At 55.7% G+C, this 114,956-nt stretch carries 107 protein-coding genes and 1 tRNA gene (2 of these 108 cut by a window edge); 61 read left to right on the forward strand and 47 right to left on the reverse strand.

Annotated features, from left to right (window positions below; genetic code table 11):
• The 3 genes from ACT3TF_RS09400 to ACT3TF_RS09410 all read right to left on the reverse strand — a co-directional run.
• Positions 1-1,472, reverse strand: partial view of an ATP-binding protein gene (locus tag ACT3TF_RS09400; protein ID WP_444672099.1) — the 5' portion only. It extends 2,194 nt beyond the left edge of the window; the window shows 1,472 of its 3,666 coding nt (coding positions 1-1,472); its start codon is at positions 1,470-1,472; its stop codon lies beyond the left edge, outside the window.
• Between the two features lie 123 nt (positions 1,473-1,595).
• Positions 1,596-2,618 carry a histone deacetylase family protein gene (locus tag ACT3TF_RS09405; RefSeq protein WP_444672100.1) on the reverse strand — a complete coding sequence of 341 codons (1,023 nt, stop codon included), beginning with the start codon at positions 2,616-2,618 and terminating at the stop codon, positions 1,596-1,598.
• Positions 2,596-3,306, reverse strand: a complete 711-nt coding sequence (locus ACT3TF_RS09410; RefSeq protein ID WP_444672101.1) for a GntR family transcriptional regulator — start codon at positions 3,304-3,306, stop codon at positions 2,596-2,598. The genes ACT3TF_RS09405 and ACT3TF_RS09410 overlap by 23 nt, the downstream gene beginning before the upstream one ends.
• Before the next feature lie 215 nt (positions 3,307-3,521).
• Between ACT3TF_RS09410 and ACT3TF_RS09415 the strand changes: the two genes are divergently transcribed.
• The 6 genes from ACT3TF_RS09415 to ACT3TF_RS09440 all read left to right on the forward strand — a co-directional run bounded on the left by ACT3TF_RS09415 (position 3,522) and on the right by ACT3TF_RS09440 (position 11,206).
• Positions 3,522-5,078, forward strand: a complete 1,557-nt coding sequence (locus ACT3TF_RS09415; RefSeq protein WP_444672102.1) for an ABC transporter substrate-binding protein — start codon at positions 3,522-3,524, stop codon at positions 5,076-5,078.
• A 74-nt stretch (positions 5,079-5,152) separates the two neighbouring features.
• A complete protein-coding gene (locus tag ACT3TF_RS09420) occupies positions 5,153-6,133 on the forward strand; it encodes an ABC transporter permease (RefSeq protein ID WP_301733444.1) in 981 nt (326 codons plus the stop codon).
• Entirely contained in the window at positions 6,130-6,963 is an 834-nt protein-coding gene (locus ACT3TF_RS09425) for an ABC transporter permease (protein WP_441686742.1), read from the forward strand. Before ACT3TF_RS09420 ends, ACT3TF_RS09425 begins: the two co-directional genes overlap by 4 nt.
• Before the next feature lie 27 nt (positions 6,964-6,990).
• The gene (locus ACT3TF_RS09430) at positions 6,991-8,622 is read left to right on the forward strand and encodes an ABC transporter ATP-binding protein (protein WP_444672103.1); all 1,632 of its coding nucleotides are present in this window, start codon (positions 6,991-6,993) and stop codon (positions 8,620-8,622) included.
• 43 nt (positions 8,623-8,665) lie between these two features.
• Positions 8,666-10,045: an FAD-binding oxidoreductase gene (locus ACT3TF_RS09435; RefSeq protein WP_444672104.1), complete on the forward strand. Its 1,380-nt coding sequence runs from the start codon at positions 8,666-8,668 to the stop codon at positions 10,043-10,045.
• A 57-nt stretch (positions 10,046-10,102) separates the two neighbouring features.
• Entirely contained in the window at positions 10,103-11,206 is a 1,104-nt protein-coding gene (locus ACT3TF_RS09440) for a pyridoxal phosphate-dependent aminotransferase (RefSeq protein ID WP_444672105.1), read from the forward strand.
• On the opposite strand, the gene ACT3TF_RS09445 is transcribed toward ACT3TF_RS09440, so the two are convergent.
• The 10 genes from ACT3TF_RS09445 to ACT3TF_RS09490 all read right to left on the reverse strand — a co-directional run bounded on the left by ACT3TF_RS09445 (position 11,203) and on the right by ACT3TF_RS09490 (position 19,919).
• The gene (locus tag ACT3TF_RS09445; protein WP_444672106.1) at positions 11,203-12,159 is read right to left on the reverse strand and encodes a branched-chain amino acid transaminase; all 957 of its coding nucleotides are present in this window, start codon (positions 12,157-12,159) and stop codon (positions 11,203-11,205) included. The genes ACT3TF_RS09440 and ACT3TF_RS09445 overlap by 4 nt on opposite strands.
• On the reverse strand, positions 12,156-13,262 hold the full coding sequence (locus ACT3TF_RS09450) for a class II histone deacetylase (protein WP_441686720.1): 1,107 nt from the start codon (positions 13,260-13,262) through the stop codon (positions 12,156-12,158). The genes ACT3TF_RS09445 and ACT3TF_RS09450 overlap by 4 nt, the downstream gene beginning before the upstream one ends.
• Positions 13,259-14,290: a histone deacetylase family protein gene (locus ACT3TF_RS09455; RefSeq protein WP_441686721.1), complete on the reverse strand. Its 1,032-nt coding sequence runs from the start codon at positions 14,288-14,290 to the stop codon at positions 13,259-13,261. The genes ACT3TF_RS09450 and ACT3TF_RS09455 overlap by 4 nt, the downstream gene beginning before the upstream one ends.
• Positions 14,291-14,368: 78 nt before the next feature.
• Positions 14,369-15,643: a TRAP transporter large permease gene (locus ACT3TF_RS09460; RefSeq protein ID WP_444672107.1), complete on the reverse strand. Its 1,275-nt coding sequence runs from the start codon at positions 15,641-15,643 to the stop codon at positions 14,369-14,371.
• Complete coding sequence (locus ACT3TF_RS09465; protein ID WP_444672108.1) at positions 15,640-16,185, reverse strand: TRAP transporter small permease; 546 nt, start codon at positions 16,183-16,185, stop codon at positions 15,640-15,642. Before ACT3TF_RS09465 ends, ACT3TF_RS09460 begins: the two co-directional genes overlap by 4 nt.
• Before the next feature lie 119 nt (positions 16,186-16,304).
• Positions 16,305-17,378: a TRAP transporter substrate-binding protein DctP gene (dctP, locus tag ACT3TF_RS09470; RefSeq protein WP_441686724.1), complete on the reverse strand. Its 1,074-nt coding sequence runs from the start codon at positions 17,376-17,378 to the stop codon at positions 16,305-16,307.
• Between the two features lie 117 nt (positions 17,379-17,495).
• Entirely contained in the window at positions 17,496-18,431 is a 936-nt protein-coding gene (locus ACT3TF_RS09475; RefSeq protein WP_444672109.1) for an ornithine cyclodeaminase family protein, read from the reverse strand.
• A gap of 1 nt (position 18,432) precedes the next feature.
• Positions 18,433-18,789, reverse strand: coding sequence for a RidA family protein (locus ACT3TF_RS09480; protein WP_441686726.1), 357 nt, complete (start codon positions 18,787-18,789; stop codon positions 18,433-18,435).
• 127 nt (positions 18,790-18,916) lie between these two features.
• Positions 18,917-19,684 carry an AraC family transcriptional regulator gene (locus tag ACT3TF_RS09485; protein WP_444672110.1) on the reverse strand — a complete coding sequence of 256 codons (768 nt, stop codon included), beginning with the start codon at positions 19,682-19,684 and terminating at the stop codon, positions 18,917-18,919.
• A 148-nt stretch (positions 19,685-19,832) separates the two neighbouring features.
• Positions 19,833-19,919 (reverse strand) — tRNA-Leu (locus ACT3TF_RS09490).
• 114 nt (positions 19,920-20,033) lie between these two features.
• On the opposite strand from ACT3TF_RS09490, the gene queA reads away from it, so the two are divergent.
• The 5 genes from queA to secF all read left to right on the forward strand — a co-directional run bounded on the left by queA (position 20,034) and on the right by secF (position 25,705).
• On the forward strand, positions 20,034-21,065 hold the full coding sequence (gene queA / locus ACT3TF_RS09495) for a tRNA preQ1(34) S-adenosylmethionine ribosyltransferase-isomerase QueA (RefSeq protein ID WP_444672111.1): 1,032 nt from the start codon (positions 20,034-20,036) through the stop codon (positions 21,063-21,065).
• 79 nt (positions 21,066-21,144) lie between these two features.
• Positions 21,145-22,266 carry a tRNA guanosine(34) transglycosylase Tgt gene (tgt, locus tag ACT3TF_RS09500; protein ID WP_444672196.1) on the forward strand — a complete coding sequence of 374 codons (1,122 nt, stop codon included), beginning with the start codon at positions 21,145-21,147 and terminating at the stop codon, positions 22,264-22,266.
• 150 nt (positions 22,267-22,416) lie between these two features.
• A complete protein-coding gene (yajC, locus tag ACT3TF_RS09505) occupies positions 22,417-22,743 on the forward strand; it encodes a preprotein translocase subunit YajC (protein ID WP_096282056.1) in 327 nt (108 codons plus the stop codon).
• A gap of 132 nt (positions 22,744-22,875) precedes the next feature.
• Complete coding sequence (gene secD / locus ACT3TF_RS09510; RefSeq protein WP_441686835.1) at positions 22,876-24,729, forward strand: protein translocase subunit SecD; 1,854 nt, start codon at positions 22,876-22,878, stop codon at positions 24,727-24,729.
• 49 nt (positions 24,730-24,778) lie between these two features.
• A complete protein-coding gene (gene secF / locus ACT3TF_RS09515; protein WP_441686834.1) occupies positions 24,779-25,705 on the forward strand; it encodes a protein translocase subunit SecF in 927 nt (308 codons plus the stop codon).
• 139 nt (positions 25,706-25,844) lie between these two features.
• On the opposite strand, the gene ACT3TF_RS09520 is transcribed toward secF, so the two are convergent.
• A complete protein-coding gene (locus ACT3TF_RS09520; RefSeq protein ID WP_096282058.1) occupies positions 25,845-26,639 on the reverse strand; it encodes an inositol monophosphatase family protein in 795 nt (264 codons plus the stop codon).
• 189 nt (positions 26,640-26,828) lie between these two features.
• On the opposite strand from ACT3TF_RS09520, the gene ACT3TF_RS09525 reads away from it, so the two are divergent.
• From ACT3TF_RS09525 to ACT3TF_RS09600, 16 genes are all read left to right on the forward strand, one after another.
• Positions 26,829-27,575, forward strand: coding sequence for an RNA methyltransferase (locus tag ACT3TF_RS09525; protein WP_444672112.1), 747 nt, complete (start codon positions 26,829-26,831; stop codon positions 27,573-27,575).
• Positions 27,576-27,665: 90 nt separating this feature from the next.
• Positions 27,666-28,541 carry a serine O-acetyltransferase gene (cysE, locus tag ACT3TF_RS09530; RefSeq protein ID WP_444672113.1) on the forward strand — a complete coding sequence of 292 codons (876 nt, stop codon included), beginning with the start codon at positions 27,666-27,668 and terminating at the stop codon, positions 28,539-28,541.
• Positions 28,542-28,617: 76 nt separating this feature from the next.
• Positions 28,618-29,085 carry a Fe-S cluster assembly transcription factor gene (locus tag ACT3TF_RS09535; RefSeq protein WP_444672114.1) on the forward strand — a complete coding sequence of 156 codons (468 nt, stop codon included), beginning with the start codon at positions 28,618-28,620 and terminating at the stop codon, positions 29,083-29,085.
• Positions 29,086-29,147: 62 nt separating this feature from the next.
• A complete protein-coding gene (locus tag ACT3TF_RS09540) occupies positions 29,148-30,314 on the forward strand; it encodes an aminotransferase class V-fold PLP-dependent enzyme (protein WP_441686765.1) in 1,167 nt (388 codons plus the stop codon).
• A gap of 30 nt (positions 30,315-30,344) precedes the next feature.
• Positions 30,345-30,671 carry a HesB/IscA family protein gene (locus ACT3TF_RS09545; protein ID WP_096282062.1) on the forward strand — a complete coding sequence of 109 codons (327 nt, stop codon included), beginning with the start codon at positions 30,345-30,347 and terminating at the stop codon, positions 30,669-30,671.
• A 224-nt stretch (positions 30,672-30,895) separates the two neighbouring features.
• Complete coding sequence (ndk, locus tag ACT3TF_RS09550; RefSeq protein ID WP_096282063.1) at positions 30,896-31,321, forward strand: nucleoside-diphosphate kinase; 426 nt, start codon at positions 30,896-30,898, stop codon at positions 31,319-31,321.
• Positions 31,322-31,436: 115 nt separating this feature from the next.
• Positions 31,437-32,621 carry a 23S rRNA (adenine(2503)-C(2))-methyltransferase RlmN gene (gene rlmN / locus ACT3TF_RS09555; RefSeq protein ID WP_192535992.1) on the forward strand — a complete coding sequence of 395 codons (1,185 nt, stop codon included), beginning with the start codon at positions 31,437-31,439 and terminating at the stop codon, positions 32,619-32,621.
• A 137-nt stretch (positions 32,622-32,758) separates the two neighbouring features.
• Positions 32,759-33,493, forward strand: coding sequence for a type IV pilus biogenesis/stability protein PilW (pilW, locus tag ACT3TF_RS09560; RefSeq protein ID WP_441686764.1), 735 nt, complete (start codon positions 32,759-32,761; stop codon positions 33,491-33,493).
• A gap of 47 nt (positions 33,494-33,540) precedes the next feature.
• Positions 33,541-34,479: a RodZ domain-containing protein gene (locus tag ACT3TF_RS09565; protein WP_444672115.1), complete on the forward strand. Its 939-nt coding sequence runs from the start codon at positions 33,541-33,543 to the stop codon at positions 34,477-34,479.
• Positions 34,480-34,487: 8 nt separating this feature from the next.
• The gene (gene ispG / locus ACT3TF_RS09570) at positions 34,488-35,603 is read left to right on the forward strand and encodes a flavodoxin-dependent (E)-4-hydroxy-3-methylbut-2-enyl-diphosphate synthase (RefSeq protein ID WP_192535984.1); all 1,116 of its coding nucleotides are present in this window, start codon (positions 34,488-34,490) and stop codon (positions 35,601-35,603) included.
• Positions 35,604-35,694: 91 nt separating this feature from the next.
• Complete coding sequence (hisS, locus tag ACT3TF_RS09575; protein WP_192535983.1) at positions 35,695-36,996, forward strand: histidine--tRNA ligase; 1,302 nt, start codon at positions 35,695-35,697, stop codon at positions 36,994-36,996.
• 57 nt (positions 36,997-37,053) lie between these two features.
• Positions 37,054-37,713, forward strand: coding sequence for a YfgM family protein (locus ACT3TF_RS09580; RefSeq protein ID WP_192535982.1), 660 nt, complete (start codon positions 37,054-37,056; stop codon positions 37,711-37,713).
• Complete coding sequence (bamB, locus tag ACT3TF_RS09585) at positions 37,710-38,864, forward strand: outer membrane protein assembly factor BamB (protein WP_444672116.1); 1,155 nt, start codon at positions 37,710-37,712, stop codon at positions 38,862-38,864. Before ACT3TF_RS09580 ends, bamB begins: the two co-directional genes overlap by 4 nt.
• Positions 38,861-40,264 (forward strand): ribosome biogenesis GTPase Der, encoded by a 1,404-nt coding sequence (gene der / locus ACT3TF_RS09590; protein WP_096282070.1) that lies wholly within the window; start codon positions 38,861-38,863, stop codon positions 40,262-40,264. Before bamB ends, der begins: the two co-directional genes overlap by 4 nt.
• Positions 40,265-40,351: 87 nt before the next feature.
• Positions 40,352-40,966, forward strand: a complete 615-nt coding sequence (locus tag ACT3TF_RS09595; RefSeq protein ID WP_441686792.1) for a hypothetical protein — start codon at positions 40,352-40,354, stop codon at positions 40,964-40,966.
• Between the two features lie 147 nt (positions 40,967-41,113).
• A complete protein-coding gene (locus ACT3TF_RS09600) occupies positions 41,114-41,917 on the forward strand; it encodes a M48 family metallopeptidase (protein ID WP_444672117.1) in 804 nt (267 codons plus the stop codon).
• A 52-nt stretch (positions 41,918-41,969) separates the two neighbouring features.
• On the opposite strand, the gene aroE is transcribed toward ACT3TF_RS09600, so the two are convergent.
• Genes aroE through ACT3TF_RS09625 form a run of 5 tightly spaced genes read right to left on the reverse strand, consistent with a single transcriptional unit; the run spans position 41,970 to position 46,385 of the window.
• A complete protein-coding gene (gene aroE / locus ACT3TF_RS09605; protein WP_444672118.1) occupies positions 41,970-42,791 on the reverse strand; it encodes a shikimate dehydrogenase in 822 nt (273 codons plus the stop codon).
• On the reverse strand, positions 42,788-43,744 hold the full coding sequence (gene hemF, locus ACT3TF_RS09610) for an oxygen-dependent coproporphyrinogen oxidase (protein ID WP_444672119.1): 957 nt from the start codon (positions 43,742-43,744) through the stop codon (positions 42,788-42,790). Before hemF ends, aroE begins: the two co-directional genes overlap by 4 nt.
• Positions 43,745-43,800: 56 nt before the next feature.
• Positions 43,801-44,358, reverse strand: a complete 558-nt coding sequence (locus tag ACT3TF_RS09615; protein ID WP_441686682.1) for an L-threonylcarbamoyladenylate synthase — start codon at positions 44,356-44,358, stop codon at positions 43,801-43,803.
• A 49-nt stretch (positions 44,359-44,407) separates the two neighbouring features.
• Complete coding sequence (dprA, locus tag ACT3TF_RS09620) at positions 44,408-45,532, reverse strand: DNA-processing protein DprA (RefSeq protein WP_444672120.1); 1,125 nt, start codon at positions 45,530-45,532, stop codon at positions 44,408-44,410.
• A 40-nt stretch (positions 45,533-45,572) separates the two neighbouring features.
• The gene (locus ACT3TF_RS09625; protein WP_192535974.1) at positions 45,573-46,385 is read right to left on the reverse strand and encodes a peptidoglycan-binding protein; all 813 of its coding nucleotides are present in this window, start codon (positions 46,383-46,385) and stop codon (positions 45,573-45,575) included.
• A gap of 180 nt (positions 46,386-46,565) precedes the next feature.
• Between ACT3TF_RS09625 and def the strand changes: the two genes are divergently transcribed.
• From def to ACT3TF_RS09660, 7 genes are all read left to right on the forward strand, one after another.
• Positions 46,566-47,078 (forward strand): peptide deformylase, encoded by a 513-nt coding sequence (gene def, locus ACT3TF_RS09630; RefSeq protein ID WP_096282078.1) that lies wholly within the window; start codon positions 46,566-46,568, stop codon positions 47,076-47,078.
• Positions 47,079-47,122: 44 nt separating this feature from the next.
• Positions 47,123-48,115: a methionyl-tRNA formyltransferase gene (gene fmt, locus ACT3TF_RS09635; RefSeq protein WP_441686680.1), complete on the forward strand. Its 993-nt coding sequence runs from the start codon at positions 47,123-47,125 to the stop codon at positions 48,113-48,115.
• Positions 48,112-49,449: a 16S rRNA (cytosine(967)-C(5))-methyltransferase RsmB gene (gene rsmB, locus ACT3TF_RS09640; RefSeq protein ID WP_441686679.1), complete on the forward strand. Its 1,338-nt coding sequence runs from the start codon at positions 48,112-48,114 to the stop codon at positions 49,447-49,449. Before fmt ends, rsmB begins: the two co-directional genes overlap by 4 nt.
• A 62-nt stretch (positions 49,450-49,511) precedes the next feature.
• Positions 49,512-49,718 (forward strand): dodecin, encoded by a 207-nt coding sequence (locus ACT3TF_RS09645; protein WP_096282081.1) that lies wholly within the window; start codon positions 49,512-49,514, stop codon positions 49,716-49,718.
• Positions 49,719-49,902: 184 nt separating this feature from the next.
• On the forward strand, positions 49,903-51,276 hold the full coding sequence (gene trkA, locus ACT3TF_RS09650; RefSeq protein ID WP_096282082.1) for a Trk system potassium transporter TrkA: 1,374 nt from the start codon (positions 49,903-49,905) through the stop codon (positions 51,274-51,276).
• A 52-nt stretch (positions 51,277-51,328) separates the two neighbouring features.
• Positions 51,329-52,777 carry a TrkH family potassium uptake protein gene (locus ACT3TF_RS09655; RefSeq protein ID WP_444672121.1) on the forward strand — a complete coding sequence of 483 codons (1,449 nt, stop codon included), beginning with the start codon at positions 51,329-51,331 and terminating at the stop codon, positions 52,775-52,777.
• Between the two features lie 46 nt (positions 52,778-52,823).
• A complete protein-coding gene (locus ACT3TF_RS09660; RefSeq protein WP_444672122.1) occupies positions 52,824-54,092 on the forward strand; it encodes a TraB/GumN family protein in 1,269 nt (422 codons plus the stop codon).
• Positions 54,093-54,110: 18 nt separating this feature from the next.
• Here ACT3TF_RS09660 and ACT3TF_RS09665 read toward each other — a convergent pair whose 3' ends face one another.
• Positions 54,111-54,935: a tRNA-uridine aminocarboxypropyltransferase gene (locus ACT3TF_RS09665; RefSeq protein WP_441686120.1), complete on the reverse strand. Its 825-nt coding sequence runs from the start codon at positions 54,933-54,935 to the stop codon at positions 54,111-54,113.
• 164 nt (positions 54,936-55,099) lie between these two features.
• Here ACT3TF_RS09665 and bioB point away from each other — a divergent pair, with 164 nt between their 5' ends.
• The 6 genes from bioB to bioA are packed head-to-tail and all read left to right on the forward strand — an operon-like array spanning position 55,100 to position 60,796.
• A complete protein-coding gene (gene bioB / locus ACT3TF_RS09670) occupies positions 55,100-56,185 on the forward strand; it encodes a biotin synthase BioB (protein WP_444672123.1) in 1,086 nt (361 codons plus the stop codon).
• The gene (bioF, locus tag ACT3TF_RS09675; RefSeq protein ID WP_444672124.1) at positions 56,172-57,320 is read left to right on the forward strand and encodes an 8-amino-7-oxononanoate synthase; all 1,149 of its coding nucleotides are present in this window, start codon (positions 56,172-56,174) and stop codon (positions 57,318-57,320) included. The genes bioB and bioF overlap by 14 nt, the downstream gene beginning before the upstream one ends.
• The gene (locus ACT3TF_RS09680; protein WP_444672125.1) at positions 57,317-58,063 is read left to right on the forward strand and encodes an alpha/beta fold hydrolase; all 747 of its coding nucleotides are present in this window, start codon (positions 57,317-57,319) and stop codon (positions 58,061-58,063) included. The genes bioF and ACT3TF_RS09680 overlap by 4 nt, the downstream gene beginning before the upstream one ends.
• The gene (locus ACT3TF_RS09685) at positions 58,060-58,842 is read left to right on the forward strand and encodes a methyltransferase domain-containing protein (protein ID WP_441686112.1); all 783 of its coding nucleotides are present in this window, start codon (positions 58,060-58,062) and stop codon (positions 58,840-58,842) included. Before ACT3TF_RS09680 ends, ACT3TF_RS09685 begins: the two co-directional genes overlap by 4 nt.
• Complete coding sequence (bioD, locus tag ACT3TF_RS09690) at positions 58,839-59,528, forward strand: dethiobiotin synthase (protein ID WP_441686110.1); 690 nt, start codon at positions 58,839-58,841, stop codon at positions 59,526-59,528. Before ACT3TF_RS09685 ends, bioD begins: the two co-directional genes overlap by 4 nt.
• Positions 59,525-60,796: an adenosylmethionine--8-amino-7-oxononanoate transaminase gene (gene bioA, locus ACT3TF_RS09695; protein ID WP_444672126.1), complete on the forward strand. Its 1,272-nt coding sequence runs from the start codon at positions 59,525-59,527 to the stop codon at positions 60,794-60,796. The genes bioD and bioA overlap by 4 nt, the downstream gene beginning before the upstream one ends.
• 41 nt (positions 60,797-60,837) lie before the next feature.
• Here bioA and ACT3TF_RS09700 read toward each other — a convergent pair whose 3' ends face one another.
• The 7 genes from ACT3TF_RS09700 to ACT3TF_RS09730 form a co-directional block, all read right to left on the reverse strand.
• A complete protein-coding gene (locus tag ACT3TF_RS09700) occupies positions 60,838-61,551 on the reverse strand; it encodes an SIR2 family NAD-dependent protein deacylase (RefSeq protein ID WP_444672127.1) in 714 nt (237 codons plus the stop codon).
• A gap of 75 nt (positions 61,552-61,626) precedes the next feature.
• Positions 61,627-62,121 (reverse strand): CIA30 family protein, encoded by a 495-nt coding sequence (locus tag ACT3TF_RS09705; RefSeq protein WP_441686105.1) that lies wholly within the window; start codon positions 62,119-62,121, stop codon positions 61,627-61,629.
• 118 nt (positions 62,122-62,239) lie between these two features.
• Positions 62,240-63,673, reverse strand: coding sequence for an ethanolamine permease (eat, locus tag ACT3TF_RS09710; RefSeq protein WP_096282094.1), 1,434 nt, complete (start codon positions 63,671-63,673; stop codon positions 62,240-62,242).
• Positions 63,674-63,830: 157 nt separating this feature from the next.
• Positions 63,831-64,670, reverse strand: coding sequence for an ethanolamine ammonia-lyase subunit EutC (gene eutC / locus ACT3TF_RS09715; protein ID WP_444672129.1), 840 nt, complete (start codon positions 64,668-64,670; stop codon positions 63,831-63,833).
• Positions 64,660-66,075 (reverse strand): ethanolamine ammonia-lyase subunit EutB, encoded by a 1,416-nt coding sequence (locus tag ACT3TF_RS09720; RefSeq protein ID WP_444672130.1) that lies wholly within the window; start codon positions 66,073-66,075, stop codon positions 64,660-64,662. Before ACT3TF_RS09720 ends, eutC begins: the two co-directional genes overlap by 11 nt.
• A 299-nt stretch (positions 66,076-66,374) precedes the next feature.
• Positions 66,375-68,885, reverse strand: coding sequence for a glucans biosynthesis glucosyltransferase MdoH (mdoH, locus tag ACT3TF_RS09725; RefSeq protein ID WP_444672131.1), 2,511 nt, complete (start codon positions 68,883-68,885; stop codon positions 66,375-66,377).
• On the reverse strand, positions 68,878-70,461 hold the full coding sequence (locus ACT3TF_RS09730) for a glucan biosynthesis protein G (protein WP_441686099.1): 1,584 nt from the start codon (positions 70,459-70,461) through the stop codon (positions 68,878-68,880). The genes mdoH and ACT3TF_RS09730 overlap by 8 nt, the downstream gene beginning before the upstream one ends.
• A gap of 376 nt (positions 70,462-70,837) precedes the next feature.
• On the opposite strand from ACT3TF_RS09730, the gene ACT3TF_RS09735 reads away from it, so the two are divergent.
• Positions 70,838-71,470, forward strand: coding sequence for a class I SAM-dependent methyltransferase (locus ACT3TF_RS09735; protein WP_441686097.1), 633 nt, complete (start codon positions 70,838-70,840; stop codon positions 71,468-71,470).
• A gap of 94 nt (positions 71,471-71,564) precedes the next feature.
• Positions 71,565-72,932, forward strand: a complete 1,368-nt coding sequence (locus ACT3TF_RS09740) for a PepSY-associated TM helix domain-containing protein (RefSeq protein WP_444672132.1) — start codon at positions 71,565-71,567, stop codon at positions 72,930-72,932.
• Between the two features lie 34 nt (positions 72,933-72,966).
• Here the strand turns inward: ACT3TF_RS09740 and ACT3TF_RS09745 are convergent, their stop codons facing one another.
• The gene (locus ACT3TF_RS09745; RefSeq protein WP_441686093.1) at positions 72,967-73,869 is read right to left on the reverse strand and encodes a LysR family transcriptional regulator; all 903 of its coding nucleotides are present in this window, start codon (positions 73,867-73,869) and stop codon (positions 72,967-72,969) included.
• Positions 73,870-74,065: 196 nt separating this feature from the next.
• Between ACT3TF_RS09745 and ACT3TF_RS09750 the strand changes: the two genes are divergently transcribed.
• From ACT3TF_RS09750 to zigA, 7 genes are all read left to right on the forward strand, one after another.
• The gene (locus ACT3TF_RS09750) at positions 74,066-75,670 is read left to right on the forward strand and encodes an ABC transporter substrate-binding protein (RefSeq protein ID WP_444672133.1); all 1,605 of its coding nucleotides are present in this window, start codon (positions 74,066-74,068) and stop codon (positions 75,668-75,670) included.
• A gap of 73 nt (positions 75,671-75,743) precedes the next feature.
• Entirely contained in the window at positions 75,744-76,685 is a 942-nt protein-coding gene (locus ACT3TF_RS09755; protein ID WP_444672134.1) for an ABC transporter permease, read from the forward strand.
• Positions 76,685-77,575 carry an ABC transporter permease gene (locus ACT3TF_RS09760; protein ID WP_441686087.1) on the forward strand — a complete coding sequence of 297 codons (891 nt, stop codon included), beginning with the start codon at positions 76,685-76,687 and terminating at the stop codon, positions 77,573-77,575. Before ACT3TF_RS09755 ends, ACT3TF_RS09760 begins: the two co-directional genes overlap by 1 nt.
• A complete protein-coding gene (locus ACT3TF_RS09765) occupies positions 77,575-79,221 on the forward strand; it encodes an ABC transporter ATP-binding protein (RefSeq protein ID WP_444672135.1) in 1,647 nt (548 codons plus the stop codon). The genes ACT3TF_RS09760 and ACT3TF_RS09765 overlap by 1 nt, the downstream gene beginning before the upstream one ends.
• Before the next feature lie 24 nt (positions 79,222-79,245).
• The gene (locus ACT3TF_RS09770) at positions 79,246-80,736 is read left to right on the forward strand and encodes an amidase (protein ID WP_444672136.1); all 1,491 of its coding nucleotides are present in this window, start codon (positions 79,246-79,248) and stop codon (positions 80,734-80,736) included.
• Positions 80,737-80,789: 53 nt separating this feature from the next.
• Positions 80,790-82,154, forward strand: a complete 1,365-nt coding sequence (locus tag ACT3TF_RS09775; RefSeq protein ID WP_441686081.1) for a D-serine ammonia-lyase — start codon at positions 80,790-80,792, stop codon at positions 82,152-82,154.
• A 155-nt stretch (positions 82,155-82,309) separates the two neighbouring features.
• Positions 82,310-83,536 (forward strand): zinc metallochaperone GTPase ZigA, encoded by a 1,227-nt coding sequence (gene zigA, locus ACT3TF_RS09780; RefSeq protein WP_444672137.1) that lies wholly within the window; start codon positions 82,310-82,312, stop codon positions 83,534-83,536.
• A 70-nt stretch (positions 83,537-83,606) separates the two neighbouring features.
• Here zigA and ACT3TF_RS09785 read toward each other — a convergent pair whose 3' ends face one another.
• The 6 genes from ACT3TF_RS09785 to ACT3TF_RS09810 form a co-directional block, all read right to left on the reverse strand.
• Entirely contained in the window at positions 83,607-84,920 is a 1,314-nt protein-coding gene (locus ACT3TF_RS09785) for a TRAP transporter large permease (RefSeq protein WP_096282108.1), read from the reverse strand.
• Complete coding sequence (locus ACT3TF_RS09790; RefSeq protein ID WP_096282109.1) at positions 84,920-85,426, reverse strand: TRAP transporter small permease; 507 nt, start codon at positions 85,424-85,426, stop codon at positions 84,920-84,922. Before ACT3TF_RS09790 ends, ACT3TF_RS09785 begins: the two co-directional genes overlap by 1 nt.
• 65 nt (positions 85,427-85,491) lie before the next feature.
• Positions 85,492-86,490, reverse strand: a complete 999-nt coding sequence (dctP, locus tag ACT3TF_RS09795; RefSeq protein ID WP_444672138.1) for a TRAP transporter substrate-binding protein DctP — start codon at positions 86,488-86,490, stop codon at positions 85,492-85,494.
• A 219-nt stretch (positions 86,491-86,709) separates the two neighbouring features.
• Positions 86,710-87,348, reverse strand: a complete 639-nt coding sequence (gene leuD / locus ACT3TF_RS09800; protein ID WP_441686873.1) for a 3-isopropylmalate dehydratase small subunit — start codon at positions 87,346-87,348, stop codon at positions 86,710-86,712.
• Positions 87,348-88,787 (reverse strand): 3-isopropylmalate dehydratase large subunit, encoded by a 1,440-nt coding sequence (gene leuC, locus ACT3TF_RS09805; protein ID WP_444672139.1) that lies wholly within the window; start codon positions 88,785-88,787, stop codon positions 87,348-87,350. Before leuC ends, leuD begins: the two co-directional genes overlap by 1 nt.
• 144 nt (positions 88,788-88,931) lie before the next feature.
• Positions 88,932-89,738: a GntR family transcriptional regulator gene (locus ACT3TF_RS09810; protein ID WP_441683902.1), complete on the reverse strand. Its 807-nt coding sequence runs from the start codon at positions 89,736-89,738 to the stop codon at positions 88,932-88,934.
• 243 nt (positions 89,739-89,981) lie between these two features.
• Here ACT3TF_RS09810 and ACT3TF_RS09815 point away from each other — a divergent pair, with 243 nt between their 5' ends.
• From ACT3TF_RS09815 to ACT3TF_RS09840, 6 genes are read left to right on the forward strand one after another with little or no spacing between them, the layout of a single operon-like run.
• Positions 89,982-90,368 (forward strand): nuclear transport factor 2 family protein, encoded by a 387-nt coding sequence (locus ACT3TF_RS09815; RefSeq protein ID WP_441683904.1) that lies wholly within the window; start codon positions 89,982-89,984, stop codon positions 90,366-90,368.
• A gap of 16 nt (positions 90,369-90,384) precedes the next feature.
• A complete protein-coding gene (locus tag ACT3TF_RS09820) occupies positions 90,385-91,290 on the forward strand; it encodes an isocitrate lyase/PEP mutase family protein (RefSeq protein ID WP_444672140.1) in 906 nt (301 codons plus the stop codon).
• Positions 91,291-91,316: 26 nt separating this feature from the next.
• The gene (locus tag ACT3TF_RS09825) at positions 91,317-91,985 is read left to right on the forward strand and encodes an isochorismatase family protein (RefSeq protein WP_444672141.1); all 669 of its coding nucleotides are present in this window, start codon (positions 91,317-91,319) and stop codon (positions 91,983-91,985) included.
• A gap of 12 nt (positions 91,986-91,997) precedes the next feature.
• A complete protein-coding gene (locus tag ACT3TF_RS09830) occupies positions 91,998-92,951 on the forward strand; it encodes a polysaccharide deacetylase family protein (protein WP_441683908.1) in 954 nt (317 codons plus the stop codon).
• 4 nt (positions 92,952-92,955) lie between these two features.
• On the forward strand, positions 92,956-93,918 hold the full coding sequence (locus ACT3TF_RS09835) for a polysaccharide deacetylase family protein (RefSeq protein ID WP_444672142.1): 963 nt from the start codon (positions 92,956-92,958) through the stop codon (positions 93,916-93,918).
• Positions 93,918-95,339, forward strand: coding sequence for an FAD-dependent oxidoreductase (locus tag ACT3TF_RS09840; protein WP_444672143.1), 1,422 nt, complete (start codon positions 93,918-93,920; stop codon positions 95,337-95,339). Before ACT3TF_RS09835 ends, ACT3TF_RS09840 begins: the two co-directional genes overlap by 1 nt.
• Here ACT3TF_RS09840 and ACT3TF_RS09845 read toward each other — a convergent pair.
• From ACT3TF_RS09845 to ACT3TF_RS09865, 5 genes are all read right to left on the reverse strand, one after another.
• Entirely contained in the window at positions 95,336-97,339 is a 2,004-nt protein-coding gene (locus ACT3TF_RS09845) for a RecQ family ATP-dependent DNA helicase (protein WP_444672144.1), read from the reverse strand. The two genes, ACT3TF_RS09840 and ACT3TF_RS09845, sit on opposite strands and share 4 nt — an antisense overlap.
• Before the next feature lie 116 nt (positions 97,340-97,455).
• Complete coding sequence (locus ACT3TF_RS09850) at positions 97,456-98,364, reverse strand: MBL fold metallo-hydrolase (protein ID WP_096282120.1); 909 nt, start codon at positions 98,362-98,364, stop codon at positions 97,456-97,458.
• A gap of 177 nt (positions 98,365-98,541) precedes the next feature.
• Positions 98,542-98,760: a DUF1653 domain-containing protein gene (locus ACT3TF_RS09855; protein ID WP_096282121.1), complete on the reverse strand. Its 219-nt coding sequence runs from the start codon at positions 98,758-98,760 to the stop codon at positions 98,542-98,544.
• Entirely contained in the window at positions 98,757-99,596 is an 840-nt protein-coding gene (gene tcdA / locus ACT3TF_RS09860; protein ID WP_444672197.1) for a tRNA cyclic N6-threonylcarbamoyladenosine(37) synthase TcdA, read from the reverse strand. The genes ACT3TF_RS09855 and tcdA overlap by 4 nt, the downstream gene beginning before the upstream one ends.
• An 11-nt stretch (positions 99,597-99,607) precedes the next feature.
• Positions 99,608-100,381, reverse strand: coding sequence for a pseudouridine synthase (locus ACT3TF_RS09865; protein WP_096282123.1), 774 nt, complete (start codon positions 100,379-100,381; stop codon positions 99,608-99,610).
• 445 nt (positions 100,382-100,826) lie between these two features.
• Here ACT3TF_RS09865 and sodC point away from each other — a divergent pair, with 445 nt between their 5' ends.
• The 6 genes from sodC (at position 100,827) to ACT3TF_RS09895 (ending at position 108,383) form a co-directional block, all read left to right on the forward strand.
• Positions 100,827-101,363, forward strand: a complete 537-nt coding sequence (gene sodC, locus ACT3TF_RS09870; protein ID WP_444672145.1) for a superoxide dismutase [Cu-Zn] SodC — start codon at positions 100,827-100,829, stop codon at positions 101,361-101,363.
• A gap of 212 nt (positions 101,364-101,575) precedes the next feature.
• Positions 101,576-103,045, forward strand: coding sequence for a carbon starvation CstA family protein (locus ACT3TF_RS09875; protein WP_444672146.1), 1,470 nt, complete (start codon positions 101,576-101,578; stop codon positions 103,043-103,045).
• 199 nt (positions 103,046-103,244) lie between these two features.
• A complete protein-coding gene (locus ACT3TF_RS09880; protein WP_444672147.1) occupies positions 103,245-104,075 on the forward strand; it encodes an ABC transporter ATP-binding protein in 831 nt (276 codons plus the stop codon).
• Positions 104,076-104,969, forward strand: a complete 894-nt coding sequence (locus ACT3TF_RS09885; RefSeq protein WP_444672148.1) for an ABC transporter ATP-binding protein — start codon at positions 104,076-104,078, stop codon at positions 104,967-104,969.
• 122 nt (positions 104,970-105,091) lie between these two features.
• The gene (locus ACT3TF_RS09890; RefSeq protein WP_096282128.1) at positions 105,092-106,606 is read left to right on the forward strand and encodes an ABC transporter substrate-binding protein; all 1,515 of its coding nucleotides are present in this window, start codon (positions 105,092-105,094) and stop codon (positions 106,604-106,606) included.
• A 13-nt stretch (positions 106,607-106,619) separates the two neighbouring features.
• Positions 106,620-108,383, forward strand: a complete 1,764-nt coding sequence (locus tag ACT3TF_RS09895; RefSeq protein ID WP_441683927.1) for an ABC transporter permease subunit — start codon at positions 106,620-106,622, stop codon at positions 108,381-108,383.
• A gap of 214 nt (positions 108,384-108,597) precedes the next feature.
• On the opposite strand, the gene ACT3TF_RS09900 is transcribed toward ACT3TF_RS09895, so the two are convergent.
• The 8 genes from ACT3TF_RS09900 to ACT3TF_RS09935 form a co-directional block, all read right to left on the reverse strand.
• Complete coding sequence (locus ACT3TF_RS09900) at positions 108,598-109,545, reverse strand: 2-hydroxyacid dehydrogenase (protein ID WP_096282436.1); 948 nt, start codon at positions 109,543-109,545, stop codon at positions 108,598-108,600.
• Positions 109,546-109,605: 60 nt separating this feature from the next.
• Positions 109,606-110,301 carry a GntR family transcriptional regulator gene (locus tag ACT3TF_RS09905; RefSeq protein ID WP_444672149.1) on the reverse strand — a complete coding sequence of 232 codons (696 nt, stop codon included), beginning with the start codon at positions 110,299-110,301 and terminating at the stop codon, positions 109,606-109,608.
• On the reverse strand, positions 110,298-111,791 hold the full coding sequence (locus tag ACT3TF_RS09910; protein ID WP_096282131.1) for a tripartite tricarboxylate transporter permease: 1,494 nt from the start codon (positions 111,789-111,791) through the stop codon (positions 110,298-110,300). The genes ACT3TF_RS09905 and ACT3TF_RS09910 overlap by 4 nt, the downstream gene beginning before the upstream one ends.
• Positions 111,785-112,276, reverse strand: a complete 492-nt coding sequence (locus ACT3TF_RS09915; protein WP_096282132.1) for a tripartite tricarboxylate transporter TctB family protein — start codon at positions 112,274-112,276, stop codon at positions 111,785-111,787. The genes ACT3TF_RS09910 and ACT3TF_RS09915 overlap by 7 nt, the downstream gene beginning before the upstream one ends.
• Positions 112,277-112,350: 74 nt before the next feature.
• Positions 112,351-113,325: a Bug family tripartite tricarboxylate transporter substrate binding protein gene (locus ACT3TF_RS09920; protein ID WP_444672150.1), complete on the reverse strand. Its 975-nt coding sequence runs from the start codon at positions 113,323-113,325 to the stop codon at positions 112,351-112,353.
• Between the two features lie 385 nt (positions 113,326-113,710).
• Positions 113,711-114,193, reverse strand: a complete 483-nt coding sequence (gene bfr, locus ACT3TF_RS09925; protein ID WP_096282134.1) for a bacterioferritin — start codon at positions 114,191-114,193, stop codon at positions 113,711-113,713.
• Between the two features lie 204 nt (positions 114,194-114,397).
• On the reverse strand, positions 114,398-114,604 hold the full coding sequence (locus tag ACT3TF_RS09930) for a (2Fe-2S)-binding protein (RefSeq protein ID WP_096282135.1): 207 nt from the start codon (positions 114,602-114,604) through the stop codon (positions 114,398-114,400).
• A gap of 192 nt (positions 114,605-114,796) precedes the next feature.
• Positions 114,797-114,956 carry the 3' end of an RDD family protein gene (locus ACT3TF_RS09935; protein ID WP_096282136.1) on the reverse strand. Its footprint extends 314 nt past the window's final position, so only the last 160 of its 474 coding nucleotides appear in the window; its start codon lies beyond the right edge, outside the window; the stop codon is at positions 114,797-114,799.

Raw genomic sequence — 114,956 nt, forward strand, 5'->3', positions numbered from 1 at the left:
GCCCCGCTGCGCTCCTGCTGAGCTTGGTCCAAGCGCGCCTGGGCAAGCTCCGCGTCGTTGGCCTCTTGCGTGGTTTGGCTGGTCAGTGAAAGCTGTGCTTTAAGCTCAGCTAGCTGCTCAACGCCTAGCTCTAGCTGGGCCTGATACTCGCCCTCAAGGCGCTGGCGCTCCTGCTGATAGCGTTCATTGAGCTTTTGCTCCGCCTCCCACTGCTGTTCGCGGCGCTGGGCTTTCTCTTCCACCAAGGCGTCGATCAGCTCCTGGGCTTCACGCGTTTGGCGGGCCAGCGCTTCAGACAATTCGCGCAGGCGACCGTCGAGGCGCGCTTGGCTTTCCTTGAACTTATCCTGAAGAAGCTGCAAATGTTTCTTTAGCTCTTCGTACTGCTCCCGCCACTGGGGCAGCGCGTTGATGTCGCGCTCCAGGGCGGGCATATCCGCGTCAGAGTAGCGCTCAAACTGGGTTTGCAGGTCGTTCAAGCGGCGCTGGGTGTGCTGTAAATCGCTGACCACTTCGCTATGGCGATCATTAAGCTCATCGCGCGCCTGGGCATAGCCGCTTTCACGCTGCTGAAACTCGCGCTGATGGCGAGTAAGTTCAGCGTCCACGTCGGCCATGTGACGCTCTGCCCGCTGGCGGTCATCTTCAAGCTGGGGCTTTAGCTGCCATAGCGTGGCGTCTAAATGGGCTAGCTCGCGGTCGATACCGGCCAACCGAGCCAGCGATGCCTGCAGCGGCTCTAGCCGCATGGATTGGCGCATCTGGGCAATCCACTCGCGCGCTTTGGTATTGCGAATGCGCGTGATCGGCAGCTCAACGCCGTCTTCTTCAAAAATAGCCGCCAGCATGGTTTTGAGGGTATCCATCTTGCCCTCTTTGGCATGCACCGCGGAAACCAGCTTTTCGATATGGCGAATGCGGCGCTCGGGTTTGACCAGACTGAACTGCGCCGCGATTTGACGCAGTTTGAGGCCATCGCGGCTGTTGCCATGCAGCTGGGTAAAGTCGTTTTGAATCACCGAGCGAAATTCAGAGGTCGCGCCCAGCTTGGACGACACCGGCGTGCCGTTACGGCGCAGGCCGCTGGCCCACTGGCTGTAATCCAGCGCAGCTACGCCCGCCTCGCTTTCAACCAAGTAATCTTCCGGCTGATAGGGCCCGCCAACAAAGCGATACTCGACCCCGCCTTCGGCTTTACGGGTGAGCACCGCCTGGCAAACATTGCCCGCTTCGCGACGATATTCGTACACCAGGTAGCTATTGCGATGAGGCAAATAAAACGCATCGAACTTCATGCGGGTTTTCGGCACGACCTTATTAGGCAGCTCGCCGTAAAACACCGGCACCAGCCGCTGCAGCGTGGTTTTGCCCGAGGCGTTGGTGCCACAAATATTGGTGTGGCCGTCCACACTCAGTTCCACCACCCCTTCCAGGTGGCCGTGAATCATCACGATGCGTAGCAGGTGGGCCATGCCGTGTCCTTTCGTTTGCTGATCGAATCGTTTTGCTGATCAAAGAAAGCGACTATCTTGCCAGACACATTGATAGCTTGTCTTACTCTTATCGAGCGTTTGGATTCGGCATTGCCACCAGTATCAAGCGGTGCCCAGCAACCCTGCAAAGAAACTCACCGCGTTGGCTTCTAATCCTTCAAGGTAATATCCGCCTTCCTGCACCACCAGCGTGGGTACGTTCAAGCCGGCTACTTTACGGCCTAGCTCACAAAACCCTGGGGTTGAAACAGTCACCTTGGCTTGGGGGTCAAGCGCGTAAATGTCGAATCCCAGCGCCAGCACTATCGCATCGGGTTCAAATAGCCGAATGGCTTGGCAGGCTTGCTCCAGGCGATCAAAAAACACCGATTCTGGTGAACCGTGGGGCATCGGTAGGTTGAGGTTGTAGCCCAGCCCGGCACCCTGCCCACGCTCGTCTTCAAAGCCGGTTACTGCGGGGTAAAAGTTAGTGGTATCGCCGTGGATCGAGATATACAGCACATCGTCGCGCTGGTAGAAAATTTCCTGAACACCCTGCCCATGATGCATATCGGGGTCTAACACCACGATGCGCGGGTAGCGCGTTTTAAGATGCTGCGCGGCAATGGCGGCATTATTGAGAAAGCAAAAGCCACCGGCGGAGTCGATGCCTGCATGGTGTCCCGGCGGGCGCGATAGCGCATAGGCAAACCGATCACCCGCCAGTAAGGCCTCGGCACCGGCCACCGCGCTTTGCGCCGACCAATAGGCTGAATGCCAGGTATGCTGGCCCACCGGCGCGCTGCCGTCTGCCAGGTAGCGTGCGGCTTCTGCCAATATGCCGCGCAGGGCGTTGGGCGAGCGCACGAAGATGTTGGAGATGACCTCTTCCCCCCAGTCTTCGTCAAGCTCATGCCAGCGCCGATAAGCACTTTCAAGAAAGCGCAGATAGGCAAACGAATGGACCGCCCTTAGCGGCGCCACGCCGCAATCCAGGGGTTCCTGGATATCAAAACCAAGACGTTTAGCGGCTGCCAGTAACTGCGTGGCGCGCTCGGGCATCTCCTGGGGCGTGCGCATTTTCCCGCGGGAGAAGTAGGTTTGCGGCTGATGGAGCAGTTGCTCAGCGTGGAAGAATGTTTTCATCGGGATGCCCCCCTATTTCGCCCACACCCTTTACTACGGAGTCGCGGGCCACGCCGATATGGTAGTCAATTGCCTCGCGGCAAGCCTCAGGGCTACCGCTATCCAGCGCATCGAGCAGTTTGAAGTGGCTGGTCGCGATGGTGTCGGGGGCTTCATGCGTTTTGGTAATTAAGGTAATGCATAAGCGCAGCTCGTGGCTCAAGTCGTCAAAAGCGCGCAGCAGCCGCTCATTACCGGCGTAGTGCAGCATTAAGCGATGAAACTGCAGATCTTCTTCAATACGGCGCGTGCCGTCGTTACCGGCGGCGGCCTCACAGAGCACCTCTACCTGTTGCTTTAACGCGCGCTGGGCATCGGGCGTATAGCGGCCAACTAGGCGATGAATCGCATGGCGCTCCAGGCACAGCCGAAAATCAAAGGCATCTTCGAGTTCAACGGCATTCAACGCCCTTACAAAGAAGCCGCGCCGGGGTTTTGAGATCAGCAGCCCGCGGCTTTCCAGCAGGCGCGCCGCCTCACGCACCGGTGCACGGCTAACGCCCAAGTCGCGGGAAAGCTGCACTTCTGAAAGCCGCTCACCGGGCAAAAAATGCTGCTTAACAATCGCTTGGGTCAAGTAGTCGGCAACTTGCTCGGCTAAGTTTTGCTGTTGAATAAAGGCCTTGGGAGGCACCGTTGATGAGACCATAAACGTTACTCATGGGGTATGACGCGTTTTCTTCAGTATGACGAAAAAAACCTTCTTGTCGACGAACGATTGCCGACTGTCGACAGTTTTACCACATGCTGCTATTTTCAAAGAAGGCTTACAACAAACATCACAACTGGGCCTAACACGCCACGCCTCGCTCGCCTAACGACTACGTAAACTCATTACGTGCTAATAACTGAGGAGCAGGAAACATGAAAAAAACTTTAGCGTTGGCTATTTCCGCTGCAGCACTCGCTTTTACCTCTGCCGCCCTGGCTAATGAGCCGAAGCTGGGGGGAACTGTTAACACGATTATTCAGCCAGAGCCGCCAGGCTTGGTGCTAGGCATGGTTCAAAATGCTCCCACGCGCACTGTGTCAGGCAATATTTACGAAGGGCTCATACGCTACTCCACTGATCTTGAGCCGATGCCGCAGTTGGCAGAGTCATGGGACGTCAGTGAAGATGGCCGCACCTATACCTTTCACCTCCGCGAAGGCGTTACCTGGCACGATGGCGAAGCCTTCACCGCGGATGACGTTGTCTTCTCTGCCGATGTATTCCACCGCGAGTTAAACCCCAGCGCACGGGCGGTGTTACAGCACGTTGAAAGCATTGAGGCCACCGACGACCACACCGTGGTCTTTACCCTGATTCAACCCTTTGGCCCGTTCCTGCTCTCTTTTGAAGCGGGCACCTTCACCATGGTGCCCGAGCACCTTTACGCCGGCACTGATTTCCGTAATAACGAGCACAACGACCACCCGATTGGCACTGGCCCGTTTAAATTCGCTAACTGGGAGCGCGGCACGGTTATCGAGCTGGTCAAAAACGAAGACTATTACGAAGACGGCCTGCCCTACCTGGACGGCATTAACTGGCACATCATTCCTGACGGGGCATCCCGCGCAGTCTCATTTGAAAATGAGAGTATCGATGTGCTGCCTAGCGGCACCGTCGAAAACTTCGATATTCCTCGCTTATCGCAAATGGATAACGTTTGCATGACCGAAGAGGGCCACGAGTATTTTAGCCCCTACTCGATGCTATGGATGAATAACCGCGAAGGCCCCACCGCGGATAAACGCTTTCGCCAAGCGGTGATGTACGCCATGGATCGGGAGTTCGCCCGTGATGTGCTGTGGAACGGCCTGGGTAAAGTGCCGCTTTCTGCCTTTGGCTCTAACGCGCGCTTCCAGGATGAAGATTTGGAACCCTACAACTACGATCCAGACCGTGCCCGTGAGCTGCTAGAGGAAATGGGCTACGACGGCGAAGAGGTCACCATTCTGCCACTGCCTTACGGTGAAACCTGGACCCGTTGGGCCGAAGCCGTGCAGCAAAACCTGCGCGAAGTGGGCATTAACGTCAGCACTCAAGCTACCGACGTGGGCGGCTGGAACCAGCGCTTGGGCGACTGGGATTATGACTTGGCCTTCACCTACCTGTACCAATACGGTGACCCGGCGCTGGGCATTTCACGTACCTATCTTTCAGACAATATTGCCAAAGGTTCGCCCTGGAATAACGTTGAAGGCTACGAAAATGCACGCGTTGACGAGCTGTTTAACGAAGCAGCCACTGCCTTTCCTGACGCAGAACGCGAGGCGCTTTACCGCGAAGTCCAAGAAATTCTCCATGAAGATGTACCCGTTGGCTGGCTGATGGAGCTAGGGTTTCCGACGCTATACCGCTGTGATGTGAAGGACCTGGTGACGTCTAGCGTAGGCGTTAACGACGGCTTTAAGGATGCCTGGCTAGACCGCTAGTTTTTAGCAAATGCCTAGCCCCACCCAGGCATTACGCGCTGGGTGGGCGTTTCAGCTACGTCAGGAATGTGCCCATGGTTTACGCTCGCTTAATACTCATGCGGCTTTTTAAAGCCGTTATTGTGCTGTTTTTAATCGTTATTTTTAATTTTTTACTGATTCAGTTGGCCCCCGGTGACCCAGCATCCATTCTGGCTGGCCAAGCGGGCGCTGCAGACCAAGAGTTCCTCAATCAGCTGCGCGAGCGCTTCGGCCTCGACCAGCCGATGTATGTTCAACTCTGGCGCTACGTGTCGGGCATCGCCATGCTCGATTTCGGCTACTCCTACCGCCTTGGCGTTCCGGTGTTTGACCTGATTATGGCGCGCCTGCCCGCTACGCTACTGCTCACCGGCACGGCCTTTGTGCTTTCGTTAGTACTCGGCATCGTCGCGGGTTCGATGGCGGCAGCGCGGGTTAAAAAGCCCTCTGGCTCGATCATTATGGCGCTGGCGCTGGTGTTTTATGCCACGCCGCTGTTCTGGGTCGCGCTGATGTCAGTGGTGGTGTTTTCGGTTTACTTGGGCTGGCTGCCGGCCTACGGCCTTTACACCGTTGGCGCAGGCCATACCGGCTTTGCGCTGGCGCTTGATGTCGCCAAACATCTGGTGCTTCCTGCGACAACCTTAGCGCTGTTCTTTATGGCGATTTATACCCGAATGACGCGCACATCAATGCTCGATGCCGCTCAGCAGGATTACGTTAAAACCGCCCGGGCCAAGGGCTTAAAACCGAGCATTATTCAGCGCCGCCATGTGTTGCGTAATGCGCTGCTGCCGATTATCACGCTAGCAGGCCTTCAAGCGGGGCAAATGGTGGGCGGGGCGATTCTAACCGAAACCGTGTTTGCCTGGCCCGGCATTGGGCGCCTCATGTTCGAAGCGCTAGAGCAGCGCGACTACAACCTGCTGCTGGGCATTTTCTTCTTCTCGGCGGCCTTGGTCATCGTCTTCAATATAATCACTGATGTGGTGTACAGCTTGGCTGATCCACGCATCAAGAAGGGGGCCGCATGAGCTTTTTCGCACGCTTCGCGCAAAACCGTGGTGCCCTGGTGGGGCTGATTATTTTGCTGGCGATTATCGCCATGGCCATACTCGCCCCGCTGCTGTTTCCTGAGTCGCCCTGGCGTATGGTGCAGCGGCCCTTTCTGCCACCGCTCTCGCAAGATGGGTTTCCGCTAGGCACCGACACCATGGGTCGCAACGTGGCTTCCGGCTTAATGCACGGTGCCTGGGTATCGCTTTTGATTGGGCTAGTTTCAACCAGTGTGGCGCTGCTTATTGGCGTTCCGCTGGGTGCGATTGCCGGTTACTACGGCGGGTTAGTTGACGACATACTGATGCGCTTTACCGAGTTTTTTCAGACGATTCCCAACTTCGCCCTGGCGATCGTGCTGGTGGCGATTATGCAGCCCAGCATCACCTCAATAGTGCTGGCGATTGCGATTGTCAGCTGGCCACCGGTGGCCCGTTTGGTGCGCGCTGAGTTTATGTCGCTGCGCAACCGTGAATATGTCGAGGCCGCGCGCTTAGTTGGCCAATCCAATAGCACTATTATCCTGCGCCAGATTCTGCCCAATACGCTGTCGCCCATTATCGTGCTGGCGTCATTAATGGTGGCCACCGCTATTTTGCTGGAATCGGCGCTGTCGTTTCTGGGCCTGGGTGATCCTAACGTGATGTCCTGGGGCTATATGATTGGGGCGGCGCGTACGGTGATTCGCCAGGCATGGTGGCTAAGCTTCTTTCCAGGGGTGGCCATTTTACTGACGGTACTCGCGTTAAATCTCGTGGGTGAAGGGCTAGACGATGCTTTGAATCCTAAACTTTCCCGCGAGCGCTAGGCGCTTGTTATGGCTGGAGTGCTTGTTATGAATGAAGCATCAACAGAAAGCGTACTTAGCATTCGCGATGTCAGCATTGCGCTACCTAAAGGCGCCGATCGCGCCCTAGCGGTAGAGAATGTTAGCTACGACGTAAAGCGCGGCGAAATTATGTGTGTGGTCGGTGAATCAGGCTCCGGCAAGTCAATGGCCGCCAATGCGGTGATGGGCCTGCTGCCGAAAGGCGTACGCCCCACCCAAGGCGAGATAATGTTTGAAGGGCAAAATCTACTCGCCCTGACGGAAAAGCAGCACCGCGCCGTGCGCGGCCTGAAAATTGGCATGATTTTCCAGGAACCCATGACCGCTCTTAACCCGCTGATGCGGGTAGGCGCACAAATTGCCGAAGTGTTTGAAGCCCACGGCCAACTGACGCCCAAAGAGCGCCAGGCGCGTGCGCTGGAGCTGTTAATTGAAGTCGGTATTCCGCAGCCCGAAAAAGCCATTCGCGCTTACCCATTCGAGCTTTCCGGCGGGCAGCGCCAGCGGGTGATTATCGCCATGGCACTGGCGCTGGAGCCTAGCTTACTGATTGCCGATGAGCCCACCACGGCGCTGGATGTCACCACCCAGGCGCAGATTCTGGAGCTGATTCGCGATTTGCAAAGCCGCCGTGGCATGTCAGTCATGTTTATTACTCACGACTTTGGCGTCGTCGCTGAAGTCGCCAACCGTGTTTGCGTGATGCGCCACGGAAAAATAGTAGAGCTAGGTGATGCGAAAGCGGTGCTGGAGACGCCTCAGAATGCCTACACTCAAGCGCTGATCGCAGCGATTCCCAGCAACGCGGTACCACCTCACCGCGAGACCAGCCAGGTAGCGCCTCTGTTGGAGATCAAGCAGCTCAATAAAGTGTTTCGTTCCCGAGGCGGCTGGCTCAAACCTTCCCGCGAAGTGCGTGCTTTAGAGGATGTTTCACTCACCTTAGCTAGGGGTGAAACCGTGGGCATTGTGGGCGAATCCGGCTCGGGAAAATCTACCTTGGGCCGCTGCGTGGTGAGGCTTGAGCATCCTGACAGCGGCGAACTGCTGCTGGATGGTATCAACCTTTCGCAGCTTAAAGGCGATGCGCTGCGCCGCGAGCGCCACCGAGTGCAGATGATTTTTCAAGACCCCTACGCCTCGCTCAATCCGCGTACCAAAGTGGGCATGGCGATTGCACAAGGGCCGATTGCTAACGGCACGCCCAAAGCGGCGGCGCTCAAGCAGGCAGGTGAGCTGCTGGACATGGTCGGCTTGGGCGCCGGGGCGGTAGAGCGCTACCCGCATGAATTTTCCGGTGGCCAGCGCCAGCGGATTGGCATTGCCAGAGCACTGGCGTTGAATCCAGAGCTGATCGTCGCGGACGAAGCCGTCTCAGCGTTGGACGTGTCCATTCAGGCTCAGGTGCTGGAGCTGCTTGAAGAACTGAAGCAGCGCCTGTCTTTGTCGCTGCTCTTTATCACTCATGACCTGCGGGTGGCGGCGCATATTTGCGATCGTATTGTCGTCATGCAGCATGGCCGCATTGTTGAGCAAGGCAGCGCTGAGCAAATATTTCTCGCTCCGCGCGAAGCGTATACTCAAGCGCTTCTTAAGGCGATTCCAGGCCGTGAAGCGCCTGTAGCAGCGACGGCTTAACCATTCATAGCCGCGCCTATTTAATCATCAGTAAGGATAACCAATGCAGATATCCCTGGAGGCACTGCGTGCCATTGTTGGCCCTGCCCATGTATTGACCGGCAACGATGTGCACAGCCGCAGCGTCGACTGGATGACCGGCGCGCCCTGCCAGGCAGGGGCGCTCGTTCGCCCTGCAAACACCGAGCAGGTGGCTGCGGTCATGCGCGCCTGTTATGAGGTGCAGCAACCGGTAGTCACTCACGGCGGATTAACCGGATTAGTACACGGTGCTGAAGCAAGCCCTGACGAGCTGGTGATCTCACTCGAACGCCTGACGGCCATTGAAGAGATTGATCAAGTAGGCGGCACGCTCACCGTGCAAGCCGGGGCACCGCTGCAACGGGTGCAAGAAGCAGCGCGAGAAGTCGGCCTACAGTTTCCGCTGGATTTAGGCGCCCGCGGCAGCTGTACGATCGGCGGCAATATCGCCACCAATGCAGGCGGCGTACGGGTGATTCGCTACGGCATGATGCGCCAGCAGGTGCTCGGCCTGGAGGCGGTGATGGCCGATGGCCGTGTGGTTAGCTCGATGAATCGCATGCTTAAGAACAACGCAGGATTCGATTTAAAGCAGCTGTTTATTGGCAGCGAAGGCACCCTGGGCATTGTGACCCGCGCCGTGCTGCGCCTGCAGCCCCCGACACCTAGCGAGCAGACGGCGATGGTCGCCTGCCCTTCATTTGAAGCGCTAACCGGCCTGCTCAGCCATATGGGCAAAGCGCTAGGCGGAAGCCTCGGCGCCTTTGAGGTCATGTGGCAAAACCACTACCGCCTGCTGACAGACACGCTGGGGCGCCATACCCCACCGATTCCAACGCATCACCCCTTCTATGTCATCATTGAATCGTTGGGCAGCGACGCTGAGCGCAATGCCAACCAGTTCAGCGAAGCATTGGAAAGCGCGCTCGAAAGCGAGCTGATCGTCGATGCGGTGATCGCCCAGTCTCACGCACAGCGTGATGGGCTGTGGGCCGTTCGTGAAGACATTGAAGGGCTCGTTAAAGGCCTAGCGCCGGTATTTACGTTCGATGTTAGCCTGCCGATTGCCGATATGCATCGCTACACCCTCGCGCTGGAAACGCAGCTAACGCAGCGCTGGCCAGAGGCGCGGCTAGTGGTGTTTGGCCACTTAGGCGATGGCAATCTGCATATTTCCGTGAGTACGGGCAACGATGCCATCGAGATTCGCCGTGAAGTCGAAGCCATGGTTTATGAGCCGCTGACTGCACTTGGCGGGTCTGTGTCCGCGGAGCACGGCATTGGCCTAGAAAAGCGCCCGTGGCTAAGCACCTGCCGCGCCAGCGCCGAGATCGAGTTGATGCAGACCCTCAAGCAAGCGCTAGACCCGCTCAATCTATTGAATCGCGGTAAAGTGCTTTAACGAAACGCCCAACGCTGATCATTACGACTGTTTTTGAGACCGCTTTTAGGAACCGCTATGCCCCGCTATCCCGAGCACTTAACCAGTGAAGGCCCTGTTAACCCGTTTCCTGGCATCAAGGTGTTAGAGCGCCGCATCGGAAAGGAGATCCCTCATCGACTGGGCTCTAACGAAGGCCTGGACATGCCCCACCGTGCGCTACGCGAGTACTTTGGCGATGCCCTAGCCGAACACGTTTACTGCTACGGAGACGCCGAGGCGCTCGGCGTGCGCCAGCGCCTGAGCGCCCAGCATGGTATGGCACTTGAAACGCTGCTGGTCGATGCCGGCGCCGACAGCCTTATTGCCCTGGCCCTGCGCACGACCTGTGAACCCGGCGCGACCGTCATCTGCACCGCCGGCACCTACCCCACCTTTGGCTATTTTGCGCTTGGCCAGGGATGCCGCTTGGTTGAACCCAGCTACGCTGAGGCACCTGGCTTGCTGGCGCCCGACCTCGAAGCGATAGTCGCTGCGGCGCATAAAGAAGATGCACGACTGGTGTACTTAGCCAATCCCGACAACCCCAGCGGCCACTTACACAGCGACAGCGCGATTGTGCAGCTGCGTGAAGCGCTGCCCGATACCTGCTGGCTGTTGCTAGATGAAGCCTATGGGGATTTTCGCGACGATGCTAACAGCGAGTTTGCTGCCCAAGCGCTGCCCGGCGTGATACGCCTGCGTACGCTCTCCAAGGCCCATGGCCTGGCTGGCCTGCGCATTGGCTACGCCATCGCTGACCCTGACGTGCTGGCGATGATGATGAAAGTGCGCATTCACTATGCGGTGTCGTCGTTAACGCTAGTGGCCGCGGAAGTGGTGCTCGACCATCCTGACGAGGTCGACCAGCACGTGGCCGATGTGAAAGCGCGCCGCGAGCAGTTGGCAGCGCACTTTCGCGCGCTGGGTGCCGACGTACTGCCCAGCGCCACGAACTTTGTTGGCATCCGCCTACCCAGCGCCGAACTCGCCGCTGAGGTGCATCAGCAGCTGCTCGCCGAAGGCGTGTTAGTGGCTCGATTGGCACACCCGGCGCTTGCCAACATCATTCGTATCACCGCCGTACAAGCAGCGCTGGAACCAGGAAGACTAGCGGCATTAGAGGCTGCGATTAACGCTTAAGCCTGCGTTAGCCAATGTCTAAAATCATCCAGCTCGCCACGCACCGCCTGACGGTATAAGCCTTGCAGCTGAGCCGTCACGCTGTCTGGATGGATGGGTTCATTGGCCGGTGGCGCCCCAGCGCGGGCGCCAATACGCCGCCCATCCAACTCGCGCAGCGGCAGTATCTCAGCGGCGGTGCCGGTTAAGAACGCTTCATCAGCGGTATATAGTTCATCGCGAGTAATCCGCCGCTCACGCACTTCAATGCCCAGCACTTTTTGCGCTAACTGAATCACGCTATCCCGGGTAATGCCCTGCAGGCACGACGTCACTTCCGGCGTGTGCAGTACGCCATCGCGCAGCAAAAAGACGTTAGCCGCCGAGGCCTCGGCCACATAGCCTTCTGGGTCAAGCATAATGGTTTCATCAAACCCGGCTTTCACGGCGGTATTGAGCGCGAGCATCGAGTTAACGTAGTGCCCGCTCGTCTTGGCCCGGCATAGGCTGATATTGACATGGTGACGCGCCCAGGAAGAGGTCAGGGCCCGCAGCCCGTGGGTGGCCGCCTGCGGTGAAATGTATGGGCCTAAATCCCACGCTGCCACCATCAGGTGGGTGCTGAGCCCCTGAGCACGCAGCCCCAAGCCTTCTGAGCCTAAAAACACGGTGGGCTTTAGGTAGGCATTGGTTAGGCTATTTTTACTCAGGCACTCGCGCTGAGCAGTGATGATGTCTGCCTCACTGGACGGCAGTGGAATGTCCAGCGCATGGGCGCTTTCTGCCAAGCGGCGCGTATGTTCAGCGACGCGGAACAGATGCGTGCCCGTAGCGCCTGCATAAGCACGCACACCTTCAAAACAGCCCATACCGTAGTGCAGGGTATGGGTAAACAGGTGAACCTTAGCGTCGCGCCACTCACGCCATTCGCCGTCTAGCCAAATCCAGCCATCGCGATCATCAAGCGGTGTCATCGTTTTGCTTGCTCCCACTGTTGGCACCAGCTTTCAATTAAGGCCTGCTGGTGCGGTTGCAGGGCCTGATAGCCCCACGCGGCAATTTCATCGTTTTGCGGGTCAGGTACGGTCGTCATACTGCCCGCCAGGGTTTGGATAACCGCGTGACCGCATAGCGGCACGTAGCCCTCCGAGTAGCCGCCTTCGTGTATCACTACCAGCTTGCCTTCGCAGCAGCGCTCGGCCAGTGCTTTCAGCTGGGCCGTCATGCGGGCGAACGCTTCGCTATTGAGCAGCATTTTGCCTAACGGGTCTTTGGCGCAGGCGTCATAGCCGCAGGCCACCACGATCAATTCAGGCGCAAAGGTTTCCAGCGCAGGCAGTACCAGCGTTTCCATGGCGTGCGCGTAGGCGCCCAAGCCACAGCCCGGCGGCAGCGGTAAGTTAAGATTGGCGCCGAGGCCGGGGCCTTCGCCCTGCTCGTCAAAGCTACCGGTTTCCAGCGGGTAGTTAGCCGCTTGATGGAGCGACACCGTGAATACGTCAGGCTCGCTGTAAAAGGCGGCCTGCTGGCCGTTGCCGTGGTGAACATCCCAATCGAGTATCGCCACGCGTTTCACCTGCCCCAGGGCACGAGCGCGCATCACCGCCACGGGAATATTGCCCAGTAGGCAAAAACCGCGGCCTTGATCGGCTTCTGCGTGGTGGCCAGGCGGGCGGCATAGTGCGTAAGCGTTGCTTACGTCGCCCCGCGCTACCGCCTCAACAGCCGCCACCGCCAAACCCGCCGACTGAGTAGCCGCCGCCCAGCTGCCGGGCATAAAGGGCGCACAGTCGCCACCGTTACCGCCTTGGCTTTTGTCGCCCGCCTGAAGCAGATTTAAATAGCGCGGGGTGTGAAAACGCAGCAGATCATCAACCATCGCTGCTGGTGGCTTCACGACGTGAAGCTCATCAATCAACCCACTGGCTTCGAGAATATTTTTTAACCGACGCTTGCTCTCCGGGCTTTCAGACGCCGCCTGGGGCTGTAAAAACTCACCGGGTGCGGAAAATACGCCTATCGCCCCTGGGTCATGCCAAAAGCAGCGCTCATGCCAGTAAAAGCCGGTTGCCTTCATGGCGCAAAGCCCTGCATAAAGGCGGCTAAGTTGACGCTTAAATGCTCAGTAGGATAGCCACCTTCCTGAATAATCACCGTGGGCAGCGACAGCGCGGCTAAGCGCTTGCCCACATCGACAAAGGCGTCGGTTTCCACGTTCAAGCCGGCTAACGGGTCGTCTTTATGGGCATCCAGTCCCAGCGCCACTACCACTGCATCGGGTGCATAGCTCTGAAGGTGATCAATTAACACCGCCAACGCATCTAGAAAGACCTCGCCATCGCTTCCGACTGATAAGGGCAAATTCACGTTAGCGTCTAAGCCCTCGCCACAGCCCTCTTCATCGGCACCGCCCCAAAAGAACGGGTAGAAGTCGCTGGGGTCGGCGTGCAGCGAACCGGTCCACACGTCACTGCGGGCATAAAAAATATCCTGGGTGCCGTTGCCGTGATGAAGATCCACATCAATGATCGCCACCTTGGCAAAGCGCTCACGCAGCACCGTGGCTGCCAGCGCGGCGTTATTGAGTAGGCAAAAGCCACCCGCGCGCTCAGGCCCAGCGTGATGGCCCGGCGGGCGACATAGGGCGTAGGCATTTGGCGCACCGTTAAGTACTTCTTCTGCAGCGGCTTCAGCCGTCGCAGCGGAGGCCAGCGCGCCCTGAAAGCTTGTGGCTCCTAGCGGGCAGGCCATATCGTGCAGATGCCAGCCCGCTTGGCCAATAGGATGGCGCGGGTAATGGTGGCCGCCCCCGCAAGGATGAATATTCGGCGCGACAAACGCTGCTGCGTTAGGCAGCGCCTGCCAGCGCGCGTAAATAGTCTCCAAAAACTGCAGGTAGCGCGGCGTATGAATCTGCTCTAAGCGCTTACGCAGCCGAGGAGAATCCGCTTCGCTAGGCGTTGTAAGTGTAAGCCCTACGCTAGCCAAACCTTGCGAGAGCAGCTCCGCGCGCACCGGACCTTCCGGTGAAGGCGCAGGCTGCCCGCGCAGTAAAAACGTTGGCGGTGCATGAGAGGCTTGGTCGGGATGGTAGAAGCATTTCATGATTAAGTTCGCAATCCTTAGGTTCTTGACGAGAACGGCCTGCGTTCGATGACGTTTCGTACAACCCCTGGTAGCCCATTAGAGTAAAGAAGGAATCCAGGTGGAAAGCGCTGGAAATGCGGCTAGCAGCACAATCACCACCAGAAACGAGACGTAGAACGGTAGCGAGGCAATAATTGCTCGCTCGTAAGGCACTTCGGCTATTCGCGCGGCGGTCATTAGCGTCATCCCTACCGGCGGCGTCACATTGGAGATATTCAGCACCACAATCATCAAAATAGCGAAGTGCAAAGGGTCAAAGCCAAGCTGAATCATCGCGGGGACTAACACCGGGGCAATCACGACTAACGCGGGCAATACATCCATCACCGTGCCAATGATTAACAGTAGCAGGCATACCAGCATTAGTTGCACAAAGGCCATATCGCTAAAGGTGGTAATCAAGCTGGCGGCGTCTCGGGCAATACCCGAGCGCGTGACAAACCAGCCCAGCACCGCAGACGTTGCCAATAGAAAGAACACCACGCCTGAAAAGCGCACGGTGGTCACCAGCGAGTCCCATATTTTTCGCCAGGTAAGATTGCGATAGAACACGGTGCCAATGATAATCGCATAAACGGCCGCAAAGCCGGAGGCTTCCGTAATCGTTGTAAGCCCGGAGAGAATACCGCCCATGATAATCAGCGGCACTACCATCGCAGGAAGCGCGACCAGTAGAGCGATCATTGCGGCCTTAAACGGCGTCGGGGCCTGCTTAGGATAGTTACGTTTCCAGGCTAGAAAAAAGCTCATTCCCAGCAGAGCTAATGCCATTAACAGCCCGGGAATAATCCCCCCCGCAAACAGATCGATCACCGAAATATCCCGCAGCAGCGTGGCGTACACCACCATAACCACGCTGGGGGGAATGATCGGCCCAATGATCGATGAACAGGCGGTGACGGCGGCGGCATATTCGGCGTCGTAACCCTGTTTCTTCATCTCGGGGATCATGATTTTACCAATCGCCACGGTATCCGTGACGGCGGCGCCGGTTAGGCCAGCAAAAAACACCGATACCGAAATATTGACATGGGAAAGCGACCCGCGCACACGGCCGAATAAGGCATTGTTAAACGCGATCAGCTTATGGGTTAGCCCACCCTGGTTCATCAGTTCAGCGGTAAAGATAAAATAGGGAATGGCAATCAATAGAAAGCCGGAAACGCCCGAGAACATGCGGTCGGCAATAATACCCAGCATGCGCTCACCGCCCAGTGCGAAACCACCCGCTAGCCCCGACATCGCCATCACCACCGCAACGGGCGCACCAATAAATAATAGCAATATGAATACTAGAATCGCGGGCGTCATAAGCGGTTCTCCCCGTCATTGATTTCAATGAGCTCGTCAATCATCTCGCTCTCATCTAAAAAGTGCTCTAGCAAGGAGAAGCCATGCACCAAGTGGAGCAGCATAATGACGCCGCTAATCGGCACCACGATGGCGGTAACCTTACTGGGGATACGAATTTGGTCGGAGACCATGTAAACCTGAGTGGCATTAGTGAAGTAGCCCCAGCCATACCAAATCAGCATGAGTGCAAACAAGCCGATCACCGCCAGGCAGAGCCCTGCTCCGATTTGCACTAGGAGTTTTGGCAGGCTGCGTATCAGCAGCGTCATGGCCACATGTTCGCCGTAGCGCAGCGAAATGGTCATGGAAAGAAAACCGATCCACGGTAGAAAGAGGCGTGCCAGCGAGTAGGTCCAGCTCAGCGTGCTGCCCGTCGCTAGCTTATAAAGAAAGGCGGTAAACGAGATCCCCAACATTGCCAGGATACAGCCCACACAGACCACAATGGCCACCTGATTGATGCTATCGCTTAGCCGGCGCAAAGGTTTTAATACACCCATCACCATCCCTCACGCTGGAACGCATAACAGCCGCTCCAGCGTTGGTTAAGAATTAGCCGTTAATGATCCAGCAGTCATTGGCCCTGGTTTTATTGACCCAGCTCTTACTGACCCTGCTGTTATTGACCATAAATGCGGTAGTCATCGTCTGCCACTTGCTGGCCGACGCGCGCGACTTCATCAAGCAGGCCCTGCACGCGGGTCTCGTCCATACCAAAGTCATCGACGATCCACGTTTGCCATGCCGGGCGGGCAATATCGGCCATGCGTTCACGCTCTGAATCAGGCATTAAGTAGCATTCGACGAAGCGTTCACAGGATTCCACCCAGCTCGTCGTTGCCAGCGCTCCTGACATACCGTGACTCAGCTGAATGGCTTCGCGCGCAGAGCTAATCAGCACCTGCTGGTAGTCTTCAGGCAACGACTGATACCAGGACTCGCTGATGACCCACGGGGCGCTGTTATACACATGCCCGGTAAGCGTGGTGTAGTCGGTGACGGCATCAAAGTTAAACGTGGTGTTGAGCACCGGCGCATTGAACTGGCCATCGGCAAGCCCGGTTTCCAGTGCGGTGATCAGCTCACCCCAAGGCAGTGGCGTTGCAGAGGCGCCTAGCGAGCGCATAATCGCGACGTGAGCTGGGTTTTCTTCGGTGCGAATATTCAGCCCTTCTAAATCTTCGACGGTCTTAATCAAGTGCACGTTATTGGTAAAGGCGACGAAACCACCACCGTCATCAAAGGTGCCCAGGTAACGCATATTGGCCGCTTCAATCGTGCCGGACATAAAGTCAGCGAACCACTCGCTGTCAAAAAAGGTCCATGCTTGGCGCCAGTTAGTGAACAGGAACGGCGCCGTGACCATTTGATAGTCTTCGTAAAACGATGACATCGCGCCTGCGGTAATAATCGTCGACTGCAGCGTGCGCCCGCCCTGCACTTCCGAACCGTTTTCAACTTCTGAACCTAGCTGACCGCCGCCGAAGATATTGACCTCAAGGTCGCCGTCGGTACGCGCTTCCACCAGGTTTTTAAAATGCATCAGTGCCGGATAGATTTCGTTGTTACTCATATCTTCCGGGATCTGAGTGGCAATCACCATTTCATAGGACTGCGCTTGGGCATTGGCGCTTGCAATGGCCAAGGGCAGTGCTGCCAAGGCGGCAATTAGCAAGGATTGATTCGTTTTCATAACACACCTCGTTTTGATTATTAGTTGGTCTTCGTTATGACTGGCGTTGTGACGTAACAGGTTGTTATGTCTAGCGTCTTATTATCAGTATCAACCTGTTACGTTATTTATGCAGCGTTATTCGGGCAGTGATTCCCATACTTCAATAGCCGCGGCTAAATCTTCAAGTGAGGCACCCACCGATTTGAATAACGTGATGGCGGCTTGATCAGAACGCCCCGGCTTTGTGCCGGACAGCACTTCGGCAAGCTCAGCCTTAATATCGTTAAAGCGAAAAGCACCTTCTTCTATAGCTTGAAGGATATCGCCCGCCTCGCCTTTAGCACCGGCATAGGTATCCACAAATACCTGTGCACGGCGCAAACACTCAGCATCGGTTTCACGCATCTGCGGTCGAAAAGCGCCGATCAAATCAAGATGCGTCCCCGGCGTGAGCCACTCGCCTTTGATAATCGGCTGAGTCGAAAGCGTGACGCAGCTCACAATGTCAGCTTGCGCGACGGCTGCAGCCAAATCTTCAACTACCTGTGTTTCAAAGCGCCCAGCGTATTCATCGGCAATCGCCGCTGCCTTGCTACTATTGCGCCCCCAAATCATCACGCGCTTGATCGGTCGCACGCTGGCATGAGCCTCAATCACCATGGGTGCCAGCTTGCCGGTGCCCACGACCAGCAGCGTTTCTGCCGACTCATTCGCCAGCGCTTTAACCGCCAGCGCAGACGCTGCCGCGGTACGGCGACGCGTTAGTTCGCTACCATCAATACAGGCCAACGGCTGGCCGTGTTTACCTTCGCTGAGCAGGTAAAGACCCGAAATAGCGGGAATACCGTGATCGGCGTTTTGTGGAAAGACGTTGACCATTTTGACGCCGATATAGCCCGCTGTTTCCCAAGCGGGCATGAGTAGCATCGTGGCTTCGCCGTCAGACCGGTGCATCGCATGATGATGGCGGGGAGGCGACTCAATGCCCTCTACAAACGTCGTTTGCAGCCGCTTGATCAAGCCATTCCAGGTCAGGTGGCGAGCGACCTCCTCAGCAGAGATGACCCGCATATTAGGCCTCCGGCAGTGCGGCAACGACCATAATCTCAACCTTCCACTCAGGCTTGGCGAGCTGGGCTTCAAGCGCGGCGCGCACGGGCGGACGACCGGGAGCGACCCACGCATCCCAAGCGGCATTCATTTGGTCGAATTCTGCCATGCTCGTCACCCAGATCTGTGCTGAGATCAGGTGTTCTTTAGAGGTGCCGGCTTGAGCGAGCAGTTGGTCGATGCGCGACAGCACTTGTTCAGTTTGGCCTCGCATATCTGCAGTAGCATCGGGGGGAACCTGGCCTGCGAGATAAACGGTGCCGTTGTGAATAGCCACTTGGCTCATGCGCGCATTGCTGTCTTGGTAAGTAACGCTCATCGGGTCTCTCCGGTAAAATTAAGGTCTTAAGAGACTAAAGCGCTACTGGGCAAATTACTTGCCCGACACTGCGATAGATTTGCCCGTAAGTCATGTAAACAAGATAAAGCGCGGTAGGCGATGGGGACTAACGATCAGATGAAGGGGCGATCTCAAAGTAGCGGCGATAGGCGCGGGAGAAACTGCCTTGATCACGAAAGCCTACCAGCATAGCGATATGCCCAAGACTCAGCGTGCTATGCCGTACTGAGTTTCGGGCATGCTCTAAACGCCTGCGCTGAACGTATGCCAGCGGCGTGACGCCGGTAAGCTCACGAAAACAGCTGTGAAAATGTCCCGGGCTCAAGGCGCACAAAGAGGCCAATTGATCCACACGAACGTCATCGGCCAAGTGCTGGTCCAGCCACGCGTCTAAGCGAGCGAGATCCAAGCGTTCACTAATACAGTGCTGCCCCAACTGCGCGACGGCCGTCGGCGTGGCATCCTGCAAATACATGTAAAGCGCGCGCAGCAACAAGATCGCGATTTCATTTTGTAGTGCAGGGCACTGCTCCAACTGATGCGCCAAAGCGTGAGTCAGCTGATTTAAAGCTGGGGGAACGCTGAAAAAACGCGGCTTATCGAAAAGGCGCTCAATTTCTCCGCCTTGTTCGAGTAGCGCCAAGTGCGCAACGGGAATATCCAACACAAGCGTACGATTGCTTCCATCGCCTTGAAACTCATGATGGCGCGAAGAGGGAATCAGGCAGCCTCGGCGGGCGGTTACCCGCTCCCCCTGCCCTTCCATCGAAAGCTCAGTCACGCCGCAGGTCGCCAGGATAAGCTGATGAAAATCGTGAGTATGCGCCACCTGCTCATGGGCAAGGTTGCGGCTATACAGCTCAAAAAGGGCCATGGCGAGAGTCCGTCTTTCATCGAATACTGAATAAGCACTATAAAACGGCTAGCGAAGAAAAAGCGAATAAATGCAGGCTCTCAGAGGAGAAAACACACATTGCAGGCACTAAAAAGGGCCTAGCGATGAACGCTAAGCCCTTAGTATTTGGTGCCGGTAGCCAGACTCGAACTGGCACACCCGTAAAGGCGGCGGATTTTGAATCCGCTGCGTCTACCAATTCCGCCATACCGGCAATGGATGCGCATTATACGTAAAAATTGAGGTAGGTCAATCGCATCGACTGACTTTATCCAGCCAAAGCGCTATCCTATGTCGCCTGTTTGATCAACGTTAAGAGTCATACACCATGCAGCGCGCGGATTTTCATTACGAGCTACCCGACGAGTTAATTGCTCGCTACCCTTCTGAGCAGCGTAGCGACTGCCGTCTGCTGTGCGTGGATGGGCAAAGCAGCGCGCTGGAGCATCGTCGTTTTCCTGATTTGCTGGCGCTTTTGGAACCTGGCGACCTGCTGGTGTTCAACGATACTCGCGTCATTCCCGCGCGCTTGCACGGCCACAAGGCAAGCGGCGGCAAAATAGAAATGCTGCTTGAACGCCCGCTGGATGCTCACCGCGGCTTGGCGCATATTCGCTCTAGTAAATCACCTAAGCCCGGCACGGAATTGATTTTTGAAGGTGATGTTCACGCTATTGTAGAAGGCCGCCGCGACGCGCTGTTCGAACTGCGCTTTTTAGGCGACACGCCAATGATTGCGCTGCTTGAAAAACACGGCCATATGCCGCTGCCACCGTATATTACCCGTGAAGATGAGCTCAGCGACCGTGAGCGCTACCAGACCGTGTATGCGCGGCGTGACGGTGCAGTAGCGGCACCCACTGCAGGGCTGCATTTTGACCAGCCGCTGCTGGACGCTCTCGCTGACAAAGGGGTTAATCGCGCCTTTGTGACACTGCATGTGGGCGCCGGTACGTTTCAGCCGGTGCGCGTGGATAATATCCTTGAGCATCACATGCACAGCGAGTGGATTGAAGTCTCTGAGGCTACCTGCCAACAGGTGCGTGACACCCTGGCGGCTGGCAAGCGGGTTGTGGCCGTGGGGACGACGAGCGTGCGTTGCCTGGAAAGCGCCTGCCAAAAAAGCAGCGATGGGCAGATCGCGCCGTACAGCGGCGATACCGACATTTTTATCTATCCCGGTTATCAATGGCGCTGTGTGGATGCTTTAATTACCAACTTCCATTTGCCTGAATCCACCCTGCTGATGCTGGTCTCTTCTTTTGTAGGCTACGACACCATCATGCACGCTTATCAGCAGGCGGTAGCCGAACGCTATGCATTTTTTAGCTACGGCGACGCCATGCTATTGACCCGCTAGTGATTGCTTTATCAACCCAGCACAAGCCGCGCCAAACGAGCGAGATTAACGAGTTATTTTTATGCGAAACGAATGTTTTATGCGCTTTGAACGCCTGGCTGAGGATGGCCGCGCACGCCGCGGTCGCCTGCACTTTCCCCGCGGCACGGTTGAAACACCTGCGTTTATGCCGGTCGGCACTTACGGCACGGTAAAAGGCATGACGCCCGACTCGATTAAAGAGATCGGCGCTGAAATCATCCTGGGCAATACCTTTCACCTGTGGCTACGCCCCGGCACCGAGGTAATTGAAGCCCACGGTGACCTGCACGATTTCGCCCAGTGGGACAAGCCGATTCTCACCGACTCCGGCGGCTTCCAAGTCTTTTCGCTGGGCAAAACGCGTAAAATCACCGAGCAGGGCGTGCACTTCCGCTCGCCGGTCGATGGCAGCAAAGTCTTTATGGGGCCGGAAGAGTCCATGGCGGTTCAGCGCTCACTGGGTTCCGACGTGGTCATGATTTTCGACGAATGCACGCCCTATCCGGCAACCTTTGAGGAAGCTGAAAAGTCCATGGAGCTATCGCTGCGCTGGGCCAAGCGTTCACGTGATGCCCACGGCGAGTCACCTTCTGCCCTGTTTGGCATTATTCAAGGCGGCATGCATCCCGAGCTTCGCGAACGTTCGCTGAAAGGGTTGCTGGAAATCGGCTTTGATGGCCTAGCGATTGGCGGGCTTTCCGTCGGCGAACCTAAAGAAGAGATGATCAAGGTTCTCGACTACCTGCCCACCTGGATGCCCGATGACAAGCCCCGCTACTTAATGGGCGTCGGCAAGCCTGAAGATCTCGTGGAAGGCGTGCGCCGCGGCGTGGATATGTTCGATTGCGTCATGCCTACCCGCAATGCGCGTAACGGCCACCTGTTCACGTCTGATGGCACGGTCAAAATTCGTAACGCCAAGCACCGCTTTGACACGCGTCCGCTTGATGAAGAGTGCGATTGCCATACCTGCCAGCATTTCTCACGGGGCTATTTGCACCACTTAGACCGCTGCAATGAAATGCTCGGCGCAATGCTTAACACCATTCACAACTTACGTTACTACCAGCGTGTAATGGCTGATTTGCGCGCGGCAATTGAAGCGGGTACATTGACGGCCTTTGTGGAAGGTTTCTATGCTCGGCGCGGCCTGCCAGTGCCTCCCCTAGCACAAATCTAACGAATTAATCGCCACGTGCCTTGGCGTGTGGTTTAAACTGTTTGGCTATATTTTTCTAAACCATGTTTTTTAGACCCATGTTTTCTAAACCTAAGCTTTTCTAAACCTAAGCTTTTAAACCACGCTTTTCTAACTCAGGAGTTCTCTGCAATGCTGGATTTCTTCATCTCACCAGCCCATGCCCAAGAAGCCGCCGGTGGCGGTGGTATTGCGCAAATCGTCATGCTGGTCGGCTTCGTACTGATTTTCTACTTCCTGCTATGGCGCCCGCAAGCCAAACGTGCCAAGCAGCACAAGCAGCTGGTCACTAATTTAGACAAAGGTGATGAAATTGTCATCGGTGGCGGCTTGGTAGGTCGTATCTCTAAAGTGAGCGACGAATTCCTGACCATCGAGATCTCTGAAGGCACCGAAGTTAACGTGCAGAAAAATGCCGTTGCTGCCGTACTGCCTAAAGGCACTATTAAGTCCATCTAATGCTTTCAACACCCCTGCCGACACAGTGCCAGCCACCCCGGCAGGGGTGACATGGTATGAATGATGGTGAACTTTGCTGTGCACGGCGTGTCTGTGCACAGCATTCCGTTTGTAATTGAAGGCAGGGCTTGCATGCTCAACCGTTACCCCCTGTGGAAGTATCTGCTGATACTCGTCGTCCTGGCGGTCGGCCTTATCTACTCGCTTCCCAATCTATTCCCCGAAGATCCCGCCGTCCAAATCAGCAGCGCCCAAGGCGATTCGCTGGACGAACGTCAGATTAACCTTGTTGAAGCCGCGCTAACTGAAAGCGATATTGACATCAAGGCGATAGAAGAAGAAAACGGGCAATGGCTCATTCGTCTGCGCCATGACGATGACCAGCTCAACGCTCGCGACATTGCCACTGACGTACTCGGCAGTGATGCCACCGTGGCGTTAAATCTCGCTGAAGCCACACCTGGTTGGCTGCAGTCATTTTCTGCTTCGCCTATGACGTTAGGCCTGGATCTACGTGGCGGCGTGCACTTCTTGCTTGAAGTGGACATGGACGCCGCACTGACCCAGCGCCTTGAAGTTAACGCCAGCGCCATGCGCGAGCTGCTGCGCAGCGAGCGTATCCGCTACCGCAATACCGACGTAGAAGATCGCTCACTCTCGATCGACTTTGCCAGCGCTGAAGACCGTGATACGGCACGCCGACTGATCACTCGCGATTTTCCTGACTTTGAGTATTCCAATGCAGGCGATGGCCGCGCATCTAGCTTAGTCATGACATTAAGCGATCAATCTGTCAGCAGCATCCAGGACTACGCGATTAACCAGAACTTGACCACCTTGCGCAATCGGGTCAACGAACTGGGCGTTGCGGAGCCCATGGTACAGCGCCAAGGCCCCAATCAAATTGTAGTTGAACTACCTGGTGTTCAGGATACCGTTGCCGCGAAACGTATTGTCGGTGCAACCGCCAACCTAGAGTTTCGCTTAGAGGCGCGTAACGACACGCCGGTTAACGAAACAGAAACGCTGACGTTTCGGAATGATTCATCACGCAGCGCTGAGCTAATGCGTGATGTCATCATTACTGGTGACAGTGTTTCCAGTGCCAGCAATAGCTTTGATGAAAATGGCCGCCCCCAGGTTAATATCAACCTAGATGGCACCGGTGGCACGCTGATGAACCGCGCCACGCGCACCAACATTGGCCGCAATATGGCGGTGCTGTTCATTGAGCATAAAAGCGAAGACACCGTGGTGGTTGACCCGGAAACGGGCGAAGAAACGCTTGAGCGCGAGCCTTACGTTGAGCGCGGCCTGATTAGCTTAGCCACGATTCAAAGCGCGTTAGGCAACAGCTTTCGTATCACCGGCTTAGACTCGCCAACAGAAGCTTCCGAGCTTGCGCTGCTGTTGCGCTCTGGCTCGCTTGCAGCGCCTATCTACTTTGTGCAAGAGCGCACGATTGGACCAAGCCTGGGCGCTGAAAACATTGAGCGAGGCCTGCTGTCGGTTCAGATCGGTCTACTGCTGATCGTGATCTTTATGCTGGTGCGCTACAAAGTCTTTGGCGTGTTCGCCAACATTGCCCTGGCGCTGAACTTAACGCTGCTGGTTGCGGTAATGTCGATGCTGGGCGCGACGCTGACACTGCCAGGCATTGCAGGCATAGTGCTGACGCTAGGCATGGCGGTGGATGCCAACGTGCTAATTTTTGAGCGAATACGTGAAGAGCTGCGTAACGGTTTATCGGTTCAGCAGGCGATCCAAGCAGGCTATGAACGCGCGTTTACCTCGATTGTTGACGCCAACATCACCACGCTGCTTGTGGCTATTATCCTATTTTCGATTGGCTCCGGCCCGGTTAAAGGATTTGCGGTCACGCTTTCTATCGGTATTTTGACATCGCTGTTCACCGCGCTAATGGTGACTCGCGCCATGGTTAACTTGGCTTATGGCAGCAAACCCGTCAAAAAGCTGTGGATTTGAAAAGCATGGATTTAATTCGTGTGCTTAGCCCAGAACTTAAGAGGTGGTAATGAAACCCCTATCACACCTGCGAATCGACTTTATGGGACGGCGCAACATCGCGTTTGCCGTTTCCGCCCTGCTATTAATTGTGTCGATTGGCGCCATCCTATTCCAGCAGCTCAACCTGGGGTTGGACTTTACCGGCGGCACGCTGATTGAGGTGCGCTACGGCGCAGCGCCCTCACTCGATGCAATTCGCGTGCTGCTCGAACAGAGCGGCTTTCAAGATGTTTCCGTGCAGACGTTTGGCGGATCGACAGAAATTTTGATTCGCCTACAGCAAGCGTTTGACGCTGACGTAGGTGCCGAAGTCGTCAACCTACTGCGAGCGAGTGGCGATAGCGTGAACCTTGTTCGCGCTGAGTTCGTTGGCTCACAGGTAGGCGACCAGCTACGTGACCAAAGCGGGCTAGGCCTGCTGGTAGCGCTGGGCGTCGTCATGATTTACGTCGCTCTGCGCTTTCAGTACAAGTTTGCGATTGGCGCCTTGGTTGCGTTGCTGCACGATGTCGTGATCGTAGTGGGCGTTTTTGCCCTCTTCCAGCTCGAGTTCGACCTTACCGTACTGGCGGCCATTTTGGCGGTGATCGGTTACTCACTGAACGATACGATCGTGGTTTATGACCGCATTCGCGAGATGATCCGAACCTCTCGAATCGAGGATATGCCGCAGATCTTTAACGAAGCGATTAACGCCACGCTTTCCCGCACATTGGCAACATCGGGCACCACTATGCTGGTACTGCTCGCTCTGCTGCTGCTGGGCGGAGATATGATCGAAAACTTTGCCATCGCGCTGCTGGTTGGCATCGGTGTTGGCACGTTCTCTTCTATCTACATTGCCGCAGCGCTACTGCTGCCGTTGAAGCTGTCGCGAGAAGACCTGATACCGACCAAAAAAGAAACCGACGAAGAAGAGGAAGAGCTGCCTTAACGGCATCCTTTCTTAACTGAGTGTCTCGAGCCTACAAAAAGGCCCCTGCTGGTTTCCCAGCAGGGGCCTTTTTTATTCGCAGCGCCTAACTTATTCGAAGTGACTAACTTATTCGAAGTGCATAACTGAGCAGCGCGCCTTAAAAGTGCGGCGTCAACTGTTTAACCAGCGCCTTGTAAAGGCGTGGACCAGCGGCCATCAGCAGCCCTTCTACTTTTACCGTCGGCTGGCCGTCAGGTGTACCCATTAGGGCGCCGGCTTCTTTCAAGAACAGCGTACCCACCTGCATATCCTGCTCTTCCAGACCCAGCACGAAGGCGCTGTCAACGCGGCCACAGGCGAGTTCACACAAATCCAAGAGACCGCTTCCCGTCGCCAGCAATGTTTCTACCTGCGGGGCTAGCTGTTGGCTAACGGTTAAGTAAGCAGGTAAATGACGAGTGCGCAGCCAGGCTTCCGGTAGGCTCATCGCCATGCGCGTACCCGTAATAGCAGTGGGCTTACTAACGCGCATGCGTTTGTCATTGTGCTGAGCGCCGCGACCGCGGCTGGCGATATATTCATCGTCGCCGAACGGGGAAATAATCACCGCGTGCTCGGGACGACCTTTGATAAGACACACCACTGACAGTGCAAAGCCCGTACCGGCAACGGCTAAATTGGAATAGCCGTGCATTGGTTCAATTTTCCAGACGACATCCGCCCCTTCGCCTTCACCCGCTCTATGCGGTGTAAAGCGGCCGGTAACACCGTGCTGGGGATAACCGCGTTCCAACTGCTGAACAATCGTTGCTTCGGCCTTGCGCGCCGTCTCATCGAGCAGGCGATCAAGGTTAAATTCTTCGTGAGCGTTTTCAATACGCTCGCGTACACGCATAAAATGTTCAACAGCGCCGCGTGCAGCACGCAGCGTAAATTGGACCATAGGATTCATGATCGGGCCTTGTGACAGTGATGTTAAAGAACGGGGTGTAAAGCAAACAACAGAGCGCTAAGCGCAGGCGCGTTTAGTCGCCTTTGGGGCGCAATTCTAGCAGACCGCTCTCGGGCATGCCATCGACTCATGCTAGACTGCGCGTTTTACGCCTTATTGATCACCCAGCACTATTCACCGGGCCCTATCATGCTTGAGCGCATTCGCATTGTTCTAATTGGCACTAGCCATCCTGGCAACATCGGCGGCGTGGCACGCGCCATGCACAATATGGGTTTAGCAGATTTAGCCCTCGTCGCCCCACGTTGTGAGGTACTGACTCAGGACAGTATTTCCCGCGCCTCGGGGGCTGATCACCTGCTTCATCAAGCGCGCGTGCATGCAACGCTAGAAGAAGCGGTGGCTGATTGCACCTTAGCCGTTGGCGCGAGCGCGCGCTCGCGCACGCTACCCTGGCCAATGCTCTCTCCGCGAGAATTAGCGGACCGCCTGCCCGCAGAGTGTAAGTCCAAGGGCGCCCGCATCGCGCTGGTCTTTGGGCGCGAAGACAGCGGCCTTACCAATGCTGAGCTACAGCGATGCCATGCCCATGTGCATATCCCCACCAATGCTGATTTTAGCTCCCTCAATTTGGCAGCGGCGGTTCAAGTACTGGCCTATGAGTGTCGCATGGCATGGCTTAGCCAAGCCGGTACGCCGCCAGCGGCAGCTGTCGATGAAGAAGAGCTGGCGACACACGCTGAGATCGAGCACTATTTTGAGCATCTAGAGCGAACGCTAATTGACATTGACTTTCATGACCCGGCCCAACCGCGACAGCTAATGGCGAGACTACGCCGCTTATACTTGCGCGCCCGCCCTGAGCGCATGGAAATCAATATTTTGCGTGGAATCCTATCGGCTACCGACAAAGCCGCCGGCAATCCGCGACGTTAGCGCTGATTGCCGGCGTAGCTTGAAGTCATCGGCAGACGCCCCAACATCGCAGTATCCTCTAAAATTCGTTGTCGCTCCCAAGGACTTCTTATGTTTCAACGCCTGCGTGAAGACATCAACAGTGTATTTGAGCGCGACCCCGCCGCACGCAACTTTCTTGAGGTGCTGACCAACTACCCTGGCCTGCACGCGCTGCTGCTGCATCGTTGCAGCCACTGGCTGTGGAAGAAAAATCTCAAATGGCTGTCACGGACGCTATCAACCTTCTCGCGCTGGCTGACCGGCATTGAGATTCATCCAGGCGCTACCATTGGGCGACGCTTTTTTATCGACCACGGCATGGGCGTGGTGATTGGCGAAACCGCTCTAGTCGGCAATAACGTGACGCTGTATCAAGGCGTCACGCTCGGCGGCACCAGTTGGAACAAAGGCAAACGCCATCCAACGCTTGAGGATGGTGTGATTGTCGGTGCCGGTGCCAAGATACTCGGCCCCTTTATCGTGGGTGCCGGGGCCAAGATTGGCTCTAACGCAGTGGTCACTAAAGAAGTACCCCCCGGCGCTACGGTGGTCGGCATTCCGGGCAAAATTGTTAAACGCGCCGACCCCGATGTAGAAGAAGCCCTGGACGTCGACCCGGCTCGCCGTGAAGCCATCTGCCAGAAATTTGGCTTTGATGCGTACGGCGTTAGCCAGGACATGCCGGACCCCGTTGCACGCTCGATGCAGGCGATGCTCGATCATATGCATGCGGTGGATGAGCGCATTGAACACATGTGTTCGACCTTGCGCAAACTAGACGGCGACTACCGCGAAGGTCGTTTGCCTGCGCTGCGCAACGAAGATTTTGCCGACATTCTGGATGAGCATGATAGCGTCTGCTCTAGCGTCGAAAAGCGCTCAACGGCGCCCTCTGCTAACGATTCAGACAGCGAGCCAACAGCGCCGCCACCGAGTAATAGTTGACCAAAGCACTCAGGTTTTCCCATAATGGCGACACATTTGCCGTTAGCGCTGAGGGTTCAGCGTCGAGGTGCTTGCCATGCGCTTGACCACCAAAGGCCGTTACGCCGTTACCGCCATGCTCGACTTAGCGCTGCATGCCCATAACGGCCCAACCAGCCTAAGCGATATTTCCCAACGCCAAGAAATATCGCTCTCCTATTTAGAGCAGCTGTTTGCTCGCCTGCGCCGCGCCGGCTTGGTTGACAGCGTGCGCGGGCCGGGCGGCGGCTACTTGCTGTCGCAGCCGCCGGCCGCTATCAGCGTATCGAACGTCATTGACGCGGTGAATGAAAGCGTTGATGCCACACGCTGCCAAGGGCTTTCAGACTGCCAGCAGGGCGACACTTGCCTGACCCATCATTTATGGTGCGAGCTGTCTATTCAGATTCGTCACTTTCTTGATGAAATGACCCTGGCACAACTGATGCTCCGCCCTGATGTCATAAAGATAGCAGCGCGACAGGATCAGCGCGCTGACGCCGGCATTCTGGTCTCATCGCCTTAGCGCCAGCCGCGCATTAACGCTTATTGTGTCGTTATTATTAATAAACCGCCGGTACCTTAACCATGACCACGCCTACGCTGCCAATCTACTTAGATTATGCCTCCACCGCGCCGGTTGACGTGCGCGTGGTAGAGGTCATGCAGCGCTACCTAACGGTTGACCAGCTGTTTGCCAACCCTGCATCGCGCAGCCATATGCTCGGCTGGCAGGCGGAGCAGGTGGTCGAGCAGGCGCGTCGCCAGGTAGCCGATGCCATTGGTGCCGATCCTAGAGAGATTGTTTGGACCAGCGGTGCCACGGAAGCGAACAATTTAGCGCTGACTGGCTTTATGCGCGCTAATCGCGAGCGCGGCATGCACCTAGTGACCTCTACTATCGAGCACAAGGCGGTGGTTGATACCGCCGCCGCGCTTGAAAAAGAAGGCTTTGAGGTAACATGGCTCACGCCAGGGCGCGATGGCTGCATTCAGCCTGAGCAGCTGCGCGCGGCCATGCGTGACGACACCACGCTGGTCTCGTTAATGGCCGTAAATAACGAGCTGGGCAGCATTAATGATATCGCCGCGCTGGCGGGCGTCGCCCATGAATTCGGCGCCGCGTTCCATACCGATGCGGCGCAAGCAACGGGGCGCATCTCGCTCGACGTGGTGGCTCAGCAAATTGATTTGATGTCGCTTTCTGGGCACAAAACCTACGGCCCGAAAGGCGTAGGGGCGCTCTATGTTAAGCGCCATCCGGACATTCGCATTGAGGCGCTCATTCACGGCGGCGGCCACGAGCGCGGCATGCGCTCCGGAACGCTGCCGACCCATCAAATTGCGGGAATGGGTGAAGCGCTTGCCTTGATGCAGCAACAGTTCGATGACGACAACGCGCATATTGGCCGTTTGCAGCAGCGCTTTTTAGACGGACTGAAAGATGTCGAGGGTATTTTTGCCAATACGCCGCTCGATAAAGCTGTGCCTAACATTCTCAACTTGGCGTTTGAAGGGGTCGACGGTGAATCGCTGCTGATGGCGCTGCGTGACGTCGCTGTATCCACCGGCTCAGCATGCAACTCGGCCAGCGTCGATCCTTCCTACGTATTGCTTGGCATCGGCACGCCGCGCTCGCTTGCGCTTTCATCGCTGCGCTTTAGCTTTGGCCGCTTCACCACCGAAGCTGACATTGATCATGCGCTAACGCTCATTCGCCACGCGGTGAGCAGTTTACGTGCACCGCCACGTTAAGCGGCTGACACTTTTTAAGGAGGACGCCCCATGGCAACACTTAACATCACCCCGGCTGCCGCACAGCAGATCCGCCATGTGCTTGACGAGCGCGGCCAAGGCCTGGGCCTGCGGGTTTCGGTCAAACCTAGCGGCTGCTCAGGCTTTAGCTACGTGCTCGACTTTGCCGATACAATCAGTGAGGAAGAAGTGCATTTTGAAGCCCACGGCGCCAGCGTGTACGTCGCACCCGATGCTGTAGAAATGCTCAACGGCAGTGAAGTGGATTACGTTAGCGAAGGACTCAACCGCTTCTTCCGGTTTAATAACCCTAACGTAAAAGATGAATGCGGCTGCGGCGAGAGCTTTACCGTTTAAGCTATGTGCGGCGAGGTTTCATCACCGGTATTCATCCCCCGGCTTAAGCGCTATAATCGCGCCCCTGGATATCTGAGTTCAGGCAGCAGGGGCTTTCCCGTGCGCTTTTAAACGCGCTTGCTGCTGAACAATATTAGCCAAATCATTTTGTCTTGGCCGCCCTGGGTTTCTGAGGCGGCAATTTTTGCTTAATTCTTTTTCAAGAACTCAAGGAGACCATTCGCATGGCTACTGAACGCACTCTTTCTATTATCAAGCCTGACGCCGTTGCCAAAAATGCTATTGGTGAGATCATCGCTCGCTTTGAAAAAGCTGGCCTGAACGTAGTAGCGGCCAAAATGGTACACCTTTCTGAAGAGAAAGCTGGCGGATTTTACGCCGAGCACAAAGAGCGTCCTTTCTTTAAAGACCTCGTTGGCTTCATGACCTCTGGCCCGGTTGTGGTTCAAGTACTTGAAGGTGAAGGCGCCATTGCTAAAAATCGCGACTTGATGGGCGCCACTAACCCGAAAGATGCCGCTGCTGGCACAATTCGCGCCGATTTTGCGGAAACAATCGACGCCAACGCTGTCCATGGTTCTGATTCTGCAGAAAGTGCTAAGCGCGAAATTAGCTACTTCTTCGGCAACGACGAAATTTGCCCGCGCTAAGTCTGACTGATAGGCCTGACTGATGGGCCTAACTGATGGCGCCGCCGTATCGACTTTCGTTGCCGGCCATTTTGCGGAGGCTACGCCTCCGCCCTTCTCTTTAACGCTGATCGCCATGACCACCACTGTAGCCCAACATACGCCCGCTCCTCGTTCTGATGCCGCCAGCACACCTGCTGCCAAAGCGTCACCTGAACGCCACAACCTGCTCGGCATGTCCCGCGAGCAGATGGAAACGTTCTTTTTGTCGATTGGCGAAAAGAAATTCCGTGCTGCGCAGCTAATGAAGTGGATTCACCAAGAGGGTAGCGATGATTTTGCTGCCATGACGAATCTCTCCAAACCGCTGCGTGAAAAACTGGCGCGGGTAGCAGAAATTCGTGGCCCTGGGGTAGTCTATGAAGGCACTTCCAGCGACGGCACCCGCAAATGGGTACTGGAAGTAGAAGATGGCAGCTACGTAGAAACGGTATTGATTCCGGCTGAGAACGGCAAGCGCCGCACGCTCTGCGTCTCTTCTCAGGTCGGCTGCTCGCTGGACTGCAGCTTCTGTTCCACCGGCAAGCAAGGGTTTCAGCGCAACTTAACCGCAGCTGAAATCATTGGCCAGGTGTGGGTCGCTCAGCGTAGCGTTGGCCCGCGCCGTGATACGGCCAACCGCCCGGTAACCAACGTTGTCATGATGGGCATGGGCGAGCCGTTGCTCAACTTTGATAACGTTGTGCCGGCCATGAAGCTGATGCTTGACGATAACGGCTATGGCCTGTCAAAGCGCCGCGTGACACTGTCGACCTCCGGCGTTGTGCCGATGATCGACAAGCTCGGCGATGAAATAGACGTTAGTCTGGCCATTTCGCTGCACGCCTCAACGGACGAGCTGCGCAATACGCTGGTACCCATCAATCGCAAATATAACATTCGCGCGTTGCTGGATGCCTGCCATCGCTACCTGTCCAAAGGACCAGACAATCGGCAGATCACCATTGAGTACACGCTGATCAAAGACATCAATGATCAGCAGGAGCACGCAGAGCAGCTCGCCGCTTTACTTAAAGAGCTGCCGTGTAAGATTAACCTGATTCCGTTTAATCCGTTCCCTAATTCCGGGTACGAAAAACCGTCGCGCAACCAGGTCATGCGCTTCCAGCAGTGGCTTTACGATGAAGGCTACAATGCAACGGTGAGAACAACTCGCGGTGAAGATATTGATGCCGCCTGCGGCCAGTTAGTTGGGCTCGTGAAAGACCGTACTAAACGCAGTGCGCGCCATATCCAGTCGGTACAGCTTGATGCCGACTAACGCAACGGTTACAAAACAGGGCTTGGCTTGACTTCCGCCTAGCGCGGCGCTTTGATGGTCACGGTTTTTATTGTCACGGCGCTATGCTTTATTTGCACTGTTATTAGTCGTTGGACGTTCACCACGAGAGGATTGATATGATCGCTCACCGCAAGCGCCAACACCCAATTCGGGTGCACCTGCTGACCGTGCTTATCGGCAGCCTGTGGCTTGCTGGCTGTGCTTCATCCAACACGGCTTCACCCCAAGCCAACCCAGCAGCGGCCGATGCCTATACGCAGCTTGGCGTCGCTTATCTGGAGCGCGACAATCTTCCCCGCGCGCTTAATGCACTGGACCGGGCGCTCGATATTGCCCCTCACCATGCAGAAGCGTTGCAAGCGCTAGCATTGGTTTACCAGCGCCAGGGCGAAAATGCACTGGCCAACGACTATTTTCAACAAGCGGTTAACGCTGAACCTGATTTTACGCGCGCCCGTAACAACTATGCGGCGTTTTTGTACGGCCAGGGCCAGTTTGACCCCGCCTGTGAACAGCTAGAGACTGCATCCCAGGATGCCCAGTACGCCAACCGGTCCCAGTTATTTACCAACCTCGGGCAGTGTTATGTGGCGCTGGAAGAATTTGATGACGCGCGCGCCAGGTTGCAGCGTGCGCAAAGTATTGATCCGCGCAATGCGCGCGGCTATTTAATGTTAGCTGAACTCGAATATTCGCAGGGCAATTACGCTCAGGCCTGGTCACCGCTGCAATCTTATTTACAGCTCGCTGAGCCCGACCAAGCAGCGCTAGAGATGGCAGTTGATATCGCCCATGCCCGCGGTGACCATAGCATCGCCGCCGACTACCAGCGCCAGCTTGGCACCGACTGATTGATTGACGCCCTGACCACCGCTTATTTAATGAAGGATGCTCAGCCATGAGCGATACACAGTCACAAGAAAGCGTCATTAATAGCACCAACACCGTTTCTCCTGGTGAGCTTCTCTCTCGCCAGCGAGAACAGCTTGGCGTGCCGCTCGCCGATGCCGCCCGAGCGCTGAACCTGCGCCCGGCCGTGGTCAACGGGCTAGAGCAAGATGACTACCAAGAAATTCCCGTCGCGGCCTATCGCCGCGGCTACCTGCGCGCCTACGCAAAATATCTCGGCATGGATGACCGCCTCGTGCTCGAGGCTTATCAGGCCCGCCATGGCAGTATCGATGCTGAGCGTAAGGTCATCCCGGTATCGACTACCCGGCCGCCTTCCCGCATTGGCGCCTGGCTGTTCAAACTCGTTACTCTGCTGGTCATTGTTGGGCTAATTGCGGTAACGGTGATGTGGTGGCAAAGCCGTGGTGGCAATGAACCGCCCGGCCTTGGCTCCTCGTCTACAGAAGAGACGCAGAATGCGCCAGCAGAGCCGCCGGAAGCAGACAGTGCCGCCGTCGAGCCCAGCATTACCAGCGCTGATGAAAACGCAGCGCCGGTTTCCCAGGAGCAAGCAGGCGGCGCCGATGCCGTCGCTGTTCTCGACCCGCCGACGCTGGTCAGTAGCGACGACGCGCCGCCGGCAGAAACCGCAGCGGTAGAAAGCGATTCTCAGGACACCGCCGACGCAGAAGTGACAACGAACGCCAACGTTCTTGAGCTAACGTTCAACGAACAGTCGTGGACCGAAATTTTTGACGCCACCAATCAGCGCATTTTTGTTGGCCTGCAAACGCCCGGCACGTCCACCAGTGTCGAAGGCCAGCCGCCGTTTCGTTTAACAGTGGGCAATGCCACTGGCGTTGAACTGCGCTACCAGGGTGAGGAAGTTGATCTTCCCGCCCAAGCCGGTGCCAATAACGTAGCCCGATTTACCCTGGGAGAGTGACCCGCCCTATGCACGCCCCTTCTCCGATTAAACGCCGTTTTTCCCGCCAGATTCACGTGGGTAACGTAGCGGTTGGCGGTGATGCTCCGATTTCTGTACAGAGCATGACCAACACAAACACGCTTGATGTCGCCGCCACTGTGGCACAAATCCAGCAACTGGAAAAAGCCGGTGCGGATATTGTGCGTGTCTCGGTGCCTGACATGGACGCTGCGGAAACCTTTGGTAAAATCAAAAAACTCGTCAACTTACCGCTTGTCGCCGACATTCACTTTGATTACAAAATCGCCCTGCGCGTTGCAGAGCTTGGCGTGGACTGCCTGCGCATCAACCCCGGCAACATTGGTAGAGAGGACCGCGTGCGCGCAGTGGTTAGCGCGGCTCGGGATAACGGCATTCCCATTCGCATTGGCGTTAACGCCGGTTCTTTGGAAAAAGACCTGCAGAAAAAGTACGGCGAGCCGACACCGGCTGCGCTGGTTGAATCTGCCATGCGACATATCGACCATCTCGATCGTCTCGATTTTCAAGAATTTAAAGTCAGCGTAAAAGCCTCGGATGTGTTTATGGCGGTAGCCGCCTATCGCGACCTTGCTGCACGCATTGAGCAGCCGCTGCATCTGGGTATTACTGAAGCGGGTGGGCTGCGCTCAGGCACCGTCAAATCATCGATTGGCCTAGGTATGCTGTTAATGGATGGCATTGGCGACACCATCCGCGTCTCGCTGGCGGCCGACCCGGTAGAAGAGATCAAGGTCGGCTTTGACATGCTCAGAAGCCTCAAGCTGCGCGCTAAAGGCATCAATTTTATTGCTTGCCCCAGCTGTTCGCGACAGAACTTTGACGTTATCGACACCATGAACCAGCTGGAAGAGCGGCTGGAAGACGTCATGACGCCGCTCAATGTATCGGTGATTGGCTGTGTGGTAAATGGCCCAGGCGAAGCCAAAGAGACCGATATCGGCCTTACCGGCGGCAGCCCCGCCAACTTGGTTTATATCGATGGAAAACCGGCCAGCAAGCTACGCAATGACCATCTGGTAGATGACTTAGAGCGACTGATTCGTGACAAAGTACGCGAAAAACAGCAGCAGCAAGATGACATGATTGCCCGCAGCACTTAAGCGCTGAGGGTGTACTGCCAAGCTCGCCCGAATGAGTTTCACACCAAGACTGTGAACGCGCGGCGCCTAAAGGCAGACTAAGGAGTTTTCATTGAGCAAGACTGGCGTTAAAAAGATTCAAGCCATTCGTGGCATGAACGATCTGTTACCCAGCGATAGCCCGCGCTGGCAATTTTTTGAAACCAAAGTGCGCCAGCTCATGCTGCGTTACGGTTTCAATGAAATTCGCACGCCTATTGTTGAGCAAACGGCGCTGTTTGCGCGCTCTATCGGTGAAGTGACCGACATCGTTGAAAAAGAGATGTACACCTTCGACGATCGCAACAGCGAGAGCTTGACCCTGCGCCCGGAAGGCACCGCCAGCTGCGTGCGCGCGGCGATGGAACATGGCCTGCTATATAACCAAACCCAGCGGCTGTGGTACCAGGGACCCATGTTTCGCTACGAGCGCCCGCAAAAAGGCCGCTATCGTCAGTTTCATCAAATTGGTGTCGAAACCTTTGGCTTTGACGGCCCCGATATAGATGCCGAAGTGATTCTCCTCTCGGCCCGCCTATGGCAAGAGCTGGGCCTGATGGAACACGTCACCTTAGAGCTCAACTCGCTGGGTTCATCTGAGGCGCGCGCGGCCTATCGAGACACGCTGGTTGCCTATTTTGAGCAGCACCGCGACGTGCTGGATGAAGACTCTCTGCGCCGCTTGACCAGCAACCCGCTGCGTATTCTGGATTCTAAAAATCCGGCGATGGCTGACATGCTGAATACGGCACCGCAGTTGATGGATCACCTGGATACTGAATCACGCGAACACTTTGAGCAGCTCACGAAGATACTTGAGGCGGCGGGTATTCCCTACGTCATCAATCCACGCCTTGTGCGCGGGCTTGATTACTACTGCCGCACCGTATTTGAGTGGACTACCACAGCGCTGGGCAGCCAGGGCACCGTGTGTGCGGGTGGACGCTACGACGGCCTCGTCGAACAGCTAGGCGGCAAACCAACCCCCGCGGTAGGCTTTGCCATGGGCATTGAGCGGCTAATTCTGCTGCTTGAAACCCTGCAGTTAATTCCCGACGATGCGCTGGGCGGCTGTGACGTCTTCTTACTGCCAATGGATGATAACGCCACTCTGGCGGCAATCACCCTGGCCGAGCAGCTTCGTAGTGAGCTTCCCACACTCCGCCTGCAGCTTCACTGCGGCGGCGGTAGCTTTAAAAGCCGTATGAAGAAAGCCGATAAAAGCAACGCCACCATGGCCATACTGCTCGGCGAAGATGAAATTGCTGAGCAGTCGGCGACGCTAAAATTCCTACGCGATGATCGCGAACAGCAGCGAGCGTCTATTGCAATGCTAGGCGATACGCTACGCGAACTGTTAGTCATTAATGCTTAACGCCCAGCAGGCACAGAGTGCCTGTTCGTGCATACCCACTAAAATAGGAGGCCGCCCGTGGCGGAGCTGAGAAGCGACGAAGAGCAGCTAGACGCAGTCAAGCGCTGGTGGAAAGAAAATGGAATCTCCTTGGTAGCAGGCGCGGTCCTCGCGGGAGCGGGCGTATTCGGTTGGCATGCTTGGCAAAATTATCAACAGGGCCAGTCAGAAGCCGCCTCCATGCGCTACCAGCAGATCGTCAACATGACCACGAACAATGAGCTTGCCGATGATGACGTGGCCAGCGTACGTGAGATGGTCAATGAGCTGAATGAAGAGCATGGCAATACGCTGTATGCCGAACTTGCCCTGTTGCTCGATGCGCGTTTAGCCGTGCAGCAAGATGACCTGGAGGGCGCTAAAGCCTCCTTGGAAAGCGTTGCCAATGACTCCTCGCGCCGCTACGTGCAGAGTCTTGCTTGGCTGCGCTTAGCGCGAGTAGAGCTTGCCGACGGCAACCCCGATGAAGCGCTAGCGCTGTTAGAAAAGCCGATTAGCGATGCGCTGGCAGCTCAGCGGGCAAACGTGCGCGGCGATGCGTTTGTTGCCAAAGGCGACACTGATGCTGCTCGCGATGCATGGGAAAACGCCATGGAGCTTGCCCAAACGCAAGACCAGCCGCTTTACGGCGTGCAGTTCAAGCTTGACGATCTCGGCGCTGAGGAGGCGACACAATGATTACCAAACACATGATGCGAGCTGGTTTAGGCGCGCTGACGCTGGCGCTGTTAGTTGGTTGTGCCAGTAAAGGCGAGCCTGCCTATACGCCGAAAGAACTGCGCAGTTTCAACGAAACCGCGTCGCTAGACACCCAATGGCGGCGCAACATTGGCGATGGTTTAGGCCATGCACGCTACCCTATTGCGCCTGATCGTGAAGGCGACAGCGTCTTTGCCGCTGATGCCAACGGTGTTGTGATGGCAATGAATGCGGACAACGGCGACGTTGAGTGGAAAATAGATCTTGAAACGCCTATTTCCAGCGCACTAACGGCGATTGCTGGACAGGTTTATTTAGCCGGTAACGGCGAAGTGATCGCGCTGGATCAGCGCGATGGCAGCGAAAGCTGGCGTGCTCGGGTATCCAGTGAAGTGCTGGCTGCGCCACAGGCTAACCAGCAGCTGCTGATCGTACAAAGCGTTGATGGTCAAATTACCGCGCTGGACCGCGCCACGGGCGAAGAGCGCTGGGCATACACTAGCTCACAGCCGTCGCTAACGCTGCGCGGCACCGGGACGCCGATGGTGATTGATCCTGTCAGCTTTATCGGTTTAGCGAATGGCCGCTTAGCGACGCTTGATAATCGCAACGGCCAGCCACTTTGGGATATGCAGGTTGCCACTCCGCGTGGGCGTAGCGAAGTAGAGCGCCTGGTGGATCTTTCCGGCCAGCCGATTATCACTCCCGATGGCCGCCTGTTTGTCACCAGCTATAACGGCCGAGTCGTCGCACTGGAAGCCACCCAAGGCGACCTGCTTTGGGAAGCAAACCTTTCCAGCCGCCATACGCCGCTGCTGGTCGGTAACTTGCTGTATATCGTCACCGATGACAGCAACGTTGTGGCGCTAGATGCAGACAATGGCCAAGAAGTTTGGCGCAACGAAGATTTAGAAGATCGCTGGCTAACCGCACCTGCGTTTGCCGGCGGCCGCATTGTGGTCGGTGATTTTGAAGGCTACCTTCACTTGATCGATGCACGCGAAGGCGACATTGTCGGACGTACGCGCGTGCACAAATCAGGCATTAGCGTGCGCCCCGTCACTGAAGGCAGCACCATTCATGTCCAGGCCAACAATGGTCGCCTGGAAACCCTGGAAGTCACTCCATGACACCCGTCATTGCTTTAGTCGGTCGCCCCAATGTGGGCAAATCGACGTTGTTTAACCGCCTAACGCGTTCGCGTGATGCACTCGTGGCCGATTTTCCGGGCCTCACCCGCGATCGCAAATATGGCAACGGCATGCTGGGCGATAAAGTCTATACAGTGATTGATACCGGCGGCATCAGCGGTGACGAAGAGGGAATCGACGCCGCGATGGCGGAGCAGTCACTCGCTGCTATTGATGAAGCAGATATTGTGCTGTTTATGGTCGACGCGCGCGCCGGCCTCATGCCCGCAGACCAAGCGATTGCTAATCACCTGCGGGTTAATCAGAAAAAAACCTGGCTGGTAGTGAATAAAACCGACGGCCTAGAAGAACACTCGGCCATGGGCGATTTCTGGTCGTTAGGGCTTGGCGACCCATGGCCGATTGCCGCCGCACACGGGCGCAATGTTTCTACGTTAATCGACGTGGTGCTTGAGCCGTTTCCCGAGCGCGATGCCAGCATTCCTGCTGACACCGGCAGCAAGGGCGTTCGCATTGGCGTGATTGGCCGACCTAACGTCGGCAAATCAACCCTCGTCAATCGTCTGCTCGGTGAAGACCGGGTAGTGGTCTTTGATGAGGCCGGCACCACCCGCGACTCTATCGAAATTCCTTTTGAACGCCGCGGCAAGCCCTATGTATTGATTGACACGGCGGGCATTCGGCGGCGCAAGAACGTCCGCGAAATCACCGAAAAATTCTCTATCATCAAAACCCTGGATGCGATCAAAGAATCGCATGTAGTGATCATGGTGTTGGACGGTTCCAGCGGCTTGGTTGAGCAGGACCTGCACCTACTCGACTATGTATTGACCACCGGGCGCGCGCTGGTACTGGCGGTGAATAAGTGGGATGGTCTAGAGAGCGAAGCCAAGGAGAAAATGCGCGTTGAGATCAAGCGACGCCTAGGTTTTGCTGACTACGCAGAGCTGCACTTTATCTCCGCTCTGCACGGCACTGCGGTGGGTGATCTTTACCCCTCGATTGACCGTGCCTTTGACGCGGCGAATGCCCACTGGTCGACCAATCGCCTAACTACCCTGCTGCAGGATGCGGTAAGCCAAAACCCACCCCCGATGGTACAGGGGCGACGGATTAAGCTTCGCATGGCGCACCAGGGCGGCAGTAATCCGCCGATTATCGTGGTACATGGCAATCAAACTGAGTCCGTGCCAGAGGCCTATCGCCGCTACCTCACCAACACTTTCCGTAAAGTGCTGAAGGTTCGCGGAACGCCGATTCGCTTTGAGTTTCGTTCGGGCAGCAACCCGTTCGACCACATGGCGGGGGCCAGTGACAAAGAGAAGGCCAAGAAACGCGAGCTTAATCGCACCAAAGAGGCGCGCAAGAGCCGGCGCTAATGCGTTAACGTTTTACCTTGTGATTCACATTCGCCCGCTTGCATCGTCAAGCGGGCGTTTTGCCTTACTAGCCTTACGAGGAATGTTATGTTCAATGCTGCTCTGCGCTGTCGCTGGCTAATCTTGTTGGGCCTTGCCAGCCTGCTGGCCGGCTGTCTTGCCCTACCCCAAACAGGGCTATTTGCGTTTCGTTTGGCGATAAATTCGCTGGGCATTGAAGATGTGCGCATTGGCCCTTACAACATCAAAGCAGGGCTAGATACCAGTGACCTAACCAGCCTGATCGCCTCTAGTCTTGGTGCGGGAAGCCTACCCATACAAGCCACCGTTGCAATGGGCCTGGGTTTGCCCGCGGGCATGCCACCGGTCGAGATGTCAGGCTTTCGCTGGACGCTGGATATGCCCGGCGTTGACCCTGTTCAGGGCCAATATAAGCAAGACGTTACGCTGACTTCCGGCGACGATGCTAACTTACGCCTCCCGGTTGCCTTTGACGTGCTGGCCACCGACACTCAGCGCATGGCCCCCATGCTTGAGCTTGCCAGCCAATTAGCCACTCAAGGCGAGCTGCCACCCGGCAGCCAGCTGGCGATTACGCCAGGGGATCTACGCGGGCTAGGTATGCGGCTTCCCGCAGGGTTATTGACTCCGACCATTCGTCTGAACGTGGGCGCTGATGGTCAGCTAATACCGCAAGGATAAGCTATTTCAGTCAAGCGCCTTAAACGGCGCTGCCGTTCAGCGTCAATACTTACCCTTTAGGTAGGTTATGATAGTAAGGATTGATTGACTGCTTTCAGCGGCTATCTTATGAACAAAAAACTCATTCGTCTAAAAGGAAAACGTCTTATGCGCTGGCTTCGCCCTTTTACTATGACCGCTTTATGTGTGTCTATCGCTGCTTGTACCACCTCGCCGACAGGACGTTCGCAGCTGCTATTGATGTCTGACAGCGAACTTAATGAAATGGGCAGTCAGGCGTTTGCTCAGTACCAGCAAGAGCTTCCCGCTGCCAACCAAACTAGCCAACGCTATGTGCAGTGTATTGCCGATGCTGTTATCGCCGCACTGCCCGCCGAGCAGCAGCAGTTAGACTGGCAAACCCGCGTATTTAAATCCGAACAGCCCAACGCCTTTGCATTGCCCGGCGGCTATATCGGCGTGAACACCGGCATGCTGGACGTTGCCACTAGCCAGGATCAGCTGGCATCGGTCATTGGGCATGAAGTCGGCCACGTGCTGGCAAGCCACGCTAATGAGCGCGCCTCCACTCAAAACGCCACATCGCTAGGCTTATCGGCTATTTCCAGTGCGTCAGGCATGCAGTCCGCCGGCGGCCAACAGCTGATGGGCGTGCTGGGCATGGGTGCCCAGTACGGTATCGTGCTGCCATTCTCTCGGGCGCATGAAAGTGAAGCCGACGTGATTGGCTTGGACCTGATGGCGCAAGCAGGCTTTGACCCACGCCAAAGCGTGACGCTATGGGAAAACATGCAGGCCGCCACCGGCGGCGGCGCGCCCCCTGAGTGGATGTCGACTCACCCCGGCCAAGGTAATCGGATTGAAGGCCTACAAGCCAATATGGATCAGGCTCTGGCTACCTATGAGCAAGCCCGCAGCAATGGCCGTAAGTCCAACTGCTCGCGCCCTTGATAGCTTGCGTTTAAAAAAAAGCGGGGCCGGATGATGAATCCGGCCCCGCTTTTTACTCAGAACTAAGCGATTGGCGCAGCATTTCACGCACGGATGTCGTATCAGGGCGCACGTTGCGCCACAGGAAAAATGACTCCGCGGCCTGCTCGACCAGCATGCCTAAGCCGTCTAGCAGTTTAGCGCCACGTGGCCCGGCCCATTGCAAAAATACCGTCGGTTCTGCTCCGTACATCATGTCGTAGGCCCAGGCATGGGTATTAAACAGTGCATCAGGTAGCGGCGGCAAGTCACCTGAAAGACTAGCGCTGGTGCCGTTAATCACCACATCAAACGTCCCGTTAACCGTGTCAAAACTACCGCCCGTGATAGATCCCAGATCAGCAAAATCGCGGGCCAACTGTTCGGCCTTGGCGGCGGTGCGGTTAACCACAACGACTCCACTGGGCTGTTCGGCAAGCAGTGGTTCCAGTATGCCGCGCACTGCTCCGCCGGCCCCCACGACCAAAATCCGCTTTCCGGCTAACGCCACCCGATGATAGGCCAGATCACGTACTAGCCCGATGCCATCGGTGGTGTCGCCGTAGGTGCGCCCATTGCCTCCCACCATTAGCGTATTCACCGCTCCGGCTCGGGCGGCTCGATGGCTCAGCGTATCGCATAATGCAAAAGCATCACCTTTGAATGGCACGGTGACGTTGGCACCGCGCCCTCCCGCCTCAATAAATGCTTGCCAGGCGCCCGCAAAGCCATCAATTGGCGCCTCTTGGGCAGTGTACTCAATCGTTTGCTGCGTTTGATGAGCAAACTCGGCGTGAATCAGTGGCGACCGGGAGTGTTTGACGGGATTTCCAAACACGCAGTAGTAATCGGTCATAAAGGCGCTTCAATAGAGTTTTGATGAGGCACGCCCTCGGCGACTTCGCTGAGCCAGTCCCGGGGGTGTAAGAAGTTTTGCAGATCAGCTTCAGCGCTGCCCGGCTCGGGCGTAAAGGCATACTCCCAGCGCGCGAGCGGCGGCAATGACATCAAAATAGATTCTGTACGCCCACCGCTTTGCAGGCCAAACAGCGTGCCGCGGTCCCACACTAAGTTAAATTCTACGTAGCGACCGCGCCGATAAAGCTGAAAATCACGCTCGCGCTCGCCCCAAGCATCCTGCTTACGACGCTCCACAATAGGCAAATAAGCGGCTAGGAAGCTGTCACCCACTGCTCGCTGAATAGCAAAGCATTCTGCAAAATCGCCTTCGTTTAGGTCGTCGAAAAACAGCCCGCCCACGCCGCGCGTTTCATCACGATGCTTCAAGTAGAAGTACTCATCGCACCATGCTTTGTAGCGCGGATAAACATCGTCTCCGAACGGCTCGCAGGCCGCTTTGGCGACGCGATGCCAATGCTGTACGTCTTCCACCACTGGGTAGAAGGGCGTCAGATCGAAGCCGCCGCCAAACCACCAGACCGGCGGCTCTCCGGCTTTCTCAGCGATAAAAAAGCGCACGTTGCCATGGCTAGTAGGCACATGTGGGTTTTCAGGGTGCAGCACCCAGGAAACGCCCAGCGCATGAAAGCTGCGCCCGGCAAGCTCAGGCCGCGCGGCGGTGGCCGACGGCGGAAGCTGGGCACCGTAAACATGCGAGAAATTGACGCCGCCCTTTTCAAACACGTCACCGTTCGTTAACACCCGGGAACGGCCACCGCCGCCCTCTTCACGATTCCAGCTATCTTCTTTGAACTGACCCTCGCCATCGGCTTGAGCTAACCCTGCGCAGAGCCGATCCTGCAAATCCAGAAGGTAGCGTTTAACGTCATCAAGATGCTCGTGGGCCACGGTAACTCCTGGGTAGTGAATGGTGATTGGAGAATAATAAGTAGTTGGAGAGCCGGTTAAGCACGCATGATTTTACCGGTGGCTAAGTCTCTAATGGTACTGGGCTTGGCATTGCCACCGAGAGTGCCTTCCACCACATAGGCGACCTCATCGCCGAAAATCGCCGTGATCTCGGCAGCGCTCATCGCAGGCGGCTCTCCCGAACGGTTGGCCGACGTTGACACCAGTGGACCACCAAAGGCTTCGCACAGTGCTTTCATCACCGGATGGTCGGTCACGCGGAGCGCTACACGCGCATGGGCGCCACGCACGAGCCCATGGCTACGACCGTTGTCAGGCACTAACCAAGTATTAGGACCAGGCCAGCTAGCGGCCAATGGCGCGTGCATGGTAAGCGGCAGCTGGCTTAACCAAGGTTGAAACTGTTGGATACTGGCGGCAACAAGGATGAGGCCTTTTGCAGGGTCGCGCTCTTTCATGCGCATAAGATGCGCCAAGGCTTCGTCATTTTCAGGGTCGCAGCTAAGCCCCCAGACCGATTCCGTGGGGCATGCAACCACACCCCCTGCACGCAGCGCGCTAATCGCAGGGGTTAGGTCGGTCGCCAGGCTCATGGTCTCTCCTCACCGTCAGAACTAACGTGTCTTTAATGGTTTTATCCTATCATGGGCGCGGCAGCCGCACCCAGCCTCCCGCTTGCTGGGCTACCCAGCCGTCTAGCTCCAGCATCAGCAACCTTTGCTGGCAGTCGCTGACCGTCACACCGGTTGCGTGCACCAGTAAATCAATAGGCGTTGGCGTAGCCGACAGCGCCTCTAGTAGCGTATCCGGTAGCGGCTCTGCGCTAGCCGGGTTACCTTCCAACGCCCCCAAGCTAGGCTGAATGGCATCGGTCTCGGGGATAAACGCCCCCGCCCAGTGGCCAAGATCAGCGATGATATCGTCAACGCTACAGGCCAACGAGGCACTTCCCTGACGCAATAGCGCCAGGCAACCACTTGCCTGCACGTTATGCAGTGAACCGGGTAGCACGAATAATTCACGATTCTGCTCTAACGTGAGCCGTGCACTGACCAGCGAGCCGCTTTTCTCGGTTGCCTCGACCACCAACGTGCCGAGGGCAAGGCCGGTGACGATTCTATTGCGGCGAGGAAAGAACGCAGGCCGCGCCATCGTGCCAGGCGGGTGTTCCGACAGCAGCAGCCCGCCAGGCACTTGGCTGAGCTGTTCGTGCAAATCACGATGTGAGGCAGGATAAATCACGTCAACGCCGCAGCCCAGTACGGCGATTGTGCTGCCACCCGCTTTCAGTGCCGCACGCTGAGCAACTGCGTCCACGCCGAGCGCCATACCGCTGACCACACACCAGCCACGACGCACTAAGTCACGGGCAAACGTTTGTGCATTGTGGCTGCCTTCGCCGGTCGGACGGCGGGTTCCCACGATGGCAAGCTTAGGCCCTTCCAGTGCGTCAAGATCGCCCTGGGCCCACAGCACCACCGGCGGATCGGCGACTTCATTCAACAGTGCCGGCCACGCGGGGTGGTCGCGGTGCAGCACATGCCGATTAGGGATGTTTTTCTGCCATGCCAGCGTGTCATCAACCACCTTTTGCAGCGGGCTACGAGCAGGATGCTCAAGCCACACACGCAGCTCTTTGGCTGCGCGGCTCGGCAGCGCTGCCAGCCAGCCTTCCGGCCACTGAGGCTGACGGGCAACCAACTGCGCAATCCGCAGTGCGCCCATACCAGGCAGCACATTGATAACCAGCCATTGCTGCGTGTTCATACCGCCTCCTTACTCACCAACGTTGATGCTTCCCGCTTAATTAACGAACCGATGAAGAGACGTGATCACCGACTTCCAGCACGCGCGATGCCTGCATCACCAGCCCATAGCTGACGTGATCAAAGGGCTTAAACACCATAACGCTGCCCGCCTCGGTACTGGGCAACTGAATCATCTCCTCGCTGCGCGGATCGCTAACCCGCTCACCCTGCTGCTCAATCTGCAGCACGTGGCCTGGCTGCAGCCCATCAAGGCGGCCCAGATCCAGCGTAACGATTTGCAGGTGCCCAATAAAGCGCACGCCATCAGGCACGGCAATGATGTGCCCTTCAACTGACGTTAACGGCGCGCGCGGGATCAGCTCAGCGCCCAGCGCAGGCTCTGGTAGCGGTAAAACAAGATCGTTAACCCGCACTTCCTGATGGGAGCTAAGCACTTCAAGCTGCACAATGTCGCCGTCATCGCTCACATGCCGAGCAGTGCCGACGTTAATAAGCTCGATGCCTAAGGGCGCGCCATCCAGCGTTTGATATGGCGCTGACTGGCGGTAAATTCCCACTTGAGCGTGGCGTGGGACGTCGCCTCTCACATAGAGCTTATCGCCCGCGCCACTCATCAAGCGGCGATCCTCACCGGCGACAACGTAGGCCAGCTCGTTGATATCTTCAGCGCTATTGACCACGCGATGCTGTCGTAAAAAGGCTTGCGCTACGTCTATCGAAACAGGCACCTGAGGTGAAAGCGTCACTACCCGCTGGCCGTTCTCAGCGGCACAAGCAACGCCTACTAGCAACGCGGCGCTCAACCACAGCGCGCAAAAAGCGCGACGAGAAAGGTGTTGTTTTATCGCCATCCTGCTCTCCCCGGTGCGATGATGATGTAGATGATGAAACGCTGTAAGCAGTGGGCGCGCATGCCCAGAAACGTTGACAGCATGGTATAGTGGCCCATCATAAAGTACTTAGGCTGGACGACGCTGCTCACAGCCTAGTTTGACTTAATTTAGACTCAGCATAACGGTGATTGTAACGCCATGGCCAAACTTCCTATTCTTGAATTCCCCGATGAGCGCCTGCGCACCAAGGCCGCTGAGGTGGAAACCGTCGACGATGAGGTACGTACGCTTGTCGACGATATGCTGGAGACCATGTATGACGCTCGTGGTATCGGTCTAGCCGCCACTCAGATCGATGTCCACCGCCGTGTCGTTGTCATGGATGTCAGCGACGATAACTCCCAGCCGCTGGTGCTCATCAACCCGCGCTACACCCCGATAGGCGACGTGAAAGAGCCGCTGTCGGAAGGCTGCCTGTCGATCCCGGAATATTACGCCGAAGTGCCGCGCTATCTTAAAGTGCAGCTCAACGCGCTGGATCGCAACGGCGATGCCTACGAGTTAGAGGCAGAAGGCCTGCTGGCACACTGCATTCAGCACGAGTATGACCATCTTGAAGGCGTGCTGTTTGTTGACTACCTGTCGCCACTTAAGCGTGATCGCATCCTCAAAAAAATGCAGAAACGCCATAAGCAAATGCAGGACGCCTAACGTTTTCTACTGATACTTTACATAAGCTAGGTAACCCCCTCTTTATGTCACGATTGCGCGTTGTTTTTGCCGGCACGCCTGAATTCGCCGCTTCAAGTCTTGCAACGCTGCTGGAAAGCCAGCATGACGTGGTGGCGGTTTATACGCAGCCCGACCGCCCTGCCGGGCGTGGTCGCAAACTCACGCCCAGCCCGGTGAAACAGCTGGCGTTGGAACACGACCTGCCGGTGTATCAGCCTCAGAGCCTAAAAGAGCCCGAGCCTCAAACCGAACTGGCCGCGCTTAATGCAGACATCATGGTGGTGGTCGCCTATGGGCTGCTGCTTCCTCAAGCGGTACTGGATATACCACGATTAGGCTGCATCAATGTGCACGCTTCGCTGCTCCCCCGTTGGCGCGGCGCAGCGCCCATTCAGCGGGCCATTGAAGCGGGTGATAGCGCCTCCGGCGTGACCATCATGCAGATGGATGCTGGCCTGGATACTGGCGCGATGTTGTCAGAAGTGCGCACGCCTATTACGTCGCACACCACGGGTGGTGATTTACACGACCGCCTCGCGACTCAAGGCGCGAACGCCCTGATTCACGTGCTGGACTCCCTGATCACCGATGGCATTCATGCCACGCCACAGCCTGCAGATGGCGTCACCTATGCCGCCAAACTGAGCAAGGCCGAAGCGGAGCTCGATTTTGCTCAGCCGGCTCAGTTCTTAGCCCGCAAAATCCGCGCGTTCAACCCCTGGCCAGTGGCCTGGTGCGCACTGGGAGATGAGCGCCTTCGGCTGCTGATGGCGAGCGTGGAAGAAGGCGATCACGCCGCCCGTGCCCCAGGCACCCTGCTAGACCACGGCGATGATCACCTGCGGATTGCCTGCGGTGTCGAAGGCCGCGAGGTGCTATGCGTGAGCAGCGCGCAGCTGCCCGGCGGTAAAGCCATGGCCGTACGCGACCTATTGAATGCGCGCCACGCGCGTCTTGCCACCGGCACTCGTTTTGGTAAACCAGCAGCACAGTCCAGCGAAGGAAACTCACGATGAACCAAAAGCGCTCCCCACAAAGCGGCGGTAGTGGCCAAGAAGTACGCGCCGCTGCAGCGCGCGCGCTGGCCCCGGTGCTCAGCGACCAAGGCTCACTGGCTGGCTTAGATGATCACAGCGTAGTGGCTCGCGATCGCGGGCTGCTAAAAGAACTTTGCTTTGGCACCTGCCGCCGCTTACCGCGTTTGGAAGCCTTAGCCAGCGTGCTGCTTAAGCAGCCGTTTAAGAAGCGCGACAGCGATGTTCAAGCGCTGCTACTGATCGGTATTTATCAACTGCTGTACATGCGCATCCCGGCCCATGCGGCCGTCGGTGAGACAGCGGGTGCTGCACGCCTACTCAACAAAGAGTGGGCCACCCGCGTTTTAAATGGCTGCTTACGCCGCCTGCAGCGCGAGTCCGAAGCGCTCCAGGCGCAGGTAGACCAGGATGAGAACGTCGCGCTAGAACATCCGCCTTGGCTGCTCAACGCGCTGCGTCAGGCATGGCCTGAGCAGTGGCGCGACATCATTGAGGCCAACAACCACGCAGGCCCGATGACATTAAGGGTGAATCAGCATCACAATGACCGTGAAGCCTATTTAGCCCTACTGACCGAACAAGGCCTGACTGGGCAGCTATGCCTGCATGCCCCCGATGCTATCACTCTGGAAACGCCCTGCGATGTCACGGTGCTGCCCGGTTTTGAGGACGGCCACGTTAGCGTTCAAGATGAAGCGGCCCAGCTGTCGGCGGCGTTACTGGGGCCCGCACTTGCGCCACGTCCCGGCGCTCGCGTGTTGGATGCTTGCTGTGCACCCGGCGGTAAAACAGCCCATTTGCTTGAGCAGTTTGATATTCAACTGACCGCCATTGATAGCGATAACCAGCGCCTAGCGCGCGTGGAAGATACGCTAAGCCGTTTAGGCGTTGAAGCCGTGCTGCAACATGCCGATGCCACCGAGGGCGAGTGGTGGAGCGGCACACCGTTTGATGCCATTTTGCTCGATGCACCTTGCTCGGGCACTGGCGTTATCCGACGCCATCCAGATATCAAAAAACTGCGCCGTAAGGACGATATCCGCCCGCTGGCCAAGCTTCAGCGTCAGCTGCTAGACAATCTTTGGCCCATGCTGCGCGAAGGCGGCACGCTGCTGTACGCCACCTGTTCTGTGCTGCCGGAAGAAAACGCTGAACAGATTGAGGCATTTCTTGCTCGCACCCCAGATGCCCACGTTACGACGCCTAACGACGTCGCCTGGGGCATTGTCAGCGGCGCAGGTCGTCAATTGTTTCCTGCCGTGAGCAGTCACGATGGCTTTTTTTATGCCAGACTAGAAAAGCGCACTGCCTAGCCGTGGCTACGTTGTTATCGCCCTAGCCTGGGCAGTGAATTTATGACAAGGAAGGAGATATCATGAGTCATCATACCTACAAGCATGTAGAGCTAACCGGGTCTTCCGAGAAAGGCATCGAGGAAGCAGTACAAAACGCTCTGGCCAAAGCATCGCAGACGATTGAACATATGCGCTGGTTAGAAGTGATTGATACCCGTGGCCACATTGAAGACGGCCAGGTAGCGCACTGGCAGGTCACGGTTAAGGTCGGCTTCACGCTAGAGTAATACTCACCTGCTTTTCAGCGGCGGCTAGTTTACACTGGCCGCCGTCTTTATTGCAGCGCATGATAGACGCCCTGGCCCAAAGCACTCGTTCATAAACGCCAGGGTTTTGAAGGAAGGAGTCAAAAGGCCGCCTCTCGGTCTTTCGACATCGCGCTGGTGCTTTTAACGGAACCGATGCTCAGCAATGAAAATCATCATTCTTGGCGCCGGCCAGGTCGGCGGCACCTTAGCAGAACACCTCGCTCGCGAAGAAAACGACATCACCGTCGTCGACACTGATGCCAAAAAACTGCGCGAGTTACATACCAAACTCGACATCCGCACCATCACGGGGCCGGGTTCTTATCCTATAGTGCTGCGCCAGGCGGGCTGTGAAGACGCCGATATGTTGATCGCCGTGACGAACAGCGACGAGATCAACATGATCGCTTGCCAGGTAGCGCACACGCTGTTTCGTACGCCCACCAAAATTGCCCGAGTGCGGGCCACAGCGTACTTAACCCGCAAAGGGCTTTTTGCCCACGAAGCCATTCCCATTGATGTACTGATCAGCCCAGAGCAAGTGGTCACCGACCACGTACGCCGTTTGATTGAGCATCCAGGGGCGCTGCAGGTACTGGAGTTTGCCGGTGGGTTGGTTCAGCTGGTGGCGGTTAAGGCCTTTTACGGCGGCCCGTTGGTGGGTCAGGATCTCGCCTTTCTGCGCCACCACATGCCCAATGTAGACACCCGCGTAGCCGCTATTTACCGACGTAACCGGCCGATCATTCCGCGCGGCGATACCGTGATTGAAGCCGACGACGAAGTGTTTTTCCTGGCCGCCCGTCGCGACATTCGTGCGGTAATGAGCGAGCTGCGCCGAGTCGAACGCGACTTTCGCCGCGTCGTCATCGCCGGTGGCGGTAATATCGGCGAGCGGCTGGCAGAGCACTTAGAGCACAGCCACCAGGTCAAGATTATCGAGCACAACCTGGAACGCTGCACCACGCTCTCGGAACGACTGGACCGTACCGTCGTACTGCATGGCAGCGCCACCAGCAAGAGACTGCTGGAAGAAGAGAACATTGAAGAGTGCGATATCTTCTGCGCGCTGACCAACGATGACGAGGTCAATATCATGTCATCGCTGCTCGCCAAGCGCCTAGGGGCGAAAAAAGTGCTCACGCTGATTAACAACGCGGCGTACGTGGATTTGGTCCAAGGCGGCGAAATCGATATTGCAATCTCCCCTCAGCAGGCCACCATCGGCAGCCTGCTCACCCACGTACGGCGCGGCGACATCGTTAACGTGCACTCGCTACGTCGCGGAGCGGCCGAGGCGATTGAAGCCATCGCCCATGGCGACAAGCAGTCTTCCAAAGTAGTCGGACGTGCCATTCGTGACATCGACCTACCCGACGGCACCACCATCGGCGCAATTGTACGTGGCAAAGAGGTCATTATTGCCCACGGCGATGTCATGGTAGAGAGCGGCGACCACGTGATTCTGTTCGTGATCGATAAACGGCGTATCCGCGATGTAGAGCGCCTGTTCCAAGTTGGTTTAACATTCTTTTGATACCCCCAGCATCACTGCCACCCAGAACGAATAACAGGAGCATGCGACAACCATGAGTCTGCGGGTTATTTTGCGCATTTTGGGGCTGCTGCTGATGCTCTTCAGCCTTACCATGCTGCCTCCCACGCTGATGTCACTGTGGTTTCGTGACGGCGTGTGGAGTGCCTTTATCATCGGCATTGCGATTTCAGTCGCAACCGGGCTATTGCTGTATTTACCCAACCGGCGCTCTCAAAAAGAGCTGCGGATCCGTGATGGTTTTATTATCGCCGTGATGTTTTGGACGGTGCTGGCGCTGTTTGGCTCGCTGCCACTGATGCTATTTGGAGAAGGCTCGTTAAGCATTACCGACGCGGTGTTTGAGTCGTTCTCCGGCTTAACCACCACCGGGGCAACGGTAATTACCGGCATCGACTTTTTCCCCGAATCGATTCTTTATTATCGTCAGCAGCTACAGTGGCTAGGCGGCATGGGGATTGTGGTATTGGCAGTGGCTATTTTGCCCACCCTTGGCATTGGCGGCATGGCGCTTTATCGTACCGAGATCCCGGGGCCGCTCAAAGACTCCAAGCTCACCCCCCGCATCACCGAAACGGCGAAAGCCCTGTGGTACATCTACGCCACGCTGACGATCGCCTGCATGATTGCGTATATGCTGGCGGGCATGAGCTGGTTTGATGCGTTGAGCCACAGCTTTTCCACCGTTGCCAACGGTGGTTTTTCAACTCATGACGCTAGTATCGGCTATTTTGATAGCGCAACGATTGAAATGATCTGTGTCGTCTTTATGCTGATTTCAGCCTTTAGCTTTAGCCTGCATTTTATCGCTTGGCGTGAAAAAAGCCTGCTGCACTACTTTCATGATCCGGAAGCACGCTTTTTAATGCTCTTCCTGCTCGCCCTGGCGGTGATCACGGTGCTGTCGCTCTGGCTGACCAATGCCTACGAAACGGAGCGCGGTTTACGGCACGGGATTTTCCAGGTGGTGTCTGTCGCCACGACCGCCGGTTATAGCGTCGCCGACTTCTCGATGTGGCCAGGCGCGCTGCCGTTTTTACTCTTTGTCGCAGCCTTTGTGGGCGGCTGTTCCGGCTCGACGGCGGGCGGCATGAAAGTCATTCGGATTATTTTGATCCTTAAGCAGGGCATGCGTGAAATCATGCGACTGATTCATCCCAACGCGGTGATTGCGGTGAAAGTCGGCAAAGTCAGCGTTCCCGACAGCATTGCCCAAGCCGTATGGGGCTTCTTTTCCGTATACGTCTTGCTGTTCTTTTTAATGCTGGTAGGAGTAATGGCGACCGGCGTAGATCAAGTGACGGCTTGGTCGACGGTTGGGTCAGCGCTCAACAATCTTGGCCCCGCACTGGGTGAAGCCAGCACTAACTATGGCGACTTGCCTAGCCTCGCGAAATGGATCTTGGTGATGGCCATGCTGCTAGGACGCCTGGAAATTTTTACGGTACTGGTGCTTTTTACTCCCGCCTTCTGGCGACGTTAAAGATCACACATCAGACCTACTTATTTGATCGACTTGAGAGCCGTTAATGAATCACGAAGACACGTTCCCTGAAGAAGCGTCTGGTAACGATATGCCGGACACGCCGACCTCACTCCCAACCACCAGCGGGCCGCTAAAAACGATCGCCATCGGCGATACCCGCTATACGCTGCTGGGCACTGCCCACGTATCAGCAGAGAGCGCGGACGATGTGCGCAAGCTGCTGGACAGCGGCGCGTTCGATGCTGTGGCTATTGAGCTCTGTGATGCTCGCCATCACAGCATGTCCAACCCAGATGCCATGGGCGAGCAGGATCTGTTCCAAGTATTTAAAGAAGGCAAAGCGGGCATGGTGGCCGCAAGCCTTGCACTGGGCGCTTTTCAGCAGCGCATTGCCGATCAGTCCGGCATTCAGCCTGGGGCAGAAATGCGCGCGGCGGTGGAAGAAGCTAGCCGGCTGCAGCTACCGCTTCTGCTGGTGGACCGCGATGTAGGCCTGACGCTAAAACGCATTTATCGCAACGTGCCGTGGTGGCAGCGCTTCTCGCTATTTTCAGGCCTTATCGGCAGCGTGCTATCACGTCAGGATGTTTCCAAAGAGGATATCGAAAAGCTCAAAGAAGGCGATATGCTTGAGGCAACGTTCAATGAATTTGCCGCCGAATCTGAAGCGCTTTATGCGCCGCTTATTCGCGAGCGTGACCGCTATATGGCGCTACGCTTGGCAGAAGATGCCCCCCCGGGGCGCTACCAGCACGTGCTGGTGGTCATCGGCGCAGGCCACCTGAAAGGTACCGTTGAGCATCTTGAAGCACCACTGCCCGCTGACCCTAAGGTTGAGCGCGAATCACTTGAAGCGACTCCGGCGCCAACGAAACTCTGGAAAATTCTGCCGTGGCTGATTACCGCGCTGGTGTTAACGGGCTTTGCCATCGGCTTCTCGCGCAACACCGGCCTTGGCTGGCAGCTGGTTCTTGAGTGGTTCTTGATTAACGGGATTCTTGCGGGCGGTGCGACCATCATCGCTTTAGCACACCCGGTGACCGTGATCGCCACCTTCTTCGCCGCCCCGCTGACATCGCTGAATCCGACGATTGGCGCAGGCTTCGTAGCTGCAGGTGTTGAGCTGTACATGCGTAAACCCAAAGTGCGCGACTTCTCAACGTTGCGCCACGATGTCACGCAGCTAAAAGGCTGGTGGAAGAACCGTGTGTCGCGCACCTTGCTGGTCTTTATTCTCGCCACTCTCGGCTCGGCAATCGGCACCTGGGTGGCAGGCTTTAGAATTGCCGGTGCGTTATTTGGCAGTGCGTAAAAGCGCTCTTCGTAGCGCTCACTCCCCGGTGAGCGCTACGTCTCGCTGTGCGGAAAGACGCTGCATGGCGGCGGTCGGCGGGTCTATTTTGTGATGCAGTCGGCTCGCCGCATAGCTATCGTTAAACACATCAAAATAATCATCTAACCTATCCGCAGCGGCGATATCACCGCCCTGGCGCAGCAGCTCGATGGCCACTTCTGCCGTACACAGATGCGCTTTAGACGCGGGCTTTCTTAATCGATAGCGGGTTTCACGCTCGGTATGTAGCGGCAGAATCGGCAATTTATCCAAATAGATGCTTCTGCGAAACATGCGCCGCGCCTGACGCCAAGTGCCGTCTAAAATAATAAACACCGGAATGCGCGCCTGGCTTTTAGCTTCTTCAACCGCATCCAGCCCCACTACTCTATCGGCGTAATCTGCCTGATCGTCTGGAAAAATCAAAAAAGGCGCATAGCGCGGATCTTCCAGCAGTGCCAGCAAACGTGCATCCGGCGCCACCCTATACCAGGTAAACACCTGCGTCGTCGTCAGCACATCGCGTATCAAACGCCCGGTGTTGGTCGGCTTAAAATGTTCGAGTGGGTGGGTCAATAGCCACACCTGCGCATGGCTCTCAGCCTTCACCTGGTACGGGCACAAACAGTTCATGACGGGAAGCTGGCAAGCCTCACAGCGCGTCACAAAACTGCCGCGCGCTTTGAATTCACGCCGAGGTGGACGCGGATATTCGGCAACGGAGCCGTCGCCATGTCCAGAAGAGCTATATCCAGAAGAACCATGTCCAGAAAAACCAGGCCCCGAAGAATCAGTATCAACGGGGCGATCAAAAGCAGACATCCGCGCTCTCAAGTGTGGAAAAGGGCGCAGAGTATAAAGGAGCGCGCGCTATCTTGACGAATATTTCCATCGCCACCGTAAACCTAAAAACTTTCCAACGTTGACACATAAAGCGCAACGCCGCTAAAGTCTCGTCAACTATTAAAACCCAAAAGGTTTACATCATGCCATTAGCCCGCGAAAAACGCCTTAGTCAGCGTCACGACTGGACGCTGGATGAAATCAACGCGCTTTTCGCGCTACCGTTTAACGACCTACTGTTTCAAGCCCAGCAGGTTCATCGTGCCCACTTTGATGCTAACGCGGTGCAGATTTCGACGCTGCTATCGATTAAAACCGGCGCCTGCCCGGAAGACTGCAAATACTGCCCCCAGTCCGGTCACTACAATACCCAGCTTGAAAAAGAGAAACTGCTGGAAATCGAGAAAGTCGTCGAACAAGCCAAAGCGGCTAAAGAAGCCGGTGCGAGCCGTTTTTGCATGGGAGCAGCGTGGCGAAGCCCGCGCGATAAGGATCTATTGTTAGTCGAAGAGATGGTGCGTCAGGTAAAGGCGGTCGGTCTGGAAACCTGCATGACGCTGGGAATGGTGGATGGCGAGCAAGCTAGCCGGCTTGCCACGGCGGGCCTTGATTACTACAACCACAACCTGGATACCTCGCCGGATTACTACGCTGAAATCATCACCACCCGCACCTATAGCGACCGCCTGGAAACGCTGTCTAACGTCCGCGACGCGGGTATGAAGGTTTGCTCCGGCGGTATTCTTGGCATGGGCGAAGAGGCCAACGACCGCAGCGCCCTGCTGCAACAGCTGGCCAAGCTGTCGCCGCACCCGGAGTCCGTGCCGATCAACATGCTGGTCAAAGTGCCCGGCACGCCGCTGGAAAGCGTCGAAGATTTAGATCCCATTGTATTTATCCGCGCTATTGCGGTCGCCCGCATTATGATGCCGCAAAGCCACGTGCGGCTATCCGCCGGCCGTGAGCAGATGAACGAGTCGACCCAGGCGCTGGCATTTTTGGCCGGGGCCAACTCGATCTTCTACGGCGACAAGCTGCTGACGACCAGCAACCCTCAGGCGAATCGCGATCGTGCATTGTTTACTAAGCTTGGCCTTCACCCTGAAACACGCGACACCTGTGAAAGCGACGCTATCCACGCCGCCCGTCTCGCTCAGCAAGCGCAGCAAGCGCAGCAGCAGGTGCACGCCGAACGCGTGGCAGAGTTAGCGGTGGATGTCAGTGCTTGATGCCTGGCAACAACGGCTAGACGATGCACGCACGGATCGTCTGCGGCAGCACCGTTGGCGAACGCGCCAAGCACTGGCGCGTGACACGCTCGACTTTGCAGGTAACGACTACTTGGGTCTTGCCCACGATCCACGTGTCAGCGAGGCCCAGGCCGAAGGCGCACGGCGTTTCGGGGCAGGGGCCGGCGCCTCCCATTTGGTCAGCGGTCACTTGGATGTTCACGATGCGCTGGAAGAAGCCTTGGCAAGCTGGACGGGGCGGCAGCGGGCGCTGCTTTTTTCCACTGGCTATATGGCGAATATTGGCGTGCTGCAAGCACTGGCGGATAGCCACACGGCTATCTTTCAAGACCGCCTCAACCACGCGTCATTACTGGATGGAGCCACCTTAAGCGGCGCGCGCTCCAGGCGCTATCATCATCGCAATATGAACGACCTGGAAAATCTGCTGAAGCGCAGCGATAGCGTGCATAAGCTCGTCATCAGCGATGGAGTCTTCAGCATGGACGGCCATATCGCCGATATTGGGGCGCTAGTAACAGTAAGCCAACGCCATAACGCCTGGCTGATGATCGACGATGCCCACGGCGTAGGAATACTCGGCGACGCAGGCGGCGGCTGCGTGGGCAGCGCCTGGCGTAGTGACGATGTGCCGATTTTGGTCGGCACGCTAGGCAAAGCATTGGGCACTGCAGGAGCATTTGTGGCCGGGGATGCCGCGTTAATCGATCATCTGACTCAGTTTTCACGCAGCTACATCTACACCACCGCTCAGCCCCCGGCCATTGCCAACGCAACCCTCAAAGCGCTGGAGATCGTTCAGAAGGAACCAGAACACCGAGCCCATCTGAACGCTAACATCGCTTACTTTCGCCATGAGGCGTTGCACTTGGGACTATCGCTCAGCGATTCGTCCACCCCTATTCAGCCACTAATATTAGCAGACGAGTCGCGCACGCTGCGTTGGGCCGCTCAGTTACGAGAACAAGGTATACATGTAGGTGCGATTCGACCACCCACGGTGCCTAAGGGCGAAGCCCGGCTACGTATTACTCTTAGCGCACGCCATCAGCACGAGGATATTGATCGACTGCTGGCGGCACTTCACTACTGCCAGCAGCAGGAATCGCTATGAAACGCCTGCGCTTAATACTGCTTTCAGGCTGGGGAGTTGATAGCCGTATATGGCGACCGCTACAAGCTTACTGGCCAGACTCTTTTGAGATTAAGGCTATTGAGTGGCCTGGCTATGGCGATACCCCTGAGATAAAAAATCATGCAACGCTGACACCGTTAGCCGACGCTATGGCATCGGCATTATCCAGCAATGCGGTATGGGTCGGCTGGTCATTAGGCGGGCTACTGGCAACGGCGCTACTTGAACACCTTCCCCCACCACGCGGTCTAATTCTGCTCGGTGCGGGCGATACTTTCTGTTCCCGTGGCGAAGACAGTGCCAGCGGCGGTGTCGCTACTAGCGAGCTAAATGCGTTCAAACGTGCCTTTCAGCGCGAACCTATCGCGACGTGGCAACACTTTTTGCGCTGGCAGGCGCAAGGAGAACCCAACCCTCGGCAGGCATATCGGCAACTACGTGGCTTGCTGGGCGATACGCCACCCGCCGACAACACCACCCTTGCTACCGGCCTGCAGTGGCTGGCGTCGATTGATAATCGCTCATGCTTAGCGGCATCCCCCTGCCCGGCTGTGCGTCTCACCGGCGAATGTGATCCCTTCATTAGCCGCGCTCAGCACCGTAAAAGCGAAACGCTAAGCGGTGTCGGACATTGCCCGATGCTCTCCCAGCCGCAGGCTCTCGCGGCGTCGATTATCCGCCATGCGACCCAGATGGCTCATGCCAACATGGCGGTTTTATGATGGATCTAACGCTGAACAGCGAAGCTAACTGGCAGGCGCGAGTCGCCCATGCCTTCTCCCGCGCCGCTCCTCGCTACGATGCGCTAGCCACTGCGCAGCGCCAAATAGGCGAGATACTTTGGGGTTCGTTACCTACCCATGCTTTTAACGTGTTGGATATGGGGTGCGGCACCGGCTACTGGGCCCAGCGATTGGCAACCCGTTACTCCCGCGCGCATATCACTGGATTAGATTTAGCGCCCGGCATGCTGGAACAGGCCCGCCAGCGCCACGGTGAAAGCATTGACTGGCAACCAGGCGACGCTGCCGCCCAGCCATTTGATGAGCGTTCATTTGATCTGGTGTTTTCCAATCTAGCGGTGCAGTGGTGTCCCGATATTGGCGCCGTCATGAATGAACTCTACCGCGTGTTACAGCCTGGTGGGCAAGCGCATATCACGACACTACTGCCAGGAACGTTGAAAGAAGTTGCCCAAGTCTGGCAGAGACCCGAAGCACTGTTAAAAACGCCTAACCAAGCAAGTGTCGTGCAGGCCATCGGTAAGAGCCGCTTAACCATTACTCAGCAGACCGCATCGATTGAGCGTTTCTACTATCCCGATCTAAATGCCGTTATGGCGTCCATTAAAGGGGTGGGAGCACAGCTTGCTCGATCACACACCCACCTTACGCGAGCTGACATCGCCACTGCACAAACGCGCTTTGAACAGTTGCGAGAGCGGGAGGGTCTGCCGGTGAGCTATTGCTGTTTAACACTGCAGTTGGAAAAATCGCTATGAACGCCTGGTTCGTGACGGGTACCGATACCGATGCGGGTAAAACACTGGTGACCAGCGCGTTGCTATATGCCGCCCACCAACAGCAGTTGAGCACGTTGGGCCTTAAGCCTGTAGCCTCCGGCAGTGAGCAGACAAGCGACGGCCTGCGTAACGACGATGCCTTGGCATTACAGCGACAGAGCGTGCCATCTGTCGACTACGCCACGGTGAACACCATTGCTTTTGCGCCCGCTATAGCGCCTCATCTCGCTGCGATAGAAACAGGCCAACCGCTGAAAGCCAGCGCCATCACTCATTTACTGCGCAAAACGTTTATCCAAACACCGAGAAACTTCACCTTAGTTGAAGGTGCTGGCGGTTGGCGGGTCCCGTTAAACGATCAGGAAGATTTCGCCGACCTGGCGATCGCTCTCAAGCTGCCGGTGATTCTGGTCGTCGGCCTAAAGCTAGGCTGCTTGAATCATGCCCGCTTAACAGCAGAAGCCATTCGTGCCAATGGCCTGCAGCTCGCAGGCTGGGCAGGCAGCGTGGTCGACCCCGCCTTTGCCGCTGACTCAACTCGCTTTGAGGCCAATATTGCCCATTTAAAAATGAAGCTGGCGGCCCCCTGTTTAGGCATTATCCCTCATCTTGATGCCCCTGAGGCCGCTACTGCCGCCCCCTATCTCTCCCTGGAGCCGTTATGAATACGCCGGTTTGGCATCCTTATTCACATCTGAAAACACAAGCATCCGCACCCAAGGTAGTCGGCGGTGAAGGCACACACTTTGTGCTTGAAAGCGGCGAACGCCTGCTGGATGCCACCTGTTCCTGGTGGTGCATGATCCACGGTTACGGCCACCCGCGCTTGGTGGGGGCTATTCGTGAGCAGGCCGGCGAGCTGTGCCATGTCATGCTTGGCGGCTTAACCCATGAGCCCGCCGACCAGTTAGCGCGTGAGCTGGTGCGTATTACGCCCGCCGGGCTGAATCATGTTTTCTATTCGGACAGCGGCTCGGTGGGCATGGAAGTGGCAATGAAAATGGCCTTCCAATATCAGGTGCTCATCGGTAATCCCGGCAAGGTAAAGATGCTTTCGCTGATGAAGGCGTACCACGGTGACACCACCGGCTGCATGGCGGTGTGCGACCCAGAAGAAGGCATGCACAGCCTTTTTTCAGGCCTGCTGCCACAGCATCATTTTGCCCCGGCACCTACGGCTCCTTTTGATGCCACCGCAGAGCAGGTTGAACACGATCTTCATGCTCTGCGAGGTGTGCTTGAGCAATATCATCACGAGATCGCAGCGCTATTGATGGAACCGTTGCTACAGGCTGCTGGCGGGCTCAACATGACGTCACCGGGCTATGTTGCTGGCGCCAGGGCACTGTGCGATGAGTTTGGCGTGCTACTGATTTTCGATGAGGTAGCCACCGGCTTTGGCCGCACCGGCAAGCTGTTTGCCGCTGACCACGCGAACGTCACGCCGGACATTATGGTGCTCTCCAAAGGCTTAACCGGCGGCTATCTGGGTCACGCCGCCACTCTGGCGACGGATCGCGTCCACGACGCCTTTATCGGTGACAGCCCTCAGCATGCTTTTATGCACGGCCCCACGTTTATGGGCAACCCGCTCGCCTGTCGCGTGGCGCTGGAGAGTCTGCGTGTATTTGAGGAAGAGAATTACCTGGGCAAAATCGCGAGACTCAGCCAGCAGCTGCAACATGAACTACTGGAAGACCAAGCGCTAAACGCACATCCAGCCGTTGCCGACGTTCGAGTACTCGGTGCCACCGCTGTGATCGAGGCGTACTCTGCAGAGACGCTAAAAGGCGTAGGAGACTTTGCCCGCGCACGCGGCGTTTGGCTGCGCCCTATTGGTCGCTGGCTGTATACCATGCCCGCCTATATCACCTCTGAAGCGGAAATCACCCAGATTACCGACGTCATGAAAGCGTGGTTTTTAAGGGCTTAATAAAGCCAAAGGCTGTACCGACTCACTGGCGTCTCAAATTTTCAAGACAGTCGTAAATTACCTTGCTGCTTCCAGCGATTGACCAGCGCGGGAACACCCTCGCCCGCGGTGGCATTGATCGCCAAGACGCCCGGCGGGCTGAGTATATCGGCCTCTGGGTCGACCAGCGCGCAGGGCGTCTCGTAATCAATGTACGAGAGCAGCGAAGCGGCAGGCATCACCGCCAGCGAGGTACCCACCACCAATAGAAAATCAGCCTTACTGACAAGTTCACAGGCCTCGGCAAATAGCGGCACCGACTCGCCAAACCAAACCACATCAGGGCGTAGCTGGCTGCCTTTGTCGCAAACCTGGCCCAGTTCGATGCCCCCTTTAGGTAGCGGATAGCGCATGCGGTCATCAATCGATGAGCGCGCCTTTAAAATCTCACCATGTAAGTGCAGCACATGACGCGAACCTGCCCGCTCGTGAAGATCGTCGATATTCTGGGTAATGATGCTGACGTCAAACCCATCCTGCTCAAGGGCCGCCAGGGCTTTATGCGCCGCATTGGGCTTAGCTCGGCGGATCTGCTCGCGGCGCTGATTATAAAAATCCAACACCTGCTGTGGGTTACGCTGCCACGCCCGTGGTGTGGCGACGTCTTCAATCGGATAGTCCTCCCAAAGGCCGTCGCTGGCACGAAACGTTTTGATGCCACTCTCGGCGCTGATTCCCGATCCGGTAAACACCACTAAATGCGGCCTTGCTGTCATGATTCCCTCATTACTTATATTCCAGTGCATGCCCATAGAGTCGCTAGCTAGCCTGAGTAGAACAGGTCATCAGCGTTAGTCGATGGACTCAATACGTTGGACCTGTAGGCAGAATGGCCCAGCGGTGCGATCAGCAATCAAGAAACCCAGCATGTGAATATCACTAGGCGTTATCGCAGGTGCATCGCGGAGTAGCGTGCCACGTCGCACTGCTTCAAAGTCACCCCACGTGAAGCTCAGCGTCTTCCAGGTGTCGATGGAAGGCGTAAATTTCACCCGATACGCCGATGCATCGCCGAGCGCGGTGCTTTTCAGGCGTAATTGATAGGTGCGGCCATCGCCTAGAACGGTAACAGCGATACCCTTGGCTCCCGCTAGCGTGGATTCAAAATCACTAGGCTCACGGCGCACAGAGGCAAAGCCGCCGCCGTTTTCGAGCGACACCTCACCCTGAAAACGACCTTCACCGTCGGCGACGCTAAACCTGCTTTGGGAAACACCGCCCATGACGCCATCATCCACTGCGTACCAGCGCTGCTGCTCGTCAGGGTTATTAAAGGTCAGCGTCATAAAACCACCTCGCCATGGCTCATAGATAGAAAAAAAATAGATAGGCAAAATAACTAAGAAAAAGCCCCCGACATCATACCGTCAGGGGCTTACCACAGTAGCCTAATCGCTGGCTCGCTTACAGCTTAGCGGCAGTTGATACGGGTTCGCTCTTATCCAGATCCTCAGGTGAGGCGGACACTAGCGCAAACTCTTCTTCGGCGGTTTTCGCCACCAGATGATGTTTGCTGTAGAGAAAGAAGTAGGCTGCCCCCGCGATAAACAGCACGATGGTGTAGTTAAACGCGCGTGGATCAAACGCGTATACGCCGGTTAAGGCTATTAAGGCCAGCACCAGCGCGATCGATGAGGTCACAATGCCCCCCGGCGTTTTATAGGGTCGTGGCAAATCAGGCTGTTTTAAACGCAGTAAAATATGGCTTAGCGCCATCAGCGCATAGGAAATAGTGGCCCCTACCACGGCCATTGCTAGCATCAGGTCGCCTTCCCCGCTTAGCGATGCCAGAAAGCCAAACACACCGGGTACAATCAGCGCCAGATAAGGCACTTTACGCCCGCTGGTCAGCGATAGGCGCTTAGGCAAATAGCCCCCGCGTGAAAGCGCAAACACCAACCGGCTATAGCCATAAATAATCGAAAAGAACGAGGCAATTAGCCCAGCCAAGCCCAGCACGTTAACCGTGGTCGCCAGCATCGGGTTGCCGGTCGCATTAAGCGCATCAACCAGCGGCACGCCGCTTTGGCCGATCATCTCAGCCCCGGCAGCACCGGCTAACAGCACAACCACCAGCAGCGCGGTGAACAGCAAAAACAGCATCGCAGCGATAATACCTTTAGGCATATCGCGTGCGGGGTCTTTAGCTTCTTCAGCGGCCAGCGGTACGCCTTCGACCGCCAGAAACAGCCACATCCCAAACGGTAGCGCCGCCCAAACGCCGTACCAACCAAACGGCATAAACGTGCTCGCGCCCGCTGCATCGGTGGGGGCTATATCAAATAGATTGGCCGCGTCAAAACTGCCAATCAGCGCCACAGCGGTCGCTAAGATGGCAAATACCGCCAGGCCGCTAATGACCATCATGACTTTAAGCGCTTCACCCACGCCAGCCAGATGAATGCCGATAAACACCGCGTAGAAAATCAGGTAAACCAATGGCCCATTGATGCCTAGCAATGACTCAACCGCTGCGCCAATAAAAATCACAATCGCGGCGGGCGCTAAGGCGTACTCGATCAATACCGCAAGCCCGGTTAAGTACCCGCCTGCCGGCCCCATCGCTTGGCGAGCAAAGCTGTAGCCACCGCCCGCGGCAGGTATCGCCGCCGACATCTCCGCCAGCGATAGCACCAAAGCTAGGTACATTAGCGCCATTAAGCAGGCGGCAATCGCAAAGCCGCCCCATCCCGCTTCGGCGATACCAAAGTTCCAACCGGCAAAATCTCCGGAAATCACGTAGGAAACGCCAAGTCCTGCTAGCAGCATCCACCCAGCAGTACCTTTACGCAGCTGGCGCTTTGCCAGATACGCCTGATCAATCGAGGGTTGTGTCATCATTGCGGCCTTTTCATGTGGAACGAAAGAGTTGTCAGCGGCGTGCCGTTCCTCGTTTCAAGTACTGATTACGACGTTCCAGATTGTTGTTAGAAGATGTTGATTTGATCGATCTAGAAGGCTCTTTTCAGAGTGCAACTTGCATGGATTAACCGCTTTAATCGGCAACCAAAAAGTTACGCGTGGAGCCGCTTGCAGAGGCATCGCCTTCGAGCACATCGTCTTCGCTGCGGTCTTTCAACGTAACGCCTGACAACTTGCGCTGGCGGGCCTCCTTTAACAGTAAAAAAAAGCGCCTGGCGGCTTCTTCGACCTGCAAGCCTGCCGGGCGCACGTTAGAAATACAGTTGCGGCTATCGTCCTTAAGCCCTGGCTGCGGCGCCCAGGTCATATACAGCCCCAGGCTATCTGGCGAGCTCAACCCGGGCCGTTCACCGATCATAACCAGCACGGCATCGGCATTCAGCAGTGCGCCTATCTCGTCGCCAATCGCGACCCGCCCCTGCTCAACAATCGTGAGCGGCGCTAGCTGCCAATCGACGCTATCGTTTTTGAACAGTTGATAAAGTGCGCTGAGAAACGCTGCACTGTTCTGCTGCACAGCCAGTGCCGACAACCCATCGGCAATCACCACCGACAGGTCAAAGCGCTGCTGAGATGTGGCGGCTTGCTGCAATTGCTCGCGGGTTTCGTCGTTAAGCCGTCGGCCGTAATCGGGCCGCTGAAGATACGTCGCACGGTCTTGAGCATGGCTATGCAGGCGCAGGGGTAGTTGAGACAACTCAAGAGCCTGAGCAAGCTCATCGGCCAGTTTTTCGACGTCTAGCGGGCAGTGGACCGCATCTTGTGCCTGAGCATGGGCCAGCTGGAATGCCAGCAGCTTGCTGGTCGGCAGGCTGATGCCCGCTCGCCCTAAGCCAATGCGTGCATCGGTAAAGGCACTGAGGCGCTCCCAGGGGTTCTCCACCACGATAGGCGATGATCCGTTATATGCCATGGCGAGGCTCCTTAGGTAGATGACGCAGACTATTCGCAAAGGCAGCAGGCAGTTGGTCATTAAGCCGATAGGTACTCACATCCTGGAAAATCTGCATTTCTTCAAGCCATCGCTCAAATTCTGGCGCCGCTTTCAGCCCCAGCACTCGGCGCGCATAAAGCGCATCGTGAAAAGAGGTGGTTTGATAGTTGAGCATGATGTCGTCAGAACCGGGGATGCCCATGATGAAGTTGCAGCCCGCCACGCCAAGTAGCGTCAGCAGATTATCCATATCATTTTGATCGGCTTCAGCGTGGTTGGTGTAGCAAACATCGCACCCCATGGGCACGCCCAACAGCTTGCCGCAGAAGTGGTCTTCAAGCCCGGCGCGGGTGATCTCCTTACCGTCAAACAAATACTCGGGGCCGATAAAGCCCACCACGGTATTCACCAGCAGAGGGTTGAACTTACGCGCCACGGCATAGGCACGCGCCTCGCAGGTTTGCTGGTCGAGCCCGTGATGAGCATCGGCGGAAAGCGAGCTGCCTTGGCCGGTTTCAAAGTACATCACGTTGCGCCCCACCGTGCCGCGATTAAGCGACTGCGCCGCAGCTTCGGCTTCCGCCAGCGTGCTCAAGTCAAAGCCGAAGCTGCGGTTAGTCGCCTCCGTTCCACCGATGGATTGAAAGACCAAATCCACAGGGGCGCCCTGCTCTATCGCTTCCAGCGTGTTGGTCACATGCGTGAGCACGCACGATTGGGTGGGAATTTGATATTTCTGGATCACATCGTCCATCAAGCGCATCAGCTTAACGCTTTGGGCGACGTTATCAGTGGCGGGGTTGATGCCAATCACTGCATCGCCGCTACCGTAGAGCAGGCCGTCGAGAATACTGGCGGCAATGCCGGTTACGTCGTCGGTAGGATGATTAGGCTGTAAGCGCGTGGAGAGCCGCCCAGGTAGGCCAATAGTATTGCGAAAGGCGGTAATGACCCGGCACTTTTTAGCCACCAAGATGAGATCCTGGTTGCGCATTAGCTTACTCACCGCGGCGGCCATTTCAGGCGTAACGCCTGCGCGTATGGCGGTAAGCGCCTCGCTAGACGCATGATCCGAAAGCAGCCAGTTACGAAAATCACCCACCGTGAGATGTCGAATGGGGGCAAAAGCGTCGGCGTCATGATCATCCATAATCAGCCGGGTGATCTCATCGTCTTCGTAAGGAATTAACGCGTCATTTAAAAAGGTGGTGAGAGGAAGCTCAGCCAGCATCATTTGGGCGACCACGCGCTCTTCAGCGCTTTCTGCCATCACTCCAGCCAAGCGGTCACCCGAACGAGGCGGCGTGGCTTTTGCCATTAGCTCAGCTAGGCTTGTGAAGCGGTAGCTGCGACTGCCCACCGTGGTGTGATAAGTCTGGGCCATAGTGCTTTCCTTTTTCTTTTTCTTTCGCTCTTACTTTTTCTCAATGCGGCCTTGCAGCGGCCACTTTAATCATACTGACAGATCATTGAGATTTGAAAAGTGGCGCGTTTCAACTATCGCTCCATAAACTATAGCTCCATCAATCATAGCTCCATCAATCATAGCGCTATCAATCAATATGGGTAGCAAGTTTTGGCAAACGACGAGCGCGGCATTGAATGGCAATAGAAGAGAAGAGAAGAGAAGAGAAGAGAATCAAGCCAGCCTTTCAGCCAGCTTGATTAGTCGTTATAAAACGCTTATTTAAACGTAGGCAGGTGTTTGGAGTCGCGCCCTGGCAGGCCATAGCCAAACCAGCTTTGATGCGCGTTGCTATCGTTCCACACGTGGTAGTGCAACTGCGACATCATCACCGGATCATCTAGAAAATCTAAACGCTCCAACTGACTCATTGCCGCCGGGCCCATCCTGACTGCGCGTGAAACCCGCTCGTCTCGACGCCTGCGCACGGGCTCAGCATCTGAATGCCGTGAAGCGCCTAACGCAGTGGCCAGCGCATTAGGGACGGGGTCCACCACCACCTGGGCAAAGGACGGTGCGGCCATTCCTGCGTTCATCTGGGAAAGCAATTTCACCATACGCCGCAGCACCCGCGGCGGCTGCGTCTCTTCAGGAATCCTGAACAGCCGCTTTTGAAAGCTTAAGCGCCCTAGCGAGACTCGGCTCGACAGTACCGATACCGGGATAGACACCATCAGGGAAACCACTATAGGCGATAGCCACCAAAGAAACGTCGGTTCAAGCACGTAAACGCCTGCGGCCCACACGGCGCCTATCAGCGTTTGGCTCCAATGGTTGCGTATCCCATCGCCCCAAGTGGTGTCGCTATTTTCACGTGAGGGTGAGCGCCACTGAACCTCCCAGCCCATCACGGATGCCAGTACGAAGCGGGTGTGAAACAGCATTCTTACCGGCGCTAGTAGCATTGAAAAAAGCGACTCGAGCACCATGCTGGCCAACACTTTGAGCGGCCCACCAAATTGGCGGCTACCGTTGATCCACACCAGCAGCACGCTAAGAAACTTAGGCAAGAACAACAGTAGCGCGGTCACACCGAACAGCCCCACGGCTAAGGTTGGATTCCACTGCGGCCACACGGGAAACAGCATTCCCGGCTCTGGGAAGTAGTTAGGCGTGCCAAAGGTATGCACGGCTAGTAGCGCGGTAGACAGCACTAAGAACAAACACCATAGCGGCGCTGAGAGATAAGACATTAAGCCCGTCAGGAACACGGCACGGTGTACGGGATGAATGCCTTTCGAGAAAAACAGCCGAAAGTTCATCAAGTTGCCGTGGCACCAGCGCCTGTCGCGGTTGAGTTCATCGAGTAAGTTAGGCGGCATTTCTTCATAGCTGCCTTCCAACCGGTAAGCAATCCACACCCCCCAGCCGGCGCTGCGCATCAACGCCGCTTCAACGAAATCGTGGGATAAAATCTCGCCCGACATCGACCCCTTGCCAGGCAATGGTGCGAGCATGCAATGACGCATAAAAGGGGCCAGGCGAATGATCGCGTTGTGGCCCCAATAATGCGACTCACCAAGCTGCCAAAAGTGCAGCCCCGCGGTAAACAGCGGTCCGTAAACCCGTGTTGCAAACTGCTGCATGCGCGCATACAAATTGAGCCGCCCGGAGGCCCGTGGCGCGGTTTGAATAATGCCCGCTTTGGAATGCACCTCCATCATTTGCACCAAGCGAGTCAGGCATTTGCCGCTCATCACGCTGTCAGCATCCAGCACCAGCATATAGCGGTAAAGCGCGCCCCAGCGGCGACAAAAATCGTCAAGATTGCCGCTTTTACGTTTTACACGGCGCTGTCGGCGGCGGTAAAAAACCTGCCCGAAAGCCTCCAGATCGCGGCACATCGCAAGCCAAGCGTAGCTTTCCTGAATAGCAATGTCGGCATCAAAGGTATCGCTCAGAATAAAGATGTCAAAATGCTGATCATTGCCCGTGCTGCGTAGCGATTCCAACGTGGCGCGCACGCCGGCAAACACTCGGGCAACATCTTCATTACAAATCGGCACCAGCAGCGCTGTGCGCGCTTCGGCGTGAATCGGGTCGTCACCGACTTCGCTATCAATGGCGTAGCGATCATTGCCGCGTAATAGCTGGAAGAACCCCATCAGCGCCGTCCAAAACCCTGCGGATACCCAGGCAAACAGCAGCACAAACAGTGACAGGATAGTTATCTCAAGCCACTGCTGCCCTTGAGAGGGAAGCACGGTACGCATCTGATTGGCCGCGATGATGCTTTGGCCGAAAATCAGCACCAGCAAAATCCAGCGACGCCTGGTGGCCACCCATCGCCAGGCCGCAGGAGAATGATATTCTCTTTTGCGCCGGCGGCTCCAACCGCGGTTAGCCCAGTTCTTAAGGCGCCGACCGGTATTCACAATAGGATTGGTCGACCACTGCTCCGGTGCCAGCGGCGTTCGCTTGATGGGAAGCGACGTGCGCAATCGAGTAATGCCTGACGCGTCGGTTGAAAGCACCTCAGGTGGCGCTAGCGGCGGCTCTGCATAGGCCAGCGCCAAGCGCCGGCCAACGGATGACGCGGCCGGATCACTGTCGTCGCTATATTCCTCGCTGTGCCCGCCTAACGTAGCATGCAACGACGCCATGTCGTGTTGATCAAGATCACCGACTAATAGCTTGCGCCGCTCATCGCGATCCTGAGTCTCGAGCGCCAAGCGCTCAAGGTAACGATTAGTCGGCGCAGGCGTCCTGGAAGCACTCATATCAGCCATTCGCAGGCAGCCTATAGTACCAAGTTTCAGAGATCGGCTTGCCATCGCGCATTAGCTGCGCCCTTATATCTAGCGGCTGGCTGGTATTCTCGCGCTTCACGTTGATAAACACGCGCCAGCCACCGCTAACCGGATTAGGTACAGCGCGGCTAGACGCTAAGTTGCCATTATCCCCCACGCTTGCCTGAACGCTGATGTTGGCATTGCTGCCAATACCATCAAGCGCGGGCCCAACAAAGTCGATAACGAACGCGAGCGTACCGTCGGCCTCACGAACGAGGTTATCCCTAACCACCTCGCCACGCGAGCGTCTGGTTTCATCAACCCAGGCAAGCTGCGGATCCAGATGACGCTCTTCATCGACGGTGGTCGTCATACGGTAATCAAAGGCCAGCGGCGTACCCGGCTCATACATTTCATTAGGCAACCACATCGATACGATGTTGTCGTTGGTTTCATTACTGGTGGGAATTTGAATCAGCTCAACGCTACCGGCACCCCAGTCATTAAGCGGCTCGACCCAGGCGCTTGGACGCAGGTCATAGCGCGCATCAAGATCCTGATAGTCGCTAAAGTTGTGGCCGCGCTGCATCAACCCATAACCGCCTAACTCAGGCGTTTCTTGTCGATTCATCATCAGCCTGGCCGGATTCACCAGCGGGCGCCAGGTTCGGCCATTCTGCTCATCGTTGATGAGCAAGCCATTAGAATCATGGATGGCGGGCACATAGTTAAGCGTCGATGAAGGCTGCTCTGGGCCGTAAAGGTACATACTCGTTAACGGTGCTATCCCCAGTTTTTCGACCGAGCGGCGCAAATAAAGGCGCGACTGTACATCGACCAAGGTGTCGTCACCAGGGCGCAGCACAAAGCGATAGGCACCGGTCACACTAGGTGAATCGAGCAATGCAAAAATGGTTAAATATTGGCTTTCTTGGCTAGGTTCGACAATCCACATTTCTTTAAAGCGTGGGAACTCCTCACCCGATGGCAGCCCCGTATCAACCGCAAGCCCGCGCCCTGAAACACCGTAAACCTGCCCTCTACCTACGGCACGAAAATAGCTTGCGCCTAGAAACACCATGACTTCATCTTTGCGATCAGCATCATTCATCGCATAGTTAATTCTCAAGCCGGCGATACCCAGGTCGTCGCTATTTTTAACGCCGTCAGGGATATTTAAATCACCGTAGGTAAAATCGTCAGCGTTGTAAGCAAAGCCATGAACGTCGCCCTGCTGATCAATACTATTTAACTGGATCGCACTGTTGTAATGCATTCCCTCGTGGAAAAAGCTAAGCGTAAACGGCGAACCAGTACCGCTCCAAACATCGCGATCCCGCTTATATTGGATTTGCGCATACTCCGCATAGCTGAGTTCTTGCAGCTCATTTGGCATGGCCGTTTCTGGCGCGCTGTAACCTTGCTGAGCCAATTCCTCGGCTTGTCTGGCAACATCATCAAAACCGAAGGCGAAAGCTTCAAGAGGAATGCTGCCAATCAGCAGCCCGCCTAGAACGGCGACAGAGCGAAAGCCTTTGCGGCTTAAGATGTTTCGTGGGGTAAATCCTCTCATTTAGCGTATTGCTCCTGGACAATCCTTTGACTAAGTTCAAATTCGCTTATGTGCCGAATTGGCATACCATCATGCTCATTCGATCAGTTGAATGCGCCGTATTCAAGCACAACGAAGGCATCAGTCGCCAGCAGCTTAATCAGCTACCCACCCCGATATCCTTGTAAGAGAACATTATAGACTGGTTATGGGCTAGGTGGTTCTTAAAGCTTCGGGCCGTAGCGACAGTCTCGATAAAACAGTCTCGACAAAACAGTCATCATAAACCTGTAACGACAAAACAATGCAGTGGGGGTTATTCGCAAACGCTTAGCGCTGCAGCCTGACGTGGTGTACAACAGAGAGTACGCAAAACGGCTCGCTTGGAGTATCTCACGTGTTCAATACTACCGCATGGAATCGCCTACGCTATACCGCCTACGCCCCCTTTTATGACACCGTCGCTAACCGCGCATTTCGTAAACCGCGACGCATTGCGCTCGGCCAAGTGGACTGGGAGCCAGGCATGCGAGTACTCATGGTCGGTGCGGGTACGGGATTGGACCTGCCCTTTCTACCGCATGATATTGAGCTGCACGCCACCGACTTGGCACCCGCTATGGTTAAGCGTACAGCCCAACGCGCTGAAGCACTTCGCCGCGACGTTGAATGCCGCGTTATGAATGCTGAGTCGCTCAACTATCCCGATGAACACTTTGACGTCGTGATCATGCACCTGATCATTGCGGTGATGCCTAATCCGCAGCAAGGGCTTAGCGAAGCGCATCGCGTGTTAAAAACAGGTGGACAGCTGTGCGTGATGGACAAATTCCAACCGGATAGCCAGCCTTCGGGAGCGGGCCGGCGCTTGCTGAATCAACTGACATCGGCCATTGCCACTGATATCACCCGCCAAGCGCAGCCGCTACTCACGACGGCAGGTTTTTCCATTCGTCATGACGAACCCGTGCTGATGAACGGGGTATTTCGCGCCCTGCTCGCCACCAAGCCTATGCACTCAACTGCTTAATTATGCGTCCTTTAACCGCAGCCTGCTGACTAGTGATCGATAACGATACTGTATAATCTGATCAGCTACTTAGTCGATTAAGCTCGGAATAAAAATGACAAAACGCCCATCTGTTCGCACTAGCAAACTACTGTTCACGCTGCTTAGTCGCCTGCACTTATATATTGCCCTCTTCGTTGGGCCGTTTATCCTCATCGCTGCGCTATCCGGAATTGCTTATCTGCTGAGCCCGCCGCTGGAAGAGTGGCTTTATCACGACACGCTATATGGCGTCAGCCAGGGCGAGGCTCAGCCGCTGGCCGCCCAGATTGATACAGCCCAACGCTACTTAGACCAATCGACATTGCCAAACGCCGTGCGCCCCGCACCACAGCTCGGCGACACTACTCGGCTGATGTTTAACGCGCCGGATCTTGGCCCCTCGGAACACCGTGCGATCTTTGTTGACCCTATTTCGCTGGTCGTCACGGGTGACACTACGGTTTACGGCACCAGCGGTATCTTACCGTTACGCACCGCTATTGATCACTTTCATCGCCAGCTATTAATGGGCGATGTTGGCCGTCTTTATAGCGAGCTGGCCGCCTCGTGGCTTTGGCTAGCCGCGCTCGGGGGGATTCTGCTATGGGCTTGGCAGCGTCGCTCGCTAAAAATGCTTTCCGGACGCCAGTCAACGCGACGGCGCCATGCAACGCTAGGGGTGATCTTGTCGCTAGGATTGCTCTTCTTTTCGGCAACCGGGCTTACCTGGTCCCAATGGGCGGGCGGCAACATTGGAGAGCTGCGCAATGCCTGGGGCTGGAGCACGCCAAGTGCCTCGACGGCACTAATCGACACCGATAGCCAGCCACACGATGAACACGCAGAGCATCACGGTCATTCGGCTCCCGTTACCACCAGCGTACAGCTGCTGCCCGAGGATTTTGACCGCGCGCTAAATGCCGCTCGGGCAGCCGGCTTAAAGGCCCACCGTATTCAGCTCTCTCCACCGACAAATGAAAACCAAGCGTGGCGGGTAGCGGAAATAGACCGACGCTGGCCAACACAGGTCGACCAAGTCGCACTACATCCACACAGCATGGCCGTGACCGATCAAACTGATTTTTCTACCTTTCCCTTAGCCGCCAAGCTCACTCGCTGGGGCGTTGATCTGCATATGGGGGTACTGTTTGGTATCGCCAATCAGCTAGTGCTAGCGCTAATCGCCGCGGGGCTGGTCGCACTGATCGCACTGGGCTATGTAACGGCATGGCGACGGCTGCGCGCAGCGAGCGGCCAGCGCTTTCCCACCATTGCAGAACCCTGGCTCATGCTACCGCTCACTGCCAAACTCAGTGTGAGCGTGATCGCTATCGCTCTAGGCTTAGCGCTACCGGTGCTTGGCGTGAGTCTGGCGGTCTTTATCGTGATTGATGCGCTGCGCTGGTGCATAGCCACTAAGCGGCATGCACGTAATCGCTGAGCGCTGGGTCGCTATAGTGTTCTCACCATAACGCTTACGCCAAGGCGACATACAAGTCTTCCAGAAAGTCCGCCACTCCTTTAGGCAGCGTACGCCCAGCTAGCGTTTGCACCTCAATAGTGCGGGCACTCATCTCATGATCGCGAATAGGTAAGGAAACCAGCTCGGCGCTGGCGCTTAAATGGCGAACAGAGACGTCGCCAATTAGCGTGATACCGCCCTGGCAAGCGGCAAAATGCACTAGCGTGGTGACAAAATTGCTAACTAAAACTGGTTCAATCAGCAGCCCCTGCCGGCTACAGCTGACATTAAATAGTTGCCGGATGGTAGTGTTGTCTGTCGGCAAAGCAAGCGGATGGTGACTGAGCTGTGCCAAAGAAATCTGTTTCTTCGTAGCCAGGGCATGATGAACACTCATAACGGCGTGAATGGGGGCCATAATTCGCATTTCCACTTTAATATTCTTTTCCGGTGCCGGCGAGATCGTCAAACCAATATCGGCAAGCCCTTCACATACTCGCTGGGTTACGTCTGTCGAGGAAGTGACGATTAGTTCAAAGTGAATGCCATGATGCTTCTTTCGGTATTCGCTGATGACATGCGGCAGTAAATAGCTTGAAAGCCCTTCAATACTGGCAATGCGTACGGTGCCTCGCTGTATACCCTCTAGACCCGTGATCTCCTCAATGACTCGCGCGGCATCCAAACGCGCCTTGCGGGCGTGCGCAGCCAGCAGTTCTCCTGACGGACTCAGCTTCATACCAGACGAGTGCCGTTCGAATAGCTGGCTGCCAATCTCTGCTTCCAGTCGCGTGATCTGCCGGCTGATAGCGGAGGGCGCCACGTGCAGCTTGGCAGAGGCTTTATTGATAGAACCTTGTCGCACAATTTCTAGAAAATAGCGTAACGCCGAGTCAAGCAGAATGCGCTCATTCATATCACCACCACGCTTTTGGTTTGTATTTTGCATTGCCTAAAAGGCAATGCTGCATTCGAAAAATACATCTAACGACATGACCTTGGCCAGTCTAGTATCGAAGGCACAACAACTTAGCAGCGTATAACGATGAGCGCGGCCACCATAACGCCACTCCAAATAACGCCCTGATCTAATAATATCAATGGAGAAAATAATGTTTAAACCTCTGGCTTCTTCGCGCTTTCAAAAGAAGGCTATCCTAACCGCGCTGGGCTTAGCAGGCTCGCTATCGTTTACCGCCGGCGTGCAGGCTGATACCACCGTCAACGCAGTGATGCACTCAGCATTGCGTGCACTAGACCCGGTGTCGAGCAGCGCCACGATTGCGCGTAACCATGGCTACATGATTTATGACATGCTCATTGGTCTGGACTCAGACTTAAATCCGCAGCCGCAAATGGCTGATTGGGAAATTTCAGAAGACAGGCTGAGCTATACCTTCACACTTCGTGATGGCCTCACTTGGCACGATGGTTCTGCCGTGACCGCCGACGACTGCATTGCCTCTTTAGAGCGCTGGAGCGACTACGATGCGGGTGGAAAAATCATTTTCGATAACACGGAAAGCTTAACGGCGTTGGATGACAAACGTTTTGAACTGACACTATCCAGCCCCCTTGGCGATGTCATTGGCTTACTCTCTAAACCTTCCGCTGTACCAGCCTTTATGATGCCGAAGGATGTCGCCTCAATTGAATCAGGCCAACCATTGCCTAACCAGATTGGTTCTGGCCCCTTCCGTTTTATTGCTGATGAATTTCAACCAGGCGTCAAAGCCGTTTATGAGCGTTTTGATGAATATGAGCCACGCACGGAGGCCCCCTCTGGCACGGCGGGAAGCAAAGAGGTATTTGTTGACCGCGTTGAGTGGGTACACATGCCCGACGTACAAACCACGGTTAATGCGATCAACAGTGGTGACATCGACTTCATCGAACGGACTCCCTTCGATCTGCTGCCCCTTTTGGAAGGTAATCCAGACATCACCACCGACGTTCTAGATCCGTTGGGTATGCTAACCGTTGCACGGATGAACTTCCTGCACCCTCCTTTTGATGACCCCCAGGTTCGTCGCGCAGCGCTGCTGGCAATCAGCCAAGACGACGTGATGGCAGCCCTGGTGGGCGATCCGCGCTTTTATCAGACCTGCGCCTCAGTGTTCGGATGTAATACTGCGCTTTCAACCGAAGTGGGTGGCGAGTCATTGACATCAGGCGGTGCTCTTGATGAGGCACGCGCTTTATTACAAGAAGCAGGCTACGACCAAACGCCGGTTGTGCTTCTCCAACCTTCCGATGTTGCCACGCTGGCCCCTCAGCCGGTGGTCGTCGCGCAGGCACTGCGTAAAGTGGGCTTCAATGTTGAGCTTAAACAGATGGACTGGCAGACCCTAGTCAGCCAGCGCGCTAGTCATAATGCGTCAAGCGAAGGTGGCTGGGACATGATATTCACCAATTTTAGTGTCGATAGCGTCTGGTCTCCCACTATCAATTTATTACTGATTGCCAGCGGCGCTGAAGACAGCTGGTTTGGCTGGCCAACCGATCCGAAGATGGAGGAGCTACGTGCCGAGTATGCTTTGGCCGAAAGCGAAGAACAGCGTAAGGCACTAGCTGAAGCCGTGCAGCTGCAGGCGATGGAGCAGGCAACGTTTATTCCTCTGGGTCAGTTTCAAAACGTCACATCCTGGCGTAATGAGCTAAGCGATGTCGTTGAAGGCCCGGTTCCTGTTTTCTGGGGCATGCATAAAGCTGACTAATGCACCATACCTTGCCTCTTTTGTGCAGGCAGGGCTTTGCATCCGCTCTATTCACTGTCCGAGGAAGATACCCATGCTTGGCTACTTTATACGTCGGCTGCTGGCCGCCATTCCCGTCATGTTGGTGGTGGCACTCTCCGTATTCCTGCTGCTACGGCTTTCACCTGGCGACCCCGCGGTTATTATTGCCGGTGATATGGCAAGCCCCGAGCAGGTAGCGGGTATTCGTGCCGCCTTGGGGCTCGACCAACCGATCTATACTCAGTTCTTTATCTGGGCGGGCAACATGCTACAAGGCGATTTTGGCACATCGCTTATCTCGCAAACTTCTGTGATGACGATGATTACCCAGCGCTTGGAGCCAACCATCAGCCTAGCGCTCGCGGCGATTATTTTTACCGTATTGATCTCAGTACCGCTGGGCGTTATCGCCGCTTGGCGACAAGGTAGCTGGATCGACAATCTGGTGATGTCGGTATCCGTCGTAGGATTTTCAGTGCCGGTGTTTGTCATCGGCTACATCATGATTCAGATTTTTTCCATCGAACTTGGCTGGCTCCCCGTACAGGGCTACCGCAGTCTGGACAATGGCTTTAGTGAGTTTGCCAGCCGTCTTGTTTTACCTGCATTAACCCTTTCATCGGTATATATCGCACTGATTGCACGGATGACACGCGCCAGCATGCTAGAAGTGCTGAAGGAGGATTACATCCGCACCGCGCGCGCCAAGGGTTTGAAGGAACGCTTGATTCTGTTCCGCCACGCGCTACGTAACGCTGGCGTGCCCATCCTGACGGTTATTGGAACCGGGTTTGCGCTTATGGTTTCTGGGGTGGTGGTCACCGAAAGCGTGTTCAACATCCCTGGCCTTGGTCGCTTGATTATCGATGCGGTTCTGGCGCGAGACTATCCCGTCATTCAAGCCATTATTCTTCTCACGGCGGGTCTTTACGTTTTCATCAATCTGCTGATCGATCTTTCCTACGCCATTACTGATCCCAGGATTCGCTACTGATGCAAACACAACCTCAAGTACAGGGGCTGCCTGCCAGATATAGCATGCACGGGTTAGCCACAAAACTACTGCGCATACGCCCGCGCACCACCACGATGATCGCCACCACGACCTTGGCAGTGATTATAATGCTAGCAATTTTTGCACCGCTGATTGCGCCGTTTGATCCTACCGAGCTTTCACCTTCGAACCGCTTACAAGCGATGAGTACCGAACACTGGTTAGGCACCGACGCGTATGGACGAGATCTCTTTTCACGCGTGGTTTACGGTGCGCGTATATCGCTAGCTATAGGGCTTGGCGTTGCATTTCTGACAGTGATTATTGGCCTTCCACTGGGGCTAATAGCAGGCTATTTCCGTACGATTGATGCAGTGCTGATGCGCTTTATGGATGGTCTGATGGCAATTCCTAGCATCCTCGCCGCCATTGCTATCGTTTCGCTGACCTCCGCCAACCTATGGACACTGATGATTGCGATTACCGTGCCGGAAATACCTCAAATTGTGCGTTTAGTTCGCTCTCAGGTACTGGCCACTCGCGAAGAGGCGTTCGTTGAAGCCGCGGTTCTGATGAGTACGCCAACCCACACCATTCTCTGGCGTCACTTAATGCCCAATACGTTCGCCCCGCTTATTGTGCAGTGCACTTATGTATGCGCAGCGGCCATTCTTACGGAAGCTACTCTGTCGTTTTTAGGTGTGGGACTCAGTAGTGAAACACCCACATGGGGCAACATTATGTCCGATGGGCGCATCTATTTTCAGCTTCAGCCATCGTTAATTTTTTGGGCAGGCTTACTGCTGTCGCTATGCATATTATCGATCAATTTGCTAGGTGATGCCGCCCGCGATGCCCTCGACCCCATCATGAAACGAAAGGAAGACTGATGAGCACTGAAAAGATCGTTCTGAAAGTCAACTCACTGGTGGTTGAGACCGTCGACAAGCGACCCAAGCAGATACTGAAAGGCATTTCTTTCGACATTAAGGCGGGCGAGACGCTGTGCTTAGTCGGCGAAAGCGGTTCGGGAAAATCAGTATCCTCACTGGCAACCATCGGGCTATTACCACCTGCCAGCCTGAGGGTAATAGGCGGTCAGGTGCTGCTAGACGGAGAAGACCTGCTGCAATCGACTCCGAAGCGCCTTCGCGCACTACGCGGCAGCAGTCTGGCGATGATTTTCCAGGAACCCATGACGGCCCTAAACCCGGTGCTCACCATTGGCAAACAGCTTGATGAAATGCTTGCCTGCCATACTAAAGAGTCAGCGGCACAGCGGCGAGCACGTGTACTTGAAGCGCTAGAACAGGTGCACCTGCCGGATATTCAACGCATGTACGCGAGCTTCCCGCACCAGCTTTCAGGCGGTCAGCGTCAGCGCATCATGATTGCCATGGCCCTGCTGCTAAAACCGCGCCTGCTAATTGCCGATGAACCCACCACAGCGTTGGATGTTACCACCCAGCATCAAATTCTTAAGCTGATTCGCGAGCTGCAGCAAAAACATGGTACGGCCGTGCTTTTTATTACCCACGACATGGGCGTGGTTGTGGATATTGCTGACCGCGTTTGCGTGATGAAAGCTGGGGAAATCGTTGAGCAAGGTTCCGTAAATCAGGTACTGAGCACACCTAAAGAAGCTTATACCAAGCGACTGCTGGCTGCCGTGCCTAGCCTGATGCCACGACCGCCGCGACCTGAACGAGGACCGAGATGCGTACTCGATGTAGCAGAGCTGGAAAAGGTGTTCGCCCCGACACGTAGCCTGTTGGGCTGGTTTCAACGTGGCCGCACCGGCACAAAGGCCGTAGACAACGTGAGTTTTCACCTTCAGGAAGGCCGCACGTTAGGTATTGTGGGTGAATCCGGCTCGGGAAAATCCACCTTGGCACGCTGCGTGATGCGACTGATCAACCCTACCGCCGGGGTCGTCCGTATTAGCGGCCAAGATATAGCAAGCCTGCATCCACGTAGCCTTAAGCCCCATCGCGGTCGTATTCAAATGATTTTTCAAGATCCTTATCGCTCGTTAAACCCACGTTTGACGATCGGACGAAGCCTGATTGAAGGGCCAATGAACTACGGTAAGTCGCGCCAAGCCGCCATGCTAAAAGCCAAAGAATTACTCGAACTGGTAGGTCTTCCCTCTGATGCTATCGATCGGTTTCCGCATCAGTTTTCGGGCGGTCAGCGACAGCGGATCGCCATTGCTCGGGCGCTGGCGATGGAGCCCGATGTTATCGTCGCGGATGAAGCCGTATCGGCGCTAGATGTATCAATACAGGCGCAAGTACTTCACCTGCTTGATGACATTCAGCAACGCCTTGGCGTTGCTGTGCTGTTTATCACCCATGACCTGCGCGTTGCAGCACAGATTTGCGATGACGTACTGGTTATGCAGCGCGGCCAGGTCGTCGAGTATGGGCCCGCGCACCAGGTATTGGGGAATCCACAGGCGCTCTACACACAGCAACTCATCGACGTAGCACCGGGCCGATCTTGGGACTTTGCTGCCTTTGCACCAGCCAGTTAACCATCTTCTTATGGGTATATATGAATGAACGCTTGTGATCTGAGTGCTGTTGAAGCACGCCGCTTAATGACGTCCAAAAAGCTTTCTGCCGTAGAGCTGACAGAAAGTTGCATAGCCCGCGTTGAAGCTGTTAATCCCGCTGTTAATGCATTGGTCGCCCAGGACTTTGATGCTATGCGCCGCGGCGCCCAAAAGGCTCAGCGCGCGATTGATCAAGGCGAAAAGCTGGGTGTGCTTCACGGCCTGCCGCTGTGCGTAAAAGACATGGTGGACGTGACAGGGCTACCTACCACCTTCGGCAGCCAAATTTACACTGACAATATCGCCAACAGCGACGATGCAATGGTGGCTCAACTGCGCCAGGAAGGCGCAGTGGTAATGGGCAAGACCAATAATCCCGAGTGGAGTGCGGGTGGAAACACTCGCAATGCGGTCTACGGCGTGACGGCCAACCCATTCGACGTAACCCGCTCCGCCGCGGGTTCTTCAGGTGGCTCTGCCGTTGCCTTAGCCTGTGGAATGGTGCCGTTAGCAACCGGCTCAGACACCGGCGGCAGCCTTCGTAGCCCCGCAGCTTTTTGTGGCGTAGTGGGCTTTCGCCCCACGCCGGGCGTTGTGCCTGGGCACAGCAGGCCACTAGGTTGGTTACCAATGTCGCTAAATGGCCCCATGGCACGTACTGTCGATGATGCCGCGCTGATGCTGTCATCGATGATTCGCCCTGATCGTCGCGACCCCTGGACGCCGGTAGTGGAAGGCCAACCCACTTACGCGCCCGAGCCATTTCGTCACCTCCCTCGCCATGATCTTTGCAGTGCCCGCGTTGCCTGTACGCCCGATTTCGGCTTTGCCATGACCGAAAAGCTTATCGCCGACAGTTTCAATGACAAGCTTAAGCACTTTGGCCATGTGTTCGGCACACTGAACGAGACTCATCCTGATTGCCTAAACAGTGATGACACCTTTGCCATTATTCGAGCGCTGGGCTTTTCCGGTCATCACCGCGATCTCCTGCAGCAGCATCCCGATAAAGTCGGGCCAAACGTGCGCGATAATGTTCGCGAAGCGGAAAATTATTCAGCATTAGACGTCGTGCGTGCACTCACCAACCAGACCAAGATGTATCGCCATTGGCAGCAATTTTTTGAGCATCACGACTTTATCTTGGCGCCGACCACTACCATTAGTCCACGCGATTGGCATGAGCTATATCCGACTGAAATTGATGGCGAACCCACGCAGAGTTACTACCACTGGCTCTCCATGGCCTATGCATCAACGCTGGCTGGCCATCCGTCGGTGACGCTACCTACCGGACGCGATCACAACGGTTTGCCGTTTGGCCTACAAATCATTGGCCGTCGCGGCAGCGACCTGCAAACACTGGCCTTTGCTCGCGAGCTGGAAACGCTATTTATCGGCGTTGAGGCGCTGGAACGCCCGAAAATCGACCTCAACTACCTTACCCATGCGACTCCCATTCGCAAAGCGGAAGGGTTTATGGGCTTTGCATAAGCCTCTGACCGTTGACGCGCATTCATTAGCGGCCGCAAAAAAAGGTAAATGCTATGGGTAATATCACACTGGCGAACTGGCTGGCGATTGCTGAAAAAGGGACTGACCCTGTCATCAACAGCTTGAAAAACAGCAATGAAACGCTGTGGATCAACCCAAAGCGGCGGCCCTTTACAACGGTGCGTGACGGACTGCCACTGCAGCTTTCCGATATCCAGGATGCCGCCGCTCGCTTGCTACGCTTTGCGCCCTATTTTGCCAAGGCGTTTCCAGAAACAATCGCAATGGATGGCATTATCGAATCGCCGTTGCGGCGATCTGAAAAGCTGGCTACGGCGGTTGCTCAGTGGCTGCAGGTGCCAGCCCCCCCGCAGTTACTGATTAAATACGATAGTCAACTGCCGATCTCCGGCTCGATTAAAGCGCGTGGCGGCTTTTACGAAGTGCTGTTGTATGCTGAAACCTTAGCACTCGAACAAGGCCTGCTCACGCTAGAGGACGACTTTACATGCTTTGCATCAGCGCCCTTTCAAGCACTCTTTCGCCAGTACTCCGTGGTGGTCGGTTCGACCGGCAATCTTGGTTTAAGCATCGGCATTTTAAGCGCCAAACTCGGCTTTAAAGTGACCGTACATATGTCCGCCGATGCCCGCGCCTGGAAGAAAGCACTGCTGAGGGAGAAAGGCGTGCAGGTGGTTGAGCATCAATCAGACTATAGCGTTGCCGTTACCCAAGGCCGCGAAGAGGCACTTCGTACGCCACGCTGCCATTTTGTAGATGATGAAGGCTCTACGTCGCTATTTCTCGGCTATGCCGTGGCTGCTTTACGGTTAAAGCAACAGCTGGATGACCAAGCCATTGAGGTCAATGACGAGCACCCTTTGATTGTTTACCTACCCTGTGGCGTGGGCGGCGGGCCGGGCGGCATTTGCTTTGGTCTTAAGCACGTATTTGGCGATGCCGTGCACTGCTATTTTGCCGAGCCAACCCCATCCCCTTGCATGCTGCTTGGCATGCATACACAGCTACATAATGGTATCAGCGTGCAGGACATTGGTCTTGATAACCTGACCTGTGCGGATGGCCTGGCCGTTGGTCGAGCGTCTGCCTTCGTCGGGCAAGTGGTTGAGCCGCTGTTAGACGGGATCTACACCGTGAGTGATGACCATCTCTATGCGCTGGTATCAATGGCCTCTGATAGTGAGAGTGTAGCTCTTGAACCATCCGCCGTGGCAGGATTGCCAGGCTTTGCCCATTTGGCAAAGGCATCGCAAGCAGAGCTTGAGCTCTTAGGTTTGGCAGGTAAATTGAAAGATGCCACGCATATCGTGTGGGCAACAGGTGGCGCGATGGTGCCCGCTGAGGACATGCAGACCTACTATCAACAAGGCCGGCTAGCCTTATCTAACCAGCAATAACTCACCCCCCACTTCTCACGTCGACAAAGGGCTAACGAGTAACGCGTAGCCCTTTTTTAACTTTTGATATTTCTCATCCGTAATGCAGATATTTCTAAAACCGATTTATTGTTATATTATCACATAACATAAACCCGTTTAGAGGTGATCTAGCAATGACTGCGTTCTCCCCCTTACCCGTCACCGTGCTCTCCGGCTTTCTGGGCGCTGGTAAAACCACCGTGCTCAACCATATTTTGGCTAATCGTGAAGGCCGCCGCGTGGCGGTGATCGTCAACGATATGAGCGAGGTGAATATCGATGCGGCCTTAGTGCGCGGCGGCCCTGGTGAATCGACGCTAGATGGTGAGGTCGTGCTTAACCGGTCAGAAGAGCGCTTGATAGAAATGAGCAACGGCTGCATTTGCTGCACTCTTCGCGAAGATCTTCTTGAAGAGGTCAGCCAGCTGGCAAGGGAAGGCAGATTTGATTACTTGGTCATCGAGTCCACCGGTGTTTCCGAACCGCTGCCCGTGGCGGAAACGTTTACTTTTGAAGATGAAAGCGGCCAGAGCCTTTCCCACGTTGCGCGGCTGGATACGCTGGTCACTGTGGTCGATGGCGCTAATTTCCTTGAGCAGTACCGCGAAGCGCAAAGCCTCGCTGACGCTGGCGAAAGCCTGGGCGAAGACGACGAGCGCAACGTAGCGGACTTACTCGTCGATCAAATCGAGTTCTGCGATGTGCTGCTGATCAGCAAGACCGACCTGATTAGCGATCGAGAGCTGGAAGCCTTAAAGGCCATATTACGTTCGTTAAACCCTGATGCCGAGCTAGTGCCCATCACGCAAGGCAGCGTACCGCTCGACAAAGTTCTCAACACCGGAAAATTCAACTTTGAGCGCGCTCAGCGGGCACCCGGCTGGCTAAAAGAAATGCGCGGCGAGCACGTGCCTGAAACCGAAGAATACGGGATTGGCAGCTTTGCCTATCACGCCCGCCGCCCTTTCCATCCTCAGAAATTCCACGACCTGCTCAACCAAGAGTGGTTCGGCAAAGGGCTATTACGCTCGAAAGGCTTTTTCTGGCTCGCCACCCGCCCTCAGGCCGCAGGTCAGTGGAGCCAGGCAGGCGGCATCGCTCACCACGGCCCCGCCGGCATGTTTTGGAAAGCCATACCGGAAGCCAACTGGCCGGAAGATCCTGAGACGCGGCACTTCATTATGGAAAAATGGCAGGAGCCGTTTGGCGATATGCGCCAGGAGCTGGTGTTTATCGGCCAGAACCTGGATCAAACCCAAATGCGTGAAGCGCTGGATGCCTGCCTACTAAGCGAGGCAGAACTGCTGGAAGGTATGGCGGCATGGAAGCAACTGCCCGATCCTTTTCCCGCCTGGGAGTAAGCCACTGCGGCGAGGTACGCATAAAAAAAGAGAGGCAGACGCCTCTCTTTTTTCATTAAACGTAACGCCGTTACTGCAGCATGCTGGGCAACCAGGTCGCCAGGCTGGGGAATACAATCAGCAGGGCCACTAGCAGCATCGAACACAGAATGTAAGGAATAGCGGCCGAGTAAATCTCACTCATGGTTGTGCCGGGAGGCGCCACCCCTTTCATAACAAACAGCAGCAGTCCTAAAGGCGGCGTTGAGAAGCTGATTTCCAGTGCCAGCAGGACAATGATCCCGAACCACACCAGATCAAATCCTAACGCCTGTGCTAATGGGAAGAAGATCGGCACCGTTAGCATCATGATGGAAATCTGCTCCATAAACGTGCCCAGCACCAGCAGCACCGCAAACATTGCCAGCAGCATCAAGATCGGCGACAGGTCAAAACCGGTTGCCCAGCCGATCAAACCGCCGGAAGCGCCGGAAAAGCCCAGCAGCTGGCTAAAGGTAGCCGAGCCAAACACGATTAAATAAGCCATCAGCGTGACCTTCAACGCGCCAGTCACCGAAAGCTTAAACGCTTCCCAGGTCATGCAACGGAAGATAAACGCCAAAATAATCACACCCAACGCGCCAAAGGCGGCGGCCTCTGAGGGCGTAGCAAAACCGATCAACATCAGCGCCACAATAATGACCATAACGCTAAGCATGGGCAAAATATCGGTAATGATCAGGCGGAGCTTAGCTTTAAGCGAAACTGGTTCCAGCTCATAGGCCGGTGCAGCTTCAGGGTCCAGCTTGGTTTGGATAAAGATGGTGGCGATATAAAACCCCGCCAGCGTCAGTCCCGGCAGAATGCCGGCAATCAGCAGCGCGCCAATATCCACTTTCGCTAGCGTCGCCAGCAGCACCGCCAGCGCAGAGGGCGGAATAATAATCGCCAGGCCGCCGGTGCCAAGGATGGGGCCAATCGCCATTTTCTTCTTATAGCCGCGCCGCTCCATTTCGGGCACCAGCAGCGACCCCATCAGCGCAGTGGAGCCCATCGAAGAGCCGCTCAGCGTGGAAAATGCCGTTCCACCCACCACCGTCACATAAGACAAACGCCCGGGCAGCTTACCCATTAGCTGGTCAACGGCATTGAACATCTTCATACCCAGCCCGGTGCGAAAAAATAGCTCCCCCATCAACAGGAACAGCGGAATAGGCACCAGATTAAAGCTGGAAAGCGCGCCAAAACCGTTGTTGAGCATCTGCAAAATGCCGGTTTGGCCGCCCATAAAGTGCCACGCACCAATCACGTTGGCGGCCAAAAACGCTAGGGCGATAGGGGTGCCAATCGCCATAAAGATAAGAATCAGCGAGAGCAGAAACGCGAGCGCAAAGTACCATTCCATTATTCTTTAATCCCCGCTTCGCCGCTGTGAAGAATTTCATGGCCCACTACAAAGCGGCCAAACTCGATCGCCATTAAGGTAAAGCTGATCGGAAACACAATGGTCAGCATCCATTTCGGCACAAAGAAGGCCCGCACGTCATAGTCGGTGCGTTCAATATTGAGCAGTAATAAATCCAACCCTTTCCACGCCAGTACGCCACACACCACGACACACAGCAGCGACACGCCTCGGCTAAGAATATTAAGCACGGGCAGCGGCAGCACAGAGGTCAGCAGCTCAATATGTACGTGCCCTTTTTGGCGCACCAGCCAGGGCGCACCCAGCAGGGTGAGATAAAACATGGCGTATTCGGTGGAAAGGAAAAACCACGCCGAGGGCTGCAGGCCCAAATTTCGAATAACCACCGAGAGCACCACTGCCACCATCAGCCAGACCAGCATGATAGCGGCCAGCAAAGCCATGCCATTAAGTAGCAGCAAGTAGCCGCGTTGTGCGTAGCGCATAAGAGACCCTGAAAAAGAATCACACAAAAGGGGCGCTTGATCGCTCAACGCCCCCCTTTACGTTTTTATAAGTCGTTAAACTTCTCGATCAGCTCGTCATAGTGCTCAAGACCAGAAGGATGACGCTCCATCTGACGACGCATACGCTCCCACGTCGATTCACGGGCAGCCTCTGAAAAGCGCTGTGCGGCCTCACCTTCTAGCGTCACGACCTGCATGCCGTCTGCTTCAAGCTTAGCCTGCTGCTCTTGGGCTAAGTCGGCCAGCTTCTCGGCGCTTTCGCGCTCATGCTCAATGGCAACTTCCTGAAGGATTTGCTGTGACTCTTCGCTGAGCTGGTTCCACTTATCCAGATTAACGATCACGCCCATATCGGTAGAAAAGAAGGCAGGATCAATGCGGTAGTTAAGAAAGCGATCCCAGTTGAGATCTTTCAGGCCAATTTGGGTCCAGCCGGTAGCGTTCACCACGCTGCGCTCAAGGGCGGCGTATACGTCGGTGGTCGGCAAGCTGATCGGCTGTGCACCCAGATAATCTTGGAAGAAGGCGTCATATACCGGGTTGCTGCGCAGGCGCAGGCCCGAAACGCTCAGATTACCTGCTTCATCAATGCTAGGCTCTTCAATCGTATAGAAGTTGTAGCTGACGCCGCTGTCGAACCAGCCTAGGTAGTAGGTGCCCATCTTTTCCTGATGGATTTCATTGAGCAGGTCGATACCGCCATTTTCACGCGCATAGATAGCGTTGGTATTTGACGCCACCATGGCATCGCGCTCAGGCACGGTACCGGCATAAAAGCTTGCCGCGGTATAGGCCATATCCACTACGCCGTTGCGCACGGCATCGGGCTGCTCGGAAAGGCCGATTACCTCAGGGCCGCCGCGCACGTTGATTTTCACAACGCCTTCACCGCGCTCATTCACCTTATCGACAAACTCGAGGAAACTTTGGGTATAAATCAGCGAAGGAGGAAACGCGTGTACCGCATTAATCTGATCTACTGCCAGCGCTTGCCCTGACGCTAAGGCCGTGAGCAAGCCTAGGGTTATGGTTACTTTTTTCATCGTTCTCTCCTGCACAAGGTAGTCTGCTTTTATAGCGGTTGTTATGTCTGATCTACTGTTCATAAACGCTGTCGGATGTTCATAAAACTATGTTTATAAAACCGTGTTTATAAAACCGTGCTCATGAACCGTTGGTGCAAGCGTGCGTGCTGTTTTTATAGATATGGCCGTTGTAACGATGGCTAAGATGACGGCTTGAGCCGCTATCTTTTACTAACCCTATCCTTTACTAATCAGTGATGCGCTCGGCGGCGTCGCGATTACCCACGGAAACTGCTTAACGTAATCGCTCGAAAATTGCGTAATGGCTTCTGCATGCTGGCGGGTCATATCAATATCATCCCACCCATTGAGCAACTTGGTCCGCCACACGGGGCTAATTGAAAAACTAACCTCTACCTCGGCAACGCGAATGATCTGCGTCTCCAGGTCAACGTTGATCGCGGCTGGTGTATCGCCCAGCGCTGATAGCAGGCGCTCGGCGTCATCTTCTTCCACAACGGCGGGCAGCAAGCCATTATTAACGGCGTTGGATGAAAAGATATCGCCAAAGCTCGGCGCTATTACGCAGCGGAATCCGTAATCCACCAGGGCATACACTGCGGCCTCCCGGGACGAGCCCGCACCGAAGTTACGGCGGCTCACCATCACCTGGGCACCACCGGCGTGAGGGCGATGTAAAATAAATTCAGGGTCGGGGTTATCGCGTTCATCGTGACGAATGTCATAAAGCAAAAACTGCCCATAGCCGACGCTGCGCGGCTCTTTCATAAAGCGCGCAGGAATCAGTTGATCGGTATCCACGTTAGCGGCAGCCAGGGCAACACCAAGGGTGTCTAATACGGTAATCGGTTGCATTAATACGCTCCTGAAGCCTGAACGTTTGAACCAGTGCCAGCAGGCAGTGCACGTATATCGGCTAGCCGCCCACTGACTGCCGCCGCCGCCACCATCGCAGGCGACATCAAATGCGTGCGCGCGCCAGGCCCTTGCCGGCCTTTAAAGTTACGGTTGGTCGTCGAGGCACAGCGCTCACCGCTGGCCACCAAATCACCGTTCATACCCACGCACATGGAACAGCCCGAATGGCGCCACTCAAGCCCTGCATCGATAAAAATTCGATCTAACCCTTCAGCTTCAGCCTGGGTTTTGACTAGCGTTGAGCCCGGCGACACCATGCCCGGCACGAGGCTTTTATGGCCGGCGAGAACCGCCGCCGCTGCGCGCAGGTCTTCAATACGCGCATTGGTGCATGAGCCAATAAAGATTCGGTCAATCGTGATATCAGTCAGCTTTTGCCCTGGCGTTAACCCCATGTAGGCTAAGCTTTCGCGAGCTTGGCGTGCTTTTGCCGGGTCGCTAAGCTGCTCAGGATCCGGCACCGAGTGATCAATTGGCAGCGCCTCTTCGGGCGAAACGCCCCAGGTGACGGTCGGTGAGATGTCATCGGCGTGTAGCGTTACTTCAAGATCAAAGCGAGCATCTGGGGCGCTATAAAGCGTTGACCAATAAGCGCAGGCCTGGTCGAAAGTGTCGCCTTGTGGGCACCACGGACGATCGCGCAGATAGTCGAATGTCGTTTGGTCCGGAGCAATCATGCCGCAGCGGCCACCGCCCTCAATGGAAAGGTTGCACAGCGTCAGACGCGCTTCCATTGAAAGCGAGCGGATCGCTTCGCCCGCGTACTCAATGGCATAGCCGCGGGCGCCGTCAGCGCCCAGGCGCGCAATCCAGGTCAGCGCGATATCTTTGGCGGTGATGCCCTCTGCTAATTGACCTTCAACGGTAATCCGCATCACCTTGGGCTTACTTTGCCACAGGGTTTGCGTCGCCAGTACATGGGCCACTTCCGAGGCGCCAATGCCAAACGCGATGCTGCCAAAGGCGCCATGGGTGGCGGTGTGGCTGTCACCGCAGACCATCACCATGCCCGGCTGGGTAAGCCCTTGCTCGGGGCCCAGCACGTGCACAATCCCCTGGCGCGGGTCGTCCAGGCCGAACAGCGTCACCCCATGCTGCTGAGTATTGTGAGACAGCTGCTCAATCATTGAGCGCACTTTGGGATCGGCAACCCCGGCCAGATCGCGAGCCAGCGTTGGCACATAGTGATCCGCAATACCAAAGGTTAAATCGGGCCGCGCAACGGGTAGCTGGCGCTCAGCGAGCTTATTGAAGGCGTGAAAGGAGCCCTCATGAACAAAGTGGCGGTCGATCCACAGCAGGCTTTGACCGCTTTCACTGCAGTGCACCTCGTGGGCGCGCCAAACTTTGTCAAACAGCGTTGTTGGGGTACTCATTATCGTCGCTCGTTGCCTCGGCCTTCGTTGGACTTATCTTAACCACCCCAATACAACTAGCGCAATTCAATAACACCGGTCAAATGTATTTTTTACAATTTTAAATCTGTATTAATTTTAATACATTAAAATTAAACCACTTCTTTACTCATCTTTTCCGCCCGTTGGCATCCCTCCCACCTTTGGCTCCCAGTAGCGAGAGTTATCGTCACCGTTACGCTCTAGATCAATCTGGAAGCGATAGCGATCCGGACGATACAGCGCATCCAAGTGCTCCACACCCTGCCCCTGCTCATCGTAAACCACGCGGGTGAGCGCGATCAGCGGCGAGCCCACGGCTACGTCCAGCGCCTCTGCGACTTCGTGGCTGGCCAGCGTCGCGGAAATAGACTGGGAAGCGTGGTCAACCTTCACCCCGCTGCGCTCTAACAGCACAAACAGTGGCGTATGGGCTAAATCCATTTCGTTGTAGTGCAGGGCAATAGCTTCTGGCACATGGGTCACCAGGTGCGAAAACGGCTTGCCGTCAACCATGCGCACACGTACCGAGCGCTGTACTTTGCCGCTCTGCGCCATACCCAGGCGTTCACGCACCGTCTCAGGCGGCAGCACATAGGCAAACTCCAGCAGCCGCACTTGGGAGGCCTGGCTCATCTTGACCATGTTGGGCATCAGGTTAGACACGCTGGCGGTCATCACCGTGGCATCCAGCGGCTGCTCCAACACCACCGTACCCACCCCCGCCTTACGCTCGACTAATCCCATTGCCTGAAGCGCTTCCATCGCTCGCCGCACGGTTACCCGCGAAACGCCATGCTGCTCGGCCAGCTTGTTTTCACCAGGCAACTTACTGCCCGCGGACAGCCGACCGCTCAAAATTGCGTCTTTCAACAGCAGGTAAATTCGGTGTGATTTAGTGCCGCCCACCGCAGAGGGTTGTGCCTCACTCATCCACGCCTCTCCTCAGTATATTGTTCAAAAAAATCATATTAGGCTTGACGCAGGGATAATAATAGACATAAAAATGTATTACATATAATACATATCGAAAGATGATTAATAACACCATTGCGGTCGTTTGAACGCCATTATTACAGAACCCGTACCCGTAAGTATCGCGCGCTTCATGTTTGCAAATACGGGGGCTTTAAATACATGGCTTCAAATGAGCCGCGGGCATTAAGAGAATCAACGATGTCTGACGCAGAAAATCACAACGCCGAGCAGGTGCGTGCTTTCTTGAGCGCCATGGAGGCCCGCGACCTAGCCGGCGCTGAGCACTACCTCGCGGCTAACGTTGTGATGCAGTTTCCTGGCGCAGCGCCCATGCAGCGGCTACGCGAGGTCGTTGAATGGGCACAAACACGCTATCGCCGGGTGAGCAAAACCTTTCACACGGTCGATTTATGTACGCATCCCTGCCAGTGCGTGGTGATTTGCCACGGCGAGCTAGCAGTGCAATGGCTAGATGGCAGCACGTCAACCGGCGTGCGCTTTATTGATCGCTTTGAACTCATCGATGGGCTGATTAGCCGCCAGGACGTTTGGAACGACTTGGCACTGATTCGCCGCCTACCCTAACAATCAAGAGATACTTATGACGCGCCAACATACGCCTTTATCCCCTGCTGGACACCAGCCAAGCTCGCTTAAACAGCAGTTGCAAGATGCCTCGATTGTGGTCGCCCCTGGCGTGTTTGATGCGCTCGGCGCGTCTCTCGCCGAGCAGGCAGGCTTCGAGAGCGTTTATCTCTCTGGCGCCAGCCTGGCCTATACCCAGCTGGGACGCCCGGATATTGGCCTGCTCAGCATTACCGAAATTTGCGCGGCGATGTCGCATATTCGAGAACGGACCAATCTGTCGGTAGTGGTCGATTGTGATACCGGCTTTGGCAACGCTATGAACGTCATGCGTAGCGTACGCTTGCTGGAGCGCTCGGGCGCCAATGCCATTCAGCTTGAGGATCAAACGTACCCGAAACGCTGCGGCCACTTGCGCGGTAAAACGCTGGTCTCCAAAAGCGAAATGGTCGGTAAATTGCATGCAGCATTAGATGCCCGTGACAGCGATAGCACGCTGATCATCGGGCGTACCGATGCGCTGGGCGTAGAAGGTACCGACAGCGCCATTGAACGCGCTCAGGCCTATTATGAAGCGGGCGTCGATATGCTATTTATCGAAGGCATCCGCAGCGATGAAGACATCAGCAAGATCATGGCGCAGTTCAAAGGCAAAGTGCCGATTATGGCCAATATGGTGGAAGGCGGAGATACGCCGCTGCAGAACGCTCAGGCACTCGAAGCACTCGGCTTTTCGCTGGTGATTTTCCCTGGCGCATTAGTCCGGGCCATTACGCACATGGCTAGCCGCTTCTTCGCCACGCTTAAACAGGATGGCACTACCGATGCTTTCCGCGACCAAATGCTCGATTTCAAACAGCTTAACGATTATTTAGGCACCGAGGCGATGCTCGAACTTGGCCAGCAATACGATAATCGCTAAACGCTAATAATTAACAGGAAACGACGATGCAGACCACCGACAAAACGGCGAAAGAAATTTTTAACGACGTCATGGCCAACCCGCAGCGAGTGCCGTTTGGCTTTGGTAACAAAGCGGTACTGGTGAACGTCGATCCGCAAAAAGCCTACACCCGCACGGACCTGTTCAAAACCGCTTACGAAACCGACCCCAAGCAGCTGGAATACACTAACCAGCTTGCCAACGGCTTCCGGGCACGGGGTTGGCCGGTGGTCTGGACCCACGTCGCGTTTTTGGATTCTGCTGACGATGCGGGCGTGTGGGGCACACGTACCGACACGCCGGATTCGCTGCAGAATATCAAATACGATTCTGAGCGCGCCGAGTTTGACGAGCGCTGCGAGATCGACCGCAGCCGCGACGTGATCTACACCAAACGCATGCCGTCGGCCTTTTTCGAAACGCCGCTGCAGTCACTGCTAGTGTGGCATCAAGTTGATACCGTGATTATCACCGGCGGATCCACCTCTGGCTGTATTCGTGCCACAGCGGTGGAAAGCTTATCGCGGGGCTATCGCACCATCGTGCCAATGGAGTGCGTATCCGATAAACACGAAAGCTACCACTACGCCAACCTGACCGACCTGCACCTTAAATATGCCGACGTACTGCCCGCCGCTGAGGTATTAGCGTGGCTGGAAGGTAATGAGCAATAAGAGGAGCCGGTTATGAAAGAGTCATTAGGCGTTTACGATTACTGGGCCTACGACCAGCGACCCAAAATCGAGTGGCCGGGAGGCGCCAAGGTGGCCTTCTGGGTAGCCCCTAATATTGAATATTACGAGCTTGATCCGCCACTGAATCCGCAGCGTAATCCTTGGCCGCACCCGCATCCATCGGTGCCGGGCTACAGTATTCGCGATTACGGCAACCGGGTGGGCCATCAGCGCCAAATGGCGCTGCTTGAGAAATACGGCATTCGCGGCTCGGTGTCACTTTCCGTGGCGCTATGTGATCACCATCCTGAAATTATCCAGATGTGCAAAGAGCGTGACTGGGAGTTCTTCAGCCACGGCATTTACAACACCCGCTACACCTACGGCCTCAGCGAAGACCAAGAGCGGGCAATGATCCGCGACAGTATGGAAACGATTCATCGCCATACCGGCCAGGCCTGCGCAGGGTATCTGGCACCGGCACTCTCCCACTCAGAGCGCACCCTGGATCTATTTGCCGAAGTGGGCGAAGAGCTATTCGGCGACAAAGGTGGGGTTTACACCTGTGATCTATTTCACGACGACCAGCCGACGCCGGTCAGCGTTCGCTCCGGCAAGCGGTTTATCTCCATGCCCTACTCGCTGGAGATGAACGACACCATCGTCTATGCGGTGAATAAAGTAGAGCCGCGCCAGTATACCACCATGCTCAAGCGCCACTTTGATCGCTTGTACGCCGAGGGCGCGGAGTCCGGCACGGTGATGTGCATTCCCACCCACAACTACCAAGTGAGTTGCCCGCACCGAATCAAGGCGTTTGAAGAGGCGCTTGAATACATCACCGGCCACCCGGATGTGTGGGTTGCCACCGGGCGCGAGATTGCCGATTACTATCTAGCCAATTATTACGACGCCGCCCTCGACAGCATGAAGGCCCAGGCCGCCACCGCACGCAAACAGGGGTAACGCTATGGCGCTTAACGACGACTATCTCGACTACCCTCTGCGCCGCCACGGCTACGACCACGAGCACTATGCGTGGTCGATGCTGAGCGACCGCGCGCCGGTCACTTGGCCCGAGGGCAAAACCCTTGCGGTGTGGATCAACATTTCACTGCAGTTCTACCCGTTAAATCAGCGCGGCAAACCGTTCAAAGTCCCCAACGGCATGACCATGCCCTACCCGGACCTACGCCATTTTTCACTGCGCGATTACGGCAACCGCGTGGGGATCTATCGCGTTCTCAAGGCGCTGGCAGCGCACAACATCACACCGACTTTTGCGATGAATGCGCAGCTAGCCGAGCAGACGCCCTATTTAGTGCAGCGCCTCAAAGAGCACGGCGGTGAATTTATTGCCCACGGCTGGAACATGGATCACCTGCACTACGGCGGCTTACCGATTGAAGAAGAGGCCGAGCTGGTCAAGCGCTCGGTTGAGACGCTGCAGCGTGTGACCGGCCAACCTGTACGCGGCTGGCTGAGCCCTGCCAAGCATCAGAGCTTCAACACGCTCGACCTGCTGGCCGAAAACGGCATTGAGTACTGCGCCGACTGGGTCAACGACGATATGCCCTATGTTTGTCACCAACAGCCTGGCCATAACAGCACGGGCAGCTTGACCATGATGCCGCTGGCCACCGAAATCGAAGACCAGTTTGTGATGAGCCAGAACCTGCACTCAGAAGATGCCTGGGTGACGCAGGTCAAAGATGCGTTTGATTTCCTGCTGGAAGAATCTCAGCAGCAGGGTGGGCGCTTATTTGCCCTCAATCTTCATCCTTGGCTTGTTGGCCAACCCCACCGCATTGCCTGTTTAGAAGAAGTGCTGGCCCATATCAGCGGGCATTCAGCGGTGTGGCAAGCACCGGCGGGCGACATTCTCGATGCGTTTAACGCCGCTCAATGCCACGCAAAGGGAGTAACCCGCTGATGGCGATCCTTCCTTACGCCCACGATACGTTTGACGCCCACCTGCCGCTGGTCATTATTGGCGCAGGCGCCTGCGGCCTAGTCGCAGCGCTGGCGGCGCAAGAGGCGGGCGTGGAGCTGATGGTATTGGAGCGCGACCCGCTCCCACGTGGCAGCACCGCGATGTCATCAGGCTTTATTCCCGCTGCTGATACGCACTTTCAGCACGCACTCGGGGTAAGTGACTCGCCCGACGTGATGGCGGAGGATATTCAGAAGAAGAATGGCTTCGAAGCAGACCCTGCCATTGTCGAGCTGCTCGCCCACCAATCCGGCCCCACCATCGAGTGGCTCGCCGACCAGCACCATATACCGTTCGAGCTGGTGGACGGTTTTCTCTACCCAGGCCATAGCCAGCTGCGCATGCACGCCACGCCACGGCGCACAGGCGAAGAGCTGATGGGCGCGCTGCTCAACGCCAGCGAGGCGGCGGGCATTGATATTGTTACCCAGGCACGCGTGGTCGATCTGCACGTTGATAGCACTCAACGGGTGCGCGGTGTAACGTTAGAACGCCCGGACGGCAGCCGTGAAAGCATCGGCTGCGACGCGTTAATCTTGGCCTGCAATGGCTATGGCGGGAATGTGGAACTCGTGGAGCGCTACCTTCCGACGCTCAAGAATGCGCTTTACTACGGCCATGAGGGTAACCAGGGCGACGCACTGCTGTGGGGCCAGGCGATGGGCGCCAGTACCAAAGATTTAGGCGCTTGTCAGGGGCATGGATCGCTGGCAACGCCCCATCAGATTTTGATTAGCTGGGCACTCATGATGCAGGGTGGTATCCAGGTTAATCTAAGCGGAGAGCGCTTCTCCAACGAGCACGGCGGCTACTCCGAACAGGCCGCCAAGGTCTTGGCGCAGCCCGAGAAAATGGCCTGGAACCTGTTTGATGCGCGCATTGACGAATCTGCCCTGGCCTTCGAGGACTATCGCAACGCGCTTGAAAGCGGCGCGGTAAGACGCTTTGCAAGCCTGGAAGCGCTGGCGGAAGATCTCAAGCTGCCCCTCAATGCGCTCCAAGCGACGTTTGCTGACATGCATCAACTGGCAGAACAGCAAACCTCTGATAGGTTTGGTCGCCGCTTTGAGCCTGCCAACTTGCTCAAGCCACCCTACTACGCCATCCGCGTCACCGGGGCGCTTTTTCATACTCAAGGGGGATTAGAAGTAAACCGCCAAGCCCGCGTGCTCAATACCCAAGGCCAAGCGCTTCCCAACCTATTCGCCGCCGGCGGTGCCGCACGCGGCGTTTCAGGTTCAAACGACAGCGGCTACCTTTCCGGCAATGGGCTGCTTAGTGCGGTGGTGCTGGGTGCAGTGGCGGGTAAAAGTGCCGCTGAATTGCTGCGCTTAAAGCTAAGCTCGGCCGTCTTGCCCTAGAGGCCATGCCCTAGCCGCCCGCCCAGCCTCTGCTCTGCCCACTGACGCACATCAGGATAACCACGCTGCTCAAAGACCGCGAAGCCGTTAAGACTTCGTGCTTTGAGCGGTGTAAAAATCGGCATGGTTAGCCCGCACAAAAAATGCGCCAGCCGCTGTGCATTTGGCGGTTGGCCGAACTGTTCGGCGTGTCGCTCAATGAAGGGCACGGCGTAGCGTGTGAAGTCGTTATCCGACAGCGCCGGCTGCGGCGATGAGTCCGGTAGGCGCACAGGGTTGCCGTAGCACACCGAACAGTGCCCGCAGCGATCCTGCCCAGTAAAGGTGCTATCTCCAAAATGCTGCGCCAGCCGCCGGGTTAAGCAGCTTTGCGATTCAAATAGCGCCAGCATTGAATGCAGCCGCTCAATCTCCGTGCGTTCTCGCGTTAGGCATTCGTCATACAGCTGGCGGGCCAATGCTTCAATCGCGATCTCTGGCTGGCAAATCTCATACACGTCGGTCATTCGCTTGCCTTCCAGCGTCAGCCAACCTTTGTCCTGGAAGTACTCAAGGGCCGTAATGACCCGGGCGCGCGAGGCGTCAATCTGCTGCGCCTGCCCTGCGCTGTGCAGGCGTTCAAAATCGACCGTGCCCCATGTCCGCGCCACAGGAACATTGTCGATGATAAGCCGCACAAAAGCCGCGCGTTCGCCTTCAAAACGGCTAGCCAGAGCACCCGGCTCACTGTAGTAGCGAAGCCGATAGTCAGCTAAGAAGGCAAAGCGCGGCGCAATAATGCCGTGCATTTCTAGCCGCACCAGCAGCGTTTTCAGCGGTAATAAGCGGATATTGGCATCACGAGAAAGCGTATTAAGCAGCACTTCCCACTGACGGTCTGGCGAGCTTCCAGCCGCCACAATCTCTTCCAGCAAACGGTAGATACCGGCATATTCAGGGGTATCACCGTAAACGAAGTTTTCTAGTACCTGCAGGCCATCGCGCCCGGCCATGGTCAGGCAGGTGGAGGGCTGGCCGTCGCGGCCAGCCCGGCCAATTTCTTGGCTATAATTTTCAATCGATTTGGGTAAGTCAAAGTGCACCACGTTGCGAATATTGCCCTTATCGATCCCCATACCAAAAGCAATCGTGGCGACGATACAGGGCGATTCGCCGCCCATAAACTGGCGCTGAATCTCATCGCGACGCTGTGAATCCAGCCCCGCATGATAGGCCTGCGCAGCAATGCCCTGGGCCGCCAGCGCTTTCGCCACGCGCTCGGCAGTCTGTTGAAGAGTGACGTAAATGATCGTCGGCGCCTCGCTCCCCGGCTGCATCTGTGGCTTCAGCCAGCTAACCAACTGCTGCTCGCGGTCTTGCAGGGCGGGCGCTACCAGAAGCTCAAGATTAGGGCGATAAAAGCCGGTAGTAATGACGTTGTCTGGCGCGATGGCGAACTTATCGCGCATATCGGCAATCACCACAGGTGTTGCGGTAGCGGTCAGCAGCAGCACCTGGGGAATAGCAAAGTCGCGCTGATAATCCGGCAGCTTAAGGTAGTCCGGCCGAAAGTTATGCCCCCACTCAGACAGGCAGTGGGCTTCATCAACCACTAACAGCGAGGTCTGAACCTGGCGCAAAAAGTGCCGAAAGCGCTCATTTTTAAGCCGCTCTACCGAGATCATGAGGATTTTTAACTCACCGCTTTTAGCGCGCTCCATTATATCGCGCGCAGTCTCGCGGTCTTGAGTGGAATCAATGCTGGCCGCTGCCACGCCGTGGCGCGTTAGAAACGCCAGCTGATCCTGCATGAGCGCCAGCAGCGGCGATACCACCAGGGTTAAGTGCGGCAAGTGCAGCGCCGGCAGCTGATAGCAAAGCGACTTGCCCGCACCGGTGGCGAAAATCGCCGCGGTAGAGTGCCCCTCCAGTACGCGTGACACCACCGCCTGCTGGCCGCCCCGAAAGTCGTCAAACCCAAATACGGCTTTCAGCGTTTGTTGCGGAGAAGTTGAAGTCATGCATCTTCCTAAAGTGGGGTGACGTCTTGGGGTAACACGCTACCGGGTTCAAGACGCTTTCACCAACGAAAGACACGACCCTAAAAATAATAAGTACCCATGCAGTTGCGCTGACGCTAGCCCCAATTCACGCCATCTAGGGCATCCAAGGGGATTTTAAGATAGCGCTTGCCGTTGGCCTCAGGCTCCGGCAAACGGCCACCCAGCGTATTCACCTGCAGCGCGTGAAGAATAAGCTTGGGCATTGGCAGTTCACTATCGCGCTTATGACGCAGAGCAATGTAGTCGTCGGCGCTTTTGCCCACTACGTGTGGGTTATGAGCGCGCTGCTCCGCGACACTGCTTTCCCATTCAGGGTCGCGCTCGCCCGGCATATAATCGTGGCCGGTGAAAAGGCGCGTTTTACTGGGCAGTGCAAGAATTTGCTGGATAGAGTCCCACAACGACTTTGCATCGCCGCCAGGAAAGTCAGCCCGCGCGGTACCGAAATCAGGCTGAAACAGGGTGTCGTGAACAAACGCAGTGTCGCCAATCACGTAAGTAATCGATGCCAGCGTATGGCCCGGAGAATGCAGTACTTGGGCGCTTAGCTCGCCAATGTGAAACGTGTCGCCTGCGGCAAACAGCGTGTCCCACTGGCGGCCATCGGTAGGCATTTCAGGCCAGTGATAGATGTCCTTCCACAACGCCTGCACGCTGGTAATGTGCTGACCAATGGCCGTCGGCGCGCCGGTTTTGTGTCTTAAATACTGCGCGGCAGAAAAGTGGTCGGCGTGAGGGTGAGTATCTAAAATCCATGTGACCGTGAGCTGCTGCTCTTCTATATAGGCTAATAACGCGTCAGCACAGAAAGTCGCTGTCGCGCCAGATTTCTCATCAAAATCCAACACCGGGTCAATAATCGCGCACTGCCGGGTGGCCGGATCGCTCACGATGTATTGAACGCTAAAAGTACGGGAATCAAAAAACCCCGCCACATCGGGTGTGCCTGCACCTGTGCTTTGAGAAAGTGCAAAGGTCTTCATGCTTGCCTCCTAAATGCGTGTACCACTGCGCGGTGAAACCTAGCGTCCGCGCAAAAATATTCGTTATAAACATATCTAATTATGGAATATAAGCAATAGCACGTATAAAAATGCCGCCTACCTGACGTCAGGTGGCGGCGACAAAATAGCGGACTTAGAGAATTGAACTCACGCAGACTAAAACGCTTTTTCCAGCGCGAAGCGTGGCTGCGTGCGGCCTTCTTTAGTGACGGTTTCAGTGAACATCTCAAGCGGGCGCACCCACAGGCCGTAGTCGCCGTAAAGGGCGCGGTAAACCACCTGCCACTCTTCGCTTTCGCTATGCTGGCCGGTGCCGATGACTTCGTAAAGGCTGCCTTTGTAATGGCGATAGATGCCGGGAACGGGAGCGGTCATGGTAATTCCTTATGGGCGGCATGGGCTTTTTTAGCGAGGCGTTCGAGCACTTTTGAGGCGGCGACAAAGCCAAAGGTGCCGGTCAAAAAGGTGACGGCGCCAAAGCCTGACGCGCAATCTAATCGCGTCGCTTCACCACTGCCGGGCTTTTGCAGGCATACCTCACCGTCACCGCTGGGATACACCAATTGCTCGTCGGAGTAGACACACTCTACCGAGAAGCGCCGCTTGGGATTGCGGGAGAAACCGTAGTCACGGCGCAGTCGTGAACGCACTTTAGATAACAGCGGGTCGTGCTCGGTGCGGGTAAGGTCAGCGACCTGAATGCGCGTTGGGTCGGTTTGCCCGCCGGCGGCGCCGGTCACGGTAATCGGAATCTTGCGGCGCTTGCACCAGGCGATGAGCGCGGCCTTGGCGATCACGCTGTCGATGGCATCTACCACATGGTCGGCGTCATCCGGGATGCGCTCGGCGAGATTGGTGGGCGTTACAAAAGCGCTGTCGGCAACGATCTCGATCTCAGGCGCAATCAGACGGCACCGGCTTGCCAGCACGTCTACCTTGGGTTGGCCAATGGTGCCATCCAGCGCGTGGAGTTGGCGGTTAACGTTGGAAACACACACATCGTCTAGGTCGATCAACGTAAGCTTGCCAATCCCGGAGCGCGCCAGCGCCTCAACGGCCCAGCTGCCCACCCCGCCGACACCCACCACCACCACGTGAGCATGACGAAACACGTCAACAGCGCGCTGGCCGTAAAGACGACGAATCCCGCCAAAGCGAGCGTCGTAATCGGCAGAGGCTGGCAGGTTGGTAGCTGAAATCGCGGAGAACATAGCGGGATCACTCATAGCGCTTGGAGGGCGGAAAGCGGTGTGTGAGGTGGCGTACGCACACTATCCAGCGGTAAGTGTCCGGCCCAGCCAAGATGATTAAACAGCGCGACCATGGTGTCGTCCACGGCGCAACTTAACTGTACGCGTTTATCCAACATCGGATGATCGAAGGCTAAATAAGTGGCGGCTAGCAGTAAACGTGGTGCGCCCAGCTGCTCGGCAAAAAAACGATTGTGGACACTTTTGCCATGTTTGGCATCGCCAATAATGGGATAGCCTCGCCGAGAAAGATGGCGGCGAATCTGATGGCGACGTCCGGTCAGCGGCCTCGCCTCCACCAGCGAGTAACGCGCCACCGAATAGCGGTCGACCTGAACAGGCAGTTCGACACTATCCAGGCGGCGAATATCAGTCATCGCGGGCATTGCGGGCATTTCCGCCTTAGGCCGCGTGCCGTCCTCTTCCCGCAGCGGATAGTCTAAACGCTCGCTTTCAGGGGCATTGCCACGTACCACGGCGAGGTAACGTTTCTCGACCTGGCGCTCACTAAAGGCCTCGCTGAGCAGCCCCGCCACTGCGGATGAAAGCGCAAATACAATCACGCCAGAGGTAGGCCGATCCAACCGATGAACGGGATACACCCGCTTGCCAAGCTGGTCGCGCAACCGCTGGAGCAGGAACTCTGTTTCGCCACGCGCTAGCGCCGAGCGATGCACTAAAAGCCCCGATGGCTTATGCACCGCAACGAGATACTCATCCTGATAGAGGATAGTGAGTGGCGTCATAACGCTCCCCGGTAAAAGCTAGCGACAAAAACGGTCTAGAACGGTTATCTAAGAACTATTTACACAAACTATTTACACAAACTATTTACACAAACTATTTACACAAACTATTTACACAAACTGTTTATAAAAACTGCTTATAAAAATAGGACGCCATTGTCGCGGCTTGGCAGCGAGATGTCATCCGCTCGATACGATAAACCTTTTAGCTATTTATCGTTATGTTATATGATTACATAAATGATCAATAAGGAGTTCCTGATGAAACGCTCTTCTGTGGCATGGCTGGCTAGCTGAGCACAGGATGAGCCATCGCCTGGCAGACATCAGGTAACGGCCCTGAGTAGCGCTTTACATCGTTCGTTGGCATAGTGGTGGTGTGGCAGCTACCTTAAATGGGCAACGCTGTCACAGCGTTTCCATGGATTAGGAAGGAGAAATTACTATGCGCTATATAGCTTCGCTTACCGGCATTGCCGCCTCATTACTGCTCGCAAGTACAGCGGCGCAGGCTAACGAAACGCTTGACGTTGAGATGCATAAAGTCAGCGTTGACGGTGTTGAAGAGTCGATTGGCACCGTTTCACTCGAAAGCACCGAGCACGGTTTATTGCTAACCCCGTCACTCACGGATATGGAGTCCGGTGTTTACGGTTTCCACGTTCACCAGAACGCCAACTGCGATCCTGCCGAGAATGACGACGGCGAAATGACCGCGGCGCAAGCCGCCGGCGGCCACTATGACCCGGAAGAAACGGATACCCACCTAGGCCCCTACGGCGAAGGCCATTTGGGTGACCTACCGGTGCTAACGGTCAATGAGGATGGTGAAGCCAACCTCCCCGTGCTGGCACCGCGCCTAAGCATGGAAGATATGCCGGGCCGTAGCATAATGATCCACGCAGGCGGCGATACCTATAAGGATGAGCCCCACCTTGGCGGTGGCGGCGCTCGCATGGCCTGCGGTGTCGTTGAGTCTTAAGACAAGCGTTCACTTCGGCATCAAAAACGGGCAGCCACGGGCTGCCCGTTTTATTGACGGTTTATCGAAAATCACCAACTAAAGTCTAGCTGTGATCTACGGGCCTTATCTGTACATTCATCCCGGTTTAAACGCACCTGCTGGTGTGCCAGCATGCTAGTAAGCGTCTTGCCGACTCCGGCTAATCCCTCTAACTGCTCTAGGTACCTTAGATGATCACCTTTATTGTATCGATCCTGCTGCTAATTGCGGGCTACTTTACCTACGGGAAGTTCGTTGAGCGCGTGTTCGTGACCGACCGCAAACGACGCACACCAGCCTTCACCATGCGCGATGACATCGACTACGTGCCGATGAATACCACGCGTAACTCACTCATTCAGCTATTAAACATTGCCGGCGTAGGGCCGATTTTTGGACCGATTCTTGGCGCGCTTTACGGCCCGGTTGCCTTTGTATGGATTGTGGTCGGCTGCATCTTTGCCGGTGCCGTGCACGATTATCTAACCGGCATGATCTCAATTCGTAACCACGGTGCTCACTTACCACAGCTAGCGGGCAAATTTCTCGGCAAAGCGATGAAGCACGTCGTTAATGCTTTTGCCATTTTGCTACTGCTGCTGGTCGGCACGGTCTTTGTCACCTCTCCCGCTGCGCTGCTGGCGAATATGACCTCACTGTCGATGACGCTGATTATCGTGGCCATCTTTATTTACTACTTAATCGCGACACTGCTGCCGATCGATAAAGTCATCGGCCGTATTTATCCTTACTTTGGTGCGCTACTGCTGTTCAGTGCGGCCGGTATCGGCATTGGCTTGATTGTCACCGGCGCGCCCATTCCTGAGCTATCTTTCGAGAACATGCATCCTGAAGCAGCTCCTATCTTCCCGCTGCTGTTTTTAACGATCTCCTGTGGTGCACTTTCCGGCTTTCATGCTACTCAAACACCGATCATTTCGCGCACCACGCAAAACGAAACGAATGGACGTAAAATTTTCTACGGCATGATGATCACTGAAGGCGTGATCGCGATGATTTGGGCCGCCGCCGCTATGAGCCTGTTCTACGGCGACCAAACGCTGTCCGACGTACTTGCCGCCGGAGGCCCTGCCGCTGTCGTTAGCGAAGTTTCTACCACCATGCTCGGCGCTGTAGGCGGTACGCTGGCCATACTCGGCGTTATCGTGCTGCCGATCACCTCTGGTGACACCGCTTTCCGCAGCGCGCGGATGATTATCGCCGACTACGTTAAAGTCGATCAAAAGCCGATGATTAAGCGCATTCTGGTGGCCCTACCGCTGTTTGTTGTCTCCTATGCACTAACGCATATGGACTTCACGCTGCTATGGCGCTACTTCTCCTGGGCGAACCAAACCACTGCGGTTATTGCCCTGTGGGTAGGCACCATGTACTTAGTGCTGTCGCGTAAGCCTCATTTGATCACCTCGATTCCAGCCACCTTTATGACCATGGCGACCTTCACCTACCTAGCCTACGCGCCGATTGGCTTTGGCCTGCCGCTTAATACCAGCTACTTTGTGGCGGCGTTAGGAACACTGCTCTGCATTGCGCTATTTATGAAACGTGTTCGTCGCTTAAGCCGCACCACGTTTGCGGTTGATGAGCCAGCAGAGAAATTTGGTACGGGTGACGATGGTTTCGCTACCGCCACAAAATAACTGCCTATAGATAGACGGCAAACAGCCGACTAATAACGATTAAGCGCTGATTTTTTCAGCGCTTTTTTTATGTCTTCTTATGGTCCATTTGGCACTGCCCTATAATTTTTTGTATTGAGACTAATATTGCCGCAGCAACAAGAAATGATATACCATAACAATTACTAATAGCTTAGCCGCTTTACTAGAGATGTTATCAATGTGCAGCGATCATGTTTTATCCGTGCGTGGCCTGCGCATTCAAATTGGCCGACACCCGGTGGTTGATGGCCTCTCGTTTGACGTATTACCTGGCGAGCGTGTTTGCCTGCTAGGCGCATCCGGGTCGGGTAAATCGTTCACTGCTAAAGCGGTGCTGGGTCTCTTACCTCCCAACGCCCAGGTGCAGGGCAGCATCCGCATTCAGGGCCGAGAGGTTATTCAAACGCCCGCCGCGCGGCGTCGAAAAGATACTCGGGTGTCGATGGTATTTCAGGATTCGCTCTCGGCGCTCAATCCCTTGGTCTCGGTAGGCTCTCAATTACGTGAGCCGTTTTCGCGCCATCATTGCCTATCGCGCAAAGCTGCCGATCAAGCCGCCGTGGCCCTGCTGGGGGCCATGGGCTTGGATGACCCTCAGCGGCTGATCAAGCGAACCCCAGCTGAGCTTTCCGGCGGCCAGCGCCAGCGTGTCTGCATTGCGCTGGCGATGGCCTGTAAAACCTCGCTGATGGTCGCCGATGAGCCCACCACCGCGCTAGATGTGGTCACCCAGGCCCAGGTACTGCGGGCGTTACGTGAACATACGGACACCGCACATAGCGCGCTGCTATTTATTACCCACGACCTTCACGCTGCAGCGCAGCTTTGCAAGCGAGCCGTAATTATTGAGCGTGGTGTCATGATCGAAAGCGGCGCGCTGGACACTCTGATTACAGCTCCTCAGCATCGTTTCACTCAGGAACTGGTAGCCGCCGCCCACAGCGTACATCCGACCGAACTAACGAATGCGGCCGAGCTAATGCCCGTTGACTACTTAAAGAGTGCCTAGATGCAGCGCGCAACCCCCTTTAATGGCCGAGTCGTTTTAAATGACCTCGCGGTGGTGAGCGAAAAAACTGCTTTCCTCTCGGCACGTGGGCTCAATAAGAGCGTTTCACTGCCTCGCGAGGTGTTCTGGCGGGCATGCAAGCGCAAGCAGGTAATGAGCGATATCGACCTGGCGCTTTATCCCGGCGAACGCGTGGGGTTGGTGGGCCTATCCGGCTCGGGTAAAACCACGTTATTGCGCTCACTTTTAGCAATTGAAGCCCCCGATACCGGCTCGGTTACCTGTCAGCAGAAAGCTGTACGCCCCGCCTCTACGGCCAAGCTCAGGTGGTACCGTCAAGCGGTTCAATATATCCCCCAGGACCCGGCCTCCTCGCTTGACCCGCGGATGAGCGTTCGCGCCTTGGTCGCTGAGCCGCTGATTAGACTCAAGGTTGATTGCGATCCGGTTGAACGCGCTTGCGAAGCGTTAGAGCAGGTTGGTCTGGATGCGCATTTTCTGGATCGCAAGCCTCATGAGTTGTCTGGCGGCCAGGCTCAGCGAGTAGCGATTGCCCGCGCCATTGCTACTCGCCCGCGCTTTTTATTGGCCGATGAGCCGCTCAGCGGCCTCGACCTGCCGGTTCGCACCCAGGTTATCAACGTACTCAAACAGCTTTGCGATGAGAACGGCACTGGGCTGTTGATGGTGTCGCATGACTTATCAGTCGTTGCCGAGCTGTGCCAGCGCACGCTGGTGATGGATGACGGCAGCATTGTTGAAGACCGCCCCACCGCTGAGCTATGGCGTAACCCTCGCCATCCGGTCACGCGGGACTTGATTAATGCCGTCTCCCAACTGCCTACCTGTGCTTATCCAGACTGCAACGCCGCTGAGGTAGAAGCACTCTTATAAACGTGCGAGGTAAACCGCCAGAGACTTTTTAACCCCATTCGCCCGGCACAGCGCTTAGGCATTGACCTAGCGCGTTTGGGCAATCGCTTGCCTGTTAGCCACTTTACTTAGGAGAGTTTTCAATGTTACGCCGCCCGCTTCGTCTTTCCCTACCCTTTGCCCTGGCTGCTCCTTTACTGCTTGCCGGTTGTTTTGAAGAACAGCGCGACACCATCTCATCGGATGTTGGCCCGCGTATTAATGTGGCCATGCTTCAGCCACCCCGCTCGGGGTTAACGCCGCTATCCGACGATGCGTTTAAGCTGTCGCGCTGGAGCAATGCAGAAACCCTGATTCGCCTGGATGCCAACAGCGACCCCCAGCCATTTCTGGCCACCGAGTGGCAACAACTTGACCCGAAAACCTGGCGGTTTCTCATTCGCGACGGCGTAGCGTTTCACGATGGCACAGCGCTAACAGCCAATGCCGTGGTGAATTCGCTCACCGCAGCCACTCAGGCAACCCCGAAGCCGCGCATTCTAGACGGGGTCACTATGACCATCGAAACCGATGGCGATAACGCGGTGATTGTGCACACAGAAGAAGACGATCCGCTGATTCCTAACCGGCTTTCCAGCCCACAGCTGGCGATTTTAGCCGCCAAAGCCTACGGGGATGATGGCCGGGTCAATCCTATCGAAGCAGGCACTGGCCCGTTCGTTTTGAAAGAGATCAACGGTACCACCAGCGCCAAGCTTGACCGCTTTGAGGGTTACTGGGGCGAGCCTGCGGCAGCGGCCGGTATTGATGCCGACTACGTCCCCGATGGTACCGCGCGGGCAGCGTCATTAAGAACCGGCGTGGCGGATGTGGTTGAAGCTATCCCGGTATCGCAGGCCGCTCTTCTCGACCCTGAGCGTGTTCATGAAGTGCCTATGCCGCGTACCAATACGCTCTATCTCAACACTCAGTCTGGCCCGCTGGCTGACCCGGCTCTGCGCGCGGCGATACGTGAAGCGATTGATCGCCCTTCGATTGTAAACACCGTCTATGAAGGCCGTGCCGATATTGCCGAGGGCTTGCTAGGCCCGGCGCTTGCCTGGGCGAGCGGTATTCGCACGCCGATAGAGGATCTTACAGCGCCCACCGCGCCGAACGGTACCGAGATTACCCTAGCCACCTTTACCGACCGCGCAGAGCTTCCCGAAGTCGCCGTTCTGCTGGAACAGCAGCTAACCCGCGCCGGCTTTAACGTTCGCCAGGAAGTGCGTGAGTACGCGCATATCGAAGCAGACGCACTGGCGGGTGAATTCGATGCGTTTATTCTCTCTCGGGCGACGGTACTCGACTCCGGCGATCCGGTGGCCTACATGTTTAGCGACTTCGCCTGCGCGGGCTCTTTTAATATCGCCCAACTGTGCGACCCAGCCGTAGATGAGGCGCTAGCCACCGCTGCCGTTCTGCCCACTGGCGAAGCACGACGCCAAGCGATTATCGATGCAGAAACGGCCATTTTGCGTACCGATGCGGCGATTCCCATGCTGCATGAGCGCGTTATTCAGGGCGAATCGGCACGCGTTGCCAATGCCGAACGCGATCCGCGCGAGCGTATGCTGATCACCGAAAAAACCATGTTCAACAACGATAGCGAGTCCTAAGGGCACATCACGAATGACGACCGCGATACCGTTGCGCTTGTGGCGCCGCCTGCGCATTGAACCCTTTATCCCGCTGATCTCGCGCCTGGTAACATTGGCGGGCGTGGTGGTTCTGGTCGGGCTGCTGCCGTGGCTATCAGGACGGGACCCTGCGCTGAGTATTCTGCGAGCGCGTTCTGCCGAACAAGAGGCAACGCCCGAAGCTTTGGCAGCCATTCGTGCCCAGCTTGGCCTTGAGCTTGGCCCGCTTGAACAGCTGCAAAGCTGGCTGATAGGGTTAATGCGTGGCGATGCGGGCAACTCCTGGATATCTGGCGCGCCCGTACTGCCGGGCATGTTAAAAAGCGCGCAGGTATCGGTCACGTTAATGGCGTTTGGCATGCTGGTAGCAGTTATCACGGCCACTCTTATTTGCGTGCCGGTGGTTCGTCGCGGCCTTAACGGCCGGGTCAGCCGCTCATCCGGCGCGGTTGGCGCAACGCTGACAGCTCTGCCTGAGTTTTTGCTCGCGTCCATACTGCTGGTCATTTTTGCCGCCTGGCTCAACTGGCTGCCACCTTACGGCTGGCGCGGTTTAAGCTATGCCGTACTGCCTGCCTTGGCGCTAGGCTTACCGGCAGGCGGCTTGCTGGGTCGGCTGTTTAGCGATGGTCTGGCGGCGACGTTTACCGAGCGCTGGGTGGCCACCTGGAGCGTGGCGGGTTTTTCACGCAGCCGGATTACCTTGGCAACACTGCGACGAACCCTACCTAGCCTTATGCCTCAGGTGGGCATGGTGATGGTAGGCTTAACCGGTGGTGCGATTGCCGTCGAGCAGGTGTTTTCTATTCCAGGGCTTGGTCGGGCAACGCTGGGAGCAGCAGCGGCGCAGGACATGCCTGCGCTTCAAACCGGGATTCTTATTCTACTGGTGATTGCGATTGTGCTGGGCAGCTTGGCCAACATTGGCCGCGCGCTGCTGCTAGGGCGTGCGTTTCGGCTGGGCGCACTGCCGGTGGCGCATAGCGAGCGACATGCCCAGCGAGGGGCATGGGTAGTACCCTCGGTGGCCATCGCCCTGCTATGTGTGCTGGTGGTTGCAGGGATGACACGTGACCCGTTTACCTCATTGTTTATGCGTCTTGAGCCGCCAAGCTGGGCACTGCCACTAGGCGCGGACGGAACGGGACGGGATATTCTGGCACGCGTTGCTCACGGGGCGCTTTCCACCATGGGGATGGCCGTTGCCGTTGTCTGCTTGTCGCTGGTGCTCGGGCTTCTCATGGGCTTGGCGCCAAGGCTTGCAACCGGTCCGATTGAAATCACCAAGGCTACTCCGCCCACGATTGCGGGGCTTATCGTGGCGGGGCTGGCAGGGCCTAGCGCCAGCGGCGCCATTATTGCCGTAACAGCGGTTGCCTGGGCACCGCTGGCGGCCCATACGGCAGCGCTGGTTGCCGAAGTCAAAGCCCAACCCCACGTGCGGATTACGCCTATTTTAGGCGTCGGCCATTTTCGCTTGATGAGCCGTTATGTGTTGCCAGCAGTACTTGGCCCGGTGTTTCGCCATGCCATGCTGCGCTTACCAGGAGTGGCGCTCGCCCTTGCGGCATTGGGCTTTCTGGGCCTTGGCCCACGCCCGCCGTCACCTGAGTGGGGGCTAATACTGGCCGAAGGCATGCCCTATATCGAGCGTGGGCCCTGGACGGTGCTTATCCCTGCGCTGGCGCTGATTCTGCTTTCCATCCTCGCCGTATCGCTTTCAAGCATTGTCGGCGTCAGGAAAGTATCACGTTGACTATATGGAGCAACCATCAGTGGAATTAGCCTGTAATCCCGTTTTGCTTTTAGCACGTTTTATATAACAATCTGGATTGCTGTAAATAGCAGGCTATTCGATACAAAAACAGGCGCCTCCTGCATCCTATGACTAGCCCACGCTCGAGCGAATGCTCCGTTGTTGTGCTGCTGTTGTTATTACCGTTGGTAGGTAATTAGCGCAATTTTGCATATCAATTAACAGGCGTTATTAGCTCATTACCTTCTGTGAAGGCAAGAATATTGGCGTACTGCAAGTCCCCCATGGATTCGCGCGTATTAATAGTACCCGAACCTTGATGGGGCTGAAGCAAGACATTTTCTTGATCGCACAACCGCGGATCTACATGCGGCTCAGTTGCAAAGACATCAAGCGCAGCGCCCGCTAAAAATCCGCCTTGCAGACGCTGAATTAGCGCATCCTCATCAATCACCGTGCCTCTGGAAACATTGATCACAACGGCATCGCTAGGTAATGCACTGAGTACCTCAGCCGATACGAAATGGCGAGTTTCATCTCCACCCACTATCGTTACAAACAGAACATCCACCGAGCGTGCTAGATCGATGGCATCGGCATGATAAACCCAATCAGAAGGTACTTGTTTGGCCTGACGTGATTGGTAATGCACGGTGGTTTTGAACGCTACCATGCGGTCAGCAATTTCCTTACCTATCCGCCCCATTCCTAATATGCCAACACGCAGACCGCTGGTATGTGCATTCAGCGGAAATGAGCCAATACGCGCCCAGTCTCCGCTGCGCACCCAGCGATCACCAGCAATAAGGCGACGCTTGAGGGCCAAATACATTCCGACGGCCAAATCAGCGACATCATCATTTAGCACGTTGGGCGTATTAGTCACCGTGATACCGCGGCTCGTAGCCGCGTCGATATCGATATCGTCGTAACCCACACCAAAGTTGGCAATCAGACGCAAGCTGGGAAGCGCATCCATTTCAGCAGCACCAAAAGGTGAGTGACCATGACAGGCAACTGCTGCACAGGCCTTCCGCTCGTCGCTAGCGAGCCTCATCAACTGCTGCGGAGTATCAACAGAGCACGTGGTAAAACGAGTTTCTAGCCGTTCACGCTGTTGGGGAGAATAAGCACCTACTAGGATTATATTAGATCGGGGCATATATACAGTTTCATCCTTCTGAATAAGCATTAACGGGCACCGGCAGCAACAATGATTCGATCACTTGTTAGCTCGATCAAGTAACCCTTCTCGTTCGATAGCAAGAGTCTGCTCGCGCGTACGCCGGTGCAGCACGCCTAGCGAGGTTAGTGCCGTATCCGCATCGGCCTCAGCGATTGCCCGCATGATTTCCACGTGGGGAGGTCCCGTATCAGCTAGGCCCAAATCCGCGAACTGTGACAAGAAAAAGCCAATTCGGCGCGATACCGCATGCAATGGCATGATGGTCTTAGCAGCAACAGCGTGCCTGGCTGCTTCACACACTCGTTCGTTAAAACGCTTATCAATCTGTGAGAAAGCTACGTTATCGGCACTTTTTAAGGCCTTTTCGGCCTGATCGGCCATACGCAGGAACTCTTGCCGTTGGCTATCGCTAGCCAGTTGGCTCGCGCGCCTGATAAGCAACCCTTCAACATGCTGGCGAACGTCTAAAGCCTCAAGAGCTGTCGTCGTATCAATCGGCTGGATAAAAATCCCCTGCCTGGGCAGAACGCTAAGCAAATAGTCTTGCTTAAGTCTTAATAGCGCTTCCCGAATGGGTGTTCGACCCATATCGAGCCGCTCGCAGAGTGCCTGCTCCGTCAGAATCTCTCCCGGTACTAGGGTCAATGTAACGATCATCTCTTCGATGATCGTATAGGCCTCCTCTGCACGCGAGAAAAGCGTTGATATAGTAGAACCGTAAGATCCGTTCATGTTGATTTAACTCTGCCTTTATTGCGACGTAGAAGCGCTAGCAAGGGAGGAACCACCCAGATAGCGATAGTGATTACTGCTAGAGCCAAGGCGATAGGACGACTGAAGAAGACCAGCATATCGCCATTTGATTTTACCAATGTATTAAGAAAATTCTCTTCAACGATGGGAGCCAATACGACGCCGAGAATCGCTGGCGCAAGCGGAAAACCATTTTCTTCCATGAAAAAGCCAAGTATACCGGCGCACAGCATTGTCACGACGGCAAACACCGTATTCTCCACCGCGAACGCACCGATAATGCAAGCCGCGATGATTAAGGGCATTAAAATCGTTCGCGGCACGGCTAGAATGTGCCTGAAAATACGGATCGCAAGATAGCCAAACGGTACAATCAGAATATTGGCGAGTAAGAAGGCAAGAAATACTGCGGTGATAAGATCACCTTGCGTCAGAAAAACGGTAGGCCCTGGGTTAAGCCCTTTCATATAAAGGACGCCTATAATCACAGCTGTCAGGCTGTCACCAGGAATACCAAACACTGTGGCCGGGACGAGAGCTCCACCAATCGACGCATTATTGGCAGCACTGGCTGATGCTATGCCATCGACGATTCCAGTGCCGAATTTTTCCGGGTGACGGGATTGTTTCTTCGTGCTGGCATAAGCGATATAAGAGGCAATGTCAGCTCCAGCCCCCGGAATAGCGCCGACCAGAGTCCCAATGCCGCAACCCTGCAGTATCTGAAACCCCATGCGCTTAATCTCAGACAGCACTCCCCGAAAAACATCATCTAACTTGCCTACCGGTGCAAGCTCATCGCCCTTTGGCGACAGCGCAAATCGAAAGACTTCTGATAAGGCAAATAAACCGATGAGCACCGGTATAAAGCCTAGCCCGCCGGAGAGATATTCCGTGCCGAAGGCGAAACGAGGCTGTCCAGATACCGGGTCAAGGCCTACCATTGCAATCAACAAACCAAGGCTTAAGGAAACAACTCCCTTAGCGGTTGAGCCCTGAGAGACGGCAATCGCTGCGGTCAGACCCATGCAAGCCAACCAGAAATACTCAACTGAGCTAAACTGCAGGGCTAAATTCCCTAATGAGGGCGCTGCAAAAATCAATACGATGCTGCCGAATATCCCACCTATTGACGAGCATACTAAGCCTGTTCCCAGAGCGAGCCCTGCCTGCCCCTTCTGAGTCATTCTGTAGGATTCATCAACATAAGCTGCGGAAGCTGGTGTTCCAGGAATACGTAACAGTGCGCCGGGAATATCTCCCGAAAAAATACCCATAGCGCAGAGAGTGACAACGCCTGCTAGCGCGGGCACAGGATCCAAGAAGTAACTGACGGGAACCATTAGGGCGACCGCCATCGCAGCGGAAAACCCGGGAATAGCGCCAATCACGAGCCCATAAAGAGCGCACGCGAGCATGACACCAAGTGTTGTGGGCGTGAACAATAACGCTAGAGCATTCATTACCATGTCAGAGTCCCCGCGAATGGTGTTAACAGGCCCCAAGGCAACTGCACCGACATTAACTGATAAAAAAAGCTATGGAAGGCGATGCTACCAATAACAGCAATGCCCAGATCTCGACCAAGACGGCGGTGGAAATAAAACAATAATGAAAAAAGCACCAGCGGCATCGTTACCAAAAAACCCAGAATTTTGACGGTAAAGATATAAAAAAGAATAACGGCAATCACAAAGCCAATGGTTAATAGCGATTTCCATACATCCTGATCACTATCGATGCGCACCCAAGTAGCTATCTTGCCTTGGCTGGAAACAATCCGCTTCGCCAGTACAGACAACCCACATATAACAAGCACAATACCGATCAAGGTAGGAAAGAAGCCCGGCCCATAATCGATAAACTGCAGTGTCGGTAACTGTTGAGCAAAAAAAATGACCATGCTGCCGAAGCAGATAATGAGTAGCCCACTGATACTGTCGTCGAATTTCAAAGCGATGACTCCAAGTACGACTGTCTGAACTGCGGCGGCACTTAGGCATGCCGCCGGCGAATGACAAGCAAGAATCAGTTGCTCTTGACTAAACCGATGGTTTCGATGAGCTCGCGTACCGAGACCTGTTGCTCGTTCATAAAATCGCTGAACGTAAGGGCATCACGCCACTGAATACCAAAACCGCGATCAGTCATCTGTTGGCGCCATTGATCGTCGTTCACGATTTCATGCATAGCGCTTTCAAGCCGCTCGACGATCTCATCAGGTAACCCTTGGGGAGCCACTAGTCCACGCCAGGCTCCCAGCTGCAAGCCTATGTCGGTAGCTTCGGCCAGCGTAGGAACGTCAGGGAAAGCTTCCAGCCTTTCATCACCCATCACTACTAGCGATTTGATGCGCCCCGCCTGTATCAAGGGACTAGCCTCAGGCAGAGAAGAAGGAACAATATCGACACCGCCAGCAGCAAGATCCTGCAATGCAGCGGCAGCCCCTTGACCTGATACAAAACGCACCTTTGATACGTCAACACCGTACTGATCCATCATTGTTGCAACAGCCATGGGCCAGGAGCCCCCGCACCCACCACCGCAGGCAATAACATAATCCTCTGGAGACTGCTGAATATCATCCAAAGCCTGCTCGATATTCTCCCAAGGACTGTCGTCGCGAACCTGGAAGCCAGCCGGATCAAAGTTGAACTGTGCAATAGCAGTAAAGTCTGCTGCATCAAAGTCGGCCTGCCCCATCGCCGCGTAATGGGCGAAATTATAAAGAACCCCCAGCGTATAGCCGTCGGGATCAGCATTTTTGATTGAGGAAAGACCTATTACACCTCCCCCTTGCCCCTGATTAATTACATTGAAGGGTTGGCCGAAATATTCCTGAAGCCTTTCAGCCAACATTCGCCCGGTCTGATCGGTACCGCCGCCAGCACCCGAAGGAACGACAATATTGACAGGTCGTTCCGGCCATTGAGCCAACGCCAGAGAGGGAATAAGGCCAGCAATAAGTAGCGCCGATGCTGTTAGAAAGGTTGTTTTGCGCATAGTCACACTCCTTTGATATATCACGATATATAAAGCTTTTTAAATGCACTATGTCAAAGCAATGAGACTTAAACTTTAGTCTTTGCAGCAAGTTTCAAATGTGAAAAAAACACCCATGAAACGGAACAAGTAATTGATTTAGATAACTATTAATATGATGGAAGTTTATTGAAGAATGGCGGCAAATGCTTCGCGGCAGGAATAATATGTAGAGACCCTATAGCTTCATGGTTATTTTCAGAGAGCGGAAAGTCAGGCGACACTCTGGCGACTAGCTCATAACTCGCGTGTCGCCTAATAGAAAACGGGCAGCCCATGGGCTGCCCGTTTTGCTATGCGCATTAACGTGAAACGATCACTTAATACGATAATACTGCCAGCGTATTTACTCTTCGCCAGCCATCTGCATTTGGCGCTGCAGGTAGTTCTGGATACCCACCTGTTCGATCAATTTCAGCTCAGTTTCGATGTGGTCAATGTGACCTTCTTCATCGGCGAGCAGGTCGCGCAGCATATCGCGGGTAACGTAGTCTTTTACGCTTTCACAGTAGGTGATGGCTTCAATGTAATCGTTGCGGCCATCGTGCTCGATTTTTAGATCGCTTTCGAGCATCTCTTTAACGTTTTCACCAATGTGCAGCTTGCCCAGGTCTTGCAGGTTGGGAATGCCTTCTAGGAATAGGATGCGCTCGATGATCTTGTCAGCGTGCTGCATCTCTTCGATGGATTCTTCGTACTCCCACTTGGCCAGTGCTTTCAGGCCCCAATCTTTGTACATTTTGGAATGCAAAAAATACTGATTAATCGCGACGAGTTCGTTACCAAGCGCCTTGTTGAGATGCTCAAGAACTTTAGTATCACCTTTCATAATGTCACCTTTTCAACGGTAATGCTGATAGTTAAGCCAGTGTTTAAGTGGCCTTTAAATAATGCGATCAAGCAGTTACGTTAGAGAAGGAGTATAGACGCACATAGCTACACTCCCAGCTTTCCTGAGAGTATAGATAAGGTGTTTAAAAGTTCAAGCAAATCATACATTTGCAAACGATAACTCTAACAAGAGTGATTCGCGTCACACGGCGTAAGCAAGTCCCATATCGGCTTCTTGACGCGCTTCTTGTACGGCATCGCGGGTAATAGATTTGGCATAGCACGCGCACTTACCGCACTGCGTTGCGCAGCCGGTTGCTTCGCGTACTTCCCGCCAGCTGCGCGCACCGTCGCTTACCTGCTGACGAATCTGATGATCGGTTACTCCCTTGCACACACAAACGTACATGGTGACACCTCATATAAGCTATGAGATGAATGTAAATGATTCGTATACATCTTATCAAGTAGAAATGACTGCTTTTTGGGAGGCATTCGTCTTAACACACAGCTGCCGCTCGATAACATATTGGCGCCGCGACATTTTTTGCAGGCAATAATTTTCGCCTAATTATTATTTTTCGGCGCAAATTCGACCGCGTTAGCCTTTTGGCAGTACGACGGTTTGCGTTTTAGACACAATATCTGGCCAGCTACGTCGTTGTGGGTCGAACAGCACCCACAGATAGCCTAACCCAAGCGTCAGCAGCGATAGCCACGCAACGCCGCAGCGAATGAGGCACTGCGTCACGCTCAGTGAA

This window comes from Halomonas sp. AOP25-F1-15, from assembly GCF_052378675.1.
Taxonomy (GTDB): domain Bacteria; phylum Pseudomonadota; class Gammaproteobacteria; order Pseudomonadales; family Halomonadaceae; genus Vreelandella; species Vreelandella casei.

Coding starts and splice junctions, on each gene's coding strand:
- ispG (WP_192535984.1), top strand. CDS start 34,488: ATGCACGCCCCTTCTCCGATTAAACGCCGTTTTTCCCGCCAGATTCAC.
- ACT3TF_RS09855 (WP_096282121.1), bottom strand. CDS start 98,760: ATGACCGCTCCCGTTCCCGGCATCTATCGCCATTACAAAGGCAGCCTT.
- bfr (WP_096282134.1), bottom strand. CDS start 114,193: ATGAAAGGTGATACTAAAGTTCTTGAGCATCTCAACAAGGCGCTTGGT.
- bioD (WP_441686110.1), top strand. CDS start 58,839: ATGAACGCCTGGTTCGTGACGGGTACCGATACCGATGCGGGTAAAACA.
- ACT3TF_RS09595 (WP_441686792.1), top strand. CDS start 40,352: ATGTTCAATGCTGCTCTGCGCTGTCGCTGGCTAATCTTGTTGGGCCTT.
- ACT3TF_RS09830 (WP_441683908.1), top strand. CDS start 91,998: ATGAAAGAGTCATTAGGCGTTTACGATTACTGGGCCTACGACCAGCGA.
- ACT3TF_RS09450 (WP_441686720.1), bottom strand. CDS start 13,262: ATGAAGGCAACCGGCTTTTACTGGCATGAGCGCTGCTTTTGGCATGAC.
- secF (WP_441686834.1), top strand. CDS start 24,779: ATGAAACCCCTATCACACCTGCGAATCGACTTTATGGGACGGCGCAAC.
- tcdA (WP_444672197.1), bottom strand. CDS start 99,596: ATGTTCTCCGCGATTTCAGCTACCAACCTGCCAGCCTCTGCCGATTAC.
- bioB (WP_444672123.1), top strand. CDS start 55,100: ATGCCATTAGCCCGCGAAAAACGCCTTAGTCAGCGTCACGACTGGACG.
- ACT3TF_RS09840 (WP_444672143.1), top strand. CDS start 93,918: ATGGCGATCCTTCCTTACGCCCACGATACGTTTGACGCCCACCTGCCG.
- ACT3TF_RS09750 (WP_444672133.1), top strand. CDS start 74,066: ATGTTTAAACCTCTGGCTTCTTCGCGCTTTCAAAAGAAGGCTATCCTA.
- ACT3TF_RS09660 (WP_444672122.1), top strand. CDS start 52,824: ATGAATCACGAAGACACGTTCCCTGAAGAAGCGTCTGGTAACGATATG.
- ACT3TF_RS09480 (WP_441686726.1), bottom strand. CDS start 18,789: ATGAGCGTTACTTACCAAGACAGCAATGCGCGCATGAGCCAAGTGGCT.
- bioF (WP_444672124.1), top strand. CDS start 56,172: ATGTCAGTGCTTGATGCCTGGCAACAACGGCTAGACGATGCACGCACG.
- ACT3TF_RS09525 (WP_444672112.1), top strand. CDS start 26,829: ATGCTTGAGCGCATTCGCATTGTTCTAATTGGCACTAGCCATCCTGGC.
- ACT3TF_RS09440 (WP_444672105.1), top strand. CDS start 10,103: ATGCCCCGCTATCCCGAGCACTTAACCAGTGAAGGCCCTGTTAACCCG.
- ACT3TF_RS09600 (WP_444672117.1), top strand. CDS start 41,114: ATGCGCTGGCTTCGCCCTTTTACTATGACCGCTTTATGTGTGTCTATC.
- ACT3TF_RS09775 (WP_441686081.1), top strand. CDS start 80,790: ATGGGTAATATCACACTGGCGAACTGGCTGGCGATTGCTGAAAAAGGG.
- ACT3TF_RS09700 (WP_444672127.1), bottom strand. CDS start 61,551: ATGACAGCAAGGCCGCATTTAGTGGTGTTTACCGGATCGGGAATCAGC.
- secD (WP_441686835.1), top strand. CDS start 22,876: ATGCTCAACCGTTACCCCCTGTGGAAGTATCTGCTGATACTCGTCGTC.
- ACT3TF_RS09615 (WP_441686682.1), bottom strand. CDS start 44,358: ATGAGCCTGGCGACCGACCTAACCCCTGCGATTAGCGCGCTGCGTGCA.
- ACT3TF_RS09435 (WP_444672104.1), top strand. CDS start 8,666: ATGCAGATATCCCTGGAGGCACTGCGTGCCATTGTTGGCCCTGCCCAT.
- ACT3TF_RS09665 (WP_441686120.1), bottom strand. CDS start 54,935: ATGTCTGCTTTTGATCGCCCCGTTGATACTGATTCTTCGGGGCCTGGT.
- ACT3TF_RS09885 (WP_444672148.1), top strand. CDS start 104,076: ATGCAGCGCGCAACCCCCTTTAATGGCCGAGTCGTTTTAAATGACCTC.
- queA (WP_444672111.1), top strand. CDS start 20,034: ATGCAGCGCGCGGATTTTCATTACGAGCTACCCGACGAGTTAATTGCT.
- fmt (WP_441686680.1), top strand. CDS start 47,123: ATGTCACGATTGCGCGTTGTTTTTGCCGGCACGCCTGAATTCGCCGCT.
- ACT3TF_RS09720 (WP_444672130.1), bottom strand. CDS start 66,075: ATGGCCCAGACTTATCACACCACGGTGGGCAGTCGCAGCTACCGCTTC.
- ACT3TF_RS09825 (WP_444672141.1), top strand. CDS start 91,317: ATGCAGACCACCGACAAAACGGCGAAAGAAATTTTTAACGACGTCATG.
- rlmN (WP_192535992.1), top strand. CDS start 31,437: ATGACCACCACTGTAGCCCAACATACGCCCGCTCCTCGTTCTGATGCC.
- aroE (WP_444672118.1), bottom strand. CDS start 42,791: ATGACCGATTACTACTGCGTGTTTGGAAATCCCGTCAAACACTCCCGG.
- ACT3TF_RS09705 (WP_441686105.1), bottom strand. CDS start 62,121: ATGACGCTGACCTTTAATAACCCTGACGAGCAGCAGCGCTGGTACGCA.
- ACT3TF_RS09895 (WP_441683927.1), top strand. CDS start 106,620: ATGACGACCGCGATACCGTTGCGCTTGTGGCGCCGCCTGCGCATTGAA.
- dprA (WP_444672120.1), bottom strand. CDS start 45,532: ATGAACACGCAGCAATGGCTGGTTATCAATGTGCTGCCTGGTATGGGC.
- ACT3TF_RS09875 (WP_444672146.1), top strand. CDS start 101,576: ATGATCACCTTTATTGTATCGATCCTGCTGCTAATTGCGGGCTACTTT.
- ACT3TF_RS09465 (WP_444672108.1), bottom strand. CDS start 16,185: ATGGGTGTATTAAAACCTTTGCGCCGGCTAAGCGATAGCATCAATCAG.
- ACT3TF_RS09905 (WP_444672149.1), bottom strand. CDS start 110,301: ATGAACGGATCTTACGGTTCTACTATATCAACGCTTTTCTCGCGTGCA.
- ACT3TF_RS09460 (WP_444672107.1), bottom strand. CDS start 15,643: ATGACGCCCGCGATTCTAGTATTCATATTGCTATTATTTATTGGTGCG.
- ACT3TF_RS09745 (WP_441686093.1), bottom strand. CDS start 73,869: ATGAATGAGCGCATTCTGCTTGACTCGGCGTTACGCTATTTTCTAGAA.
- leuC (WP_444672139.1), bottom strand. CDS start 88,787: ATGAGTACCCCAACAACGCTGTTTGACAAAGTTTGGCGCGCCCACGAG.
- ACT3TF_RS09405 (WP_444672100.1), bottom strand. CDS start 2,618: ATGAAAACATTCTTCCACGCTGAGCAACTGCTCCATCAGCCGCAAACC.
- trkA (WP_096282082.1), top strand. CDS start 49,903: ATGAAAATCATCATTCTTGGCGCCGGCCAGGTCGGCGGCACCTTAGCA.
- ACT3TF_RS09645 (WP_096282081.1), top strand. CDS start 49,512: ATGAGTCATCATACCTACAAGCATGTAGAGCTAACCGGGTCTTCCGAG.
- tgt (WP_444672196.1), top strand. CDS start 21,145: ATGCGCTTTGAACGCCTGGCTGAGGATGGCCGCGCACGCCGCGGTCGC.
- ACT3TF_RS09790 (WP_096282109.1), bottom strand. CDS start 85,426: ATGCGCTACGCACAACGCGGCTACTTGCTGCTACTTAATGGCATGGCT.
- zigA (WP_444672137.1), top strand. CDS start 82,310: ATGACTGCGTTCTCCCCCTTACCCGTCACCGTGCTCTCCGGCTTTCTG.
- ACT3TF_RS09880 (WP_444672147.1), top strand. CDS start 103,245: ATGTGCAGCGATCATGTTTTATCCGTGCGTGGCCTGCGCATTCAAATT.
- ACT3TF_RS09810 (WP_441683902.1), bottom strand. CDS start 89,738: ATGAGTGAGGCACAACCCTCTGCGGTGGGCGGCACTAAATCACACCGA.
- ACT3TF_RS09770 (WP_444672136.1), top strand. CDS start 79,246: ATGAACGCTTGTGATCTGAGTGCTGTTGAAGCACGCCGCTTAATGACG.
- def (WP_096282078.1), top strand. CDS start 46,566: ATGGCCAAACTTCCTATTCTTGAATTCCCCGATGAGCGCCTGCGCACC.
- mdoH (WP_444672131.1), bottom strand. CDS start 68,885: ATGGCTGATATGAGTGCTTCCAGGACGCCTGCGCCGACTAATCGTTAC.
- ACT3TF_RS09625 (WP_192535974.1), bottom strand. CDS start 46,385: ATGGCGATAAAACAACACCTTTCTCGTCGCGCTTTTTGCGCGCTGTGG.
- ACT3TF_RS09730 (WP_441686099.1), bottom strand. CDS start 70,461: ATGAGAGGATTTACCCCACGAAACATCTTAAGCCGCAAAGGCTTTCGC.
- ACT3TF_RS09475 (WP_444672109.1), bottom strand. CDS start 18,431: ATGCGGGTCATCTCTGCTGAGGAGGTCGCTCGCCACCTGACCTGGAAT.
- ACT3TF_RS09845 (WP_444672144.1), bottom strand. CDS start 97,339: ATGACTTCAACTTCTCCGCAACAAACGCTGAAAGCCGTATTTGGGTTT.
- ACT3TF_RS09535 (WP_444672114.1), top strand. CDS start 28,618: ATGCGCTTGACCACCAAAGGCCGTTACGCCGTTACCGCCATGCTCGAC.
- ACT3TF_RS09890 (WP_096282128.1), top strand. CDS start 105,092: ATGTTACGCCGCCCGCTTCGTCTTTCCCTACCCTTTGCCCTGGCTGCT.
- sodC (WP_444672145.1), top strand. CDS start 100,827: ATGCGCTATATAGCTTCGCTTACCGGCATTGCCGCCTCATTACTGCTC.
- ACT3TF_RS09850 (WP_096282120.1), bottom strand. CDS start 98,364: ATGAAGACCTTTGCACTTTCTCAAAGCACAGGTGCAGGCACACCCGAT.
- ACT3TF_RS09900 (WP_096282436.1), bottom strand. CDS start 109,545: ATGCCCCGATCTAATATAATCCTAGTAGGTGCTTATTCTCCCCAACAG.
- ACT3TF_RS09785 (WP_096282108.1), bottom strand. CDS start 84,920: ATGGAATGGTACTTTGCGCTCGCGTTTCTGCTCTCGCTGATTCTTATC.
- ACT3TF_RS09420 (WP_301733444.1), top strand. CDS start 5,153: ATGGTTTACGCTCGCTTAATACTCATGCGGCTTTTTAAAGCCGTTATT.
- ACT3TF_RS09680 (WP_444672125.1), top strand. CDS start 57,317: ATGAAACGCCTGCGCTTAATACTGCTTTCAGGCTGGGGAGTTGATAGC.
- pilW (WP_441686764.1), top strand. CDS start 32,759: ATGATCGCTCACCGCAAGCGCCAACACCCAATTCGGGTGCACCTGCTG.
- ACT3TF_RS09835 (WP_444672142.1), top strand. CDS start 92,956: ATGGCGCTTAACGACGACTATCTCGACTACCCTCTGCGCCGCCACGGC.
- ACT3TF_RS09920 (WP_444672150.1), bottom strand. CDS start 113,325: ATGCGCAAAACAACCTTTCTAACAGCATCGGCGCTACTTATTGCTGGC.
- der (WP_096282070.1), top strand. CDS start 38,861: ATGACACCCGTCATTGCTTTAGTCGGTCGCCCCAATGTGGGCAAATCG.
- bamB (WP_444672116.1), top strand. CDS start 37,710: ATGATTACCAAACACATGATGCGAGCTGGTTTAGGCGCGCTGACGCTG.
- leuD (WP_441686873.1), bottom strand. CDS start 87,348: ATGCAACCGATTACCGTATTAGACACCCTTGGTGTTGCCCTGGCTGCC.
- rsmB (WP_441686679.1), top strand. CDS start 48,112: ATGAACCAAAAGCGCTCCCCACAAAGCGGCGGTAGTGGCCAAGAAGTA.
- bioA (WP_444672126.1), top strand. CDS start 59,525: ATGAATACGCCGGTTTGGCATCCTTATTCACATCTGAAAACACAAGCA.
- ACT3TF_RS09685 (WP_441686112.1), top strand. CDS start 58,060: ATGATGGATCTAACGCTGAACAGCGAAGCTAACTGGCAGGCGCGAGTC.
- ACT3TF_RS09815 (WP_441683904.1), top strand. CDS start 89,982: ATGTCTGACGCAGAAAATCACAACGCCGAGCAGGTGCGTGCTTTCTTG.
- ACT3TF_RS09540 (WP_441686765.1), top strand. CDS start 29,148: ATGACCACGCCTACGCTGCCAATCTACTTAGATTATGCCTCCACCGCG.
- ACT3TF_RS09485 (WP_444672110.1), bottom strand. CDS start 19,684: ATGGCCCTTTTTGAGCTGTATAGCCGCAACCTTGCCCATGAGCAGGTG.
- yajC (WP_096282056.1), top strand. CDS start 22,417: ATGCTGGATTTCTTCATCTCACCAGCCCATGCCCAAGAAGCCGCCGGT.
- ACT3TF_RS09415 (WP_444672102.1), top strand. CDS start 3,522: ATGAAAAAAACTTTAGCGTTGGCTATTTCCGCTGCAGCACTCGCTTTT.
- ACT3TF_RS09445 (WP_444672106.1), bottom strand. CDS start 12,159: ATGACACCGCTTGATGATCGCGATGGCTGGATTTGGCTAGACGGCGAA.
- eutC (WP_444672129.1), bottom strand. CDS start 64,670: ATGGCATATAACGGATCATCGCCTATCGTGGTGGAGAACCCCTGGGAG.
- ACT3TF_RS09430 (WP_444672103.1), top strand. CDS start 6,991: ATGAATGAAGCATCAACAGAAAGCGTACTTAGCATTCGCGATGTCAGC.
- ACT3TF_RS09740 (WP_444672132.1), top strand. CDS start 71,565: ATGACAAAACGCCCATCTGTTCGCACTAGCAAACTACTGTTCACGCTG.
- ACT3TF_RS09820 (WP_444672140.1), top strand. CDS start 90,385: ATGACGCGCCAACATACGCCTTTATCCCCTGCTGGACACCAGCCAAGC.
- ACT3TF_RS09760 (WP_441686087.1), top strand. CDS start 76,685: ATGCAAACACAACCTCAAGTACAGGGGCTGCCTGCCAGATATAGCATG.
- ACT3TF_RS09755 (WP_444672134.1), top strand. CDS start 75,744: ATGCTTGGCTACTTTATACGTCGGCTGCTGGCCGCCATTCCCGTCATG.
- ACT3TF_RS09410 (WP_444672101.1), bottom strand. CDS start 3,306: ATGGTCTCATCAACGGTGCCTCCCAAGGCCTTTATTCAACAGCAAAAC.
- ACT3TF_RS09425 (WP_441686742.1), top strand. CDS start 6,130: ATGAGCTTTTTCGCACGCTTCGCGCAAAACCGTGGTGCCCTGGTGGGG.
- ACT3TF_RS09765 (WP_444672135.1), top strand. CDS start 77,575: ATGAGCACTGAAAAGATCGTTCTGAAAGTCAACTCACTGGTGGTTGAG.
- eat (WP_096282094.1), bottom strand. CDS start 63,673: ATGACACAACCCTCGATTGATCAGGCGTATCTGGCAAAGCGCCAGCTG.
- ACT3TF_RS09655 (WP_444672121.1), top strand. CDS start 51,329: ATGAGTCTGCGGGTTATTTTGCGCATTTTGGGGCTGCTGCTGATGCTC.
- ACT3TF_RS09930 (WP_096282135.1), bottom strand. CDS start 114,604: ATGTACGTTTGTGTGTGCAAGGGAGTAACCGATCATCAGATTCGTCAG.
- ACT3TF_RS09865 (WP_096282123.1), bottom strand. CDS start 100,381: ATGACGCCACTCACTATCCTCTATCAGGATGAGTATCTCGTTGCGGTG.
- cysE (WP_444672113.1), top strand. CDS start 27,666: ATGTTTCAACGCCTGCGTGAAGACATCAACAGTGTATTTGAGCGCGAC.
- ACT3TF_RS09520 (WP_096282058.1), bottom strand. CDS start 26,639: ATGAATCCTATGGTCCAATTTACGCTGCGTGCTGCACGCGGCGCTGTT.
- dctP (WP_444672138.1), bottom strand. CDS start 86,490: ATGAAAAAAGTAACCATAACCCTAGGCTTGCTCACGGCCTTAGCGTCA.
- ndk (WP_096282063.1), top strand. CDS start 30,896: ATGGCTACTGAACGCACTCTTTCTATTATCAAGCCTGACGCCGTTGCC.
- ACT3TF_RS09910 (WP_096282131.1), bottom strand. CDS start 111,791: ATGGTAATGAATGCTCTAGCGTTATTGTTCACGCCCACAACACTTGGT.
- ACT3TF_RS09545 (WP_096282062.1), top strand. CDS start 30,345: ATGGCAACACTTAACATCACCCCGGCTGCCGCACAGCAGATCCGCCAT.
- dctP (WP_441686724.1), bottom strand. CDS start 17,378: ATGAAAACGAATCAATCCTTGCTAATTGCCGCCTTGGCAGCACTGCCC.
- ACT3TF_RS09455 (WP_441686721.1), bottom strand. CDS start 14,290: ATGAAATGCTTCTACCATCCCGACCAAGCCTCTCATGCACCGCCAACG.
- ACT3TF_RS09565 (WP_444672115.1), top strand. CDS start 33,541: ATGAGCGATACACAGTCACAAGAAAGCGTCATTAATAGCACCAACACC.